At 66.1% G+C, this 115,343-nt stretch carries 83 protein-coding genes and 1 tRNA gene (2 of these 84 cut by a window edge); 28 read left to right on the top strand and 56 right to left on the bottom strand.

What is annotated here, in order from left to right; translation table 11 throughout:
* The 4 genes from KOR34_RS04145 to KOR34_RS04130 form a co-directional block, all read left to right on the top strand.
* Nucleotides 1-790 carry the 3' portion of a substrate-binding domain-containing protein gene (locus tag KOR34_RS04145; RefSeq protein WP_146562478.1) on the top strand. Its footprint begins 299 nt before the window's first position, so the window shows 790 of its 1,089 coding nt (coding positions 300-1,089); its start codon lies off the left edge, out of view; its stop codon occupies nucleotides 788-790.
* A gap of 573 nt (nucleotides 791-1,363) precedes the next feature.
* Complete coding sequence (locus KOR34_RS04140; protein WP_146562476.1) at nucleotides 1,364-2,407, top strand: glycoside hydrolase family 130 protein; 1,044 nt, start codon at nucleotides 1,364-1,366, stop codon at nucleotides 2,405-2,407.
* 59 nt (nucleotides 2,408-2,466) lie between these two features.
* Entirely contained in the window at nucleotides 2,467-4,362 is a 1,896-nt protein-coding gene (locus tag KOR34_RS04135) for a sodium:solute symporter family protein (RefSeq protein ID WP_146562475.1), read from the top strand.
* Nucleotides 4,363-4,368: 6 nt separating this feature from the next.
* Nucleotides 4,369-6,249, top strand: coding sequence for a cellulase family glycosylhydrolase (locus KOR34_RS04130; protein ID WP_146562473.1), 1,881 nt, complete (start codon nucleotides 4,369-4,371; stop codon nucleotides 6,247-6,249).
* Nucleotides 6,250-6,256: 7 nt separating this feature from the next.
* Here the strand turns inward: KOR34_RS04130 and KOR34_RS04125 are convergent, their stop codons facing one another.
* The 3 genes from KOR34_RS04125 to KOR34_RS04115 all read right to left on the bottom strand — a co-directional run bounded on the left by KOR34_RS04125 (nucleotide 6,257) and on the right by KOR34_RS04115 (nucleotide 13,037).
* A complete protein-coding gene (locus KOR34_RS04125; protein WP_197531125.1) occupies nucleotides 6,257-9,841 on the bottom strand; it encodes a CotH kinase family protein in 3,585 nt (1,194 codons plus the stop codon).
* A gap of 280 nt (nucleotides 9,842-10,121) precedes the next feature.
* A complete protein-coding gene (locus KOR34_RS04120; RefSeq protein WP_146562469.1) occupies nucleotides 10,122-11,840 on the bottom strand; it encodes a PEP-CTERM sorting domain-containing protein in 1,719 nt (572 codons plus the stop codon).
* A gap of 210 nt (nucleotides 11,841-12,050) precedes the next feature.
* Nucleotides 12,051-13,037 (bottom strand): DUF1559 domain-containing protein, encoded by a 987-nt coding sequence (locus tag KOR34_RS04115; RefSeq protein ID WP_146562467.1) that lies wholly within the window; start codon nucleotides 13,035-13,037, stop codon nucleotides 12,051-12,053.
* 949 nt (nucleotides 13,038-13,986) lie between these two features.
* On the opposite strand from KOR34_RS04115, the gene KOR34_RS04110 reads away from it, so the two are divergent.
* Nucleotides 13,987-17,925, top strand: a complete 3,939-nt coding sequence (locus KOR34_RS04110; RefSeq protein ID WP_146562466.1) for a right-handed parallel beta-helix repeat-containing protein — start codon at nucleotides 13,987-13,989, stop codon at nucleotides 17,923-17,925.
* A gap of 35 nt (nucleotides 17,926-17,960) precedes the next feature.
* Here KOR34_RS04110 and KOR34_RS04105 read toward each other — a convergent pair whose 3' ends face one another.
* The 4 genes from KOR34_RS04105 to KOR34_RS04090 all read right to left on the bottom strand — a co-directional run bounded on the left by KOR34_RS04105 (nucleotide 17,961) and on the right by KOR34_RS04090 (nucleotide 24,871).
* Entirely contained in the window at nucleotides 17,961-18,974 is a 1,014-nt protein-coding gene (locus tag KOR34_RS04105) for an arabinan endo-1,5-alpha-L-arabinosidase (protein WP_146562464.1), read from the bottom strand.
* Entirely contained in the window at nucleotides 18,971-21,481 is a 2,511-nt protein-coding gene (locus KOR34_RS04100; protein WP_146562461.1) for an alpha-L-arabinofuranosidase C-terminal domain-containing protein, read from the bottom strand. Before KOR34_RS04100 ends, KOR34_RS04105 begins: the two co-directional genes overlap by 4 nt.
* 250 nt (nucleotides 21,482-21,731) lie before the next feature.
* Nucleotides 21,732-23,303 (bottom strand): LamG domain-containing protein, encoded by a 1,572-nt coding sequence (locus KOR34_RS04095; protein WP_146562459.1) that lies wholly within the window; start codon nucleotides 23,301-23,303, stop codon nucleotides 21,732-21,734.
* Between the two features lie 62 nt (nucleotides 23,304-23,365).
* Nucleotides 23,366-24,871, bottom strand: coding sequence for a LamG domain-containing protein (locus tag KOR34_RS04090; protein ID WP_197531124.1), 1,506 nt, complete (start codon nucleotides 24,869-24,871; stop codon nucleotides 23,366-23,368).
* 516 nt (nucleotides 24,872-25,387) lie between these two features.
* Here KOR34_RS04090 and KOR34_RS04085 point away from each other — a divergent pair.
* Nucleotides 25,388-26,599 (top strand): AraC family transcriptional regulator, encoded by a 1,212-nt coding sequence (locus KOR34_RS04085; protein WP_146562455.1) that lies wholly within the window; start codon nucleotides 25,388-25,390, stop codon nucleotides 26,597-26,599.
* Nucleotides 26,600-26,824: 225 nt separating this feature from the next.
* On the opposite strand, the gene KOR34_RS04080 is transcribed toward KOR34_RS04085, so the two are convergent.
* Together KOR34_RS04080 and KOR34_RS04075 are read right to left on the bottom strand one after the other, a co-directional pair.
* Entirely contained in the window at nucleotides 26,825-27,922 is a 1,098-nt protein-coding gene (locus KOR34_RS04080) for a DUF1559 domain-containing protein (protein WP_146565805.1), read from the bottom strand.
* Between the two features lie 78 nt (nucleotides 27,923-28,000).
* Nucleotides 28,001-28,387, bottom strand: coding sequence for a hypothetical protein (locus tag KOR34_RS04075; protein ID WP_146562452.1), 387 nt, complete (start codon nucleotides 28,385-28,387; stop codon nucleotides 28,001-28,003).
* A gap of 996 nt (nucleotides 28,388-29,383) precedes the next feature.
* On the opposite strand from KOR34_RS04075, the gene KOR34_RS04070 reads away from it, so the two are divergent.
* The gene (locus KOR34_RS04070) at nucleotides 29,384-30,226 is read left to right on the top strand and encodes a class I SAM-dependent methyltransferase (RefSeq protein ID WP_146562450.1); all 843 of its coding nucleotides are present in this window, start codon (nucleotides 29,384-29,386) and stop codon (nucleotides 30,224-30,226) included.
* Here the strand turns inward: KOR34_RS04070 and KOR34_RS04065 are convergent.
* The 9 genes from KOR34_RS04065 to KOR34_RS04025 form a co-directional block, all read right to left on the bottom strand.
* The gene (locus KOR34_RS04065; protein WP_146562448.1) at nucleotides 30,223-30,750 is read right to left on the bottom strand and encodes a hypothetical protein; all 528 of its coding nucleotides are present in this window, start codon (nucleotides 30,748-30,750) and stop codon (nucleotides 30,223-30,225) included. The genes KOR34_RS04070 and KOR34_RS04065 overlap by 4 nt on opposite strands.
* Entirely contained in the window at nucleotides 30,743-31,360 is a 618-nt protein-coding gene (locus KOR34_RS04060) for a hypothetical protein (protein WP_146562446.1), read from the bottom strand. Before KOR34_RS04060 ends, KOR34_RS04065 begins: the two co-directional genes overlap by 8 nt.
* A complete protein-coding gene (locus tag KOR34_RS04055; protein ID WP_146562444.1) occupies nucleotides 31,360-31,986 on the bottom strand; it encodes a PilN domain-containing protein in 627 nt (208 codons plus the stop codon). The genes KOR34_RS04060 and KOR34_RS04055 overlap by 1 nt, the downstream gene beginning before the upstream one ends.
* A complete protein-coding gene (locus KOR34_RS04050) occupies nucleotides 31,983-33,026 on the bottom strand; it encodes a hypothetical protein (protein ID WP_146562442.1) in 1,044 nt (347 codons plus the stop codon). The genes KOR34_RS04055 and KOR34_RS04050 overlap by 4 nt, the downstream gene beginning before the upstream one ends.
* A gap of 22 nt (nucleotides 33,027-33,048) precedes the next feature.
* The gene (locus tag KOR34_RS04045) at nucleotides 33,049-34,272 is read right to left on the bottom strand and encodes a type II secretion system F family protein (RefSeq protein ID WP_146562440.1); all 1,224 of its coding nucleotides are present in this window, start codon (nucleotides 34,270-34,272) and stop codon (nucleotides 33,049-33,051) included.
* A gap of 18 nt (nucleotides 34,273-34,290) precedes the next feature.
* Complete coding sequence (locus tag KOR34_RS04040) at nucleotides 34,291-35,967, bottom strand: GspE/PulE family protein (RefSeq protein WP_197531123.1); 1,677 nt, start codon at nucleotides 35,965-35,967, stop codon at nucleotides 34,291-34,293.
* A 50-nt stretch (nucleotides 35,968-36,017) separates the two neighbouring features.
* Nucleotides 36,018-36,353, bottom strand: a complete 336-nt coding sequence (locus KOR34_RS04035; protein WP_146562436.1) for an STAS domain-containing protein — start codon at nucleotides 36,351-36,353, stop codon at nucleotides 36,018-36,020.
* Nucleotides 36,353-37,789: a PAS domain-containing sensor histidine kinase gene (locus KOR34_RS04030; RefSeq protein WP_146562434.1), complete on the bottom strand. Its 1,437-nt coding sequence runs from the start codon at nucleotides 37,787-37,789 to the stop codon at nucleotides 36,353-36,355. Before KOR34_RS04030 ends, KOR34_RS04035 begins: the two co-directional genes overlap by 1 nt.
* Before the next feature lie 186 nt (nucleotides 37,790-37,975).
* A complete protein-coding gene (locus tag KOR34_RS04025) occupies nucleotides 37,976-38,377 on the bottom strand; it encodes a response regulator (RefSeq protein ID WP_146562433.1) in 402 nt (133 codons plus the stop codon).
* Nucleotides 38,378-38,966: 589 nt separating this feature from the next.
* Here KOR34_RS04025 and KOR34_RS04020 point away from each other — a divergent pair.
* From KOR34_RS04020 to KOR34_RS04000, 5 genes are all read left to right on the top strand, one after another.
* A complete protein-coding gene (locus KOR34_RS04020; RefSeq protein ID WP_197531122.1) occupies nucleotides 38,967-40,256 on the top strand; it encodes an HD domain-containing phosphohydrolase in 1,290 nt (429 codons plus the stop codon).
* Nucleotides 40,257-40,300: 44 nt separating this feature from the next.
* Nucleotides 40,301-40,783, top strand: coding sequence for a GspH/FimT family pseudopilin (locus KOR34_RS04015; RefSeq protein WP_146562430.1), 483 nt, complete (start codon nucleotides 40,301-40,303; stop codon nucleotides 40,781-40,783).
* Nucleotides 40,780-41,283: a PulJ/GspJ family protein gene (locus KOR34_RS04010; protein WP_146562428.1), complete on the top strand. Its 504-nt coding sequence runs from the start codon at nucleotides 40,780-40,782 to the stop codon at nucleotides 41,281-41,283. Before KOR34_RS04015 ends, KOR34_RS04010 begins: the two co-directional genes overlap by 4 nt.
* Complete coding sequence (locus KOR34_RS04005; RefSeq protein ID WP_146562426.1) at nucleotides 41,280-41,789, top strand: type IV pilus modification PilV family protein; 510 nt, start codon at nucleotides 41,280-41,282, stop codon at nucleotides 41,787-41,789. Before KOR34_RS04010 ends, KOR34_RS04005 begins: the two co-directional genes overlap by 4 nt.
* Nucleotides 41,790-42,054: 265 nt before the next feature.
* Nucleotides 42,055-42,768 carry a hypothetical protein gene (locus KOR34_RS04000; RefSeq protein ID WP_146562425.1) on the top strand — a complete coding sequence of 238 codons (714 nt, stop codon included), beginning with the start codon at nucleotides 42,055-42,057 and terminating at the stop codon, nucleotides 42,766-42,768.
* A gap of 6 nt (nucleotides 42,769-42,774) precedes the next feature.
* Here KOR34_RS04000 and KOR34_RS03995 read toward each other — a convergent pair whose 3' ends face one another.
* A complete protein-coding gene (locus KOR34_RS03995) occupies nucleotides 42,775-44,682 on the bottom strand; it encodes a type II secretion system protein GspD (protein ID WP_146562423.1) in 1,908 nt (635 codons plus the stop codon).
* Nucleotides 44,683-45,230: 548 nt separating this feature from the next.
* On the opposite strand from KOR34_RS03995, the gene KOR34_RS03990 reads away from it, so the two are divergent.
* Genes KOR34_RS03990 through treZ form a run of 3 tightly spaced genes read left to right on the top strand, consistent with a single transcriptional unit; the run spans nucleotide 45,231 to nucleotide 52,064 of the window.
* Complete coding sequence (locus KOR34_RS03990) at nucleotides 45,231-47,459, top strand: HAD-IIB family hydrolase (RefSeq protein ID WP_146562421.1); 2,229 nt, start codon at nucleotides 45,231-45,233, stop codon at nucleotides 47,457-47,459.
* Nucleotides 47,443-49,425, top strand: a complete 1,983-nt coding sequence (locus tag KOR34_RS03985; protein WP_146562419.1) for an amylosucrase — start codon at nucleotides 47,443-47,445, stop codon at nucleotides 49,423-49,425. The genes KOR34_RS03990 and KOR34_RS03985 overlap by 17 nt, the downstream gene beginning before the upstream one ends.
* 44 nt (nucleotides 49,426-49,469) lie before the next feature.
* Entirely contained in the window at nucleotides 49,470-52,064 is a 2,595-nt protein-coding gene (treZ, locus tag KOR34_RS03980; protein ID WP_146562417.1) for a malto-oligosyltrehalose trehalohydrolase, read from the top strand.
* 555 nt (nucleotides 52,065-52,619) lie between these two features.
* On the opposite strand, the gene KOR34_RS03970 is transcribed toward treZ, so the two are convergent.
* The 4 genes from KOR34_RS03970 to allB form a co-directional block, all read right to left on the bottom strand.
* On the bottom strand, nucleotides 52,620-54,152 hold the full coding sequence (locus KOR34_RS03970; RefSeq protein WP_197531121.1) for an RNA-directed DNA polymerase: 1,533 nt from the start codon (nucleotides 54,150-54,152) through the stop codon (nucleotides 52,620-52,622).
* 807 nt (nucleotides 54,153-54,959) lie between these two features.
* Nucleotides 54,960-55,301, bottom strand: a complete 342-nt coding sequence (gene uraH / locus KOR34_RS03965; protein ID WP_146562411.1) for a hydroxyisourate hydrolase — start codon at nucleotides 55,299-55,301, stop codon at nucleotides 54,960-54,962.
* Nucleotides 55,298-55,828: a 2-oxo-4-hydroxy-4-carboxy-5-ureidoimidazoline decarboxylase gene (uraD, locus tag KOR34_RS03960; RefSeq protein WP_146562410.1), complete on the bottom strand. Its 531-nt coding sequence runs from the start codon at nucleotides 55,826-55,828 to the stop codon at nucleotides 55,298-55,300. The genes uraH and uraD overlap by 4 nt, the downstream gene beginning before the upstream one ends.
* On the bottom strand, nucleotides 55,825-57,141 hold the full coding sequence (gene allB, locus KOR34_RS03955) for an allantoinase AllB (RefSeq protein ID WP_146562408.1): 1,317 nt from the start codon (nucleotides 57,139-57,141) through the stop codon (nucleotides 55,825-55,827). Before allB ends, uraD begins: the two co-directional genes overlap by 4 nt.
* A gap of 63 nt (nucleotides 57,142-57,204) precedes the next feature.
* Between allB and pucL the strand changes: the two genes are divergently transcribed.
* Nucleotides 57,205-58,059, top strand: coding sequence for a factor-independent urate hydroxylase (gene pucL, locus KOR34_RS03950; protein ID WP_146562406.1), 855 nt, complete (start codon nucleotides 57,205-57,207; stop codon nucleotides 58,057-58,059).
* 6 nt (nucleotides 58,060-58,065) lie between these two features.
* Here pucL and KOR34_RS03945 read toward each other — a convergent pair whose 3' ends face one another.
* Genes KOR34_RS03945 through KOR34_RS03935 form a run of 3 tightly spaced genes read right to left on the bottom strand, consistent with a single transcriptional unit; the run spans nucleotide 58,066 to nucleotide 61,348 of the window.
* A complete protein-coding gene (locus tag KOR34_RS03945; RefSeq protein WP_146562404.1) occupies nucleotides 58,066-59,319 on the bottom strand; it encodes a M20 family metallo-hydrolase in 1,254 nt (417 codons plus the stop codon).
* On the bottom strand, nucleotides 59,316-60,086 hold the full coding sequence (gene allE, locus KOR34_RS03940) for a (S)-ureidoglycine aminohydrolase (RefSeq protein WP_146562401.1): 771 nt from the start codon (nucleotides 60,084-60,086) through the stop codon (nucleotides 59,316-59,318). The genes KOR34_RS03945 and allE overlap by 4 nt, the downstream gene beginning before the upstream one ends.
* Nucleotides 60,083-61,348 (bottom strand): allantoate amidohydrolase, encoded by a 1,266-nt coding sequence (locus KOR34_RS03935; RefSeq protein WP_146562399.1) that lies wholly within the window; start codon nucleotides 61,346-61,348, stop codon nucleotides 60,083-60,085. The genes allE and KOR34_RS03935 overlap by 4 nt, the downstream gene beginning before the upstream one ends.
* Before the next feature lie 142 nt (nucleotides 61,349-61,490).
* Here KOR34_RS03935 and KOR34_RS03930 point away from each other — a divergent pair, with 142 nt between their 5' ends.
* From KOR34_RS03930 to xdhC, 3 genes are read left to right on the top strand one after another with little or no spacing between them, the layout of a single operon-like run.
* Nucleotides 61,491-63,002 (top strand): xanthine dehydrogenase small subunit, encoded by a 1,512-nt coding sequence (locus tag KOR34_RS03930; RefSeq protein WP_146562397.1) that lies wholly within the window; start codon nucleotides 61,491-61,493, stop codon nucleotides 63,000-63,002.
* Nucleotides 63,003-63,004: 2 nt separating this feature from the next.
* Complete coding sequence (xdhB, locus tag KOR34_RS03925; RefSeq protein WP_146562395.1) at nucleotides 63,005-65,383, top strand: xanthine dehydrogenase molybdopterin binding subunit; 2,379 nt, start codon at nucleotides 63,005-63,007, stop codon at nucleotides 65,381-65,383.
* Nucleotides 65,380-66,177 carry a xanthine dehydrogenase accessory protein XdhC gene (xdhC, locus tag KOR34_RS03920; protein WP_146562393.1) on the top strand — a complete coding sequence of 266 codons (798 nt, stop codon included), beginning with the start codon at nucleotides 65,380-65,382 and terminating at the stop codon, nucleotides 66,175-66,177. The genes xdhB and xdhC overlap by 4 nt, the downstream gene beginning before the upstream one ends.
* Here the strand turns inward: xdhC and KOR34_RS03915 are convergent.
* The 6 genes from KOR34_RS03915 to KOR34_RS03890 form a co-directional block, all read right to left on the bottom strand.
* A complete protein-coding gene (locus KOR34_RS03915) occupies nucleotides 66,166-67,281 on the bottom strand; it encodes a pyridoxal-phosphate-dependent aminotransferase family protein (RefSeq protein WP_146562391.1) in 1,116 nt (371 codons plus the stop codon). The two genes, xdhC and KOR34_RS03915, sit on opposite strands and share 12 nt — an antisense overlap.
* A gap of 239 nt (nucleotides 67,282-67,520) precedes the next feature.
* Complete coding sequence (locus tag KOR34_RS03910; RefSeq protein ID WP_146562389.1) at nucleotides 67,521-68,294, bottom strand: hypothetical protein; 774 nt, start codon at nucleotides 68,292-68,294, stop codon at nucleotides 67,521-67,523.
* A 490-nt stretch (nucleotides 68,295-68,784) separates the two neighbouring features.
* Nucleotides 68,785-69,906: a hypothetical protein gene (locus tag KOR34_RS03905; RefSeq protein ID WP_146562387.1), complete on the bottom strand. Its 1,122-nt coding sequence runs from the start codon at nucleotides 69,904-69,906 to the stop codon at nucleotides 68,785-68,787.
* Nucleotides 69,907-70,102: 196 nt separating this feature from the next.
* Nucleotides 70,103-71,362: an NAD(P)/FAD-dependent oxidoreductase gene (locus KOR34_RS03900; RefSeq protein WP_146562385.1), complete on the bottom strand. Its 1,260-nt coding sequence runs from the start codon at nucleotides 71,360-71,362 to the stop codon at nucleotides 70,103-70,105.
* The gene (locus KOR34_RS03895) at nucleotides 71,355-72,335 is read right to left on the bottom strand and encodes a proline racemase family protein (RefSeq protein ID WP_146562383.1); all 981 of its coding nucleotides are present in this window, start codon (nucleotides 72,333-72,335) and stop codon (nucleotides 71,355-71,357) included. The genes KOR34_RS03900 and KOR34_RS03895 overlap by 8 nt, the downstream gene beginning before the upstream one ends.
* Nucleotides 72,336-72,365: 30 nt before the next feature.
* The gene (locus tag KOR34_RS03890) at nucleotides 72,366-73,709 is read right to left on the bottom strand and encodes an aminopeptidase P N-terminal domain-containing protein (RefSeq protein WP_146562381.1); all 1,344 of its coding nucleotides are present in this window, start codon (nucleotides 73,707-73,709) and stop codon (nucleotides 72,366-72,368) included.
* Nucleotides 73,710-73,832: 123 nt separating this feature from the next.
* Here KOR34_RS03890 and KOR34_RS03885 point away from each other — a divergent pair, with 123 nt between their 5' ends.
* A complete protein-coding gene (locus KOR34_RS03885) occupies nucleotides 73,833-75,170 on the top strand; it encodes an MFS transporter (protein ID WP_197531120.1) in 1,338 nt (445 codons plus the stop codon).
* 238 nt (nucleotides 75,171-75,408) lie between these two features.
* Entirely contained in the window at nucleotides 75,409-76,302 is an 894-nt protein-coding gene (locus KOR34_RS03880; RefSeq protein WP_197531119.1) for a GntR family transcriptional regulator, read from the top strand.
* A gap of 12 nt (nucleotides 76,303-76,314) precedes the next feature.
* Here KOR34_RS03880 and KOR34_RS03875 read toward each other — a convergent pair whose 3' ends face one another.
* Together KOR34_RS03875 and KOR34_RS03870 are read right to left on the bottom strand one after the other, a co-directional pair.
* Entirely contained in the window at nucleotides 76,315-77,829 is a 1,515-nt protein-coding gene (locus KOR34_RS03875) for an aldehyde dehydrogenase family protein (RefSeq protein WP_146562375.1), read from the bottom strand.
* 35 nt (nucleotides 77,830-77,864) lie between these two features.
* The gene (locus KOR34_RS03870; RefSeq protein ID WP_146562373.1) at nucleotides 77,865-78,794 is read right to left on the bottom strand and encodes a dihydrodipicolinate synthase family protein; all 930 of its coding nucleotides are present in this window, start codon (nucleotides 78,792-78,794) and stop codon (nucleotides 77,865-77,867) included.
* Nucleotides 78,795-79,221: 427 nt separating this feature from the next.
* Here KOR34_RS03870 and KOR34_RS03865 point away from each other — a divergent pair, with 427 nt between their 5' ends.
* The 5 genes from KOR34_RS03865 (at nucleotide 79,222) to KOR34_RS03845 (ending at nucleotide 87,169) form a co-directional block, all read left to right on the top strand.
* Nucleotides 79,222-79,674 (top strand): hypothetical protein, encoded by a 453-nt coding sequence (locus KOR34_RS03865; protein ID WP_146562371.1) that lies wholly within the window; start codon nucleotides 79,222-79,224, stop codon nucleotides 79,672-79,674.
* A gap of 171 nt (nucleotides 79,675-79,845) precedes the next feature.
* On the top strand, nucleotides 79,846-82,746 hold the full coding sequence (locus KOR34_RS03860) for a multiheme c-type cytochrome (protein ID WP_228714497.1): 2,901 nt from the start codon (nucleotides 79,846-79,848) through the stop codon (nucleotides 82,744-82,746).
* Nucleotides 82,746-84,620, top strand: coding sequence for a CRTAC1 family protein (locus KOR34_RS03855; protein WP_228714496.1), 1,875 nt, complete (start codon nucleotides 82,746-82,748; stop codon nucleotides 84,618-84,620). Before KOR34_RS03860 ends, KOR34_RS03855 begins: the two co-directional genes overlap by 1 nt.
* A 560-nt stretch (nucleotides 84,621-85,180) precedes the next feature.
* Nucleotides 85,181-86,764: a hypothetical protein gene (locus KOR34_RS03850; protein WP_146562367.1), complete on the top strand. Its 1,584-nt coding sequence runs from the start codon at nucleotides 85,181-85,183 to the stop codon at nucleotides 86,762-86,764.
* A 204-nt stretch (nucleotides 86,765-86,968) separates the two neighbouring features.
* Nucleotides 86,969-87,169 carry a hypothetical protein gene (locus KOR34_RS03845; protein WP_146562365.1) on the top strand — a complete coding sequence of 67 codons (201 nt, stop codon included), beginning with the start codon at nucleotides 86,969-86,971 and terminating at the stop codon, nucleotides 87,167-87,169.
* Nucleotides 87,170-87,251: 82 nt separating this feature from the next.
* On the opposite strand, the gene KOR34_RS03840 is transcribed toward KOR34_RS03845, so the two are convergent.
* From KOR34_RS03840 to KOR34_RS03830, 3 genes are all read right to left on the bottom strand, one after another.
* Nucleotides 87,252-87,335, bottom strand: a tRNA-Leu gene (locus tag KOR34_RS03840).
* Nucleotides 87,336-87,413: 78 nt separating this feature from the next.
* The gene (locus KOR34_RS03835) at nucleotides 87,414-88,487 is read right to left on the bottom strand and encodes a tyrosine-type recombinase/integrase (protein ID WP_197531117.1); all 1,074 of its coding nucleotides are present in this window, start codon (nucleotides 88,485-88,487) and stop codon (nucleotides 87,414-87,416) included.
* A gap of 464 nt (nucleotides 88,488-88,951) precedes the next feature.
* Nucleotides 88,952-89,251, bottom strand: a complete 300-nt coding sequence (locus tag KOR34_RS03830; RefSeq protein WP_146562361.1) for a hypothetical protein — start codon at nucleotides 89,249-89,251, stop codon at nucleotides 88,952-88,954.
* Between the two features lie 855 nt (nucleotides 89,252-90,106).
* Between KOR34_RS03830 and KOR34_RS03825 the strand changes: the two genes are divergently transcribed.
* A complete protein-coding gene (locus KOR34_RS03825) occupies nucleotides 90,107-93,934 on the top strand; it encodes a tetratricopeptide repeat protein (RefSeq protein ID WP_146562359.1) in 3,828 nt (1,275 codons plus the stop codon).
* 92 nt (nucleotides 93,935-94,026) lie between these two features.
* On the opposite strand, the gene KOR34_RS03820 is transcribed toward KOR34_RS03825, so the two are convergent.
* The 11 genes from KOR34_RS03820 to KOR34_RS03770 all read right to left on the bottom strand — a co-directional run bounded on the left by KOR34_RS03820 (nucleotide 94,027) and on the right by KOR34_RS03770 (nucleotide 104,687).
* Nucleotides 94,027-94,206, bottom strand: a complete 180-nt coding sequence (locus tag KOR34_RS03820; protein ID WP_146562357.1) for a hypothetical protein — start codon at nucleotides 94,204-94,206, stop codon at nucleotides 94,027-94,029.
* Nucleotides 94,207-94,210: 4 nt separating this feature from the next.
* On the bottom strand, nucleotides 94,211-95,746 hold the full coding sequence (locus KOR34_RS03815) for a hypothetical protein (RefSeq protein WP_146562355.1): 1,536 nt from the start codon (nucleotides 95,744-95,746) through the stop codon (nucleotides 94,211-94,213).
* A 127-nt stretch (nucleotides 95,747-95,873) separates the two neighbouring features.
* Nucleotides 95,874-96,233: a hypothetical protein gene (locus tag KOR34_RS03810; RefSeq protein WP_146562353.1), complete on the bottom strand. Its 360-nt coding sequence runs from the start codon at nucleotides 96,231-96,233 to the stop codon at nucleotides 95,874-95,876.
* Nucleotides 96,230-96,916 (bottom strand): hypothetical protein, encoded by a 687-nt coding sequence (locus tag KOR34_RS03805; protein WP_146562351.1) that lies wholly within the window; start codon nucleotides 96,914-96,916, stop codon nucleotides 96,230-96,232. Before KOR34_RS03805 ends, KOR34_RS03810 begins: the two co-directional genes overlap by 4 nt.
* 652 nt (nucleotides 96,917-97,568) lie before the next feature.
* On the bottom strand, nucleotides 97,569-99,701 hold the full coding sequence (locus KOR34_RS03800) for a phage/plasmid primase, P4 family (protein ID WP_146562349.1): 2,133 nt from the start codon (nucleotides 99,699-99,701) through the stop codon (nucleotides 97,569-97,571).
* On the bottom strand, nucleotides 99,698-99,949 hold the full coding sequence (locus tag KOR34_RS03795; RefSeq protein WP_146562347.1) for a hypothetical protein: 252 nt from the start codon (nucleotides 99,947-99,949) through the stop codon (nucleotides 99,698-99,700). Before KOR34_RS03795 ends, KOR34_RS03800 begins: the two co-directional genes overlap by 4 nt.
* Nucleotides 99,950-100,242: 293 nt before the next feature.
* The gene (locus KOR34_RS03790; RefSeq protein WP_146562345.1) at nucleotides 100,243-102,036 is read right to left on the bottom strand and encodes an HK97 family phage prohead protease; all 1,794 of its coding nucleotides are present in this window, start codon (nucleotides 102,034-102,036) and stop codon (nucleotides 100,243-100,245) included.
* A 45-nt stretch (nucleotides 102,037-102,081) separates the two neighbouring features.
* Nucleotides 102,082-103,119 carry a hypothetical protein gene (locus tag KOR34_RS03785; RefSeq protein ID WP_146562343.1) on the bottom strand — a complete coding sequence of 346 codons (1,038 nt, stop codon included), beginning with the start codon at nucleotides 103,117-103,119 and terminating at the stop codon, nucleotides 102,082-102,084.
* 46 nt (nucleotides 103,120-103,165) lie between these two features.
* Entirely contained in the window at nucleotides 103,166-103,429 is a 264-nt protein-coding gene (locus KOR34_RS03780; protein ID WP_146562341.1) for a helix-turn-helix domain-containing protein, read from the bottom strand.
* Entirely contained in the window at nucleotides 103,426-103,623 is a 198-nt protein-coding gene (locus tag KOR34_RS03775) for a hypothetical protein (RefSeq protein WP_146562339.1), read from the bottom strand. The genes KOR34_RS03780 and KOR34_RS03775 overlap by 4 nt, the downstream gene beginning before the upstream one ends.
* Nucleotides 103,624-103,781: 158 nt before the next feature.
* Nucleotides 103,782-104,687, bottom strand: a complete 906-nt coding sequence (locus KOR34_RS03770) for a hypothetical protein (RefSeq protein WP_197531116.1) — start codon at nucleotides 104,685-104,687, stop codon at nucleotides 103,782-103,784.
* Nucleotides 104,688-105,480: 793 nt separating this feature from the next.
* On the opposite strand from KOR34_RS03770, the gene KOR34_RS03765 reads away from it, so the two are divergent.
* On the top strand, nucleotides 105,481-108,675 hold the full coding sequence (locus KOR34_RS03765; protein WP_197531115.1) for a beta-L-arabinofuranosidase domain-containing protein: 3,195 nt from the start codon (nucleotides 105,481-105,483) through the stop codon (nucleotides 108,673-108,675).
* Between the two features lie 8 nt (nucleotides 108,676-108,683).
* On the opposite strand, the gene KOR34_RS03760 is transcribed toward KOR34_RS03765, so the two are convergent.
* The 8 genes from KOR34_RS03760 to KOR34_RS03725 form a co-directional block, all read right to left on the bottom strand.
* Complete coding sequence (locus KOR34_RS03760) at nucleotides 108,684-109,949, bottom strand: BatD family protein (protein WP_197531114.1); 1,266 nt, start codon at nucleotides 109,947-109,949, stop codon at nucleotides 108,684-108,686.
* Entirely contained in the window at nucleotides 109,946-110,530 is a 585-nt protein-coding gene (locus KOR34_RS03755; protein ID WP_146562331.1) for a tetratricopeptide repeat protein, read from the bottom strand. The genes KOR34_RS03760 and KOR34_RS03755 overlap by 4 nt, the downstream gene beginning before the upstream one ends.
* Nucleotides 110,527-111,453: a vWA domain-containing protein gene (locus KOR34_RS03750; protein WP_228714494.1), complete on the bottom strand. Its 927-nt coding sequence runs from the start codon at nucleotides 111,451-111,453 to the stop codon at nucleotides 110,527-110,529. The genes KOR34_RS03755 and KOR34_RS03750 overlap by 4 nt, the downstream gene beginning before the upstream one ends.
* Entirely contained in the window at nucleotides 111,450-112,487 is a 1,038-nt protein-coding gene (locus tag KOR34_RS03745; protein ID WP_146562329.1) for a VWA domain-containing protein, read from the bottom strand. The genes KOR34_RS03750 and KOR34_RS03745 overlap by 4 nt, the downstream gene beginning before the upstream one ends.
* A 13-nt stretch (nucleotides 112,488-112,500) precedes the next feature.
* Nucleotides 112,501-112,962, bottom strand: coding sequence for a DUF4381 domain-containing protein (locus tag KOR34_RS03740; protein ID WP_146562328.1), 462 nt, complete (start codon nucleotides 112,960-112,962; stop codon nucleotides 112,501-112,503).
* Entirely contained in the window at nucleotides 112,959-113,876 is a 918-nt protein-coding gene (locus tag KOR34_RS03735) for a DUF58 domain-containing protein (RefSeq protein ID WP_146562326.1), read from the bottom strand. Before KOR34_RS03735 ends, KOR34_RS03740 begins: the two co-directional genes overlap by 4 nt.
* 7 nt (nucleotides 113,877-113,883) lie before the next feature.
* On the bottom strand, nucleotides 113,884-114,843 hold the full coding sequence (locus KOR34_RS03730) for an AAA family ATPase (protein ID WP_146562324.1): 960 nt from the start codon (nucleotides 114,841-114,843) through the stop codon (nucleotides 113,884-113,886).
* Nucleotides 114,844-115,017: 174 nt separating this feature from the next.
* Nucleotides 115,018-115,343: the final stretch of an arylsulfatase gene (locus KOR34_RS03725; protein WP_146562322.1), read on the bottom strand. Its footprint extends 1,213 nt past the window's final position; 326 of the gene's 1,539 nt are visible here — the last part of the coding sequence; its start codon lies off the right edge, out of view; its stop codon occupies nucleotides 115,018-115,020.

Below are 115,343 nucleotides of genomic sequence, written 5' to 3'. Positions count from 1 at the left end.
CTCCGAGTTTGCGGATCGTCGCGGCCAGAATCTCCGCCCCGCGCAGTTTGTCCACTGGGACGAGCAGGCCCTGTTTGAGAGCGTCGCCCAGGCTAAGGGCACGGTGGTCATTCCACACGGTCCGCCGATCCCGTCGCGGTTGATGGAGCACTTCAAGAATCACAAGGTCGTCGTGCTGGACGGCGACTTCGCCGACCACGGGATCCCATCTGTGCGGCTCTTCTCCGACAGTTGTGTCCTAGCGGTAATGGAACACCTGCGTCGACTGGGGCATCGGCGGGTCGATTGCCTGAATACCCAGAACCGCAACGTCGAGATCGACCGCCGTATCGACATCTGGCGCCAGTGGCGGGAGGACCACGGCATTGCGGGGCAACTGCACGATGATCCAGCGCCGAACTATACCGACCCAACAATTGTTGCGTACCGGATGATGGCCGAACTGCTCGACCGAGATGAGGCCGATGCCACCGCGTTCGTCGCCACCACGTGTCCCGCCGCGATCGGCGCGATCCGCGCCTGCTACGAACGCGGCGTACAAGTTGGCCCCGATGTCTCGATCGCGGCTGTGAACCTAGAGCCGCCAGCCGAGTTCTTCTGCCCGTCGATTACCGGTCTAAACACTCCCGATCTGACTACGGTGCTCGCCAAGTGCTTCGACTGGTTCGCTAGCGATGAACCGTGGCTCGGCTCCAGGCTACTGGAACCTGCCGACTCCGCTCTGTTCCGCGGCGAGTCGTCTGCAACCCCGCCGAAGCGGTCTCGGGGTGCTGCAGCCGCCAAACGCTAGACAGCCTGGGCCCACCGAGGTGCCTACGTTGCTGGCGGAGTCGCAGAATTTGAATGCGGCGATCGGTCTGGCGAGCATGCCGCACTCAACAACGATCCAGAAGCGGCAAAGCGGGAAAGCGGCGGCTACACCATGCCGTCCGGATTCGAGCAGGAGCTGGCCCTGCTGCCGGGCCGCTCACCGCATTGGTCGCCACGGGCCGGATGTGAGACACCACCAGCCAGCCCGAGTAGCCAGTGCAGCCAGCCGCCAACCCAGCCAGGTTGCGTTCCAAACACCCCTGCTCTACGCCCCAGCGCGTTTGATGCCGCCGACCAGCTCTCTCGGTCTAAACCCCGCAGTAGTTGGGGGCGTGCGGGGTGCCCCTCGGAATGCAGGCGGTTCAATCGTCCACAAACAGCGTTCAAGTACTTGAACTAACCGTCGGCAGCGGTTAGGCTGCCCCGTAAGGTGGGAGCCGGCTGCCTGGGCTTCGCCCTCATCCGACTGCGTTAAGGAAACGCAACCGCCATTGGTTGCGGCGCGGTGGACGCCACTCGCATCGCTTTCTGGTCTTAGGCTCGGAGCGGGTTGATGAACCCTGTGGACGCAAACTCATCGGATTCACAGATCGCGCGGGGGGCGACGGCCGACCGCGGGGGCGTTGTCCCAGACGCGTTCCCCTGGCAAGAGCGTCCGGCCGGCGACAAGGCGGTTGTGTGGCGGCACAGCGGGAACCCAATTATCCCGCGGAACCCGCTCCCTGACGTCCACGGCATCTACAACAGCGCGGTGGTGAGGTTTGGGGACGGCTACGCGGGCGTGTTCCGGACTGAAGGCCCGTCCAGGTTCCCACTGCTTCACGCCGGGTGGAGTGAGGACGGCCTCGAGTGGCAGATTGAGGCGCGTCCCATCGAGTTTTCCAACTACCGCCCCGACCCTAGCCACTACGCCTACGACCCCCGAGTCGTGCGGATAGAGGACTGGTTCTATGTTTCCTGGTGCGGTGGCGACAACGGGCCGACTATCAGTCTAGCGCGGACCAAGGACTTCCGGGCGTTCGAGCGGTTGCCCAACGCGTTCCTGCCGTTCAACCGCAATGGCGTGCTGTTCCCGCGTCGTATCAACGACAAGTTTGTCATGCTCAGCCGCCCCAGCGACGACGGGCACACGCCCTTCGGGGACATCTACGTGAGCGAGAGCCCCGACATGGTGCACTGGGGCATGCACCGTCTTGTGATGCGGCGCGGTGGCGACCAGGTCGGGCAGTGGTGGCAGCGCACCAAGATTGGCGCGGGCCCCATCCCGATCGAGACGCCCGACGGCTGGTTGATGATCTACCACGGCGTGATCGACACATGCAACGGATTTGTCTACAGCATGGGCGCCGCGATCCTCGCGATCGACGACCCGTCCAAGGTGCTCTACCGCACGAACCGTCACCTGCTCACGCCGGAGGCGCCTTACGAAACGACCGGGCACGTGCCGAACGTCGTGTTCCCGTGCGCGGCGCTCCACGAGCCAACATCGGGTAAACTGGCCGTGTACTACGGCGCGGCCGACACTTGCACGTGCGTTGCGTACTGCAACGTGAGCGAGCTTGTCGAGTTCACGAAGGCCAATTCGACGGTCTTCTAGCGCCGGGCGGCCACGCGGCTGCGCCGGTTGCGCAGCGCATCGATTGGTCTGGGAGCGTTATGGGCGGGTTTCACGCGATCGATCTCGCGATCCTCTTCGCCTACTTGGCGGTAACCATCGGCATTGGTTTCTGGATCTCCAAACGCGCGGCCAACAGCCTGGGGAGTTACTTCCTCGGCGGCAACCAGATCCCCTGGTACATGCTAGGCCTGTCGAACGCGTCGGGAATGTTTGACATCAGCGGCACCATGTGGATTGTGTACCTGCTGTTTGTCTACGGGCTGAAGAGCGCTTGGATCCCCTGGTTGTGGCCGGTCTTCAACCAGGTGTTCATGATGGTCTACCTCTCGATCTGGCTCAGGCGGTCGGGGGTGATGACCGGCGCCGAGTGGATCCGGTTCCGGTTTGGCGAGGGCCGCGGGCCGCAGCTAGCGCACCTGGTGGTGGTCGGCTTTGCGATGATCAACGTGGTCGGCTTCTTGGCCTACGGGTTCATCGGCATCGGCAAGTTCGCCGCGACGTTCCTGCCGTGGACTCTGGCGTCTGACCCCACGACCAACGCCAACCTGTACGGGTTGGTGATCACCGCTCTTACGACGCTCTACGTCGTGAAAGGCGGGATGTTCAGCGTCGTGTTCACGGAGGTGCTACAGTTTGTCGTGATGACCATCGCGTGCATCTGGGTTGGCGTGATTGCGATGTGGCGCGTCTCGCCCGACACGCTGCACGCCGCGGTCCCAGATGGATGGGGCAGCGTCTGGTTTGGGTGGCGGCTGGACCTGGACTGGGGCGGCCTGATGGAGTCGGCCAATCAGAAGATCACCGACGACGGTTGGAGCTTGTTCGGCGCCTTCTTCATGATGATGCTCTTTAAGGGAGTCCTCGGCAGCATGGCGGGCCCAGCGCCCAATTACGACATGCAGCGGGTACTCTCCGCCCGGACGCCCCGTGAGGCGGCGCTGATGAGCGGCTTAGTTAGCCTGGTGCTGCTTATCCCCCGCTACATGCTGATCACGGGCCTAACTGTGCTGGCGTTGGCGTTCTTCGCAGGCGAACTCCGGGCCATGGGGTCCGATGTCGACTTCGAACTGGTGCTGCCGATGGCGATGAAGAACGCAATCCCGGCGGGGCTCTTCGGGCTGTTGTTCTCCGCGCTGTTGGCGGCCTTCATGTCAACCTACGCGGCTACTGTCAACGCGGCCCCGGCCTACATCATCAACGACGTCTACAAACGCTACTTCAACCCCGACGCCGAGCAGAAGACCTACGTGCGGATGAGCTACGCCACTTCGGTCGTGGTCGTGCTGATTGGAACGGCATTCGGATTCCTGGCCGAGGACCTCAACGGCGTAGTGCAGTGGCTTGTGGCGGCGTTGTACGGCGGGTACACGGCCGCTAATGTGCTCAAGTGGCACTGGTGGCGCTTCAATAGCTACGGATACTTCTGGGGCATGGCGGCGGGGATTCTTGCGGCGGGTGTGACGCCGGAGGCGGCCGCGTGGCTCGCCCGCACAAACTCCGTCCAGCCGATCGCGACGATCTACCTGTTCCCGGTGATCTTGGCCTGCTCGCTCGTGGGGTGTGTCGCCGGCAGTCTGCTGACTCCTCCCGATGACAGGAAGGTGCTCCGCCAGTTCTACCTGCGGGTGCGCCCGTGGGGTGCGTGGGGGCCGATCCGGCGTGAGCTGCAGGCCTCGCACCCCGGACTGGCCGCCAACCGCGATTTCTGTCGAGACGCAGTCAACGTGGCTGTCGGGATTGTGTGGCAGACCGCGTTAACCGTGACGGGCATCTACTTGGTTCTCAAAGACCTTCAGGCCTTGGGGTGCTCGGTCACTGTGGTGTTGGCCACGAGCCTCTTCCTTAAGGTAAATTGGTACGATCATATCGAGGACTACCCCGAGGACGCGCCGGCGGGCGACCCGCTTGCGGGTTCAGCGCCAGGCGCCAACTGACTACTCATGCGATTGAAGCTCATCGCCATTCTGACCTACGCATCGCTGCTCGCGCCAACGTGCGTGGCGGGCGTGGGGGATGGGTTTGTTGTTCACCGCGGGGGCAAGCTGTACGTCGAGGGCGCCGAGTTCCGTTTTGTCTCGTGGAATGTTCCCAATCTGCTGGTGATCGAAGACGCGTTCAGCTTCCTTGGCAACTCGCCTTGGCGGTGGCCAAACGAGTACGAGCTCCGCGACGCGCTGGAATCTGTCAGGCAGATGGGCGGGACGGTTGCGCGGCCGTACGTGATCTCCGTCAAACGCGACGGCAGCGACATGGGCGATCAAGTGCATGTGCTCGGCCCCGGCCGGTTTAACGAACAGGCGTTCAAGGTCTTGGACCAGATGCTGGCTATCGCGCGAGAGAAGGGCGTCAGAGTGATTGTCCCACTGGTGGACAATTGGCGTTGGCACGGCGGTGTCGAGCAGTACGCCGCGTTCCGTGGCAAGGATGCGGAGGAATTCTGGACCGACGACCAGCTCTTCGCCGACTACCTCACCACGGCAGGGTATATCATTGGCCGCCGAAACACGGTCACCGGTGAGCTTTATCGTGATGATCCTACGATCTTTGGTTGGGAGACCGGCAACGAGCTAGACGCGCCGCCGTTGTGGACCAGCAGGGCCGCGGCCGCCATCAAACGCTTGGACCCAAACCACCTGGTGATCGATGGGCGCTCGCTGCACGGCATCACGCCGGAGTCGCTTGCCGACCGAAACATCGACGTCGTCACCACACACCACTACCCCAACCAAGGGAACAACGACGCGCGATCCGTCAGCAGAGCGGCCCGTGACGCCGCCGGGCAGAAGGCGTACTTCGTCGGCGAGTTCGGCTTTCTGGGCGTCGACGAGGCTCAACGCATCCTTGACGTGGTGCGCGAGGAAGGGGTGGCGGGCGCCTTGTTCTGGAGCCTGCGGTTCCACCGCCGTGAAGGCGGATTCTACTGGCACCACGAGCCGATGGGGGGCGACCTGTTCAAGGCGTTCCACTGGCCGGGCTTTCCGTCTGGCAGGCCATACCGCGAGCACCTGGTGATGCCGATGATCCGCCAGGCCGCGTACCGGATACGCGGCCTGCAGCCCCCTGCCTCACCCATCCCAGGTGCGCCGCGTCTGCTGCCGATCGATGACGTCGCCCGGATCTCATGGCAGGGCGCCGCCGGCGCTAGCGGCTACGACGTCCAGCGGGCGTCGCGCCGGAATGGGCCGTGGGCGACAATCGCAGCAAACGTGAACGACGCGGCGGTCCAGTACCGTCCGTTGTTCCACGACGATACCGCGCGGGTCGGCGGTGACTACTACTACCGAATCGTGGCGACCAACGGTGACGGAGCATCGTCACCGTCGAACGTTGTGGGGCCGGTTACGGTCTCCAACGCTGCACTTGTCGATGAACTGGCGGATGACTCAAGGATCGCTTCCGTGGCTGGCGGAGCGGCGTTCAGGTCGGATGACGCGCGCAAGTTCCAGGAAGACATCCACCGACTCTTGCTGCCCGAGGGCGCCGCCGTTGAGTACCACACGCCAGGTGACGTGACATCGGTTCGTCTGTGGGTGTTTGTCGAGGACCCGGATCGCATTCCCTCGCTTTTCGGCGCCGTTGGGGGCGGCGATGAGTTCGAGTTACTCCCTGCCGAGTCCCGGGTTGGCAGCCAGGCGTCGGGTGACTACGGATACCGGACGCCCGTGCTAGTGGAGTGCGACGGTGTTCCTGCAGGCGTCACGCGGCTGCGAATCGTCGCTCAAGACGCGTCGGTGCAGCTCTCACGGGTGGAGATCCGGCGCCGTCCGGCTGCCCTGTCCGCTTCCGCGCCTCCGCCGGGGAAATCGGCGCCCGAGCGATAGGGTGCCCCTAGAGGGCTTCGAGATTGACGTCGAGCCCCTCGTCGAGCGATGCGGACGCCTCGCCTTCCTTTGACGCAGCGGATTCGACGAGAGTCGAATCGACTGGCCCCGTCACCGATGTACGCTCCACCCTGTCGAGCGCGAGCAACAACAACGGGTCGTCCGGTAGATCGCTTTGGGAGAGTGCGGAAGGCTGCGGCGTTGGAGCGTCTGCCTCGCTGTTGGTGGTGGCCGCAGGCGCCAAGAGCCACGCGGCGGCGGTGGGGGCTGCTCGCTCGCCTGTAGAAGGGTCCTCAGTCGGAGCCGGGGCCGCGGTGATGCCTGCGCTCACAGAGGGCCCCGCATCCAGCCCTGATGACGTGCCTAGGTTGTCCCGCCAGACGGTATAGTCGGCGGCGTCGACGCGGCCGTCGCCGTTCCCGTCGGCGCGGAGATCGGTCGTGGACCCGTAGGTGCTCCGCCACACGCTGTAGTCCTGCTGATCGACCAGGCCGCTGGCGTCGTAGTCGCCCGGCAGGGCGCCGATGGTGAATGACGCCTTCACTAACGCCGACCAGTCGCCGTTGGTGGTGAGCATGCGCGTCCAGACCTCGGTGCCTTCGGTCAGCACGATGGCGCCAGCGTACGGTTGCACTTCAGACGAAGAGCTAATCCCGCCACCGATCTCGCGGGGGTCGGTATGGCCGTCGGTGCTGTAGTAGATTGTGCCGCCCCGCGTCGCGATTCCTAGCTCGTAGCCGCTGGGGACCACGCCCCCGTGTTGGCTGAACGCGGGCGTCGAGAAACTTGTGTACAGGCCATCGGCGCGGAGCTGCTGCAGGACGGTGTTTCCACGGCCCGGGAAGTACGAGTTGAGCAGCCAGGCGACTTCGGCGTCCCAGTCCGCCTTGTCGTACGGCGTCGCCCGCTTGGAGTCGCCCCAGCGGGCGGACTCGGCGATGATTGCGGGGCCCACTTGCCCTGCGCGCTCCGTCATCCGAGCGATGCTCGCCGATGCGGTCAGCGGGCCGTCGTTGAACATCAACTCGTACACCCGGTCGACGAACATCTGCTTGTACTCGGGGTGGATCAGCAGGTCCTGATGCAGGAAGACCGGGTTGAAGAACTCGAACTCGTCGTCCAGGTTGCTGTAGAACGGCCCGGTGCGGTCGATGTCCTCCGTGCCGTGGACGACCCCCACCAACTCGCCGGCCCCCAGAGAGTGCTCGTTATCGTGCAGGAAGAACTGGAACCCCATGTCGCCCGCCTCGCGGTTGCGGATGCCGAACCAGTTGTTGGCACGCTGGTTCCCGAAGAATGCCGAGATGCCTGTGTCGTGCCCGCCGGTGTAGATGATGATCATCATGTAGTCGATCAGGTTGTCGACATCCAGCAGCACCTCCAGCTCGTCGTTCCGCGTGCCGTCGGGGTTCAGGCCCTGCATGGCCCAGAAGTTGTCTGCGTCGCCACCCGGGTTGTCGGCGAGGTCCTGCGCGAGCTCAAAGAGCTCACGCCACGCGACGTCCGTGCCGTCAGCGATCTCGGTCCCGCCGGACTCGAACGGATCGGACTTCACGACATCGTAGTCCGACTCGTCGCCGCCGAAGTAGCTCTCGCCGAAGTGCTCCTGGATCCGCTCCTGCGTCATGTACACGCCGTAGTACTGCCCGTCGACGTACAGGTGGTAGTAGTTGCTGCGTGTGTGCGGCTGCCCCATGTCGGCCTGGGTGTCCCGAGCGAAGACCTCACGCAGGTAAGAGTTCTGCAACCCGTTGATCGTGTTGCCCCATGCGGCCCACGAGTAGTTCTGGGCGGTGCGGAGGTCCAGCACATCGAACCGAGTGGCGTCGGCCTCGTCGAACAGCTGGTAGTCCAGCAGGCCGTCCCCGTACTCGTCGCGGAAGTACAGGCGGAAAGCGTGCTTCGGGTTGAAGTCGTTGCGGTGGTAGCCGCCGCGGATCCGCAGCCCGGCGTTGGTTGAGAACCCTTCCGTGCCGTCCGGGTGGATCAGCTCGACCGACGCGGCCCGCTCCCATTCGCGGCCGCGGTTGAGGGCGTTGACGTAGATGCCGGTTTGCGGGTCAAACAGGTTCTCGAGGTCGGTCGTGAGCGAGATGGCCGGCAGCGCCGCCAGCGAGTCCTTCACCGCCCGCTCGCCATACAGCGAGAGGATGTCCGGGTCGATCCCATAGTTGAGCTCCTGGCCGTTCGTGCCGCTGGGCGCCCAACCCGCCGGCGTCTGCCCCGATGGCGATTGCTGGATCACGTCATCCAGGAACAGGTAGGTCGACGCCCGGACAAATGAGGGCTTGAAGTCTTGCTTGAAGGCCGTGGCGCGGAGGGTTGTTGTCCCGGTGACCGCGATCGGCCCGGTGTAGAGTTGTCCGTTCACTGGTGTCAGGGTGTCGTCGACGGCGGGCGTGGACCCGTCGGTCGTGAAAACGATCACCGCGCCCGCCGTGCTCGTTGAGATCGCTACGCTCTGGGGGGCTTCGTAGAAGCCGTGCGGCACGCTGAATGTCGGCTCGTCGGCGAACCCGGCGAACGTCCCCCCGTTCGGGCCGCCGGGGGTGGCGTTCTCGAAGTACCCGACCTCCTCCGGTTCGACGATCGAGGCGCGCGTCGCCACGAGCTCTGGAACGACCAGGAAGTCGGAGCTGTTTGACGAGAAGTTCAGCGCGTGGATGGCCAGCACGTTGGGGCCCGCCTGGAGCAACGACGCATGGTCGGACACGTCAAACGGCTCGAACGAAATGGCGTCGAAGTCGTCGTGGCCGGTGAAGGCGGTCGAGTTCCAGGCGTTGGAGGCGCGGGCGTTGACGGACTCGATCTGTTGGCCATTGAGGTACGCAACGAAGCCGTCGTCGTACTTCATGCGGAGCGTCAGGCCGCTGATGTCGGCAAGCGACTCAAGGTTGAAATCGTACCGCACGTACAGCGACGTCGTGCCGGGCGGGACGGCCGTGTTGAACTGGCCGTTGAAGTTGGGGAAGCCGCTCGACTCCTCGTAGCCGAATCCCGACGGGCCGACGATGTCGAACACCGAGTCGTCGAAGCCGACATCGGTCCAGGTCGCGTCGTAGACGCCGCTGGTCGGCCGCCAGGCCCGCGCGGTGACGCCCTCCGCGACCAGGGTGGTCGAAGTGGTCGTCATGGCCAGGCCGTAGGAGATATCCTCGAACTGTTCCGGGAACTCAGGCGAGTACGCATCGACCACAGTCTGACCATCGGCGCCGACGAGCCCCACGTACTCTCCGCCGGCGGAAAGCCTGAAGCTGGTGTGCACCTCGCCGCCCGGCGTGACGGTGTTCTTATCGGACGCGAACACCAGCAGGAAGCCGCCCGGATCGATCGACACCCCGGCGGGGAACCGCCACTTGGTCAGCTCGTCGCTGTCGTCGGTCAGGTACATGCCCGCCAGGTCGACGGCGGCGCTGCTCGGGTTATAGATCTCCAACCAGTCGGACGAGTCGCCCTGGAAGTCGACCAGGGTATCGTCGTTGGAAGCCATCACCTCTGTGATCCTGAGCGACGCGGCGTCCAGCACGCAGCGCGGCTCCAACCGCTGGAGGTGCAGTCGGCGTCTGCCGCCGCGAGAGGGAAGGCTTGGCATACGGGGGCTCGAGTGGGCGTCGCTTTGGAGGAGGGAGCGGGCGGCCGGTTCCGGTCGAGCCGCCCACCGGGCGCGGATCAACGCGCCGAGAATCCCACTATTATACCTGCGAGGAACCGCCGAGTCGACGCATCCGTTCAAGCCGACCGAGGAGTCAACTGGAAGCTTGGATCGCATGCTGCGCGCATAAGAAAACGGCTCCACACGCGGCTCCCCCTGGCTGCCCCTGGGGTTACGCCGCGTGTGTCGCCGTTGGAAGAAACGCCCGATGCCCGACTATCTACCGACGACGCCGCGAGGCGACGCCCACGGCCGCGAGGGCGGCGATCGCCAGGCTTGTCGGTTCGGGAGCCTGCCCGGCCGCCAGCGACGACAGCGGGAAGTGCGTGTCGAAGACGGCGAGGTCAAGCGAGTCCACGACCTCGTCGGCGTTCAAGTCGAACAGGTTCTGAGCCGTGGCAATCGCGATCTGTGGCGGCGCCGCGATCGCGTCGACAAGCAGCTGACGGTCCTCGGCTCCAAGCGATCCGTTCATCGACAGGTCGCCGGGAGTTCCGGTGACCACAAGATTGCTCAGCGTCACCGCGTCGACTAGCTCGCCGTCGTCGGAGGAGTCGAAGTAGTTGATCGTCCAGGCGTACTGGGCGCCGGCGTAGTCGGCGAGAACCGTCCCGCCTTCCCACATCCCGGCGTGGGGTAGCATCGATGTGCCGCTGGAGTTGAGTCCCGCGCGATCCGGGTCAAAGAAACGCCCCTGCTCGATCTCGTTCTCTGGATTCCCTAGATCGATCGCAGATGAGAGTCGGTCGGCCCGGAAGAGGACAATCTCATCGCCGGACCCAACGGCCCCCGTGCCCGCGGCGGTGGGTTCGGAAAGCTTCAACCTCAGAAACGCGTACCCGATCTCGGTGTTTCCGTCGAGAACCTCGGACCGGCCGAGACGCAACTCGTCCCGCACCGAGATCGGAGATGCGCCGTTTCCATCTAGCACGAACTCGGTGACAAACTTGCCGAGGTTCATCTTTGTCACGCCATTGGGGTTGTCGGTGGTCACGTCGTTGTCGTGGTCCCACAGGCCCAGGCGGCTCTCGTTGATGTAGTCCTCGACATCGAGCGCGGCGTTCGAACCTCGCACGCGGAAGATGCCGCCGGGCGTTGTGCGCGATCCGCCGTTGTCTCGGTCACCAAAGCGAACCGAACCAGACAGCTCGAGCACCGCGTTTCCGCTGATCTCGTAGATGGCGCCCGCGGAGTTCGGCTTGTCGCGCGACATGTCAATGCTTCCGCTTACGCCGTCGGCGTACTTGAGTGTGCCGGCTTGGTGGAGGAGAATCCCCCAGGGAGCGGTTTCGGTGGTTCCGCCCGCTAATGTGCCCAGCGGGTTGACGTTCTCGCGGCCCAGCCGGATTGGGCGAACGCCCATCTCCCGCGGTTCGCCAGTCGTGCCGTCGCGTTCCTGCGAGTTGAGGGTGACGCTTGCGTTGAGCACAAGGGTGAAGTTGGCGTTAGCGTCCGCAGAGTTGTCGCCGCCGAAGGCGAAGGTGCCCATTGCCAGCGTGCCGTTCTCGCCGCTTCGTTCGTCATTGAGAACAAGCACCACGTCCTCCGAGTTACCTTCGGCGAACCAGATGCTGTCCGGGCCCGGCGGCTCCGTTTCTGGTCCCGCGACCGGGACGGGATCGTACTCGTTGGCGTCCCAGTTGGCCGGATCCTCGAAGGCAAACGTATTGCCGCCGCCGCCCGTGCTGCCGTAATTGGATTGCCAAAGGTCGTAGTGGCCTTGGCCGATAGGGGCGCCAAGCCCGCCGTCATTCGGCAGCGCGGCGCCACCGCCGAGGTTGTCCCTCCAGACGGTGTAGTCTGCCGCGTCCACGACGCCGTCCGCATTGTAGTCGCCGCTTGCCGCCGAACTGGGGACGCCAACAAAGTTGACTGCGGCGGACGCCGGAGCAGCCAGCGCGGCGAATGCCGCGGTGAGAACAGAGAGCCGACAAAGCATAAGAGATCTCCCTAATAGATAAGAATCAGAGTTGCGTGTTTACGGTGCGTCGCTGCTATGAGATGGGTGACAGCGTAGAGCAGGGCGTGCAGCAAGAGTCGCTCAACTCTCTCGATTCATTGCCATGCGTAGGAGATCCCAACAAGAACATCCAGGCTGGTGGGAAACGCCGCAGCGTAGGCAGCAGAGACTTTGGATGAGTGGGTGATTCTAGAACGGATTGGATATGGTCGCTTGGCATGTAGGCGCCGTGCCATCGAAGTCGTAGGGATCATCGCCCGCTCGCGTGGCGGCTCTGTCCATCACTTTAAGGTCAGTGCTTCGACTTATCGTCTGAACGCTCGCGTCACACATCGCAAAGATCGCAACTCCCGGGTGCCCTCCCCCAAAGCCACTCTCGCCGTCAGTCTCTGTGCAGCCTTCCTGGCAAAAAGGCTTGGCTTCGCCTATGGGATATCCTGGCAGTGAATCGCCGTTGAACACCTGCACTCCCTCGGAGAGCGACTTGCTAACTTCTCCTGCAAGAAGAGTCTTGCTGGTGCCATCGATAATCTTGGCAAACGACGTTTGTGCTTTAAACGAACCAACCTGCCGACCGTTGCTGCCGCTGCCGGTGCGGTACCTGACCGGCCTCTTCGCTTGCGGCATCGCTCCATCGACGTGTGGCGCGGTGCTGCCATTGTACTCGCCGCGGCTGAGCGTCGGACCGCCGGCGACTTGAATGAGGCAGGTGGATCCAGACACTGACCGATAATCTGATATGGAGCCCGCGTATCCACTGCCATCGCCGCGGGTATCGTGCCCGTGTTGGCTGTCGTGTGGGATCTCGTCAATGATGACCGTGGTATGCCCCATTGATGGGCAGTAGTAGCCCTGAATAACCGCGGTGCGCGCGGCGTAGGTTTGGTCGTAGAAACATCCTCGATCGTTGTCCCAAAGGTCAGCCGCCGCTGCTTCTTCCATAAATGGCAGTATCAGCGCTGACCAAGTCGCCTGATGGTCGTCGATCCGCATCGGCGGCAGGTGCTTGTTGACGTCGTGGTAGTTGTGCACCGCCAGACCAATCTGCTTCATGTTGTTGACGCACTGCGTCCGTCGTGCCGCCTCGCGCGCCGATTGCACGGCAGGCAGCAGGAGCGCGATCAGCACGCCGATGATGGCGATCACAACGAGCAGCTCGACCAGAGTGAACGCCATTCGGTTGGCGACTGCGCGGGGCGCAACACCCGGCCGTGGGTGTGGGAATCGGGTCATGGATCTCGGCACGCAACGAGGTGATTAGGCGCCGTTTCGAACTGCGGTGCTCTGGAGACGCTGCAGATGAAGGCCGGTAGCCTCAGAAGATCGCAGTGTTCGCCTTGCAGACAGCCGCAGCAACGGCAGGGATCAGATCGTGTCTTTCGAAAAGTAGCGACTCGGGCGTTGTGGCCTCCTTTTGAGGACGCCATGGCGCGTTTCGCATGACTCCATTGTAATGGGGCGTTCCGGAGCCAAGAACAATGCGCCTTGCAATATAGGGGTCTGTTTACGCACACGTTGCATGTGGCTAGGCCGTGCGTTGCAGGGGTCCTATCAGCCTGTTGGATGTCGGCATTTAACGGCCAAAGTTGCACCCGATGCGCGGCTCGTCGCGTATTGCACTCAACCGTAACGCGTGAGAGTCCGGATTGTTTTGCAAGTTGGCGGTGGGCCGGTGACATCCAGCGCAGTGGCCGTTCGATCGGTTGCAATCTGCGGGGCGGACGCGCCTCAGCGTCGCTGTCGACAGCAGGGGGTGGCTAGAATAAGGGGGCTCCAAGCAATCCGGTGAGCTTGGTGGGACCCACGTTGCAACTACCTATTTGGCGGCGTTCCGAGGCCGCTTGGGTCAGCAAGCGCAGGGAACGAGAAGAGCCATCCCGGACCGCTTTTCCAGGAGCCTCGCGAGGTCGGAAGACAGGCGGTGATCGCAACCTCTGTGGCCGGAGTCTGTCGCGGCACTCGGTACACGCGATGGGCGCTCCGCTCCGACAGCACGCCGCCGGCAGCAACTGAGGCGAGAACGCCGAGGGCTGCATTTGCGGCTCCGGGTGGCGGAATAGCCGGCCTGGGATTCTGAACGAACGGCGATTGAGAACGACAAAGAGTCTAGGGAACGGGCATTCGAATGACGCAGTGGAGATACATCGCCATCTTGGCCGCCCTTGCGTTGGGGAGCGCCTGCCACGACGCGATCGCCGCCGAGTACTATATCGCGCCCAGCGGTAGCGACGCGAACAACGGTTCGGTCGGCAGCCCGTGGGGAGGGTTCGAGCACGCGATCAGTCAGCTCAGCCCGGGTGACACCCTCTTCGTCCGCGGCGGCGAGTTCCAACTCGACGAGCGGCTCCGCATCCGGTCATCCGATGCCGGGACCGAGTCATCCCCCGTCAGAATCTGGGCCTACCCCGGCGAGGCGCCGGTGCTCGACTTCAGCAGCATGGACGCATCGTGGGGGTCGAGCAGCGGCCGCGGCATCCAGGTGGACGGGGGCGCCGACTGGATTCACATCAAGGGACTCACCATCCAGAACGCCCGCGACAACGGCATCTGGAGCGGCGCCGACCACGGCGTGTTCGAGCAGACGGTCACCCGTTGGAACGGCGACTCCGGGCTTCAGCTCAGCGGCTCGGCGTCCAACAACCTGATCCTCAACGCCGACTCATACGAGAACTACGACCCCTCCAGCAACGGCGAGAACGCCGACGGCTTCGCGATCAAGTTTTCTGACCTGGGCCCCGGAAACGTGGTCCGCGGCGCCCGGGCGTGGGGCAACTCGGACGACGGGTGGGACATGTGGCAGAGCGTTCAGGGCGGCGTGCTCGTCGAGGACTCGTGGGCGTTCGACAACGGCAAGATCCTGCCGCGATTCTACGAGGTGGAGCAGCTCGAGTCGAACGACCTCAACACCGACAACTTCAACGGCGACGGCAACGGCTTCAAACTGGGGCAGGACAGCGGACCCCACGTGCTGAACCGAGTTGTGGTGTGGGACAACGCGGTCCGTGGGATCGATATCAACGGCAATGGCTACGGGGTGGAAGTCTCCAACTCGACGGTCTACGACTCGGGCGTGAACTGGCACTTTGACGAGTCGTCGGACGAGACGCTCAACCAGCACATTCTGCGGAACAACATCTCGTTCGACGGCGGCCGCTCGGACGTATTCGAGTCGGGGGTGACCAGCTCGTTCAACACCTGGAACCGCATCAGCGTGCAGAGCAGCGACTTCTTGTCGCTCGATGACAGCATCGCCAGGGGGCCGCGTCAGGCCGACGGCAGCCTGCCGGTGAGCGACTTCCTGCGGCTAGCGCCCGGGAGCGGGCTGATCGACGCCGGCGTCGACGTCGGCCTGCCATTTGCCGGGGCGGCCCCCGATCTAGGTGCGTTCGAGACCGCGCCTGCCCTAGCGGGAGACTTCAATAACGACGGCGTCGTGGACGCCGGGGACTACACCGCATGGCGCGACTCGCTAGGTGCAGCGGACGAAACGGCTATCAACAACGCAGGGGACGGGATGAACGGAGTGGACCAAGAGGACTACAACGTCTGGCGGAGCAACTTCGGCGCGACGGCGCCCACGCCGGACGCCAACGCGGACGGGGCGCCCGAGCCGGCGGCGGCCGTGCTGGTCATGGCGTCGTTGGCGGCGGGCCTCCTCGCCCGGTCGCGAAGCGCCGCCCTGCCCTGCCTGGTGCTTGCCACGGGTCTGCTTCTGCCTGGGGCCGTCACGGCACAGGCGCCGGCCTTCCCGGGCGCCGAGGGCTTCGGGGGGACGTTCTCCGGCGCCGCGCCCGCCGGGGGGTGGTTCGCGGACGCCACGGTCTACCACGTGACCAACCTGAACGATGACGGCCCGGGGTCGTTCCGCGAGGCGTTCCAGCAGAACAGCTCGAACAAGATCGTCGTGTTCGACGTTGGCGGCACGATCCAGATCTCGGACAACATCGACATCAAGAACCTGTCGAACTACTACATCGCCGGGCAGACCGCGCCCAGCCCGGTGACCGTCTACGGCGACACCGTGCAGCTCACCCACAGCGGCGGCAAGGAGAACCGCAACGTGGTGCTCCGCTACATGTCGTTCCGCAAGGGAACGGGCGACGGGCAGGACTCCATCACCTTCGCCGGCGGCGGGCTCGGGACCAACATGATCCTCGATCACCTCTCAGCCTCGTGGTCGGAGGACGAGATCCTGTCGGTCACCAACAACAACACGAACGTCACGGTGCAGTACACCATGATCAACGACGCGCTGGTCAACAACCACGCGTACGGGTCGCTGCTCCGCCCCAAGATCAGCTCGAACGTAACGATGCACCACAACCTGTACGCCAACAACGCCAGCCGGCAGGCCCGGTTCGGCACCTACGAGGGGGAGACCCTCACCGCCGACTTCCGCAACAACGTGGTCTACAACTTCCGAGACCGCGCCAGCTACACCGGCGGCAGCAGCGACGACGAGCAGGAGTACTCCGACATCAACTACGTCGGCAACTACATCGTCGCCGGCCCCGGCACCGAGGGCAGCCCCAACTACGCGTTCGCCGTGGACAAGAACGTCGACTCCCGCGTGTACCAGTCGGGCAACTATATCGACCCGGACGACGCGCCGGGCGGCGTCCCGGCCGATGGGGTGCTGGACGGGACCGACACCGGCTGGGCGATGTTCCGGGTTTCGACGCCCGTCACCGACCAGACCCTCACCCAGATGGCGACCCCCTTCAACACGCCGTCCGTAGCGACGCAGGCCGCGCCCGACGCGTACAACCAGGTCCGCGACCACGTGGGCAACTGGTGGTGGGACCGCGACGCGATTGACTCCCGCGTGATCGGCAACCTGACGGACTTCACCGGCGTGCCCATCGGCGCTTCCGCGCCAAACTCGGGGGAGCTCAGCGCGTTGCTGGCGGCGCCGCAGACCAGCCACCCCGCCGGCTACGATACCGACGGCGACGCCATGCCCGACGTCTGGGAGGTCGCCCACGGGCTCAACCCCAATCTGGCGAGCGACTGGAACCTGGACTTCGACAACGACGGCTACATCAACCTGATCGAGTTAATCAACGAGAAGGGCGAGTTCCCGGCCCCTACGCCAATCGCGTTTGAGGGCGCCGCTAACGCCCGCTACGCGGACATCCTGAACTGGCGGACCGACGACGGCGGCGTGACGGCCGGGTCCTACTGGCAGCCCTCGCGGCACGACACGGCCGTGATTTCCAGCGGCGCCGTGGTGGTCGACGCGGTCGGCCAGCACGCCGGACTCCTCCAGGTGGGCGTGGCCAGCGGAGACGACGCTTCGCTCGCCGTGACGGGTGGCTGGCTGATGGTCGATGAGCGGGTGGAAGTCGGCTCCGACGAGGGCATTGGCCGCCTGACGGTCTCGCCGGCCGGCACGCTGTCGGCGCCGCTTGTCGAGGTCGGGCTGTTGGGCGCCATCGACGGCGAGGGGGAGATCGAGGGGAGCGTCTTGAATAACGGGTACGTGTCGCCGGGCGGTTCGGCGGGCGTGCTGATGGTGGACGGCAACTTCGTCCAATCGTTCGCGGGCGTGCTTCAGATCGACATCGGCGCCGCCGACAGCTTTGATCAGCTGCTCGTGAGCGGCGACATCGCAGCGGCGGGCGGCCTGGATGTTCGGCTGCTGGACGGCTACTCGCCCGCCGCCGGCGATAGCTACAACCTTCTTGACTGGGGCGGCGTCAAGTCGGGCGGCTTCGACGCGGTGCTGCTTCCCGAGTTGGGCGCCCCGCTGGCGTGGGACCTTTCGCAGCTCGAGTCCGCCGGTGTGCTTGCTGTAACTTCTGCATCAATTGCTGGCGATTACAACGGCGATGGGCTGGTGGACGCCGCCGACTACACGGTGTGGCGTGACAGCCTCGGTTCGACCGAGGACCTAGCCGCCGATGGCGATGGCAGCGGGCAGGTAGACGCCGCCGACTACAACGTGTGGCGGACCAACTACGGGGCAACGGCAGCGAGTTCGGCCCGGTCGGTTCCCGAGCCAACAACGCTGCTGCTCGGAGTCTGCCTGGCCGGCGTCGGATGCCGCTCACGGCGCGGGTAGGTAGTGCCGCCGCCATCTTCCCCAGCGGGGGGACGCTACTCGGCTTGGCGGCGCCGTCGGCGGGGGCGTTCGACTTCGCCCGCAAGCCGGACGTCCGCGGCGGTCGGCCAGCCGTCTTCGGACCACTGCCAGTCGGCCAGACCGAGCTTTGACAGGCCCCGCTGGTTGGCGTCGTAGTAGTGGAAGCCGAACCCCTGAGCGGGCGCCCACGCAAATGGCGCGACGTGGCCTGGTCCAATCCTCGGCGACTGGCTGTCGAGCAACAGCGTGCCGCCCCCATCGACTAGGTCGCGCCCGTCGCGATCCAGGTAGGGCCCGGTTGGCGTCCGGCTGCGTCCCACCAGGATTCGGTAGGTGCTCTCTACGCCCCGGCAGCACAGCCCATGATTGACGAACAGGTAGAACCACCCATCGCGCTGGATGAGGGTGGGCGCCTCGATCTCCGTGGCGGACGCCACTCGCGTTGGCGCCGCGTTGGGATCGGCGGGGAGCCCCGTCTTCGCATCGAGCTCGAAGAGGTAGATCCCCTTCCAGAACGAGCCGAATGTCATCCAGTGACGGCCCTGGTCATCGATCAGCACCGAGGGATCGATGGCGTTGTACGGCGCGTCGGGGGTCGACGTCACGACCGCCCCGTCGTCCCGCCAGGCGTAGTTGGGGGATTGGGCGTCGAGCGTCTCGTTGGTTGCCAGCCCAATCGCCGATGCCTGCTGCCCGAATCGCGACGCGGAGTAGTACACCCGGTACCTGCCGTCGGCGAACACCACGTCGGGCGCCCAGTAGTGCCCCCGGAAGCCTGGGACGTGTTTCTCGATCCAGTCGGGCGTGGCGTCGCGGTCGAACACCCCGCGTTGTTGTGTCCACTCGACGAGGTCGCGGGAGGACTTGAGCCCAATCCCCCGGCCGGTGTGGAATAGGTAGTGCTGGTCGCCTTGCTTGACGATCGACGACGGGTCGTGCGTCATGACGTCGCCGGTCAGCAGCGGCGGCTCGGCTTCGAGTCTCGCGGCGGCGACAACGGTCAGCACAACGACGGCGGCGATTCTCACGGGGCGGTTGCCTCGACGGGGATGCGGAGGATGCTGAACGAGTGCGGCGGGAACTCGTGAACGAAGTCGCCCGCGGCGAGGTTGACGCTCGACTCGGCGGGGCTCACCCGCTTGGGCGCCTCGATGGAGTTCTCGTCTTCTGGATTGCCAGTGAGCTGTACCAATTTGCAGGCGACCTCCGCTTTGGGCAGGCCGTCGAGCGTGAGCCGTACGGATGTGGCGTCGTCGGTCGGATTGACCACCTTGACGATGGCCTGCGACTGGTCCGTGTCCAGCGCGGCGCTGGCGAACACACTGTCGATCGCCGGCACAGGGATCTCGATGTCGTGGACGAGCTCGTCATCCAAGAAGCAGCGTACCCGCTCGCCGGAAGTCTCGATGCGGATGTCGTACCAGCGGTCGGGCTCTACTGTGCCCTCGGCGCTGACCAGCTGGTTGGGCGTGGTGGAGTGCGTCGCCTGCTGGCCGATCAGCCCGTGTCGCGTGTTCTCCCAACCGCCGATGTTCCATTCGATCCGCGAGCCGCCCGGGCCGTAGCGGAAGAAGACGGAAAAGCCCTCGCGGCCGCCGGTCTTGCGGGCCTGGCACGTGAGGGTGGCGTCGGCCCAGTCGGCGCTGCCGAACACCACCCGCGCCGAGCCGCTGCGGCGGGGCTGGGCGAGCAGCCCCGGCTGCACGTCCCACTCGCCGTCGTGAACGATGAAGTCTTCTGCGTCGAGCTGCTTGTCGGCCGCCCAGATCGTTTCTCCGTCCTTGGTCACCGCAATGCTGCGGTACTCGACAGCCGTGTTGTGGGAGCCGAGGCCGAACCGCCCGGCGATGGGCGCCGGCGGGCGCGCGTCGTTGACCTCCACGGGCAGCGCACGGTCGCCCTTGTGCTGACTGAACAGCTGCTGCACGTAGTAGCTGGGCGTGCCGTAGCTGGTGAGGTTGTCGTACCACATCAGGTTGGGCCGCCACTGCCAGCCGTCCTCGTGCGCCAGCAGCGGCGCGTAGGCGCTCATAGTCACGATGTCGGAGTTGCGATCGACGCCGGTCAAGAACGCGGCCTCGGCCAGGGCGCAGCGGAGCGTGTTGCGGTTGCGGGGCGACACAATCTGCACGGACTGCGCCGCGTACTCGCCCATAAACACCTCCGGCCCTTCGCGGTCGTAGTCGTCGTAGCGGTGGGCCTCGCGGAGGAACCAGTCGGGCATGGCGTAGCAGTGCTCGTCGACGATCGGCACGTCCATCTTGCGGAGCAGCGGCCACGCGTAGTCGAACCGCTCGCCGGACGGGAACGGGCCGGAGGTCGAGATCAGCTCGATCTCCGGGTGGCGCTCCGCCAGCACCTTGGCGAACCGCTCGTACCGCTCAAAGTACTCGGGACCCCACTGCTCGTTGCCCACGCCGAGCAGCTTCATGCCGAACGGCTCGGGGTGGCCCATCGCGGCCCGCTTGGCGCCCCACTCGCTGTCGGCCGGGCCGTTGGCGAACTCGATCAGGTCCAGCGCGTCCTGGATGTACGGGCCGAGCTCGTCCAGCGGGACCAGCTCGCCCGTGTTGAACTGGCAGGCCATGCCGCAGTTGATGATCGGCAGCGGCTCGGCGCCAATCTCTTCGGACAGCAGGAAGTACTCGTAGAACCCGACCGCGAACGACTGGTAGTAGTCCGGCGTGGGCCGGTGCGCGAACTCGGTGTTCCAGCGGTTCACGATCAGCCGCCGCTCGTCGCGGGGGCCGATGGTGGTCTTCCACTGGTAGCGGTACTTGAGCTGGCTCCCCTCAACGATGCATCCGCCCGGGAACCGGAAGAAGGCCGGCTTCAAGTCCGCCAGCAGCTGCACCAGGTCGCGGCGCAGGCCGTGGCGCCGGCCCTGCCAGGTGTCGGTGGTGCAGAGCGAGATCGAGTCGAGGTCCACCAGGCGACCCGACTTGAGCCAGATCTGCAGGGCGCCCCGTTTAGCGGTCTTTGAGGGGGTGAGCTCCGCCTCGTGCTCGCGCCAGGCGGAGCCTTCCACTTTAATGGAGCCCTCGGCGATCGCCTCGCCCGACTCGTCCATCAGCTTCACCAGCAGCTCGGCACTGCGGCCCGCCTCGGCGCGCCCCTGGAACGAGAACCGGTACGCTTCTCCCTCACGGAGACCCATGCCGCGGAACCCCTCATTCGCGACGCCGCCGTCCGGTCGGCGACGCTCGATCGTGAGCCGCAGGAAGGTCGGGTTGGCGGCCGACAGCGGCGCCTCGGTCGCCTGCGCGGCGTTAACGCCCTCGCCCACGGTGCTCCATCCCAGCAGCGTCTTGGGGATCTCCAGCGAGCCGTTCTTGATCAGCTCCGCATTCAGGCCGCCGTCGCCGCTGAGGTTGATGTCCTCAAAGAAGGCGCCGATGAGTCGGGGGCCAATCTCGTGGCCCGGCTTGTCGACACCGACACGAATCGTAACCTGCTCCTCCTGCGATTCGGCTGCATGGGGAGAAACCCAGCAGATCAGGGCGGCGGCCAGGAGCAATCTTGCGGGAGACTTCATTGTTTTCTGCGATCCGCAGCGGGCCGACTCAGGCTAGCCGGCACAGATGAGCAAGTCAGCAAGGGGGACGCCCCGCCGACAGTGGATTCAACCACGAGCCGGCGCCTAAGACACGCCGCCGGCGGAAGAAATATCGGATTCTTCCGTCCACGAATGGTGGTCCCGCGGAACACGAACAAAAAAACTGCCGCCGCCTAGCAGGCGGCGGCAGTTGGAGAATTGCAGCGAGGATCGTAGCACGCCAGGGCGGCTACTTGCGGCGGCGACCGACGAGCATCGATCCGCCGACGACGCACAGCAGCATCGCCGTAGCGGGCTCAGGCGCCGCGCTGGCGGCTTCGGCTCCAGCCAGGGAGGTGCCGTAGTTGTCACGCCACAGCTGGTACCCCGCCTGCGAGCTGTCCGGCGAGTTGCCGTCACGCCAGACCGTGTAGTCGGCGGCGTCGACGGACCCGTCATTGTTGTAGTCGCCCGGCAGGCCTTCGGGGTTCATCGGATCGGTGTCAGTGTAGACCACCTTGCCGAGCTTCAGCGCGTTCGAACCGGCCTCCGAGTAGAGGAACTCAAGGTCGCCGTTGTTGCCCCCGGTGTACGGGGCGCCGAGGGCGACGTTGAAGCCGTTGTTGAGCGAGGTGTTGCCCTGCAGGAACTGCTCGGAAAGCAGATTGGACGAGATTGCGCCGGAGACCTCTTCCCAGCTCTCGCCCAGCCCGGGGCCGATGGCGTCGGCGTCCTGGTCGCTGAGGGAATCCCAGCCGGTCGAGCCATTGAAATCGGCGGTCATCAGCGAGCCGCCTTCGCTGTTGATCTGGTAGTAGTCCAGCGAAGTCGCGACGCCCTTGTCGTTCCTGATGAACACGCCGCCCGTAGTGTGGTTCACGACGAGGGTGAGCCCCGCGACCTCGTCGTTCAAGAACTGTTCGGGCGTAAGGGCCACGTCGCTGATGCGGACGTCGTCGATGTAGCCGTTCACGCGGTCGCCGTGGTTGTCGTTGTACATGCCGCGGGCGATCGACCACACGTACGGCGCGTCGCCGGTGGCGTCGTCGCCGGCGATTCCCGACTCGTCGAGAGCGGCTAGCCGCGTGTCGGTTGAGGTTAGCGTCAGGTCAGTCGCGGACTCTTCCACGCCGTTGACGTAGAAGCGGAGGGTGCTGCCGTCGTTGGTGGCGGCCAGGTTGTACCACTCACCCGCGACCGCGGTGGTGGTGCTGTCCGCCAGGTGGACGTTGCCGAGCACGTCGACGTAGTTGATGCGGAACCCTTCGGAGCCGTCGCCCTTCTTTTGGAAGTAGAGCGTGGCCTGGTTGCCGTCGCCGTTGGTGGCCTGTCCGAAGCCGTCCTTGCCAACGATCGTCTGCCAGCCCGCGGAGTCGGTGAAGTTGACCGACGCCTCGATCGTCCAGGCCGTCAAAGAGTCGGCCACCTTGTTGCCGCCGACCTCAAGGTCGCCGTCCGAAGAGAGGACCTCACAGCAGTCGCCAGGGGCGCCGACCACGCTGAGGGTAGACCCCGTCTTGCTGCCAGGCAGCACGACGTTGCTGTACTGCATCACCGCAAAGCCGGCGTCGGCCACCGAGAAGCGGGAGAGGTGATTGCCGTTCCCTGAGATATCGGGGACCGCGGCGTTGAAAACGCCCTGGGTGACAGCCGGTGAGACCACCTGTCCGTTTACCGCGGAGCCCGCGATGAGGTCCGATTCGAAGTCCCAGTGGGCGATGGTGACCGCTTGGGCCGCCTGGCCGCCGCTGATGGCCGCGGCCGCCGCGGCCAACGCCACGCAGCCACGCCGACGCCACTTGCTGTAAATCGAAGTATTCATGCTGATGCCAGTATTAGGGTGTCGCAAAGATGCGGATGAGTTTGTTCAATCGCCGGGGCGAACTAACTACGACGACGAACGGCTGCCGGCGTCAGGGCCAGCAGGGCCAGCAGGGCCGCCGTCGGCTCGGGGGCCGGCGTGGCGCCCAGGGCCGCGAACGCCTCGGCGCCGTTGGCGGCGATGAAGTCGTTCTTGAACAGGCGGAAGTCGTTGAAGTCGTTGTCCAGGTCGCCGTCGAGGTCGCCGAAGGGGGCGGTCTCGAACGCGGTGGTCCCCGGGATCGCGGTCAGGTGATTCGACAGCAGCGCGGCGTAGTCGTCGGCGTCGATGTCGCCGTCGACGTCCAGGTCGCTGCGGCTGAACGGCTGGTCGTTGTTGCCGACGAAGCGCACGGCGATCGGCTCGATCCGCTCCGTGACCAGGTCGGCCTCCAGGATCGTGACCTGCATCGTCAGGTCCTCAAAGCGGGACTTGCTCCAGATATTTCCAAGCGAGAATCCGGAACCCATCAGAGCGCCGTCGTCGCCGCCGCCATCGATGGGCTCGTTCTCCGACAGGTTGGTCGGCAGGCTGGAGGTTTCTAGCCATACATCGTTGGGGTCGATGGAGCCGCCGCTGTCCGAGTCGCCGGTGTCGGCGATCGAATTCCAGCCGACCGGGTTCAACGCGCCGGCCGCGGACTCAAGGGTGTAGGTGTAGAACCGCTCGTTGGCGAGCGTGTTCACCAACGTCGCCTCACCCGTCACACGGTCAATTTCCAGATACCGTTCACCACAGGTGTCGACGCAGCCGGCCGAGAAGCGGGTGGCGACATCAAGCTCGCTCAGCGCCTCGTCCCAGATGCTGAACTCGTAGATCGAGCCTTGCATGTACGGGTCCGGGTACAGGGCGCGGCCAAGGTAGGCCAGGTCGTTGCTGACCGTGCTTAGCGACGGGCCGGACTCGGTGCTCAACGGAGCGGTGCCAATCTGCACGCCGTCAACGTAGTAGCCCAACTCGGTGTCAGTAACGGTCATCACCACGTGGTGCAGGCCGCCGTCGTTGAGGTCACGGTTGCCGTCAGTGACGCCCACCTCGCCGTCGAACGTTCCCAGCGAGATGGCGCCGCGGCTGCCCTGGTCGGCTGGTCCGCGAGTCGGCTGCATCATCAGGTAGTCGTAGCCGAGGTTGGCGGACTCGCCGTTCGAGCCGTCGCTCGTGCGGCCGAAGCCGGCGGCGAACGTGAATTGGTTCACGTTCCCCGTCTGGGCCATCCACATCTCGAGCGTGAGAGCGCTATAGGTGTTGATTGCGATCTGGGCGGCGGGCAGTTGGGCGTGAGACGAAGTCCCGTTGAGCGTCAGTCGGCTCTGAGCCGTGTTGACAAAGGGCGACATCCCGGCGACGCCGTCGTGGGTGGACCCGTGGGCGGACCCTACCGAGTCCAGAACTTCGGTGCCGTTGCCCGAGTTGAAGAGGTACTGATGGGTGATGACGCCGTGCGCGGGCGACAGACACATCCCTGCGACAACCACAGCTGCCAATGCAGGAGCCGCTGGATTCCAGGTGCGGTGCGTGAGACGAGACATACAAACAGTTCCTATCGAGATACGCGGTGTTCCAACCAAAGCAGACGATGCCCCTCTTGCCGTCGGCGGCATGCCTTTAAGTCGACGCCCATGCCTGCAGCGCCGCCAGCGCAAGAGTACAACTCACCAACCTGTGGGCGGCAAGAACAGCCGCCCGTTTCTGCCCCATTCGCAACTCGGAACAAACCAGAGAAGAGTAACTACCGATCCTAATCAGGAAGGGCGTTACGTCTGGGTAATTCGCGAGCAGATTCGTAGAAAAAGTGGAAACAAAATTTAGAAAAGCAACGTAATCGAGATTATCTAAGGGTTACAATCCGGTCAAGCGACTTTCTTAATTTTTATTTCAATTCACACGAGCGCCACGGCCAACCGCCGGCGCATAATCAATCAGGGGATCCACTTTCAGTTCCCTGTTCAAGCCGCTCTCTAGGTGGTCGGTTCACGCGCTAGGTCTGGGTCCGATCCCCCTGCTACGTTCCTGCTGTTGTCCCCGCTGGCTGTCCACTGGTCCCCATGCTCACCGCTCCTCAAGTCGCACTGCTGATTGAAACCGCCCGTGGTTACGGCCGCGACGTTGCGCTCGGCATCGCGCGCTTCGCCCGCCTGCACGGGCCCTGGAGTTTCCACGTGACACCGGGCGACTTTAAGCAGGTGTTTCCGCAGGAGGAGTACTGGACCGGCGACGGCGTCTTCGCGCGACTGGCCAGCACCGAGATTGAGGGCAAGCTGTTGGCAGCCAACCTGCCAACGATAGCGCTAGACATGAGCGAGGAGCAGCTGCAGCCAGAGAACCCGCTGTCGGCCTTCTCCGACCTGCGGGTCGATTCGGAGGCGGCTGCCCGCATGGCGGCGTTGCACCTCTTGGAGCGGAAGTACCCCACCTACGCGTTTGTAGGCTCTGCCGGCGCCGTCTGGAGCGACCGGCGTCAGCGGGAGTTCTGCGAGACCATCCACTCGCACGGCTTCGATACCCACGTCTACCGGCCTCAGGAGCACACCCAGACGCCTGTCTGGGAGCGGGAGATGCCGGCCCTGACCGACTGGGTCGCCAACCTGCCCAAGCCAGTGGGCGTGATGGCCTGCAACGACGAGTGCGGGCTGCACGTGCTGGACGCCTGCCGGCGGGCCGGGCTCCGCGTGCCGGAAGAAGTGGCCGTGATCGGCGTCGACAACGACGCCCTGCTCTGTGAGCTCTGCAGCCCGGGCCTGTCGAGCGTCGTGCTCAACGGCGTTGAAGGCGGCTACCGCGCGGCCGAGTACCTGGACAAGCTGATGCGGGGCGAGGCCCGCGGCGCCAAGACGATCATGGTCAATGCCCTGCGAGTCGAGACCCGCCAGTCGACCGAGCTGCAGGTGGTCGGCAACCAGCAGGTCACGTCCGCCCAAGCGTACATCAATCAGACCCGCGGCAAGGCGCTCTCCGCCGACGACGTGGCCGATCACGCCCGCGTGACTCGGCGCGAACTGGACGCCATGTTCCGCGACACGCTGGGCCGTTCGATCGCCGCTGAGATCCAGAGGGTGCGGCTGGAGCACGCCCGCCGGCTGCTGGAAGAGACCGATCACCCGATCCCCAACATCGCCGAAGCGGCGGGCTACAGCTCGGCCAGCTACATGATCCAGGTGTTCCGCCGAGAACTCGGCACCACGCCCTCCAAGTACCGCTTGGGCGTGCGATCCCTGAGCATCGCTGGCGCCAAACGCGGCGGCAGCCCGATGCACTAATCTGCCGGCATGAGTCGTCGCTATTGATTCGAAGCGGCGGGCGCCTCTCCACGCCTCTAGACCAGGGCCCAAGGACGTCGGTTGCCCCAGAGCGGGGTGTCTTGGCGTGCCCTCCCCGTGGCGCCTGACCGACGTCGAGCGTCAGCATTCGCGCACAAAAAGACCCGCCCGCTCGGCGCGAGGCCAAACGGGCGGGCTTACGAGTTTCCCTAGGACTCGCGTACGCTAATTATCAGCTACCACTTCCTCGCCGGCTGCCGAGGTGAGCGAGTTCCAGAGGTAGCGGTCGATTCCGTCGGTATAGAAATCCACCGAACCATCGCACCGCGAAGCGTTGACCCCGCCCACGTGCTTGCTGCGTGCGGAAATGTGGGTGTGGATCGTGTTGGAGGGATCTTGGAATTTGGGTAGGTCATTGGCGCCGCCGCGGGCACTCGCAAGAGCGGTGGCCTGCTTGGGAGCGTTCGTGTTAGGTGGCAGGGGGATGCCCTGGTCTCGCCAGCCGGACTGCACGTTGCCCCACCACTCGTTTACCCGGGCGACCGCGTCGTACCCGTGCGTTATGCTGAGGCTGCCAGGAAAGTTGGGGGTATTGATGCCGTTAAACTGTTGACCACCGAGCGCGGTCTGGGCGTCTGAATAGGGCCCTCCCCAGCCCGCGGTGGTTGGGAGCACAAGCAACTCGGACATCATCAGAGTCTTCGACGTGCCGTCGATGATCTTTGACAGCTTACCCGGTTTGCTGGGGATGAACGGTGCGCCGCCCGAAGGAATATAGGCTGGGAACGTAGCGGCTGCACTGCCGATGGTGTACTGGCCGTAGACAGTATTCCCGCCGTTAACCACATAGTTGGAGCGGACGCGGGCCCAGGTGGGGATCGTCCACTCGTTCTCTTGCAGGCCGATGTCCGATGGACAAGCCATCATCGGCACCTTGGCCTTGCGTGCGGCCTCGTTCGCGGCGTCGCTAAAGGAGAGGTCGGGGTGGGCTAAGTCGGCTACGGCCTGCTCCTCGAGGTAGGGCATCACGGGGATGTACCACCCGTGGTCGTCGTACCAGTTGCCCGGCCCGCCGCCGCGGGCGGCGTATTCAGCCGGGCCCCAGCTAACGGCGATCGGCGGGAGCCCCTTGTAGGTGCCCTCGTAGTTCATCATCGCGATGCCGAGCTGGCGGAGGTTGTTGACGCACTGCGAGCGGCGGGCCGCTTCGCGAGCGGCCTGCACGGCGGGGAGCAGCAGGGCGATCAACACGCCGATGATCGCGATCACGACCAGCAACTCGACGAGCGTAAAACCGCCGCCTCGTTTCATAGTGGTTCTCATGGGATTAACTCGTATCGTCCTAGGGAAAAGTGTGCCCCCGTCCAGGTGGCAAGGGAGCGTTGGGTCGCATAGGAATACTTAGAGATTGAAGTCGAGACTCTCATTGTCGCCATCGATGGTCACCTGCTGTCCCGCAGCTTGCTGCGCCGGGACCAGGCTTGTTCGTTCGCGGTACTCCTCGCCGGTCCGTTGACTCACTTTAGGTGGGCCTTCGGTGTAGATGTCGAACACCACTTGCACAGTGCCTGTCGGGGCGTTGGCGGCTTCGTAGCGGCCGTTCTGAATCGGCGCAACCGCCGGGGTCGCCTCGATGTCGTCCGCCTTCGCGAAACTGACGGTCCCCTGGGCGTCGGCAGGAAGCGGCTTGCCTCCGATGGTCACCTGCCCTGCGACTTTGGCGGTCTTGCCACCGCCACCGCCGCAGCCGACGGCTAAGCCGACAGCTGCCGTAAGCAGCAGGGTCAACGCTCGGCTGGCCACCCCGTTTGAAACCTTGCTCACTCTTGCTTGCTCCGAACTAGTAGGGATAGGGACGAACGCTGCGGCGACCGGCGAGTAATTCGACCGATGGCTGGGGCCGACACGTTCGCCGCGACACGGGGTTGATTAGTTTGTTACGGAGAACTCCGCAGCCGGACGGCGCGGGCCGTTGAGCACCGCAACCGGCGATCCATTGTTTGAAACCCGAGCTGGTCCGAATCGCTCAGCCGAGCTGACCCAGCGTGTGATCGCCTCAGGGGCGTCTACCGCACGCTAGCTGGATAGGGAACAACCAATGAACACAGTCCGGTGCTTCAGGAGCAGCGCTGTGGCTGCTGTCTCTGGGGCTGCAAAGGAGCTGTGCTACGAAAAGCAGGCCGGGGCCTAGTGTGTGTATTCTAAAATTCTTTTAGAAAAAGTCAAAACGTTTCGCCGGCGATTTGATCGGAAACGAGGAAAAAGTCGGGAAACACCATGCAGCGACCACGTTATCGGCCCCTTAAGCGTCCTACGCAGCAGCGGGGCGGTTGGTTGCATCCCCGATCCTGTCCGAATTTGGTGGGTAATATCGGGCCCTGGAAAGCTCTATTCTGGCCGAGTTCGTTGCTGAAAACGGCCATCTAATCGGTTCCAATGGACGAGGTTGGCCGATCTGTCAGCGGTGGTGGGTGACCCAACTACCCTGTTGGATTGCCGGTCGATGGCGAGCGCCGACTTGTGTCCCTAGTGCGGTGAACCGAGGGGCAAAAGTCTTTAGCCAGAGCGGCCCGCGACGTGGAATAGGCTGCTATACCAGCGTAAAACCGATCGGATCGACCGTGCGGGCGCCGACTTTTGTCCCTATGGATCGAGTTCGCCGTTTATGGACAAAACTCCTCAACCCCCTGCATTTGTAGGGTCAAACCGGCGGTCACTGGGACGCCAAAAAGGACAAAACCCGCCAGCCGCCCAGGGGGGCTGCAACGAGGGGAGGCCGCAAGGATGATTGACTGTCCTGGCGTGAAGAAGCAGGTGATCCGTCGGCACTACAACGTGTCGACGCTGTTCTACCGGCTGCTGTGGGGGCGGCACATCCACCACGGCTACTGGGTCACAGGCGACGAGTCGCCCGCGTTGGCGCAGGACCAGTTGACCGACGCCTTGGCGGACGCCGCCGGCGTGGCGGAGGGGGCGTCGTTGATCGACGTGGGCTGCGGGATGGGCGGCTCATCGCGGCGGCTAGCCAAACTGCGCGGGTGCGACGCAACCGGCGTCACGATCAGCTCGTTCCAGAAACGGTGGGCCACGATGGCCGCGTGGCGAGAAGGGCTGTCCGGCAAGACGCGGTTCCTGTGCGCCGACGCCGAGTCGGTCGATTTTCCGGCGGGGTCGGTCGACCTGGTCTGGAGCGTGGAGTGCACCGAGCACTTGTTCGACAAGCCCGCGTTCTTCCGGCGGGCCGCCGGCTGGGTGCGGCCGGGCGGCACGATGGCCATCTGCGCCTGGCTGGCCGGTCCCGACCTAACCGAAGAGCAACGCAAGCTGGTCTACGAGGTGTGCGAAGGGATGTTCTGCCCATCGCTGGGGACCAGCGACGACTACCAGCAGTGGATGACCGACGCCGGGCTTGAGATGGTGAGCCACGACGACTGGACCCGCCGAGTCGACCGCACTTGGGAGATCTGCATCGAACGGATCAACCGCTACGCAATGCACCGCGCCGCGCGGCTGGTGGACCGGGGGCAGCTGATCTTCCTCGATCGGTTCCAGGCGATCCTGGACGCTTACCGCACCGGCGCCATGCAGTACGGCTGCTTCGTGGCTCGGAAGCCGAGTGCGGACTAGTCGGTGATGCGTTCCACCATGACGCTCGCCGGACGGACCTCGACAATCCGCCAGCCGTCCATGATGGTGTCGTTCAGCCCGACGACGCGGCCGTCGATTAGAACGGCCGGATGCGCCGGGTGGTGGACGATCGCCTGAACCGCCACCTCCTGGAGGTCGGGCGACTTGTCTGCTGGCTCGCCGGCGTCGGCGCCGGGGGCGAACATCGCGAGCTTGGCGGCCCGCTCACGCAGCGGGTCGGCCGCCGCGGCCAGGCTGGCGATGCTGAATGGGTTCGACCCGATCAGCGAGTCGAGGTCGACGCGGGGCAACAGCTCCAGCGGGTTGCTGGGGGAGGTAGTCGACGGTCCGTCAGGGGGGGCCGGCGACCTGAGCGCGACGCTGGTCTGATGGGCGGCTGCGTTCTCGCCGCCCTGCGGCGACGATGGGAACAGAACCACGCCTGCGAACACGGCTGCGAGCAGCCCTGCTACCGCGCGCTTGATGCGTTGCTTCGCTGCTGACTCGGGCTGGCGGCTAGGCATTGTTGGGGTTGGCTCCGTTGTTCTCCGCGGCGCGACGGTCAACGCCCTGCAGGAGTTCTAGCTTGATCGCAAAGTCGAAGCGGGTGCGAGCGTCGTCGACCGGAGTGAGTGTGAACGCCGAGACCCGGCTCATCTGCGGGCGCTCGCGGAGCGCGTGCAGCATGCGGCAGATCCCCTCGAAGCCGCCGCGTCCGGCGATTTGAAGCGATCGACCCTGGAAGTCGCCGTACTCGACCGGGCCGCCGGGCCGGAAGTCGGTAAGCGACAGCGACCAGCCCACCGCTTGGTGACTCATCCACCCCAGGAACGCGATTTCGTCGGGTGGCGTGGCGCTGCGTTCGACCAACTTTTCCAGGTGCTGCTTGACCTGCTTGTTGCCGGTGGCCGCTTGCTGCAACTGATCAACCAGGTCCGTTTCGGTTGCTAGGATTCGGTAGGAGTCATCGATCTCAGCACGCAGGGCATCCAGCTTGTCCGCCGCCGGGTGGAGGCACAGCAGGTACCACGCGGCGCCCAGGGCCGCCGCGGTCGCGATTCCGATGGCGGACCATTGCCGGCGGATGCGGCGCCTGACGCGGTCGAGCTTGTGGGTGGGGGCGGAGTTGATCACTATCGGCCGCCTGCGGTTGGGGTTGTGGGGGCGGACACATTCCACTCGCAGCGCAGCTGGAAGGTGCGCGCGAGGGCGGCGGCTCCGGCGTTGTCCTGGGTTGACTCCAACAGCACGCTGGAAAACAGGCCGCGCCCGCGCAGCTCGCTGATGAACTTCGACACGGTCACGTCCGACTCGGCCGACCCCTTGAGGACGATGTGCTTGCCCGGCGCGGATCGGCTGCCGGGTTGGTCGGGCTGAGCCGACGAAGAGGCGTCCTCCAAGCGGAAAGATTCGAGCCGGACTCCGTGCGGCTGGCAGGCGAAGGCGACCGTGTGCAGCATCGCTAGCGGCACGTCGGACTGTTCGAGCAACAGGCGTCGGTTGATCGACCGCGTGAGCGTGGCCGACTTGCCCTCCAGCGTCGCTGTCCGCTCGACCAACGCGTGCAGCGGACGCACGCGCTGACGCAGATCGGAAAGAGTTGTGTGGGCGTCCTCGATCCGGGACAGCAGGAGAAGCTGCGCCGCCGTCAGGAGAGCGGCGACACCAAGCCACACGGGGGCCCATTTGCGGAGTTGGCTAACGTGTTCGCACCTGCGGACCAGCGCCACGGGCACCAGGTTCACCTTCGAAGGCGTCATGCGGACCCTCCGGACACGGCCAGGGCGGCTGCCGTGGCGAACACGGGTGAGTACGGTTCGGCCGCGTGCCACTCCGCCGCGGCAGGGGGCGGGCAGGTCTTCACGGTGAGTCCAAGTTGTTCGCTAAGCCACCGGTCCGCGCCGCGGAGCTCTGCCCCGCCGCCGCACAGCAGCACCTCGGTTGGGTGGGCGCTCGATCCGACGCCGTCGAGGTATCCCAGGGTCCTCTGCAGCTCGAAGCGGAGGCTCCGCAGCCAAGGGGCGAAGCTCTTTTGTACCGAGTCGGCGATGGGGCCGCCGCCCGGGATGCAGCCCCACTCGGCGACCATTGTCTCCGCTGCCCAGGGGGATACGCCCAGCAGTGCGGTGAGCGTCGCCAACGCCTCGCTGGTGCGGATCGCAACCCGCGGCCGTGCGTAGGTGACGACTCCAGACTCAACGAATGCGAACGCGGCCGAGTTAACGCCAAGGTCGACGATCAGCCGGGCGCCCTCGCCGGACGCGGTGGCCACTATTCCGAGCGTCGCCGGCGAGGCCGACAGCGACCGGCAGGGGAGCCGGCGCCTGACCATCTCGCGGGTTACACCGGCCGCCAGGTCGCGGCTGGCCCACAGGACGTGCAGCCGCTGAGGCCGGTCGGGGCAGGAGGTCACCCAGTGGTCTGCGGTAACCTGCGCCGCGCCACCGCCGAGCACCTGGCCGAGCTTTTCAGCCGCGGCCTGCTCGGGGTCGGTCTGCGACGGCGCTAGGTCGGTCGCCTCGTAGTCGGTCAGCGACAACGGCAGCGCGCAATGCGCCTTCCGGACGGTAGCGGCTGACCACTGGTCGACCCACTCCGCAACAAACGCGGCCTGCTTGATTGGGTCGCCGACGATCTCAGCGGGGTAGACCAAGCGGCAGGCGGCGACGATCCGGGGAGACGTGGAGGCGGTGGCCAGCACTACTTTCGCCGACTGAGAGCCAAAGTCCATGCCGGCGCCGCAGGCGGCGGTGGTCGCCGTCGGGAGCGGAGGTTCGGTCGAGCGGAAAGTGAGCTTCATGGTTGGTTTTCGGCGTCGCGGCCTAGCGTCCCCCGGTCGCAGAAAGATCGAGCATCGGCAGCATCACCGCCAGCACGATCCCGCCGACGACCACGCCGAGCAGCACAATGATCACCGGTTCCGCGATCTTGACGAGTTCCTTGAGCTGCTGCTCCCCTTCGCTCTCGAAGAACTCGCCAACAGTTTGCAGAACGCCGGACAACTGGCCGTTGGCTTCGGCGGTGGCGACCATCTCAACGGCGCCGTCGGGGACGCACTCGGAGTCAAGCAGCGCCGACGACATGTTCTTTCCCACCAGCACGGCCTGCTGCATCTCCTCGTTGAGCTCGCGCATCAGAGTGCTCCGCGACACCGTTTTCGTCAGCTCGAGCACCTCGAGGAGCGGGATGCCGCTCTCCAGCAGCACGCCCTGCAGCCGGAAAGAACGGCCAATGCTGATCGACCGGCACACGGTCGAGAGCAGCGGCATGTTGAAGTAGATCCGGTCGAGCATCCGCCGCCCGGACGCCGAAGCCAGCATACGCCAGGCCGTGACGCCTGCGACCGCAGCGACCGACGCCGCGAGCCACCAGTAGTCTCGCAGGATCATGGACCCGTCGAGAAGCAGCTTGGTCACCACGGGCGTGGGCGCGCGTGACGACTCATAGATGCCAGCGAACTGGGGCAGGACGAAGAACACCATCGCGGTCAACACGCCGAAGGTCACCATCGACAACACAAGCGGGTAGCTGACCAGCGAGCGGATTGCGCTCTTGGTGCGGAGCTCATCTCGCATCAGGTCGCCCAGGCGTCCGAGCACGTCGGACAACCGGCCCGATGCCTCGCCCGCCGTAACCGAAGCGATCACGACGCCGTCGAACTGTCCCGGCAGAGCGGACATCGCCTGCGACAGGCATTTGCCCTCCTGCAACAGTTCGTGAAGGCTCTCCATGGTTGACCGCAAGCCCGGTCGGGTTGCGCGCGAAGCGATGCTCCGGATGGCGTCGGCGACGTCGACGCCAGAGCGGGTCATGATCGCGAGCTGTGTAACGAACATCACCTGCTCGCGCTTGCTCATCGACCCCTTGGCGCCGCCCGCCTTCGTCACGCGAGCAGAGGCGGCGTTGCTGGTCGCAGCTGCGAGAGGGGCCCCGCCGCCAATCAACCGCGACGGGGGACCGAGCCCGACCCCGGCCACCGGCGCAGCAGCGCTCATCTCTCCCAGGGAGGCGGTTGCGTCGAGGTCAGTGGTGGCAGACGGGTACATGGAGAACCGTGGGTGTGGCTAGTCTCCCGCGATGACGCGGACGACTTCCTCTAGCGAAACGATCCCTTCCTCGGCAGCGACAAGCCCCTGATCCAGCAGTGTGGCGAAACCGGATTCCTTGGAGAAATCCCGCAGCGCGTCGAGCGACGCCCCGCTGGAGATCAGCTCGCGCAGCGGCCGCGTAATCGGCAGCATCTCGTAAACGCCGACGCGCCCCTGGCAGCCGGTGTCGTAACACCGGTCGCAGCCCGCGCCGCGGGAGAACTGACGGGAGCGGTCGCCCGCGTAGTTGATCGCGTCCAGCGTGATGGGAGGGGGGTAGTACGAGCCGCGGCAGTTGGGGCAGACCTTCCTCAGCAGCCGCTGTGCGACGACCCCTAAGAGCGACGCGGCGACCTTGAACGGCGCCACTCCCATATCGACCAGGCGCGTGACGGCGCTGGCCGCATCGTTGGTGTGGAGTGTGCTGAGCACGAGGTGCCCGGTCAGAGCGGCCTGGACCGCGGTTTCGGCCGTTTCCAGGTCCCGGATCTCACCAATCATGATGACGTCCGGGTCTTGCCGAAGGATCGACCGCAAGGCCCGGGCGAACGTCAACGATGCCGCGGTGTTGACGTGGACCTGGTTGATCAGGTCCAGGCGGTACTCCACCGGGTCCTCGACGGTCACGATGTTCCGCTCAACCGATTTGATCAGCTCGATGGCGGAGTACAGGGTGGTGGTCTTGCCGCTGCCGGTTGGCCCGGTCGCGAGGATCAGGCCGTGGGGCCGGTCGAGCATCGACTTCAGCGAGCCGAGCTGGTGGTCCGGGATGCCCAGTTCATCAAGGCGGAATGTGACGCCGCCACGGTCCAGGATACGCAGCACCACCTTTTCACCGAGCACTGTTGGCAGCGTCGATGCCCGGACGTCGACCTCGCGGCGGTCGACCACGACGTGGATGCGGCCGTCCTGCGGCAGGCGGTGCTCGGCGATGTCCATTTTGGCCATCACTTTTAGACGCGAGACCAACGCCGGGTGGAATTCACGGCGGGGGCGGAGGACCTCCCGCAGCATGCCGTCGATCCGGTACCGAACAGCGGTGGTGCGCGCGCCCGGCTCGATGTGGATGTCGCTCGCCCGCTGGCGGACTGCCTGCAGCAGGATGTAGTTGACCAGGTTGATGACGGGGCTCTCGTCGACGGCGCTCGAGAGCCCCTCGAGATCGAGCTCGATCGCCTCGTCGTTCAGCGAGACCGCGCCCTCCTCCATGTCGGCCGTGACGGTTTCGACCTGGAACCCTTCGCCGTAAACGCGGCCGAGGAAGTCGGTGATCGCCGCCTCGAGTCCGAGAACAGGACGGACCCGGAGCCCGGTGTGCTGCTCGATCTTGTCGATGTCTACGAGGTCGCGTGGGTTCGACATCGCGACCGTCAGCTCGCCGTTCACGCGGAACAGGCCGAGGCACTTGATCTGCTCGGCTAGCGGGCGGGTGATGAGACGCGCCGCTGCCGGGTCGACGATCCCCTCCCGAAGCTGCGCGTGCGGCACGCCGAACTGTTCGGCGAGGAATGGGAGCAAGTCCGCCTCTTCGACAAAGCCGAGCTTGACGAGCGTCTCGCCGAGTCGCTGGCCGCCGTGCTGCTCGCTGAGTGCGGCCTCGAGTTCCGCTTGGGTGATCTTGCCGCTGGAGAGCAGCTGCTCGCCAAGACGCATCTTGCGAGCGCTGCGTGGTGTTGCGGGCGGCGGTGGAGTGGCTATGGGGGTCATTGTGTGAACTCCCCGGCGGCTGCCAGCGCATCGTCCGCGATGGCCAGCTGTGATGCGAGTCCCGTTATCGACAGCACGTCCCGCACCAGTCTTCCGGGCGCGGCGAGGCGGAGCTCGCCACCCCGCCTGCGGCACTCGGCGTGCATTTCGCAGATGAGCTCCAAGCCGGCGCTGTCGACGAACTTGACCTTCCGCAGGTCGAGGACGACCTGTGGGAGTCCACTGTCGAACGACGGCATCAGCGCACCGCGGGCCTCGTCGACGTTGTCGGCGGTGAAGCGGTCGTCGAGGGTCAGCACATCGACGCAGCCCTGTTGATGCAGCGTCGGCATCAGCCGGCCTCCTCGAGCGGGATCGTGAGGCGGAAGATGGAGCCCACATTGAGTTCGCTGTCGACGGTCAGTTCGCCGCCGTGGAGTCGTGCGATCTCCTGGGTGAGCGACAGCCCCAGCCCACTCCCCGGGATCTCACGGACGCGGTCGTCGTCGCTGCGGAAGAAGCGGTCGAACACGTGAGCGAGTTCATCTGGACCGATCCCGATACCGGTGTCCGCCACCGAGAACTCCAGCGTGTTGTCCGACGCCTCGACTCGGAAGGTTACGCGTCCGCCATCCGGCGTGTACTTGGCGGCGTTGCCCAGCAGGTTGACGACCGCCGCGGCAAGCTTGCTCTTGTCGGCGTAGACCTTTGGGTACTTTGGCGGCAGCTCGCAGCGGAAGTCGATGCAGTGCTCTTGCATGCTGGCGTCGACCTTCTGCGTGACCTCGTCCACCAGCCTGGCCAGGTCCATCTCGCGGCGGTCGATCGCCAGGGCGCCGGCCTGCATCCGGCTCACGTCCAGCAGGTCGTCGACGAGCTGCGACAGCCGCACCGCCTCGGACTGGATGATGTTGTAGAACCGCTTCTGCGACTCGGGGTCGATGTCCTCGACGGTGGCGAGCGACTCGGCGTAGGCGCGGATGTTGGCGAGCGGCGTACGCAGCTCGTGGGTGGCGGTCGTGAGGAACCGGTCACGCATGTCCTCCGCCAGCCGCTGCTGGGTCACGTCGCGCAGCGTCCAGGCGTGCCCGGCGAGCGCTTGGTCGGCGTCGCTCATGGGCGTGCGTGTCACGCGGAGGGTCCGGTGCTGCTCCCCGACGCTGGCGGCGAACTCGAACGACAGCCTCAATCCGTCTGGGCTCGTGTTCAGTCTGTGGCGTGCCTCGTCGGTAAGGGGCGCCACGTCAAGCAGGGGCGTCTGCTTGGCGCCGGCCGCGTCTAGCAGCCCGCAGATCGCAATGAATGACTGATTGCAGTGCAGGATCCGCCCCGACTCGTCCGTCGTGGCGACGCCGTCCGTGAGGCAGTCGAGCACCTCGAGCCCGCCCTCGGAGCCGCCCTCGACCAACCCACGTTGCACGCTCGCCTCGAGCTCGGACAGGGCGAACCACTTGCGAGCCTGGCGGGTGAGCACGTTCCATCCGGCAGCGGCGGGGGATGCAACCCCCAGCTGCGGCATCTCATGGGGCGCGACCACCCCATCGGTAATGCCACCGAGCAGTCGTTCAACAACCTCAGTGGGACGCAGCAGCCGCCGGAGGCCCCAGTAGCTGGCGGCGAACAGGGGGCCCAGCGCCATGGCCGCCACGATGAACAGCGTCACGCCGGAAGCCTGGGCGGCCATCGCCGACAACGCTATTCCTGCGCCCACCGCCACCGCTACGGCGGCCAGGTGCAGACCGATTGCCTTCGTCACGCCGGTCATCTGTCTGGGGCGGAGGGTGAGCATCGGGGGTGCAGATCGTGTTTGAAGGGCGGCGATTTCGGCATGAATTGCCGAAGAATCGTAGCTCACGCTGCAGGTAAGCGACGCCGCGCTACGCCGCTGGCCTCAAACGGCGGCGGGCCCGCCGTAGTCGTTCTGTCTACGACGGATGTGCGGGCGGATCGGGCAGAGTCCAAGGGGCCTGCCTCGCTAAACCGCAGCTGCACGGGCCTCCAGGCCTTGTCGGGCCGACTCGGAGATCTCGGCGAGGCTGAACGGCTTGTAGAACACGGCGTGGAGATTCAGCTCGTCGCTCATCCGGTTGCAGTCCAGCTCGTAGGACTTCGCCGAGCAGAGGATGCACACGGCGTCCCGCGATGGGCCGGAGGTCCGAATGCCGGACAGCAGCTGTTCGCCGTTGACGTGGGGCATCTGGTAGTCGCTGCAGACCACGTCCCAGTGCTCACGCTGAGCCGTCTCCAACGCGTCGCGACCGTTGCGACAGACCCGCACCTCAAACCCTTGGCGGGTGAACGCCATCCTCAGCACATCCGCCAGGGCGGGGTCGTCTTCGGCGATCAGAGCACGGGGAGTGAACGTGGGATTGCTCATTGGCGGTCGTGCGGTCGCGGGCCGGGGTGAGGCTCTGGCTCCACGTGAGGAGGGATAAGTATCTACCAGCAGGGTACTACACGATCGGGTCCAGTGGACGACTTAGCGGGATTCCGAGCCGAGGTCCGGCTGGAGCAAGCTATATACCTCCGAACCCCAAAGGTCAGGATGCTCCGCTCCCGACCGTGCGATCACGCGAAACGGCTCAACTGACAGTTCCCTTATACCCGCACCGTCATCGTCGAGACGCACCATGTCTATGCACTCGGAACCGACCGACGAAGCCGCCTCGCTAGCCGCACAACTTGCCGAACGGTTCTCGACGCCGTTCGAAGTCTGGCGCCGGACGTCGGGAGACTGGCATCACTCGGACGCAATGCGGCCGGCGACGACGGAGCAGTCCGCATGGTTTGACGAGCTGGTCGACGCCCGTGTAGCCGGTCCGCAGATCCGGCAGTTCCAACAAGGGCTGTCAGTCGCGTGCGTTTGCCCGGGTTCGGCAGGTGACGCAACGTTAGTTTGTGGCTGCGTTGAACTCTCCGCGGAACAGTACGCCCACTCCCTTGCCTCCAGCTGCGTGCGAGAGCACATGCTTGCAAGCGAGGTAGCGGAGCTGCGTGAGCTGGCCAACGGCTACGGCGATCGGCTGGCCGAGAGCTTTGAGGAGCTGTCCTTCTTCCGACGGCTGGCGAACCACGTCGAGTACTGCGACGCAACGCGACAGTTGTCGGACGTCGCCGCGGGCGTGCTGCCGTCTATGCGTCAGGTGGCCGGGCTCGAAGGCATCGCGCTGGTGTTGGCTGACCAAGCGGCGGACGGCGAGGTCGGCGCGGTGGCGTTGCGCGAAGGCGATCTCCAAGCTAGCGACGTCCAATGGACACAAGCCATCGCTTCCCTGACCCGGCGCGAGACGGGAGTCGCGGTGGTCAATCTGCTGGCTGACCACGCTGTCGGTGTCGAGCAGCATGACCTACCGGGCGTCCGCAGCTTCGTCCTAACCCCCATCAGGAAGGACGGGCGGCTGTTCGGTTGGCTGTTGGGGGTCAACAAGCAGCAACGCGGCGCACCGACGGAAGCGGGGTTGGGGAGTGACGAGATCGGATCGGTCGAGGCGTCGCTTCTCGAGGCGGCCACGGTGCTGCTCGCCACCCACGCCGCCAACGTGCGCCTGGTGGGAGAGAAAGAAGAGCTCGTAGTGGACGCGATCCACACCCTGGTGGGCGTCATCGAAGCGAAAGACGCCTACACTTGCGGCCACAGCGACCGCGTCGCTTTGCTGTCCCGCCGCATCGCCCGCGAGCTCGGCATGCCAGAGCCGACCTGCCACGAGATCTACCTGACCGGCCTGCTCCACGACGTCGGGAAGGTCGGCGTGTCGGACGACGTGCTGCTCAAGCCGGGGCAGCTGACCGACGAGGAGTTCGACCAGATCAAGCGGCACCCCGAGTGCGGGTGGCGGCTACTGCAGCGGCTCAAGCCGCTCCGCAACCTGCTAGACGGCGTGCTCTACCATCACGAATCGCTCAACGGAGGCGGCTACCCCGCCGGACTGAAGGGGGAGGAGATCCCTCTTGTTGCGCGGATCATTGCGGTCGCCGACGCATGGGACGCCATGACCAGCGACCGACCTTATCGCTCAGGCATGCCCTGGGAGAAGGCCGAAGGCATCCTTCGCCGCGGCGCCGGCCAGCAGTGGGATTCGGCGGTAGTCGACGCGTTCTTTGCCGCGGCTGCCGATGTCCATGAGATTACGCGCACTTGGAAGGACCACCTGCGGCAGATCCTGGACCCGCTGGAGAGCAGTCCCGAAAACACTCCGGTCACTTTTGACGCGAGCGAGATCTTAACACACGCGGTGACCACCGACCTGGGGCTATAGCACGGTCAGCCCGCCCTGCCCCGCGACCAGATTGGCGCCATGCTATGCCCTCTACCGCAGCACGCCAGACCGCACCCTGCCGCCGCGCCGCCACCTACGTCGACGCCGTGATCATGGTGTTCGTCGTGGGGATCCTGGCCGCGGTTACGACGCCGCGATTCGTCGATAGCCTCAACCGCCAGCGCAGTCTTGCCGCCGCTGAGCGTGTGCGAGCGGACCTGGAGTACGCTCGTTCGGCCGCCATGGCCCGCAGCCGCAGCGTGACGGTGTCATTCGATGTCGCGTCCAGCACGTGCCAGGTGTCCGAGGTGCAGGGCCTGCGGCAGTCGTCGGAAGCCTATGCGACGAGTCTCGCCGATACGCCCTACTCCGCCTCGCTTGTGTCGGCGGACTTCGACGGCGCCTCCCAGGTGGTGTTCGACCAGTTTGGCGAACCCGACGCGGCGGGCGCCGTCGTTGTTCAGGCGGGGACTTTTCAGACCACGGTTAGTGTTGACGACGGCACAGGGAGGGCAACCCTGCCATGACCAATCCGCCGCCTTCCACTCGCCGAGGCATGTCGCTGGTCGAGTTGTCCGTCGCGATGCTCATAGCGGCCGTGCTCCTCGCGGGCATGTCCGCGCCATTGCGCATCGCGCTCGAAGCGAGTGACGATGACGCTACCCCGGAGCGGGCTGCCCTGCAGTCTGCCAAGGCGGTTGCCGACTTCGCCAACGAGTTCCAGTACGCCATCGACATCACCGAGCAGCAGCCCCGGTCGTGCACGTTTACTGTCGCCGACCGCGGCGACGCCGATTCGGCGGTCGAGTCTATCCGCTACGCCTGGTCAAACGTTCCCGGGGCGCCGTTGACGCGATCCGTTAACGGTGAGGATGCAGCGGTCGTCGTCGAGGACGTGCAAACGCTCCAGTTCTCCTACTACGTAACCGGCGACACGGTGAACTACGTTCGGTACTGGATCCAGTGCGGCGCGGACAGCCGTGCAGCGATGGAGTCGATCGTCCGCCCGATGAACCCAGCCGAATGAACGCCGTACGTCACCCCCAAGTTTCGCGTCGCAGCGGATTCACGCTGCTCGAGGCAGCGATCTGCTCGCTGCTGGTCGGGCTGGTGTTCGTCGGCGCGCTACGCTGCGTAGGCGCGACGATTACTGGACGGATGGACAATGTCGACAGGGCGCGGGCGATGCTGCTCGCGCAGCACTTGGCGTCCGAAATCCACACCCAGGCGTACACCGAGCCAAGTGGGAGTTGGTGGTTCGGAACCGACTCCGGAGAGTCTACCAACAACCGCATGACGCTCGACGACGTGGACGACTACTCCGGCCTGTCCGAGACGCCGCCCAAGAACATGCTCGGAACCACCGCGAAGAATGGCGACGGATGGACCCGGTCGGTGCAGGTGTGGTACGTCGACCGGGACGACCCCGACGCATTCACCATCTTTGACCAGGGCGTCAAGCGGATCGTCGTCACCGTCAGCCGTGACGGGCAAACGCTGGCGCAGCTTGTAACGCTGAAGTGTGACCTGTAGCGGACCGCTTCGTCATAGTTGTCGGCCAATTGTGGCGAATCCGCATCGGCCTGTTGCCTGAACGCAACAATCTTTGTTTCGGTTGCCGCCACTCTGGCGATCTGGGCGAACCGCCGTCCGGCCATCTAAACACTTCTCCTGCATGGGTTTGGCCGTCCTGGATCGGACTGAACTGTGGTCGCGTGTACGGCGAAACGCCGCGCTTGGCGTTCGGCTTGCATGATGGGGATGGCAGTCCAACACTGCCCTTGCCCCAGGCTGATCTGTGTTCCGCGCTCTTTCGCTGCTGTTGCTCACCGTGACCTCGGTCGCCGCTCAGGAGAGCCGGTCGCCTTGGGGTGGGCGTCAGGTGGGAGAGGCAGTGGTCGTTTCGACCACCGACGGCGGAATCTTGCGGGGCTTCGTCGACGCACGGACGACAAACAGCCGATTGTGGCTAACGGCAGCAAGTGATGGCGTTTCGATAACGAGCGTCACGCCTGCCGATGCGGTCGTTGACGTGGCGGCGGGAGTTGCGGAGGAATGGAAGGTAGGACTCGTTGCTGACCCGTCGGTAGTGGCGGATCCTGTGGTGGTTGCACGTCTGGGCAATGGATACGATCCACGCGTTGCCTCCCTGCAAGTGGTTGCTCGGGCCGCTAACTGGGATTCGGACGCGAATGTCGACGGCGTCCTGGCCTGGGTCCAGCCCCTCGATGCGAACGGTCGGCTGCTTCCGGTGGAAGGGTCGGCACGTTGCGAGCTACAGGCGTACCACATCAACCACCGCGGAGAGCACTTGCCGCTCCCGACTCAGCAGTGGCAGCAGCCGCTGACCGTAGAGTCGTTCGGGAGTGACGGTGCCGTGATTCGAGTGCCGCTGAGGCAGCTCGCCGACGCAGTGGGCGAGGAACGACCCTGTGTCGGCGTACTGAAGGTGCGTCTGCTTGTTCCGGGGGCAGGCGTGTACGACGCCGTCGTTGGCGGACTCTTGCTGTAGCACGTGCTACTCGACGGCGGGCAGTCGCACCGGTTCGGGGTACGCGAGCCCCTCCGCTGCCGGCGCCGACACGGGGTGCGGCAGCTGTTCACTACCCACCTGAGGAAGACTCGGTTCGACCACGCAGGCCGAGCCGGATTTTCCCCCCTTCCGCACGGACCACAGCGGCCGGTGGGCGGCGTCAGGCAGCGCGGGTTCCCAGGGGCGGAACGCCGGGGCTAGATGCGGCTCGAGCAGAGGCGAGCGGGCGCGGTCGAGTTCGTCGGCGTCTTCGCAGGAGGAGCAATCGACAATCCGCGGAAGCAGCGCCACGATCACCTCGTGACGTTCGCGTTCGACCTGCCGGCTCTGGAAAAGCCGCCCTACCACCCACAGGTCGCCCAGCCCGCTGAGCTTGCTCTGCCGGTCGGCGTCGAACTCCTGTATGAGCCCGCCGATGATGATCCCGTGGCCGTCTGGCACGATAACCGAGGTCTCGACCTCGGTGGTCTCTTCTTCAGGGAGCGTGGTGGTGGGGTTGATATCGCCGCTGGAGACCTTAGGAGCAACCTGCATGAGCACCCGCCCATCCGCGGTGATCGTCGGGGTGACGTGCAGCACCACGCCGACGTCGAGGAACCTCACATCCTGCAGCGTGCTGGTCTGCGTGGTGGTTGTAACAAAGTAGCCTAGGCGGCGGCCGATCTGGATCTTCGACTGTTGGCCGTTGACCACCAGCGTCTTCGGAGAGGCGAGCGTCTTTGCGTCGACCGTGTTCGTGAGGCAATCGATCACGTTGTTGAAGTCGGTCCCGTCCACGGTAAACACCATGCCGGGGCCCTCTTCGTCGGCGAACCCTTTGGTCCACAGGTGAACGCGCGCCCCGCTCATGCGGGTCAGGGCGTCGAAGTTGACGCCGTGGTCCTTGTCCTTGCCGAGCCGCACCTGCAGGATGCGGGCCTCGATCATTACCTGCCGCGGCGCCTGGTCGGCCTGAGCAATATAGTCCGCGACCCGTTCAATGAACGGCGGCAGGTCCTCCACCACAATCTGCTCGGCAGTGCGGAGGTTGTCGGCGGGGTTCAACTGCCGGATGAACACCTTCCCCACGGGAGAGAGTAGGCCAGTGACCACCTTTTCCAGGTCATCCGCCGCGGCGTAGTTGAGTGTGAACACTCGGACCTCGCGTCCCTGGAAGAACGGGCTGGAGGCAGAGTCCTTGCTCATCTCCGTCACGTAGATAACGCCATTGCGGCTGGTCCACGTGCAGCCGGCGACCGAAAGCAGTGCGTCCAGCGCGTTCTCGAGGGTGGTGGGCTGCAGCGTCACCGTGACCGGCTGGGTTAGCGAGCTGCTCGCCACGATGCTCAAGCCCTGCTGCTTCGCGAGCAGAGACAGCACCGAGTGCAGCGGCGCTTGGCGGACCGCGACCGACACCATTCCGTTGGATGTCTGTACCGATCCGTCGAACTTGCCAGGCTGGTCGAGCGGCAGCACGAGCCGCCGTGGTGTTGGCTCAGCCGGCGGTGGAACGGCATCTGGTGGCGATACTTGGGACGGCGTGGGCAGCACGTCCGGCCCGGACCACTCATCGCCGACCTGATTACCGACCGCCGGCGCCTGGGCGAAGAGGTACCGATCGGTTGAAGCGTTGGTGACCGTATTGCTTAGCGGCGTCTCCCGCCATTCGACCGCCTGCTCAACCGACTCCTTAGGCGACTTAATTGCGATGGCGGGCGCCGACATATCGATCGGCAGCGGTAAAGGGACCAGGTCATCGCCGGTTGGCGACGCCGCCCGCGATTGAACGTGTGGAGCAGAGTATCTTGCCCAGTAGCCGGCCGCCCCAGCGCACAGGACGGCAACCGCCAGCAGGATTGGACTGCCGGCGCCCGCGGCACGGCCGCTGTTCTTGTTGGATCTACTTGCAGGCATTCACGGCCGCCGGGTCTGGCAGCGTCGCTAGCGTTGTCTCGGCGTGCGCGCATAACTGCGCAAACTCTATCGGGTTTATCGGATGATCGGACGCGCCGGTTTACGTCGTTATCGGCGGAGGGCGGCTAATCGCGGTCGGCGAAGACAGTGCGAACCGAGGCCAGCCGGCTGATGTGACGGGTGCGTATGGACGCTGCGACATGAGAATCCGATCGCTTCTCCCGGCACTACCTACCGAGCGGCGGGTGCTTGAGACCCGCTGGAGGGGTGAATTCAGGCCAGGGATGTGGTTTACTGGAACCCATGTGGTCGCCAACTGGCCAATCCGGGCGCTTGCTGTACAGCCGGCGCCGACTCGCGCAGCATCCATGGCCCGTCCTGGCGGACTCCAGCCCATGCTGTATGGTTGAGGTGAGTCCTGGGCGAAGGGCACGCCTTTTGCTCCCTTCCCGACTTTCTCTGGAATACTCCCCAAATCCCTGTCGGGCCGTGAGTCATCTTCCTCTCGGCGACCGAGCGAGCAGCCAAGCCTGCCTTACGTCCTCAAAATGGAAAACAGCCTAGAGATTGTGGAAGCTCCTGAATCCCCTAGCGTCTCGGACCAATTCGAGCCGGCGCCGCTGCCGTTCACGCGGCCCGGCAAGCTCAAGGTAACCCTGATCAGCCTCCACGGACTGATCCGCGCCCACGACCCGCAGCTTGGGTACGACGCCGACACCGGCGGGCAGATCAAGTACGTGCTCGAACTGGCGCGCTGCCTGGCCAACCAGCCCCAGGTCGGCGGTGTCGAGTTGATGACCCGTCAGATCATCGATCCGTCGATCGACGACTCTTACGCCCAGCTCGAGGAGCCGATCTGCGACGGAGCGAAGATCGTGCGGATCCCCTTCGGTCCCAAGCGGTACCTAAAGAAGGAGTCGCTGTGGCCGTACATCGACATATTCGTCGATCAGGCGCTGCAGCACTTCAAGCGGCGCGGGCTGCCGGCCATCATTCACGGCCACTACGCCGACGCGGGGCTCGCCGGTGCGCAGCTCGCGCGACTGCTGCACATTCCCTTTGTGTTTACGGGGCACTCGCTGGGCAGGGTGAAGAAGCAGCGATTGTCGCTCGGCAAGGGGCCGTCCGACTCGCTGGAATCGAAGTACAAATTCAACGCGCGCGTCGAGGCCGAGGAGACCGCCCTCGAAACCGCTGCGATGATTGTCACTAGCACCAACCAAGAGGTGCAGCAGCAGTACGAGATCTACGACCACTACGTCCCCTCGCGGATGGAGGTGATCCCACCCGGCGTCGACCTCCAAGCGTTCTGGCCCGCCGGGGAGGACTGGGAGCGGCCCGCGATCGCCGACGAGCTCGATCGGTTCCTGACCGAGCCCGACAAGCCCATCATCCTCACGCTGGCGAGGCCGGACGAGCGGAAGAACCTTGAGAAGCTCGTGCAGGTGTACGGCGAGAGCCCGGACCTGCAGGAGAAGGCCAACCTGGTGCTCATCCTTGGCACGCGCGACGACATCCGCGACCTGCCCAAGCCGCAGCAGCAAGTGCTTACGAATATCCTGCACGCCATCGACCGGTACGACCTGTACGGCAAGGTCGCCTACCCGAAGACGCACGCCACCGGCGACGTTCCCGACCTGTACCGCCTGGCCGCCAAGTCGAAGGGCGTGTTTATCAATCCTGCGCTGACCGAGCCCTTTGGCCTGACGCTGCTCGAGGCGGGCGCCACGGGGTTGCCCATCATCGCCACCAACGACGGCGGCCCCCAGGACATCATCGCCAACTGCCGCAATGGGCTGCTGGTCGACCCGCTGGACGGCGGCGCCATTGAGCGGGCCCTGCTGCGGTCGCTGACCGAGCCAGAGCTGTGGGAGGAGTGGTCCGCTAACGGAGTGAAAGGGGCCCGCGAGCACTACTCGTGGGACAAGCACGCCAGCCGCTACCTGCGTGACCTGACCGATATCCTCAACCACTCGCCTCCGCCGCTGCTGTCCCGCAAGTCGGCCTCTCGGCGGCTGCCGGAGTTCGACCGGCTGATCATCACCGATCTCGACAACACCCTGACCGGGGACGACGAGTCGCTGCGGCAGTTCATCGACCTGATGCAGGAGAACGACCACGTCGGGCTCGGGATCGACACGGGCCGCACGCTGGACAGCGCGATGGGCCTGATCGAGGAGCTCCACCTGCCCCGCCCCGACCTGATCGTGACCGACTGCGGCACCCGGCTCCACTACGGCGAGCACCTTACGCCCGACCGCAGCTGGGGACGCGCGATCGGCTACGCCTGGAACTGCCAGGCGGTGCGCAACGTGCTGGACGAGCTGCCCGGGCTGTACCCGCAGGACGAGAGCCACCAGTCGGAATTCAAGATCAGCTACGAGGTGGACCCGGCCGTCGCCCCCAAGATCAGTGTAATCAAGAAAACCCTCCGAGAGGCGGGGCTGCGTGCTAAGGTTATCATGTCCTTGGGCATGTACCTGGATGTGATCCCCGTGCGCGGCGGCAGCGACATGTCGATGCGGCACATCCTGTGGAAGTGGAGCTTCGCGCCTGAGGACGTGCTGGTCGCCGGCGACTCCGGCAACGACGCCGGCATGCTGCTGGGGCGGTCGCTGGGGATCGTGGTCGGGAACCACAGCTCGGAGCTGAACCGCCTGAAGAATCGGCCCAGGATCTACTTCGCCAAGGCGGAGCACGCCGCGGGAATCCTTGAGGGGATTGAGTACTACAACTTTTTGGATCAGCTAGTCATCCCCAATGACAGGATTGAATAACAACGGCGCCCTCGATGAGATCTCCTTCAAGGCAGACCTGACCCTACAGCGGCTGCGTCCGCGGCTGGAAGAGCACTGGCGGCGGACCTCGATGGACGAGGCCGACCGGCGGTCGTTCGACAACCGCCTGGCCGAGCACTGGCCGCTGCTGTTCAAGCTGCTGTACCGCCTGTACGGGGATCGCTACGACTTCTTCTACCACATCGAGCGGGTGCTGCTGACCGCCGCCGGAGCCTGGGCCGACCGCTCGGACCGGCTCCGCGAGACCGACCTGCACCGCGTCAACGACCCCTCCTGGTTCCTGTCCGAGGGCGTGGTCGGCGGGGCGATCTACGTCGACCTGTTCAGCGAGAACCTCGGTCGGCTCCGCGAGCAGGTGCCGTACTTCAAGTCGCTGGGCCTAACCTACCTGCACCTGATGCCGCTGTTCGCCGTCCGCCCCGGCGACAACGACGGCGGCTACGCCATCAGCAACTACCGGTCGGTCGACCCGCGGCTCGGCACCATCGACGACCTCCGCCTGCTGGCCGAGGAGCTGCACGCCAACGGCATCTCGCTGGTCCTCGACTTCGTATTCAACCACACCGCCGACGACCACGAGTGGGCCCAACTGGCGCAGGCCGGCAGCCGCGAGCACCAGGAGTTCTACTACCTGTTCCCGGACCGCACCGAGCCCGACCGCTATGAGCAGTCGCTCCGCGAGGTGTTCCCCACCGTCCGCCGTGGCAACTTTACCTGGCACGACGGCATGCAGCAGTGGGTCTGGACCACCTTCAACAACTTCCAGTGGGACCTGAACTACAGCAACCCCGCCGTGTTCCGGGCGATGCTGGAAGAGATGTTCTTCATCGCCAACACGGGCGTAGACATCCTGCGGCTGGACGCGGTCGCGTTCATCTGGAAGCGGCTGGGCACGAACTGCGAGAACCAGCCCGAGGCCCACATGCTAATCCAGGCGTTCAACCGCCTGGCGCGGATCGCGACGCCCGGCCTGCTGTTCAAGTCCGAAGCGATCGTCCACCCCGACGAGGTTGTCCGTTACATCAGCCCCAAGGAGTGCCAGATCTCCTACAACCCGACGCTCATGGCGTTGCTGTGGGAGTCGCTCGCGACGCGGAGGGTGAGGCTGCTCAGGCAGACGCTTTCGCACCGGCACAAGTTGCCCGAGCAGACCTCGTGGGTCAACTACCTCCGCTGCCACGACGACATCGGCTGGACCTTCGACGACGCCGACGCCGCAGCGATCGGGGTCAACGCGTACGACCACCGCCGGTTCCTCAACGACTTCTACACCGGGCAGTTCCCGGGCTCGTTCGCCCGTGGGGTCCCGTTCCAGGAGAACCCGCAGACCGGCGACATGCGGATCTCCGGCACGATGGCGTCGCTCGCGGGCCTGGAGCAGGCCATCGACGAAGACGACGAAGAAAAGAAGGAACTCGCCCTCAAGCGGATGCTGCTGCTGCACGGCGTGACGCTCAGCATCGGCGGCATCCCCCTGCTCTACCTGGGCGAGGAGTGGGGCATGCTGAACGACTACGAGTTCGCCAATGACCCCGCCAAGGCGGGCGACACCCGCTGGATCCACCGCCCCAAGATGCAGTGGGAGTTCCTCGACGAGCTGGACGACCACATCGCGTCGGGGAACGGCTCGATCCGCACCCGCATCTTCACGACCATGCAGCGGATGATTAAGCTGCGCAAGGAGTCGCCGGCCCTGTCGGGGCAGGCCATGGACCTGATCGGCACCTCAAACGACCACGTGCTAGGGTACGTGCGTCGATTCGAGGGGCACCGCCTGGTGGTGCTGGCCAATTTCTCCGAAGAGGAGCAGGTGATCGACGGCAACAAGCTCCGCACCGCGGCGATCGGCAGGTTCTTCCAGGACGAGATCTCCGGCGCCACCTACCCCACCAGCGACCCGATGCGGCTGGGCGCCTACCAGATCCTCTGGCTCAAGAGCGTCTGACGCCCCGCCCTCCGTCGCCGCCCCCACCCTACCGAAGGACCCGGATGTCCACCCAACACCGCCGCGTGCTCGCCACGGATCTCGACGGCACCCTCATCCCCCTCGACGGCGATGAGCAAAACCCGCACGACCTCGGCGTCTTGGCCGACCAGCTGCGCACCCACGATGTCAGCCTGGTGTTCGTCACCGGGCGGCACTTCGAGTCGGCCTTCGGCGCGATTGAGCAGTTCGGCCTGCCGGCGCCCGAGACCATCGTGTGCGACGTTGGTACTTCCATCTTCCACCGCGAGGCCGACGGGCAGTTTGCCCCGGTCGCCGCGTACGCGGACCACCTGGGAGGGCTGATCGCGCCGCTGCCGATCGCCGAACTCCGTGAGCGGTTGTCCCCGGTCGCTGGGCTGCGGGTCCAGGAGGACGAGAAGCAGGGTCCATTCAAGCTGAGCTACTACTCCGACGCCGATCAGCTAGAGCGGCTCGCCGACCAGGTGCAGAAGCGGCTCGACGAGTTGGGCGCGCCCTACTCGCTGATCCACAGCGTCGACCCCTTCAACAACGACGGGCTGCTCGACCTCTTGCCGCGCGGCGTGTCGAAGGCCCACGCCCTCGAGTGGTGGATCGACCGGTGCGGGTGGAGCGACCAGGCCGTGGTGTTCTGCGGCGATTCCGGCAACGACTACGCGGCCCTGACCGCCGGCTACAACGCGGTGGTGGTTGCCAACGCGGACCGCCAGCTCGCCCGCCGCGTGCACGACGCGCACCGGGCCGCGGGCTGGACCAACCGGCTGCGGCTGGCGTCGGGAACCGCCAGCAGCGGCGTGCTGGAGGGCGCTCGTTGGTTTGGCTTGATCGACCCCGGGCCCCCGCCCGCCGACGCCATCGGCGCTGTGCCGGTGACCTCTTCCACGGCGTCGTTCCGCGTGTGGGCGCCGACGCACGAGACCGTCGGTGTGCAACTGGACGGCGGCCAGCGGTTCGAGCTCACCAAGGAGCCCGACGGCTGCTTCGCCGGCGTTGGTCCCGCCGCACCGGGCGACAAGTACCAGTACCTGCTGCACGGCCAGACCGCGCGACCCGACCCGGTTTCGCGCCGGCAGCCGGAAGGCGTGCACGGGCCGTCGGAGGTGGTCGACGCTAATGCGTTCGCGTGGACCGACCAGACCTGGACCGGCGTCGACAAACGCGACCTCGTGATCTACGAGATGCACCCCGGCGCGTTCACCGAAGAAGGGACCCTGCGGTCGGCGATCGCGCGGCTGCCGGAACTGGTCGACCTCGGCGTGACCGCGGTCGAGGTGATGCCGGTGGCCCAGTCACCCGGCAAGTGGAACTGGGGCTACGACGGCGTCAACCTGTACGCGGTCACGCACAACTACGGCGCCCCCGACGACTTCCGGGCATTTGTCGACGCGTGCCACGCCGCCGGCTTGGCGGTGATCCTGGACGTGGTCTACAACCACCTGGGCCCCGAGGGCAACTACCTGTCGGAGTTCGCTCCGTACTTCTCACGCAAGCACCACACGCCGTGGGGCGCCGCTCTCAACTACGACGGCCGCCGCAGCGAGCACGTGCGGCGGTTTGTCGTCGAGAACGCGCTGTACTGGCTCCGCGACCTGCACCTCGACGGCCTGCGGCTGGACGCGGTGCACTTCATGCACGACGACAGCCAGCACACCATCCTCGACGAGATCCGCGTCGCGGTGGCGGACTTCGAGCAGAGTGCCGGCCGCGCCGTGCACCTGATCGGCGAGTCGAACGTGTACGACGAGCGGCTGCTGGCCAGCGTCGGCGGCCTGAAGGGCTACGACGCCATCTGGTCCGACTGCCTGATGCACTCGATCTACACGCACGCCTCGCCCGACTTCAAGCTCACCAACCGCGAGTACCACGGCGCCCACAACCTCCGCGAGGCGCTCGACCACGGCTACCTGTACGAGAGCAGCCAGTACGTGCGCGTCGCCCGCGAGGCCCTGGGCGGCGACCTGCCCGACCGCTCCTACCTTCCATCGCTGGTCACCGCGCTGCAGACGCACGACTCGGTCGGCAACCACCCGGAGGGCAAGCGGATCCACCAGCTGGCGTCCAAGGAGTACCAGCGCTCGGCCGCCGCGCTGATGCTGCTGTACCCCAGCATCCCGCTGCTGTTCATGGGAGAGGAGTCGGCCGTGGACGCGCCGTTCCCGTTCTTCGCCGACTTCCACGACCGCCGCCTGCGTCGGGCCGTCGACAAGGGCCGCATGGCCGAGTACCCCCACCACGACTGGAAGGGCGCGCCGCTGCCGTCGGAACGCCAGTCGTTCCGCATGGCCAAGTGCCACGACCCGAGTCTGCAGGACCAGGCGATGCGCGACTGGTACCGCCAGCTGCTCGCGCTCCGCAAGCAGGGCCTGGCCGCCGGCTGGCTGACGCCCGAGGCCATGTCCTGCGCCCACGACGACTCGTCGCACGTGTTCCGCCTGCAGTACGACAGCCCTGCCGGCGGACCGACCGTGCTGGCCCGGCTCACGCCGAACCACCAGCCGGCCGACCCCATCGAGCTGCCCATCGACGGCCGCGTCACCCACTCCTCGCTGCCGCTGGACAGCGAATCCGCAGGCCGCGTACGACTGGCGCCGAACCATGCCGTGATAGTTAGCCGGTAGGGAGGGCGTCAGCATCGGCCGAGGTGGTCCGTCCGTGTGCCAATCACGACGCTGAGTAGGGGTTGGCCGTCTCAGTTACCAATTACCAATCCCGTCCTGGCTGGCGAGAAAAAGTGCCGTTGTTTCACTCCGAGGCGTCTTTGTCCCTCTCTAAGTGGCAGAGATAGACACCGATTACGATTAGAGGCGCGCTCTTGCGACGGAGGTTGGGCACACCTCGGCGAGTTGTGAGCGGGTGCAACTCAGGTCGGGTGATCCAGCCGCTGTGGCTTACGCGGAACTGTTTCCTACGCGGTGACGGCGTTGACGTATATGCTGGGTGCCACTGTTCGCCTTGCCCGCAGTGGATCCCGGGTACCCGCTTCGCACTGCTGGCGAGCCAACCGTGGCATCCGGCGTCGGATCGTCAAACACACCCTCGGCTGGCTCAACCACTCACGCCGACTCGCCGAGTGCTTCGAGCGGACTGTGCAGAGCGAAGATGCCTTCATCCATGTCGCCATGATCCACCTCATAGCCGATCGCCTCGCCTGAGCGAATTACTAGACAGCCCCCTTAGTAATCCTCGAAGAGTTGCACTTCACTTGGCTTAATGACCGCTGGTAGCTTCTTCTTCTTCGCCTCTTTGATGACCTTCTTCGCGTCAACCGCGGCCCTGAGCGGCGTCGAGCTAATCCACGAGCTGTTCCAGATCGGCTCGGACTCGCCATTGGCAAGCTTGCACAGAGGTTCGCGGTAGGACTGGCCTGTCCCGCTGTGCAGCGTTGCTCGCTGTAGCCAGATCTCTAGATAGCCAGTGTTCGGGACGCTCCCGAACTTTCGTAGCGTGCGATCAACTACGGCTTGTTTCTCTGCTGTCGTACTGACCAGGCTGAGCAGCTTGCTCAGAATCGCCATAGTCGTGGGCTGCGTCTTAGGACTGTGGAAGGCTATGTCGATAACGATGCTAATCAGAGCCTGCAGGCTGTAAGGGGGTTCAGCCCACTTATCTACCCGGTTCAGATACTGCGCCAAGGCAGTCTGGAGACTGCCCGAGTTGGGGTAACGCATGCCGTGGTTGCGAATCAGAAGCAGGTGTTTCTCGGCATTGCGGTCACCCTTGATGGAGGCGTTCCATTCCTGCTTGTCCTTCTTGACTGAGCCCGCTATGACGTCGGTGTCGATTTTGGTCTTCTGTGAGTTAAGCTTGAACCCTAGATCGACTAGCGATTCCGCGATGCACTTCAGGATCGCTTCGCCGACCACCACGCTTTCCGCAAAGATGCGGTAGTCGTCGCGATATCGCAGGATCTGGTAGTCCTGGATCCCAGCTGTCTGAATGGCTTCGGCGATTTGCAGATCCGCGTAGCCGAGGACCATCTCGGCGATAAAGTCCATCAGGACAGAGCCCTGTGGGATGCCGTTGGTCTGGCCTTGCCTCATGTCTTGGATGCCACTATCGATTACGTTCCCAAGCAGACTGAAGTCGCGTCGTTTCAGCTTTGCGACGCGTTTGGTGTGAAGCGCCCATGCGATCGAGTGGGTGTACATTGCCCCGTAGCAATCACTGATGTCTGCGTGAATCAAGACGCCGTAGTCGAGTGACAACTCGATCGAGCGTTGCTCGATTGCTTGCCACCATTTGAGGATCTGCTCGGCCTTGTCCCGCTTCTTCGAACGCGACTGGACGGGCAAGCTCATCGCAGCGATTCGGTCAGGCTGACTGAAGTCAGCGAACCGCTGCTTGATGGCATCCCAATTCGCCGATTCGGTGATTTGATGGACCAGATCGACGTAGAGCACAGGGTGGCAGAGTTGGATGGGCCTCCATGCAAACCGACCATCTTTGTTGCTGAGAATCGTGTGGCTCGCGTCGTCCAGATCGCGAGGGTCGGAAGAACGCAGCCCCCGGAGGTCCTTCCCAACAAGCTCTCTTGACACGCCCTGTAGTAAGCTGTCGAAACTGAAGTAGCCTGGAAGATCGAAGTTGCAGTAACTGTCGTGCTTCAAGAAGAAGGCGCGAGCTTCCGAGGCCGACAGGTCAAGAACCGAGCGGCTCGATGGCTTACTCTTCCTGGCGTCTTTTCCGGCTGCCTTCTTCTTCGCCACTACACCGCCTCCCCGACCACTTGTTCCGCCGCCGCCACGCTCGGCCCGACGCTCAGGAGCTTCGGCAGCCGCGTGTTGCGGAGGCCGGCTCGGTGACATTGCTAGCTTGCCAGCAGTGTGAGGCGGGTACCCAACACGCACTGCCAGACGGTCGCAACGCAATCCTAGTCGATTAGCTCAACTTCACTAGACTACCGTTTGCAAACTGAGCGAGGTTGCATCGTCCGCGGTGCCGTAGAGCGACAGCGAACTGGCCGGGGTTGTCACAACCGCCGTAGAGTCGTCCCTTTAGTAAGGGGCGTTAGCGCCGCTAACCTTCGGCAAATCTAGCGGTTCTGAAGCCAATCAGCTTCACCGTCCTGAGCACCATAGAGCTAACTCGTCTTGCTCTACCGGCGCACCTCTCACGCACAAAGCGGGGCGTAGATGCGCCGCTTCACCCCCCTCAGCGTTCTGTCCGATGCGTTCTGTCCAAAAACACGAGCGGAGGGGACAAAACTCGGGGCGCATTGCGGCCCTGACTAGTTGTAACTGCTTTTGTAATAGTGGGTTAGGCAAGTGCCTCCAGTGGGGCCGCAGGGGTTTTGTCCGATCTTGGCTGGCCAATAGCGGACAGAACCAAATCGGACAGAACCCACGGCTCAACGCGAAGCGTTCGGCCGTTGGGGTCCGACGCCTGTTGGTTGCCGTTGGCGCGTAGCAATCCACCAGTATTGGACCGCGCCGGGTGGCCGTTTTCTACGAGAAACTGGGGAGCGAATCCCTGCTCGCTTCAGCAGCCGCGACCCCGTTAGCTGCCGCGGCCCGTCAACTTCCCCGGTACGTTGAGTACCCGAACGGCGAGAGCAGCAGCGGCACGTGGTAGTGGCCCCCCTCGGGGTCGAAGCAGAACTCGATCTCCACCCGCGGGAAGAACGAGTCGCGGCCCTGGGCGGTGAAGTAGGCGGCGGTCTCGAAGCGGAGCACGTACACGCCCTCGTCGGCGCCGCCGGGCGGCAGCAGGTCGGTGATGCGGCCGTCGGCGTTAGTGGCGGCGGACGCCAGCTCCTGGCGCGCGCCGCCTTCGGTGACCAGCAGCAGCTGCACCTTCACGCCCGCGGCGGGCCGGCCGGTGGAGGTGTCGAGCACGTGGGTGGTGATGGGGCTCATGCGGAGTGGTTGGTTGGGGGCGAGAGTTTTTCAAGCCGCAGCATCGTGATCTTCCGCTGCTCCCGCGCGGCGATCCCAAACTCGTCGGCGGGCGGGTTGGTGAGCCGATCTTCGAGAATCTCGAGCATCTCGGCCGCGGACTTCCCGGATGCGCAGACGATGAAGGTCTTGCCAAACCGCTGCTCGTACTCCTTGTTAGCATCGGCCAGGCGCCGCAGCGTCGGTTCGTCGGCTTCCGCGGCGCCTGCCTGCTCGCCCGCGGACCAGCGGCTGTTGCCCGCGTACTTCATCCGCATCGAGTCCAGGTCGCCGATCCGGGGGTGGCTCTCAAACGCCTCGACCCAGGCGGAGGTCGGCATCGCGTTGAAAACGAGTTCGGCCGCGTGCGTCACCGCGGCGGCGTCGGCGAACGGCCGGGCGGCGGCCATCTTGTTGGCCCAGAACTTGGCGCCGCAGCACGCCTTCAGCTCCTTGGCGGCGTCCGTATCGTCGAGCTGGTTCAGCCACTTGATGACGCTGGGGCTCACAGCAGCCGCCCCCTTCCCGCTTGCGCGGGCGCGCCGCGGAGCAAAGTCTTGAGCACCTGGCCCCGCAGCTCACGGCCCTCGTACGGCGTCAGCGGGTGGCGGTGCAGCAGGTCGGCGCCGCGCACGGTGAACGTGGCCTCGGGGTCGAGCAGCACGAGGTTGGCGTCGGCGCCCTCGCGCAGGCCGGCCGGCAGGCCGACGAGCTCGGCCGGCCGGTCGCACAACCACCGCACAACGTCGCTGAGCGAGAAGCCGCGCGCGGCGGCCTCGGTCCAGACGACCGGCAGCATGAGCTGCAGCGAACTGACGCCGCCCCACGCCTCTTCGAAGTCGCCGCTGGCTTGCTGCTTCAATTCTGGCGGGCAGGGCGAGTGGTCCGACGCGACGAAGTCGATCACGCCGGACGCCAACCCGCCCCACAGCGCGTCGCGGTTGGCGGCGTGCCGGATCGGCGGCGCGCACTTGAACTGCGTCGCCCCGTCGGGGATCTCCTCGGCGGCGAACGCCAGGTAGTGCGGGCAGGTCTCAACCGTGAGGGGCAGGCCCTCCTCCTTCGCCTCCTGCAGCAGCGGCAGGCAGGCGGCGTCCGCCAGGTGGACAATGTGTGTGCGGCAGCCGTACTCCCGGCAGAGGCCGATCAGCAGCTCGATCGCCGCCCGCTCGAACCTGCCGGGCCGGGTGGCGGCGTACTGCTGGTAGCTGCGCGGGTCGTCGGGCGGTTCGACCGGCGACTCGATCTCGGCGTGCGCCAGCAGCACCGAGCCCCGCTCGGCGATCACCGGCATCGCGGCCCGCAGGTCCGATTCGGTCGCGGCGGGGAACTCGTCGATCCCGCTGTGGCAGAGGAACGCCTTGACGCCCAGCACGCCCGCGTCGAGCAGCCCCGGGAGCTCGCTCGCGCTGCCGGCGACCAGCCCGGCGTAGAAGCCCACGTCCACGCTCAGCTGGCCCGCGGCCGCGCGGCGCTTGGCCTCTAGCGCATCGACGCTGGTGGTGACCGGCGAGCTATTGAGCGGCATGTCGACCAACGTGGTGACGCCGCCGGCCGCGGCCGCGGCGGTCCCGGTGGCGAAGCCCTCCCAGTCGGTGCGTCCCGGCTCGTTGAGGTGCACGTGCGTGTCGACCAGCCCGGGCAGGATCGCGATGTCGCCCAGCTCCCGCACAGTTGAGGCGGTGGGTGGGTCGTCGTAAGGGTCGATCGCGGCAATGGAACCGCCGCGCACCACCACCGTCGCGGACAGCTCCCCTGCGGGCGTCACCACCCGACGGCTGCGGAACGCGAGGTTGGCGGGTTCGCTGGGCGAGGCTGGCACGGTGGGTCCAAATGGCTATGTTGGTGGGGTCCCCCAACTGTAACACGAATGATCGGGTAAAGCATGGCCACGAGGGTCTCGCACAACGCCTACGGCAAGCACCGGGTGCGGATCAGCAAGGTCCGCCGGCCCCGCCAGGCGCCGCCCAACGCGGAGCGTCACGAGCTGGTCGAGGTGGCGGTGGACGTCGAGCTGCAGGGCGACTTCGAGGCCGCGTTTACCCACGGCGACAACCGCCAGGTGATCGCGACCGACACCTGCAAGAACACGCTGTACGTGCTGGCCAAGGATCACCCAATCGATTCGGTGGAGTCGTTCGGCAGGGCCGTGGCGGAACACTTCCTCGGCCGCTACGCGCACGTCGAGCAGGTCGACGTGCGGCTGGTGGAGCAGGTGTGGGACCGTCTCGCGGGGTCCGACCACTCGTTTGTCGCGGCCCAGAAGATGACGCCCACCGCGGCCGTGACCCACCGCCGCGGCGAGTCGCCCGCGGTCGTCGGCGGGCTAGAGCGGCTTACCATCGCCAAGACCACCGAGAGCGGCTTTGTCGACTTCCACCGGGACGAGTTCCGCACGCTGGCGGACACCACCGACCGGATCCTGGCGACCGAGATGACCGCCGCTTGGCGCTACAGCGCGGCGGAGGCCGACTACGCCGCGGCCCGCGAGTCGATCGTCGCCGCGCTCTTGGAGCGGTTCACCGACCACTACAGCCACAGCGTACAAGAGACGCTGTACCTGATGGCCGGCGCCGCGCTCGCGGCCTGCGCCGACATCGGCCAGATCACGCTGACGATGCCCAACAAGCACCACCTGCTGGCCAACCTGGCGCCGTTTGACCGCGAGAATGAGAACGAGGTGTTCGTCGTGACGGACGAGCCGTTCGGCTACATCACGGCGACCGTCGATCGGGAGTAGCCGGCGCTACTCCGCGAGTTGGGCCAGCGTCAGGGCGAGCGTCTGCACGCCGGCGGAGATCTGCTCCGGCGTGCTAAACTCGTCCGGCCGGTGGGACACGCCCCCGCGACACGGGATAAAGATCATCCCGGTCGGGGCGATGCGGGCCATGAACAGCGAGTCGTGGTAGGCCCGGCTGATCATTCGCTGGTGTTTCAGGCCGAGCACGGCGACGGCGGATTCGGCGGCGGCGATCAAGCTGTCGGCGGCCTGCGCCGGCGGGTCCGCGTTCAGCTCGCGCGACTCCAATTGCACGCCGCGGCGGTCCGCGATGGCGGCGAGCGCTTCCTGAATCTCGGCGGCGACGGCGTCGCGGTTCTGCCCGTCGATGTCGCGGATGTCTAGCGAGAACGCGACGCGGCTCGGGATCGAGTTGACGGCGCCGGGGTGCACATCGAGTCGGCCCACCGTGGCGACCAGGTCTGGGCTGCGGCTCTCCTTGGCCAGCCGCTCGATCGCCAGCGTCATCTCGGCCGCCGCGTTGAGCGCGTCCCGGCGGCTGGGCATCAGCACCGCGCCCGCGTGGCCCCCCTCGCCGATGATGGCGAACTCGAACGCCGCCGGCGCCGCGATAGCGGTGACCACGCCGATGTCGAGGCTCGCAGCCTCCAGTTCGGGTCCCTGCTCGATGTGCAGCTCGACGAACGCGTGGTAGTAGTCGCCCGGCAGGGCAACGTCGGCCAAACTGCCGCTGAAGCCGGCCTGCTGGCGCACCGTATCGTACGTGTCTCCGTCCGAGTCTCGCATGTCGGCGAGCGCGTCGGGCGTGATGGCGCCGGACATCAGGCGGCTGCCGGTGCAGCCCATGCCGAATCGGGTGGGCTCCTCCGACGTGAACATCACCACCTCGATCGAACGCCGCGGCCGGCAGCCGGCCTGCTTGAGCACGCGGATTGCTTCTAGCGCGCCGAGCACGCCAACCGTCCCGTCGTATATGCCGGAATGAGGGATCGCGTCGGTGTGCGACCCGGAGCCGACCGCCGGCAGTACGGGCTCGCTCCCCTCCCAGCGGGCGAACGTGTTGCCGATCGGGTCCACCCGCACCGTGAGGCCCGCCTGCTCGTAGAGCCCGCGGAGAAACGCCCGGGCGCGGAGGTCGGTCTCGGTGAACACGACCCGCGTGACGGCGGGCGGCGGCTCGGGGCAGTCGCTGATCGCGGCGAGCTGCTCCAGCTCGTTCACGACACGCTCGACGTTGACGGGGGGCGGATCGAGGCTCATGACGGTTCACCGGACCCCACGTGCTGGCAGGCGCCGAGCGGGTCGCGGTGGATGTCCTTGTAGTAGATGTAGGCGGCGGGGGTCTTGCCCATGGCGACGAACCACTGCGGGCAGTAGGAGGCCATCCAGATGCTGTCGCCTTCAGCGACCGGCATCCAGTCGTCCGCCAGCCGGTAAACGCCCTGCCCCGCCTTCATGTACAGGCCGTGCTCCATGACGTGCGTCTCGACAAACGGCAGCGTCGCGCCGGGCTGGTAGGTGAAGACATTGACCGCCATGTCGAACGCGGGGTCGACCGGCAGGAGCGTCGCGAGCATCGCGTCGGCGTCGCCGAGGAACGGGTCGCAGGGAGCGTCGGCGAGCGTGCCGACCACCCGCGCGGGCGCGGTGACGCCGGCGAGCGGCTCGTAGCGTTTCTCGAACACCAAGAGCCGGGCGCCCTCGTCGGCTCGCAGGTCGTAGGACTCGTCGGCCGGGAGCCAGGCGAAGCCGTCGGCCGCCAGCGGTTGCCCGTCCAACCGGGCCTTGCCCTCGAGCACGTAGACCAGCCGCTGCACGCCAGCCGACGCGCCGGTGGAACGCGCCTCCCGACCACCGTGCACCAGGTACTGGACGAACCTCGGGCCGCCCTGCATCGCGGGGCTGATCAGCACCACGCCCTCGGCGCCCTGCCAGTTGGCCAGCGGTGAGAAGACGTGGCCGTCCGGGGCGATGAGCGCGTGGGTCGACTTGATCAGGGTGCGGGTCGAACCGAAGGGGCTGCTCAAACGGTGCTCCTTTGTTGTTTGGCGAGGTTTAGGACCAGCTGGGTCAGCACCTCGATGCCGACCGCGACGTCCGCGGCGTCGACGCGCTCGTCGGGGTGGTGGCTGACCGCGCCCGGGTGGCGGAGGAACAGCATCGCGACCGGGAAGCGGTGGGCCAGCATGACCGCGTCGTGCCCGGCGCCGCTCAGCACCTGCAAGGGGCGGCCGCCGCAGTGCTCGACCGCGGCTTGCAGGTGCCCGGCCAGGCCGGGGTCCATCGCGATAGCACGCTGCGAGGTCTCTTCCAGCAATTCGAACTCAACGCCCTCGATCTCTGCGATGGAGTGGGCCGCCGCCACGAGGTCGCGCACCGCGGCCTCGCGGGGGGCGTCGTCGCGGTGGCGCACGTCGAGCGAGACCTCCGCCTCGGCGGCCACCACGTTCGGGGCGTTGGGAGTGACGTGGATCGACCCCACCGTGGCCCGCAGTTCTTCTACGCCAGCGGCGTGGTCGCGGACGTGAGAGACAAACCTCGACGCGCACAGCAGCGCGTCCTGGCGGAGGTGCATCGGCGTGGTGCCGGCGTGGGCGGCCCGCCCGCGGAACGCCAGCCGCAGCCGGCTCTGCCCGGCGATGCCCCCGACCACGCCGACCGGCAGCCCCTGCTCTTCAAGCACGGGGCCCTGCTCGAGGTGGGGCTCGATGAAGCCGACCACGTCCCGCGGGTCGTAGCCGCAGCGGTCGATCGCGTCGGGGTCGAGGCCGAAGCCGGCGATCGCGTCACGCAGGCTGATGCCGTCGGCGTCGCGGCGTTCGAGCCACTCGCTCGGGAACGCGCCGGCGACCGCGGCGCTGCCAAGATAGGGCTTGCTGAACCGCACGCCCTCCTCCTCGCTGAACGCGACCACGTCGAGGTGGAACGGCAGGTCCTCGCCGCGCAGGCGTTCGGCCACGGCCAAGCCCATCAGCACCCCCAGCACGCCGTCGAAGGCGCCGGCGTTGGGGACGGTGTCCAGGTGCGATCCGAGCAGCAGCACACGGCGCTCGTGCTGCCCGGCCAAGCGGCCAACCAGGTTGCCCGCGTTGTCGACCCGCGGGACGAGCGACGCCTCGCTCATCCATCCAGCCAGCAGGTTGTGGGCGATGCGCATCGGGGGCGTGAGGTACCTGCGGGTTAGGCAGGCGGGGTCCTCCGAGCACGCGGCGAGCTGGCCGCAGCGAGTCATCACCGTTTCCGTCAGCGCCGCCACGCTTGCTGGGTTGGGCTGTTGCGGCTGCTGCACGGGCGAGACCTATGGCATTGACGCTCGCGGCGGGGCGTCCTATCGTGAAACCAGGCGGTAACTTACAGCATATCTAGCCCGCGAGAGCCGGACAATCTGCCTGCCGGTTTTCGGGGCGCGCCCAGCCGGCCGTGATCCCGCCATGCGTGACCACCTCGTGTTCTATCTGAACGGCGCACGGCTTGAAGTGCGTGGGCCTGCCGTCGGCCGCACGCTGACCGATTTCCTCCGCTACGGCGACGCACCGTCAACGCAGCCGCTGACCGGTACCAAGGTGGCCTGCGCCGAGGGCGACTGCGGCGCCTGCACCGTGCTGGTCGGCCGGCCCGACCCGGCCACCCGGCGCCTCGTCTACCAGGCGATCGACGCGTGCATCGCGTTCGTCTACCAGATGGACGGCGCGCACGTGCTGACGGTCGAGTCGCTGGCCGTTGACCGGCAGCTGTCTGACGTGCAGCAGGCGATGGTCGACTGCCACGGCAGCCAGTGCGGGTTCTGCACGCCGGGCTTTGTGATGGCGTTGCACGGGCTCCGCGCCAATCAGCCGTCGTCCGGATTGAGCGAGGAAGAGCTGCGCGTCGGGCTCTCCGGCAACCTCTGCCGCTGCACGGGGTACGCCCAGATCCTGGAGGCCGCGCACTCGATCGAGTCCTGCGCCGCCGAGCCGCTCGACGACCGCTACGACGCCGCCCAGATCGCCACCGACCTGGCCGCCCGCTGCCGCGAATCGGTGCACGTTAACGCCGGACCCAGCGCTGAGTCGAATGGGAAGCCCCAGACCACCACGGCGCCAGTGGAGGCCTTTGTGCCAGCGACGCTCCAGGAGCTGATTGCCGCCCGAGCCGCACGCCCGGACGCGCGGCTGGTGGCCGGCGCCACCGACCTGGGCGTGCAGCACAACCACGGCAAGATCGCCCCGCAGAGCGTCATCGTCATGTCCCGCGTTCCGGAGCTTAACCGGCTCGACGTGGATGAGCACGAACTGGTCATCGGCGCCGCGGTCACGTGGAGGCAGATCGAGCAGGCAACTGCTGACGCATTGCCGGAGTATTCTCGGCTGCTGAGCCGCTTCGGCAGCCCCCAGGTGCGCCACGCTGGGACGCTCGGGGGAAACCTGGCGAACGCGTCGCCGATCGCCGACTCGATCCCGCTGCACATGGTCGCCGAGTCGACCCTCCGCATCGCCGGGCCCGACGGAAGTCGCGAAGTGCCGATCGAAGACTTCTATCTCGGCTACAAGGAGCTGGACCTCCACGCCGACGAGGTGCTCGAGTCGGTCACCACCCCTCTGCCCGGCCCTGAAGTGCAGTTGACGCTACACAAAGTGTCAAAGCGGCGCGACATGGACATCAGCACCGTCACCGCGGCGTTCTGGCTCGATATGCAGGGCCAGACGATTCGGGAGGCCCGCGTAGCGCTGGGCGGAGTTGGCCCGGTTGTCGTCCGCGCTCGGCGCGCGGAGGCTGCGCTGCAGGGCCAGAGGCTGTCGCTCGACGCGATGCGGCGCGCCGGCCGCGCGGCCCGCGATGAGGTCGCGCCGATCTCCGACGTCCGCGGCAGCGCCGCGTACCGGCTGCAGCTCGTCGAGAACCTGTTCGTGAAGTGCCTGCACGACCTATCCGAAGCCTCCGAGCCGGCCTCCAGGACCGCTTAGCCATGCCCGCCGTTGGTCAACCACTTCCGCACGAATCGGCCGAGGGCCACGTGACCGGCGGCGCGCGGTACATCGACGACCTGCCCCGGCTGGCGGGTGAGTTGAGTGTGGCGTTCGTCGGCGCGCCGGTGGCTTCGGGCCGGATCAAGTCGATCAAAACGGCCGCCGCCCGGACGGCGCCCGGCGTGGCGTGCGTCATCACCGCGGCCGACCTGGCGGGGCCCAACCATTTTGGTCCGATCATCTCTGACGAGCCGTTCCTGGCCGAGGGCGAAGTCTTCTACCTCGGCCAGCCCGTGGTCGTGATCGGCGCTGAGACTCCTGAGGCGGCGGCGCACGCCAAGAAGCTGGTCAAGATCGAGTGCGAGGAGCTCAAGCCGGTCCTCACCATCGATCAGGCGATTGCTGCGCGGTCGTTCATCGGCCCCGAGCGGCGGATGACCAGCCTGCTGGCCGAGGACGATCAGGCCTACGCCGCCGCGTTCCGCGAAGCGGCGCACGTCGTCGAGGGTCGGTTCCACAGCAACGGGCAGGAGCAGTTCTACTTTGAGACCCAGGCCGCCCTCGCGGCGCCCGGCGAGTCCGGCGCGATGCACGTGACGTCGTCCACCCAGAACCCGACCGAGACCCAAGCGGTCGTGGCCGAGTCGCTCGGGCTCGGCTTCCACCAGGTGGTGTGCGAGTGCCCGCGCATGGGCGGCGCCTTCGGGGGCAAGGAGACGCAGTCCGCGTTGACGGCCATCATGGCGGCCCTGGTCGCGCACCACACCGGCCGCCCGGCCCGCGTGGTGCTACCCCGTGATGACGATATGAACATCACTGGCAAGCGCCACCGCTACCAGACCGACTACCGCGTCGCCTGCGACGCCGACGGGCGGCTGGTCGCGGCTGAGATGCACTTCTACTCTAACGGCGGCGCCTTCGCCGACCTGTCGACCTCGGTCATGGAGCGGAGCATGCTGCACGCGGACAACGCGTACCACATCCCGCACATGCGCATCGTCGGCAAGGTGTGCCGCACCAACCTGCCTCCCAACACCGCGTTCCGCGGGTTCGGCGGGCCTCAGGCGATTGCGGTCATCGAGAACGCGCTGCAGCAGCTCGCCGAACGGTCCGGCATCGACGCGTGGGACCTCCGCCGCCGGAACCTGTACCGCGACGGCGACCCCGACCGGCAGCTCACCCAGTACCGCCAGATTGTCCGCGAGCACGTGCTGGAGGAGATCTTCGACCAGCTCGACTCCGATTCCGACTACCGCGCGCGTCGGGAGGAGATAAAGCAGTTCAACACCGGTAGCCGCACCCACGTGAAGGGCCTGGCGGTCACCGCGGTTAAGTTTGGCATCTCGTTCACCACCAAATTCCTGAACCAGGCCAACGCGCTGGTCAACGTCTACACCGACGGCACGGTGCAGGTGTCGACCGGCGGCACCGAGATGGGCCAGGGCCTGAACACCAAGATCAAGCAGCTCGTTGCTGACGAGTTCGGGCTGGACCCTTCCCGCGTGCGGGTGATGAGCAGCTCGACCGAGAAGAGCAACAACGCCTCGCCGACCGCCGCCAGCGCCGGCGCCGACCTCAACGGCGCGGCGGCGCTGGACGCGTGCCATCGCATCAAACGCCGGATGAAGGACTACGCCGCCGGGCTGCTGGGCAGCGCCGAGCGCGGGCTCACCCCGGCGCCGGAGCACATCCGGCTGGAAGACGGCCTGGTGTACGACAACCGCGAAGCCGGCCGGGCGAATGCCATCGACTTCGGCAAGTTCTGCGCGATGGCCCGCCGCGAGCGCGTCGACCTCGGCGCCCGCGGGTTCTTCGCCACGCCCGGAGTCGACTACAACCGCGAGACCGGCCGGGGCAACCCGTTCTACTACTACACCACCGGCGCGGCGGTGGCCGAGGTGACCATCGACCGCTTCACCGGCGAACTCACGCACGACCGGACCGACATGCTGATGGACGTCGGGCGGATGATCAACCCCGGCATCGATCGCGGGCAGGTGATCGGCGCCTACATCCAGGGCGTCGGTTGGGTCACCAACGAGGACCTCCGCTACGACGACTCGGGCCGCCTGCTGTCGACCGGCCCCACCACTTACAAGATCCCCAACGTGACCGACCTGCCGCGCACGCTGAACGTGGCGTTCATCGACAACCCCAAGCAGTCCTGCAACATCCGCCGCAGCAAGGCGGTGGGCGAGCCCCCGCTGATGCTGGGCATCGCCGTGTGGGCGGCCGCGCGAGACGCCCTTGCCAGCCTGGCCGCCGGCCGCCCGTTCGACCTCGCGATCCCGGCCAGCGGCGAGGAGCTGCTGATGCGGATTACGGAACTCGCCGCGCCGCACGACGCCGGCCGGCCACAGCCCGCGGCGGCGCCATGAACGAGCACGCCCTACACCAGCGCTGTGTAGAGCTCTGCGCCGCGGCCGACCCGTTCGCGATTGTCACGCTGGTCGAGGCCGCCGGGTCCACCCCCTCGGACGCCGGCGCCAAGATGCTCGTCACGCCCGCCGGGCTCGACCTCGGCACCGTCGGCGGCGGGCGCGTCGAGGCGAAGGCGATCGGCGTCGCCCAGCAGATGCTGGCCGGCGGCGATCGAACCCTGCTGGTCGACTGGAGCCTGCGGACCGACGTCGGCATGACCTGCGGCGGCCGCGTGAAGCTCTACTTCGAAGTCGTCAACCGGTCCGACTGGCCCGTGGTGATCTTCGGCGCCGGGCACGTGACCCAGGCGCTTGCGTCGCTGCTGGCGACCCTCCCGTGCCAGGTCACGTGCATCGACCCCAGGCCCGAGTGGCTCGGCAGGCTGCCGGCCGGCGTCCGGGCGATCGAGTGTGCCGAGCCGGCCGAGCGGGTGACCGAGCTGGCGCCCAACGCGTTTGTGCTCTGCATGACGCGTGGCCACAAATCGGACCTGCCCGTGCTGCGGCAGATCTACCAGCTCCCGCGTTCGTTCCCGTTTGTCGGAGTGATCGGCAGCCGCGCTAAGGCCAAAGTGCTCCGCAGCGAACTGGTCGAGGGCGGTTGCCCCACAGACCGGCTCGACTTCTATTGCCCGGTCGGTCTGCCGATCGGCTCGAACCACCCGGCCGAGATCGCGGTGAGCATCGCCGCGCAGCTGCTCGAGGCGCGCGACCGCGTCAACGATCAGTCGGCCAGCGCATCAGCCGATTGAGTCGAGCGCCGCCAGGATGGCGTCGACGTTCTCGCTGCGGGCGCCGTGACCCATCAGGCCGATCCGCCAGCACTTGCCCGCCAACGCGCCGAGCCCGCCGCCGATCTCCAGGTTGTGCTCGTTCAGCAGCCGCTTGCGGGCGGCGGCCTCGTCGGCAATCGTGTCGGGCACCTTCACCAGGTTCAGCATCGGCAGCGAGTGGTCGGGGTCCGACGCGTACTCGAAGCCCCGCTGCAGCAGCCCTGCCTTGAGCTGCTGGTGGGCCGACTCGTGCCGCGCGAAGCGCTCGTCGAGCCCCTCCTCCAATGCCAGCCGCAGCGCCTCGTGCAGCGCGTAGTTCATGTTCACCGGCGCGGTGTGGTGGTACGCGCGGCTGCCGCTCCAGTAGTTGCCCACAAGTGTCAGGTCGAGGTACCACGAGTTGACCTTCGACCCGCGGCCATTCACCTTGTGCATCGCCCGCTCAGACAGCGTAACCGGCGCCAGGCCCGGTGGGCACGACAGGCACTTCTGGGTGCCGCTGTACGCTGCGTCGACGCCCCACTTGTCGATTTCAACCGGCAGGCCCGCGAACGACGTCACGCAGTCCATCACCAGCAGGCCGCCGTGCTTGTGGACCGCGTCGGCCAAGCGGTCAAACGGCTGGTGCACGCCGGTGGAGGTTTCTGCGTGGACGACCGCCAGCAGCTTCGGCTTCAGCTCCTCCACGCGGGCGATGAGCGTGTCCTGGTCGAACGCCAGGCCCCAGTCGATCTCCATGGTCTCGACCTCGCCGCCCGCCCGGCCTGCCTTGTCCGCCAGCCGGCCGCCGAACACGCCGTTGACGCCGATCAGGCAGCGATCGCCCGGCTCGACCAGGTTGTCCATCAGCATCTCAGCGCCGGCCGAGCCCGTCCCGGAGCACGCGAGGGTCATCTCGTTCTCGGTCCGGAACACCGCCTGCAGCATCTCGCGGACCTCGTTCATGACCCGCATGAACTCGGGGTCCATGTGGCCGATGCACGGCTTGGACAACGCCTCGAGCACCGACGGCGCCACCGGCGAGGGGCCGGGGCCGTGGAGCAGGCGGGTAGGGAGGTTCAGCGGGGGGAAGCTTGCAGGCATCGATCGATCGCGTGGCTTGGGGGCGAGGTTGGGGTGCCCGCGCTTTCTAACACAGAAGCGCCGCCGGGTCGAGCAGAGATGCGGGCTTCTGCGGCGCCACCCTGCCCCGCAACGCCATGGGTGAGGCGCCGGCCGATCGCCTACCCGATCCGCGCCAATACGCTGGACCACCACCAAGCGGGCAAGAGACGTTGCCACCCGAGGGCCCTGCCCGCAACGATCTCATCAGCCGCCGGGCGTTAGCCCCCGGTTCGTCTCACCGGCCCCGCCGCCAAGCTTTGCTCCTCCCTGTCCAACGCGTTTTGTCCGAAAACACGAAGCGAGCGGACAAAACCCAGCCCACCCGTCGACCCCTCATCACTGTTCAACGCTTCCCCCGCAGGTTCCGCCGCGGCGGCCGCTTGTGTGACCTGCGCTGGTTTTGTCCGATCCGGCGCATCGGCGTCGGACGATTGCTCAGTCGGCGGCTGCTCGTCGACTGTGGCGGCGACGCGTACGGCAATCTCCCGCAGCGCGGCCGGGACTGGCGACTCGCGTTTCGCCCTGGCGGGCGGCGCTGCTTGATCGACTTCCGGCAGGCTTTGCTTTGGGTCGCCCGGCTTCCGGCCGGCGATCCGTTCAATCTGATCCTCGATGGCCCACTGCTGCGGCAGGCTGGGAACCTCGCGGCGCATGACCTCCTTCACCGCGCCTACGACCCGCTCCAGCTCGACCCGCCGCCGCCGGTCCGCGCGGCGCCGCTCGTCGCGGCGTTCCTGCCGTTCCACCAGCCAGGCCGCGGCCCGCCAGTGCGTTTCCGCCGCGCGCCGCACCGCCTGCAGCGGCCCCAGCCGCGCGGCCATCTTGGCCCGCCGCACCTCGAGATCAAAGTCCTCATCGCCGTCCCGCTCGCGGCGGATCGTCTTGACGCTGCACCCCACGTACTCGGCCGCGCTGCCGAGCGTCATCCCCGCCGTGAGCAGTGCGCAAACCTCCCGCCGCTTGGTCTCATCCAACACCCGTGGCCGACTCATGGTTACCCCCCGTCGATAGCGTATAGAAAGCGAGTGTGTACACACGTACACACTCGCTTTCTACCCGACAGGGTGGCCTGGTTTCTACCAAGAACCCCGGAGAAAGCAGCGTTTGAGGCGCCACCGTAGGCCGGACCAAGCGGCGCGAAAAGCAAGCCACCCCGCCACGCCCAACCGCCGCGCCGTTCCGGCAATCTGACGTCCGATGCATGGCCAGATCGGTTCCGCCGGAGCAGCGCGGCGGTTGCGTCGGTTCGCCAGGTCGGATTCCTGCGCCGCTCGATCCGGCCTGCGGCTGGGGTGGCGTTAGATTTACGTCACAGCAGGTATCCACAGCTCTCCGAGCAGTGAGGAATGCCGTTTCAGGGAAACGGCGGTACGCTCGGTCGCCCCTCGCCACTGTCCGCTCGTCTGGAAATGCGGAGCGAGGAAAGCAATTGCACTGCCGTACCGTGGCCTCCGCCGGGTCGTGCGTAGCGCACTGGCCGAGCTACCGTGCCGGAGCGGTTTCCCCGGGCAGATCAATCCAGACGGTCTCTAGCCCGCTTTCCGTCAGGACTTCGAAGCGATAGCGCTCGCATAGAGGAGTCCGTACGACGAACTTTGTGCGGACTCCGTCCGATGGAACGCTTACAAGGCTCGCCGGCATTCCGTTGTTGGCCCAGGAGTTGAGGTAGACTCCGCTGGACTTTTCATCACGGTGAGTGGCGTAGAGTTTGCCAGCAAGTTCAAAAGAATTCTCGTCGTCAGGTGAACGGGCATCGAGAGGCGTGGCGACCACGTGCCTGGCTAGGGCGCCTTTGCTGTGGATGGCGAAACGAATGCAATGTCGGCCGCCGAACTCTTTAGAAACGACAACGTCTTTGCAGAAAAGCTTCGATTCCTTCAGTTCGACAGGAGCCTTCAGTTGATCCGTTGCAAACCATGCTCTGCTTGTGATGTCAGTGCCCTCGACCAAAACGACTTCGATCTCGGCGTCTTTCGCAAGAGGGGCAGGCGGAGGAAGGATCGGAAACGCTTCGCCAGGGCCAATCCAGATTTGAAGTCCGCTGGGGACGACCCCGTGAGAGCTGAGGTGGCTGATTGGTGAGTTCCCTTGCCCAGGTCCCCAGTACTGGTGACCTGAGCTGCGTGCCATCAACTGTTGTCTTGTGTAGCCATGACTCAACGGCGCAGCCTCCCTCTCTATCTTGGTCTGATGGGGAAGGCGCCATTGTTTCAGAGATAATTGTCGAAGAGAGACCTCTACCGGATGCTCCCCTTGGTTCAGTAGTTTGATGAGAAGGCGCTGTTGATTGTGGGGAACCTTGGCGTCGGGATCTGGCCAGGCCTCCAATTCAATCCTTAGTTGCTGCGGCGGCAACTCGGTGATCTCGCCGACCGCTTCGATCATCGCGGGCCCGTCGGACGAGAACCTGCCAGATCGCTTGATGTCGACCTCAATCCGTTTGCCCTCATAGGGAGCGAACTGTTCACGCAGGGGCGCGGCGACCCTGTCGCCCCTGAAATGGCCCACCCCCCAGCGATTCTCATGATAGTATCCGGTGAATTTTCCGGTAAATTGCATACGCACCTCAGCACCGGCCTGCGGGGAGAACAGACCGACAATCATTAGTGCGAGGAGTAGACACCCTCTTGGATCCATGCCTCGCCTCCTGCGAATGATGACCGATGTCGTGCAGTGCGCAATCGTACCAAACTTGCCTCCGAGTCCCGAAGGGCAGGTGCTTGCACCCACGGCTGGTAGCACATTCCAGACGCAAGTAGGGGCCAGCATCGTCCCTGACGTGCAGTGACTGAATGCCCCGCTACCCCCGTCCAAACCGCTCCAGCGCATACGGCGCCGGATCGATATGCGGCGTCGCGTCGGTCGCTAGTTCGCTGACCAGCTTGCCGGTGGCGGTCATGGTCGACATGCCGATCATGCCGTGCCCGGCGGCGACGATCACGTTCTTCAGCTTCGGGGCGCGGCCGATGCAGGGGATCTCGTCGTAGGTCATCGGGCGCCAGCCGCTCCACTCTTCCTCGACCAGGCCGGTGGGCGCCTCGACGAGGTGCTCGGCGGCGGCGCGGCGGAAGAGCTCGATCCGCCGGCGGTTGATGCTGCGGTCGTAGCCGACGAACTCCATGGTCGACCCGATCCGCAGGCCAGACGCCCAGGGCGTCACGGCCACGTGCGACTCCTCGAGGATCATCGGCATGGTCGGACCGGACGCGGGGCGCGGCAGCGTGATGGAGTAGCCCTTGCCGGGCTGGATCGGCAGTCGGCAGCCGAGCCGGTCGGCCAGGTGGGGCGCCTCGGCGCCGGTGGTGAGTACGAACAGCGGCGCCCGCATCGGGCCGGCCGACGTGTCGAGGCTGGTGGCCTGGCCGCCGGCGCCGTTGATGTGCTGCACCCGTACGCCCTCGGACAGCTCGACGCCGGCGGTGGTCAGCAGGCCCCGCATGGCCGTCATCAGGCGGTCGGGCCGCAGGTGGGCGTCGGTCGGGCAGTGCCAGGCGCCGGCGAGCTCCGGCCGGAGCGCGGGCTCGAGCTCCGTGAGCCGCGACCCCTCGTACGGGTCGAACCGCACGCCGAACTCACGCCGGGCGAGCTCGACCCCTTTTCCGTACGCCTCGAACTCCTCGGCGGACTTGAACACGAACAGCAGCCCGCGGTCCTCCCACTCGACGTCGATCGACTCGTCGGCGAGCAGCTCGCGGTACAGGCTCATCGACGAGGCGAGCAGCGCGTTGCGGGCCTGGGCAGCCTGCATCATCGGCTTGGTGCGGCAGCGGCTGGCGAACCGTGTCAGCCACGACCAGAGCGCCGGGTCGAGCCGCGGCTTGATGTACAGCGCGGCGTCGGGGTTGAACGCGGAGCCGATGGTCTTGCCGACCGCGCCGGGCGCGGTGAGCGGCAGCGCGTGGCTGGGGCAGATGTAGCCGCAGTTGCCGTGCGAGGCGCCGCCGCCGATGCGGCCCGCCTCGACCACCCGGACCTGCAGGCCCTGCTTGGCGAGGTAGTAGGCGGAGGCGCACCCCATGGCGCCGCCGCCGACGACGATTGCGTCCAACGTGTCAGGCATGGTCGGTCGGTCTGGTTGGCTGGATGCCGTGCCGGAAGGGGTCGCCCGGGTGGAACAGCAGCCGCGTGTCGCCGTTGACGTACGCGCGGCCGGTGATGGTGGGGATTACCCCGCCGTCGACGCTGCGGTACCGCCCGAGGAACACGCCGCCGACGATCGACTCCTGCCGCCAGGTCTCGCCCTCGGCCAGGGCGCCGTCGGCCGCCAGGCAGGCGAGCTTGGCGCTGGTGCCGGTGCCGCAGGGAGAGCGGTCGTACTGCTCGCCGGGGCAGAGCACGAAGTTCTTGGCGTCGGCGACGGCGGGGTCGGACGGGGGGCCGATCAGCTCGACGTGGTCGATCTCGGCGCCGTCGCGGCCGGTGACGCCCTGCGCGCGGAGCGCGCGGCGGATGCGGGTGGTGAGCGCGGTCAGCTCGGGGTGGTCGGCCAGCAGCAGCCGGCGGTCGGTCTTGGTGAAGAAGAACCAGTTGCCGCCGTAGGCGATGTCGCCAACGACCTCGCCGAGCCCGTCGACCTGAACCGCCACGTCCTGGGCCCAGCGGTAGCTGAGCACGTTCTCGATCACCGCCTCGCCGTCGGGCGTGAGCTCGATAGCGATGTCGCCGACCGGGGTCTCGATCACGTGGCGGCCGGGGCCGATGCGGCCGAGGTAGGCGAGGGTCTCAACGACGCCGATCGCGCCGTGGCCGCACATGCCGAGGTAGCCGGCGTTGTTGAAGAACAGCACGCCGGCCGCCGCGTCGGGCGAAACCGGCGCCTGCAGCAGCGCGCCGACCATCGCCTCGCTGCCGCGGGGCTCCAGCACCAGCGAGGTGCGCAGCCAGTCCTCCTGCTCGCGCATCCGGGTTAGGCGGGACCGCATGTCGCCGCCGCCCAGGTCGGGCGCGCCCTCCACGACCACGCGGGTCGGCTCGCCGGCGGTGTGTGAGTCGATCACACGCACCACGCCCGGCGGGTAGTTGGCGGCGGTCATAGGCGGGGGGCGGCGGGCGCCTGCAACGGGTCAGTCGGCGAACAAATCGGGGCGGAGCTGCATCAGGCCGGGCTCCTTCATCAGCTCGGTCACGGCGTCCAGGTCGTGGGGGCACTGCGGGGTGAGGTTCTCGATGCCCGAGTCGGTCACCACCACCGTGTCCTCCACCCGGATGTAGAGCTTCTCTTCCCGCACCCACAGCTGCGGGTCGAGCGCGAACACCACACCGGGTTCGAGCGGTTCTGTTTGATAGCCGCTGGAGTCGTGCACCGCCATCCCCACCTCGTGCGTCAGCGGGTTGCAGGTGGTCAGCAGCTGGCGGACGCCGGTCTCGAACGACGGCCGCGACCAGCGGACGCGCGACAGCGTGGGCGCCATCTTGGCTTCGACCTCCTGACGCAGGTTGTCCCAGGTCATCCCGGGCCGGACCAGGTCCAGCAGCAGCTGCTGATAGTCGACCACAAACCCGTACAGCTCGCGCTGCCACGGCTCGTACCGGCCGCTCACCGGCCACATGCGGCCGATGTCGCTGGTGTAGTTGGCGGCGTCGGGCGCGTAGTCCATCAGCACCAGGTCGCCCGCCTGAAGCCGGCAGTTGTTGCGGTAGTAGTGGATGTTCCAGATGTTGTCGCCGCCGGCAATGATCGGCCGGTAGCCGCCGCCTGTGGCGCCGTTCAAGAGGTACACGTACTCCGCGACCGCGCGGAGCTGGCCCTCCAGCAAACCGGGCGTGGTGCACCGCATCGCCTCGCTGACGGCCATGGCGGTCAGGCGGCCGGTGAAGCGCATCTGGTCGATCTCCGTGGCGCTCTTAATGCGCCGCATGGCGCCCAGCGTGGGGGAAAGGTCACGCACCTCGGCCTCGGGGCAGAGGCTGGCGATGCGGTTGGCGAACGACTCGGCCGCCGCACGCCAGGGGTCCTGCGCAGCCATCTTGGCCTGCACCCGCAGCGTGTCCTGGCACGCCTGCAGGCCCTCCTGCGGGAGGTGCGGCGCGTAGACCTGCTTGGCGGACCGCAGGTCGCCCGCCAGCGCTTCCAGCGGTTTCACATCGTCGCAGCCGGTGAGGCGGAGCGTCTCGTCCGGGAAGGTGACCGACAGCTCCGCGCCCTCCAGCTCCGCCAGCCGCTCGTCGGTGGGCAGCAGGTACAACACGCTGCGGCCGGTCCGCCCGTCAATCGTTAGATACGCGTGGGGGCACTCGGCGCCGGTCAGGTAGTAGAAGTCGTTGTACTGCCGGAACAGGTCGAAGGCGCCCGTGGAGGGCGCCCCCTGCAGCACCGCGACGCCCTCGCCGATGGCCGCCGCCAGGGCCGATCGGCGTCGTGCAAACTCGCTGGGTGGGAACGCGTCTTGGTAGTGCAGGTCAGGCATGGAGTCGCGTCGAGAGCCGCAGTAGGGCCCAGGGTTGGGCGGCGGCGGGCGGGGCGGGTTTTGTTGACATTGTGTGCAAAGTTTAATATACCCAGGGCTCCCACGAGCGCCGAGAGCCGATCTGTGAAGTTGATTCTTAGTGAGAACCCCGCCCTCCGCCTCTCGACTCTGTGCGTCCTCTACGCTGCCCAAGGGATCCCCGATGGGTTCGTGAGAATCGCCCTCAAGACCCACCTCATCGCCGAGGGGGTGTCGACCGACTCGATCGGCACCGTGATCCAGATGGTCAGCTGGCCCTGGGCGTTCAAGTGGGTGTGGGGGCCGTTCATCGACCGCTACGGCTACCTGCCGATGGGCCGCCGCCGGCCATGGATCCTGGCCGCACAGCTCGGCATGGCGTTAACGCTGCTCTCGATGGTGCTGATCCCCGACCTCACGGCCAGCATCGGGATGATCGCGGCGATGGTGCTGCTGGTGAACATGTTCGCGTCGCTGCAGGACGTGTCGGTCGACGCGCTGGCGGTCGACCTGCTGCCGCCCGAGGAACGCGGCATGGCCAACGGGTTCATGTACGGCTCGAGCTACGCGGGCAACTTCATCGGCGGCGCGGTGCTGGGGTGGTGCATCCTCAGGTTCGGGTTTTCCACCGCGATTGCGACGCAGGTGACGCTGCTGATGCTGATCGCCGCCGTGCCGCTGTTCTGCCGTGAACGCCGTGGCGACCTGCTGCTGCCCGGGCCGGCGGACCACCACCACTCCCGCAGCGAGGACGTGCCCCACCCGTCGTCGCTGGGGCAGCTGTTCGGGCTGCTTTTCAAGGCGTTTTCGCTGCGTTCGACGCTGCTCGCGGCCGTGCTGGCGCTCGGCTCGCTGATCACCGTGAACTCGCACCTGGTGATCTGGCCCGTGCACCTGCAGCGCGAGCTGGGCTGGTCGAGCGAGCAGTGGCTGCACCTGGAGGGGAACCTGGCCATCTGGTGCGGGCTGGGGGGATCGCTCGCGGGCGGGCTGATCGCGTCGGCGATCGGCGCCAAGCGGACCGTGATCCTGAGCCTGAGCTGCATGGCCGCTTGCTGGGCGGCGTACTACTTCACCGCCGACCAGTGGACCAACCACACGCTGGTCACCGCGTTGTTCCTAGCCGAGTCGACCGCGGCCGCGTTCCTGCAGGTGTCGATGTTCGCGCTGTTCATGGGGCTCTGCTGGTCGCCGATCGCGGCCACGCAGTTCACCGCTTACATGGCGATGCTGAACTTCTCTAACGGCATCGGCGCCCGGCTGGCGGGGCCGATCGAGCAGGCGTTCTCGATGCCGGTCAACCACTTGGCGCTCGCCGCGCTGCAGGTTGGGTTGATCGTCGTGGTGTTGGGGATCAACCCCAACCAGGTGCGCGACGAGCTGGATCCCCTGGTTGAATCCAACGACGGCGATCCGCCGCACGCGGGTGAGGCGCCGGGCTGACGCCGGCCGGACGCACAGCCCGGATATCCAGCACGCGCGGACCGACGCGTGGTTCTCCGTCGCGGCGCACCCGCCCTACGCGGGGCTTCGTTGCTGCCCGCGAAATCCGCATGCTATTATCGATGCAGAGCGGTCGAGCGCCCCCGCGTCGGCGTGCGTGGCGTCCGACACGCGACCGCCGGCGCCCACGCCGCAAGCCGCCTCCTAACCGATACGGCATGATCGCCGATGTGGCATGATGACCAAGCCAAGCCTCGCCGATTACATCTACGCCGATATCGCCGCCCACCTCTCGGAGCAGTGCGAGCCGCCGTGCCGGCTGACCCTCTCGTCGATCGCGACGCACTACGGGGTCAGCCTGAGCCCGGTGCGGACCGCGGTTGAACGCCTGGTGTCCGACCGGTTCCTGAAGACGCTCGACAACGGGCGGCTGGAGATCGGCGAACGCAAGAAGCTGCCGAAGTCGGCCAAGCTGGCCAGCGTCGCCCGGCCCGTCAACCACGAGAAGCTGATCCAGGCCGACGTGATCCGCCGCAGCCTGCTAGGCGAGGACGGCTTCCTCCGCGAGAACTGGGCCGCCGAGCGATACGGCATCGGCCGGACGGCGCTCCGCCCCATCCTCAGCCGGCTCGCCGGGCAGGGGCTCATCGAGCGGGTGCCCCGCCGGGGCTGGCGGGTGCGGCCGTTCGACAAGGACGACCTGTGCGCCTTCATCGAGATCCGTGAGCTGCTAGAGCTCAAGGCCCTGCGGCTCGCCCGCCCGGTGCTTAAGCGTGAACGGCTGGAGGAGCTGCTCGAGGCGAACCGCTCGCCCGAGACCCGGCAGGCTTCCGCCACGCTAGACAACAACCTGCACGAGTACTGGATCTCGCACTGCGGCAACGCCTACATCGAGCGGTTCTTCCAACGCGAGGCCGTGTACTACCGCACGCTGTTCGACTACGCGGCGCCGGAGGCGTCGGTGGTGGAGCAGATGGCCGGGCAGCACTGCAAGATCCTCGAGGCGTTGCTCGACGACAACTGGCGGGACGCCAGCGCGGCGCTCAAGGAGCACATCCAGGCGCAGAAGCCGATCATCAAGGCGCTGATCCAGCAGCTCCACGAGTCGCACCAGGGCAAGGAATCGGCCTAACGGAAGGGGCCGCTACTCGTTCTGGAGCCAACCCGGCAGCCGGTGGGGCCGCACGGCGTCGTAGCAGTCGAGCTTGGCGAACCGACGCATCGACACCGGCAGGCCGACCGCGGTGAACCCGGGGTGGCCGGTGGCCGGGAACGGGCCGCCGTGGTTCATCGCCGGCGAAACCGCCACGCCGGTCGGCATCTTGTCGTTCAGCAGGCGGCCCGCCTTGCGGCGGAGCACGCCCATCAGCTGCTGGCAGAGGTCGTCGTCGGCGCCGTCGGCGGCCGAGTAGACGCACGCCGTCAGGCTCCCCTCGATCTCCCGCGCCACGGCGACCGCCTCCGCGGCGTCGGCGGCGACAACCGCCAGCGTCGTCGGGCCGAAGGCCTCGCTCTGCAGAGCGACAGGCGACTCCAGGAAGTCGGCGCCGGACACCTGCAGCAGCGTGTTCTGGAAGTAGTAGCCGGGGCGGTCGGCTTTGGCGCCGCCGGTGACGATCGCGGCGCCTGCATCAACCAGGCCTTTCACGGTGGTCTCCAGGGTGCTGAGCGTCCCGCTGCTGAGCAGCACCGTCGGCTCTCGGTCCGACATGGTCCGGGCGACGTCCGACAGCCACGCGTCACACTCGGCGCCGGCGACCAGCACGCACAGGTTGGGGCAGGTGCAGAACTGCCCGGAGCCGAGCAGGCAGCTGCCGGCCAGTTCCTGGGCAAGGTCCGGACCCTTCTCGGCCAGCGCGCCGGGGAGGAAGAATACCGGATTGACGCTCGACATCTCCAGGTACGCGAGCACGCCGGCCGACTCGGCCGCCGCCTTGAGCCGCATCCCGCTGGCCCGGCTGCCGGTAAAGCTGATGGTCGCCAGCCGGCGGTCGCCGACCATCCGCAGCCCGTCCTCCGGTCCCATGCCGTACAGCATCTGGACGGTCGCCGGCGGCAGGCCGGCGTCGGTGACGGCGGCGGCCGCAAGCTCCGCCATCCGACGCGACACGCCCGGGTGGTCCGGGTGCGCCTTGGCGATCACGGGGTTGCCGGCCGCGATAGCGGCGGCGAAGTCGCCGCCCGAGATCGCGTTGAAGGCGAACGGGAAGTTGTTCGGCCCGAATACCATCACCGGGCCAAGCGGTCCAAAACCGGTGTGCAACCCTAGCGGCTCGTCGTGGACCGGCTGTCGCCACTCGCCGGAGCGAGTGGCGGCCGCCGCCTGCCGGAGCTGGCCGGTGGTGCGGGGCAGCTCGACCTCCAGCAGCCGGGGTCGGACGGGCAGGCCCGTTTCGCGCGAGGCGATCTCGGCGAGCTCCTCGCCCGCGCCCTCAAGCCGGTCGGCGTACGACTCCAGGAACGCGGCGATCGCGTCGGGCGAACAGCCGTCGAGCTTCTCGGCCGCGTCCGAAGCGGCCGTCAGGGCCGCCTCGCAGTCGGACCAGCTGCTCACCGGGTACCGCTCGTCCAGCGGCTTGCCGGTGGTGGGGTCGTGCGCTGTAAACTCTCCGGCCGCGTCGGCGGGCCGCCATTCTCCGCCTACTAGAACTGGGTGCATAACGCCTTTTTGGGGGCTGTCAGTACACACGGGCCTCACGACGCCAACGCGGCGTCGGTCTGGACCTGCGAGGTGTCCGGGCGCGTTGCGATGGCGTCCCGGATGACCTTGAGGATAGCCGCCCGCTCGGCGCCGACCAGGGGGAGACGTGGCGCCCGAACCGTTTCGGCGCCGAACCCGCACTCGACGTTGGCCAGCTTGATGTACTGGACCAGCTTGGGGAGCGTGTCCAGGTGCAGCAGCGGCGTGTACCAGCGGTAGACGTCCAGCGCTTCCTGCCACTTGCCCGCCTGAGCCAGGTCCCACAGCAGCCGGTTCTCGGCGGGGAAAGCGTTGACCAGGCCAGAAACCCAGCCCTCGGCGCCGAGCACTAGGCTCTCGAGCACCAGGTCGTCGACGCCGCACAGCAGCGTGTACCGGTCGCCGCAGCGGTTCCGGATGTCCGTGATCCGGCGGGTGTCTTCCGAAGACTCCTTGATGGCCACAAACTTGGGCTCGTCCGCCATCTCGTCGAACATCTCCGGCGAGATGTCGATGCTGTAGCTGATCGGGTTGTTGTAGCACATGATCGGCAGGTCGGTCGCCGACGCTACCGTGCGGAAGTGCGAGATCGTCTCGCGGGCGTCCGACTTGTAGACCATCGCCGGCAGCACCATCAGCCCGTCCACGCCGGCGTCCTGAGCCGACTGCGAGAACCGGCACGCCAGCGAGGTGGTGTACTCCGCTACGCCGGTCAGCACGGGCATGCGTCCGTCGATGTGGTCGACGGTGGCCTTGAGCAGGTCGGCCTTCTCGACGGCGTCCAGCGAGCAGTTCTCGCCAACCGTGCCGAGCATAATCAGGCCGTGCACGCCGCCCTCGATCAGGGCGTCGACGTGGGCCAGGGTCGCGTCGATATCAAGCGACTCGTCCTCACGGAACTGGGTGGTGACCGCGGGGTAGACGCCCCTCCACAGACTCTTCATTACTAACGGGCTCCTAAGAAACTGAGTATCAGGCGCAGTGGGCCTGAGTGCATTGTCGCGTGCGAGGGCCGGCCTCAGCACGGTTTCGTCCGTGGGGCCCATGCCTGCCTTGCGTCCGGCGGGAGAACGCGGTCCGTGGTTCGGCTGGAGTCAGTAGAATACGCCGCCAAACATGCGTTCTGCCCTGATTGTAGACAGCCGGCGGCAACCCTGCAATAGATTGTGTACAAAAACACGATCAAGGGCTGGTGCGGCGCCCGCCGGGGTGTACTATTGGTGCTGGCTGTGACGGGCGCGCACTTTTCGTGCTGCATCTGGCCGCGGCAGACTATACTACCAACAAGGACCCGTCCTACGTGCACGTTGCGTGGCGGGTCCCCTGGCGGAGAACGGCAGTGTCGGCGAAAGCCGGGAGATGCTCGGTCCTTTGCCAAACCTCCTCTCTTACTACCTGGGCTCGCCCCGCATGACGGTTGTCGTTCGACGCCTGTTGATGGTCCTGTGCTTCGGCGTGCTCTGCGCCGGGGTTGGGGTACGGACCGCCACAGCGACCTGCGGCGACTGGCTCGCCCACAGCCCGCCGTTGGAGGAGGCGAGCGACGCGTCCGCCGACCACGCCAACTCCAAAGCAGTCACCCCTGCAGACGACCCGGCGCCCGGACGCAAGTGTTCCGGCCCGTCGTGCAGCGGCGGCCAATCGCCCCCGCCCGTGGCCACCCCAGCGCCGCAGCCGGCGCCACGGGAATTGCAGCATGCCGTGTCGTCCCGCAGCGAGTCGGACAACGCCGGTGCGCCGCGCGACTGGCGCCGCGACCTCACCCGTGTGGTCGCGCTCAAGGGATTCTTCCCCGTACCGGACCCTCCCCCGCGTTTTTCCTGACGCGGCATAGTTCTAGGTGGCTGCCCTAATGCTTGTGGGCGGGCGTAGCGCCCGCCGCCGGCGGATGGAGGACAGCCCCAGAGGGCGTGTTGTTGCTTGTAGCCCTCGCCTGCTGTGCCGCTGGCTTGCTTCGGGTTTTTCCGTATCTAGCTCGTCAGTCAGGAGAAGGTTGTGTCCGAGTCCTCACCAGCCAAGGGCGCTGCGCCCGCCCCGAAGAAGCGCTACGTGCGTTCCGTCAGTGGACGGATGCGTGTGCTTCTTTACTTCATCTTCGGGCTGGTCGCCGTGCTGGCGGCCAACTCGGCGTACCTGTCGTCGGTGACCGCCATGGAGTGGTTCACCGGCAGGACCTACCAGGACTACTTCTACCAGTACATGTTCCTGGCCCACCTGATCATGGGCCTGCTGCTGGTCACGCCGTTCCTGATCTTCGGCGTGCGGCACATGATGGCGGCCAAGGACCGGAAGAACCGCCGGGCCGTCAGGATCGGCTACGCCCTGTTCACGGTGTGCGTGACGGTGCTGGTGAGCGGCCTGCTGCTGATGCGCCTGGGCGGATTCGACCTCCGCGAGCCGATCGCCCGGCAGACCGTGTACTGGCTGCACGTGGCCTGCCCGCTGGCGGCGGCGTGGCTGTACTGGCTGCACCGCCTGGCCGGACCGAAGATCAATTGGCGTATCGGCGGCGCCTACCTGGGCGCCGTGGGCGCGGCGGTGCTTGTCATGCTCTGGCTGCAGGCGCAGGACCCGCGCGAGTGGTACGCGCAGGGCCCCGAGTCCGGCGCGAAGTACTTCGAGCCGTCGCTCGCCCGGACCTCGACCGGCGACTTCATCCCGGCCGAGAACCTGATGAACGACGAGTACTGCAAGACGTGCCACGCGGACGTCCACGCCCAGTGGAGCGACAGCGTGCACCGGTTCAGCTCGTTCAACAACCCGCCCTACCTGGCCAGCGTCACCGAGACCCGCAAGGTCTCGATGGAACGCGACCAGTCGGTGCAGGCGTCGCGCTGGTGCGCGGGCTGCCACGACCCCGTGCCGTTCTTCAGCGGCGCCTTCGACGACCCAAAGTTCGACACGGTCGATCACCCGACCGCCCAGGCCGGCATCACTTGCACCGTGTGCCACGCCATCACCCACGTGAACAGCAACAAGGGCAACGCCGACTACACCATCGAGGCGCCCCTGCACTACCCCTTCGCGTTCAGCGACAACTCGGTGCTGCGGTGGGTCAACCAGCAGCTCATCAAGGCGAAGCCGGAGTTCCACAAGAAGACCTTCCTGAAGGACTTCCACTCGTCGGCCGAGTTCTGCTCCACCTGCCACAAGGTGCACCTGCCGGGCGAGCTGACGAAGTACAAGGAGTTCCTCCGCGGCCAGAACCACTACGACCCGTACCTCTTGAGCGGCGTGTCGGGGCACGGCGCCCGCAGTTTCTACTACCCGCCCGCGGCGCAGCACAACTGCAACAACTGCCACATGCCGGCCGAGTCGTCCGACGACTTCGGCGCCAAGCTGATCGCCGGCGCCGACGGCCTGAGCGTCCACGACCACATGTTCCCGTCGGCCAACACGGGCATCGCTTGGTTGCGGGACAAGCCCGAGGTCGTGAAGGCCCACCAGGAGTTCCTCGACGGCGTGATGCGGGTCGACATCTTCGGCATCCGAGACGGCGGCGAGATCGACGGCCGCCTCACGGCGCCGCTCCGCCCCGCGGTCCCCGCGCTCGAGCCGGGCGGGCGGTACCTGCTTGAGACCGTCATCCGCACCGTGAAGATGGGCCACCTGTTCACCCAGGGCACCGTCGACTCCAACGAGATCTGGCTGGACGTGGTGGTCAAGTCGGGCGACCGCGTGATCGGCCGCAGCGGGGCGCTGGATTCTGATCGCGGCAACGAGGTCGACCCGTGGTCGCACTTCGTCAACGTCTTTGTGATAGACAAGGACGGCAACCGCATCGACCGCCGCAACGCCCAGGACATCTTCACGCCGCTCTACAACAACCAGATCCCGCCGGGCGCCGGCCAGACCGTGCACTACGAGCTGCAGATCCCCAACAACGTCAGCGGCCCGGTCGAAGTTGAGGTGAAGCTGATGTACCGCAAGTTCGACCAGCGGTACATGGACTTTGTCGCCCGCACCAACGCGGAGTTGGGCGCCGAGATCCGTGGCTACACGCCGGGCGAGCCCTACGTGAACAACCTGCCGATCACGGTGCTGGCGACCGACCGCGTCACCTTCCCGGTCGGCGCTGACGCTCCCGCCCCGGAGAACGGCGAGTTCGCCGCGCCGCTGTGGCAGCGTTGGAACGACTACGGCATCGGCCTGCTGCTCAAGGGCAAGGCGGAGCTCCGCCAGGCCGAGGAGGCGTTCTCGCAGGTCGCGGGCCTCGACCGCTGGGACGGGCCCATGAACCTCGCCCGCGTGTACCTCGCCGAGGGGCGTCTGGACGACGCGGTCGACGCGCTGCGGCGCGCCGACGAGTTCCGCGACGCCGAGGGCTACCCCCGCTGGACATGGGCGTGGCTCAGCGGCGCGGTCAACCGCCAGCAGGGGCGCCTGGTCGAGGCGATCCAGAACCTGCGTAGCACGCTGGAGGACAGCACCGCCGAGATGCAGCGGCGCGGGTTCGACTTCAGCAAGGACTACGAGGTGATCAACCTGCTGGGCCAGACCCAGTTCGACCTGGGCCGGCTCCGCGCCCGCCAGGGGCGCGAAGAGGAGGCCCAACAGGCGTGGACCGACGCGATCGCGACCTTCAAGAAGACGCTCGCGGTCGACTCGGAGAACTTCACGGCGCACCACAACCTGCAGCTGCTCTACGCGGAGCTCGGCGAGGACGACAAGGCCGCCGAGCACGCCAAGCTGCACCTGGTGTACAAGATGGACGACAACGCCAAGGGCCGGGCCGAGCGGCTCGCCCGCGAGAAGTACCCGGCGGCCAACCACGCCGCCGAAGCGGTGGTCAAGTACTCGCTGAACCGCAGCGGCGCGCCCGGCCTGGCTGCGGCGCCGCCGGCGGCCGATGCGGACCAGATCGCAACCGACGACGCTACCCCAGGAGGTGAATGATGAAGCCCCAGCAATCGACAGAGGCGGCGCGCGACGAGCCGCTAGACGAACAGGACGACGCGGTCATCGCCGTGGCGCTCAAGTGGTCGTTGGTGTGCCTGGTCGGGATCGCCGCGATCGGAACGCTGGCGTTCGCGATGAGCCAGCGGAGCGAGCCGGTCGTCGTGACCGAGAGCGAGCTCTCCACGGTCGAGGTCCGTGAGGCGCCGGTCGACAGCCCGCCGCAGGTCGCGTTCACGGACGTGTCCGACCAGCTGGGCGACGGCTTCGTGCACCGCAACGCCGCCGCCGGCGCCAAGCTCCTGCCCGAGATGATGGGCGGCGGCTGCGCGTTCCTCGACTTCGACGCCGACGGCGACCAGGACCTGCTGCTGGTCAACAGCCTCAGCCGCTGGCCCTGGGACGGGCCGGAGGACGGTCAGTCGCCCGCCGGCGCCACGCTGCTGGAGAACGACGGCTCCGGACGCTTCACCGACGTCACCGATGGCTCGGGCTTCGAGGAGCCAATGTACGGCATGGGGGTCGCCACCGGCGACTACGACAACGACGGCCTGGTCGACGTGTTCCTCAGCGCCGTTGGCCGCGACCGGCTGCTGCACAACGAGGGCGGCGGCCGGTTCCGCGACGTCACCGAGGAAGCCGGTGTCGGCGGAGGCGACGGCGACTGGGGGACCGGCTGCGGTTGGTACGACTACGACAACGACGGCGACCTCGACCTGTTTGTCTGCAACTACCTCAAGTGGACCCGCGAGTTCGACGAGTCGCAGAACTTCCAGCTGATCGGCGGCGGCCGCGCCTACGGACGGCCGCAGAACTTTGAGGGCGTGTTCCCGTTCCTCTACCGCAACGACGGCGGCGGCCGCTTCACCGAGGTCGCCGAGTCCGCCGGCCTGCACGTGCGGAACACGGCCACCAAAGTGCCGGTCGCCAAGTCGCTCGGCCTGACGTTTGTCGACGCGGACGAGGACGGCTGGATCGACGTGATCGTGGCCAACGACACCGTGCAGAACTTCTTGTTCCACAACCAGCGTGACGGCACGTTCCGAGAGACCGCCATCGACGCCGGCATCGCCTTCGACATGAACGGCGCCGCCCGCGGCGCGATGGGGATCGACGTCGCGCGGTTCCGCGACGACGGCGCGCTCGGGATCGCGATCGGCAACTTCTCGAACGAGATGACCGCGCTGTACGTCTCGTACAAGGGTGAGATGCAGTTTATGGACGAGGCGGTCTCCACCGGCCTCGGGCCGAGCTCACGATTGGAGCTCAGCTTCGGGCTGTTCTTCTTCGACTACGACCTCGATGGCCGGCTCGACATCTTCACCGCCAACGGGCATATCGAGGACGAGATCAACCGCGTTCAGCCGAGCCAGCACTACGAGCAGGCCCCTCACTTGTTCTGGAACTGCGGCTCGCAGCATGACACCGAGTTCGTCACCGTTGACGCGTCGCTCGCCGGCGAGGACCTGTTTGCGCCGATGGTCGGCCGCGGCGCCGCGTTCGCCGACATCGACGCCGATGGTGATCTCGACCTGGTGGTGACCGCCATCGGCGGACCGGCGCGTCTGGTCCGCAACGACCAACAGCTCGGCCACGACTGGCTCCGGTTCCGCCTGACCGGCGACAGCAGCAACCGTGACGCCATCGGCGCGTGGGTGCGGGTGGAACTGGCCGACCGTGTGATCGAGCGGCAGGTGATGCCGACCCGCAGCTACCTGTCGCAGGTTGAGCTGCCGGTCACGTTCGGCCTCGGCGCCGACCCCGAGGTGAAGTCGATCAGTGTCCGCTGGCCCGACGGGTCGCAGCAGGACGTCGAGTACACGGGCCTTAACCGTACCTATGACGTGCTGCAGCAATCAGCCGACGCGCAGTAGACGAGAAAAGAGCGGCGGAGACGCAGTCGGTCTCGGCCCTGTTCGGGGTGCTGTCCGTCGCGGCGGCGCCCTGCCCGGCCCGATGTTCCTGCAAGTTGAGAATCGTCGGCGCCTAGTGGACTGGAGTTTGTGTTGAGCGGCCCAAAAGCGGGGTTCTGGAGCACTCATGGCTACCGGTGCGACAGAACCCCGCGGCCGTTCCACTCGAAACGCTCAGTGGATTGTTCCGCGGCAGCAAACAGCAATGCGTTTCTTCGTTTGCGCTCCGTAGCCGCTCTCTCTTGAGAAAGCCCCCTGTCGGCTGGACCGGGCGACTAGGCACATCGCTCAACCGCCGGGCCCGTGCGGCCCCACGCGTCACGCGGCGGATTGTCAGCCGAAAAGTGTTGTATTCGCCCGCTGGGTGGGGTACTCTTCTTGTTGCTTTTGTGCACCATGTCGCGTTGCGGCGGGGCCTGCTGCCGACAAATCGCGACCTCAGGCCGCGGCCGATGCCGGCGGCAGGCGAGCCGGGGCGACAAACAGGCGTCCAGTGGAATCCGTTCAGCGAAGGGGCTTCTATGCGTGCCGATACCCGGTCAAAGCTGCTTGCGATTGTCGCCTTATCCCTGGTCACGCCAGCGGCGCTGCCCGCTGCGGAAAGCGAGGTCGCGATCGTCTCCCCGCCGCCCGAGTCTTTCTTTGAGATTGTGAGGGAACGCGACCGGGAGCCCGCGCGGGAGTTCTACGCGAAGTACGCCTCTGCCGGCGGCCTGCCCGTTGTCGCCGCCGAGGAGGTGGCCGACGAGGCACTGACGCGCACCGTTGAGATCGTGGAGCACATGCTGGCCGGCAGGCCGGACGTGCTGCAGAAGATGGTCGAGAACCAGATGTACCTGATCATCATCGGCAAGAACCAGGTCTACACGGACATGCCCGAGAACCGCCACGTCCGCAACAAGGAGTACATGAACGAGCGTGTGCGGGGCACCGGCGGGAAGCCCACCAGCTTTGGCGAGGAGAACCTGCTCTGCCTGGCCCTCGACCGGTACGACGACGAAAGCATCGCCGTCCACGAGTTCTGCCACACCATCGACGGCACGCTACGATCGTTGGACTCCGAGTGGCGCGACCGCGTGCGCTCCGTGTACCGCAGCGTGCTCGACCAGGGCAAGTACCAGGGCGCGTACGCCGGCAGCAACCCGGGCGAGTACTGGGCGGAGATTGCGCAGTCGTACTTCGACTGCAACCGGGTCAACAACTGGAACCACGGCCCGGTCGGCACGCGCGAGGACCTGCGGGCGTACGACCCGGAGGGGTACCAGCTGGTCCACACCACCTTCAACCTCACGCCTGAGAACGACTGGCGGTACACCTACCTGCAGAAGCACCCGGTGGTCATCGACCCGCCCGAGAAGTTCGACATCAACCCGTACTACACCAAGTTCTCGTGGGCGAGGGAGTTCACGGTGCTGGGCCGCCAGGCGCCGGACGCAGCGCTGCTGAAGGCGAACGACACCATCCGCAAGCTGTTCGCCTACCGCCACGACATCCTCAAGGCGCTCATCACCGACGATGTCCGCCTGGTGGTGCTCGGCGCGGGAGAAACCCTGTCCGACCTGCCCGAGTGGCCGCTGCTGGAGCAGGCCGGCCTGCTCCCCGATGCGCGGCAGGCCAAGTACAGCCCGGACGCCAAGCTGGTTGTGGTCCCGGCGGAGCAGGTAGCGGTGGACCCGGCCTCGCTCGACGCGTCTGGCAATCCGGTCATCGCCCTGATGATGGACGCCGCCTACCAGATCACGGCCAGCCGCCCGGTCGACCCGGACTGGGAGAACCGCGGCCGCGACGTGCAGCAGTACGAGCTGAACGTTGAGCGGCTTGACGAGCGGTTCGGCAAGAAGGTCTCCGAGACCCGGTCCGCAGCCGTGGCCGACGGCAAGTGGTCCGGCACGCCCGCCGCGGGCAGCGACGCCGACTACTTCATCGCCGGCGTGCTGGCCTACTTCGACGCGGGCGGCGCCGCATTGACCCCCACCGGGGCGAGGCAGCCTATCTTGGACCGTGCCGCCCTCCGCGACTACGACCCGGGCCTCTACGAACTGGTCCACGAGACAATGGCCTACGAAGGCCGGCAGGACTGGAAGTTCCAGGCCGGTCAGCAGTAGCTGCTGGCGAGTAATCTCACGCCGGGTTTACCAGCGTGAAACTGGCTACTCGTAGGCCGTGTGCGACTGCGCCGGTTGCCGCCCACAGATTCAATCGTCCGGCGCGTGATCCCACGCACTTCTATGGGGAAATTCCCCAGTAGTTGGCCGACCGTCTGCGCTTAGTATGGTCGTTGGGCATCATCACCGCCGGGCGTAGTTGCAATGGACAACGAGAACCGCGTAGAAGACTCCGGGTACGTGCTGATCCGGCACGTGCCCCACGACATCCGGGAGGCGTTCGACGACATCTGCAAGGGCCAACGAACAAGCGCGGCCGAGGAGCTGATCGCGTACATGACCGCCAAGGTCGAAGAGGCCGCCTCCAGCGATTCTGGGAAGGCGATCCTGCTGTCGGTGTGGTAGCTCAGAACGCCAGGCCAGCTTAAGGGCCGCCGGAGATCGCCGCGCGGATTAGAGCGCCCCATTCTCTATGCAGAAAAGCGAGTACCGGAGGAGGGACTCGAACCCTCACGAGATTACTCCCAATGGATTTTGAATCCATCGCGTCTGCCAATTCCGCCACTCCGGCAAGTGGTTGCTGGCTAACAGCTTAGCTAACGTCCGCCCCGATGTCACGGGGCATCAAACCGCCAAAAAACCGCCACAGCTACGCCTGCGCCGCCAGGACCGCTGGAACGTGGAGTTTCTCGGCGGTCCCTTGCCGCTGCATCCGCTTCGCGAGGTTGATGTACCGCCGAGTAGTCTGGCGGTCCTTGTGAAGCATCAGGTGCTGCAGGACGTCCTCGGGCAGGCTGTCGACGTTGGCGTTGGCGAATCCAAACCGGAGGCGGTGGAAGGCTCCCGGGATCTCGACCCCGGCCTCCTGTTTCAGGCTGGCAAAGTGGGTCCAGAGGCCACGCTCGGCGAGCGGCCACCGGAAGACAGCGGCGTCAAAGCCCATCAGGGGGCGCAGGTGCTGCACTACAACGGGGTGGAGCTCGACCCGGGCGTCTCGCTTACCCTTCGTCCGGGCAGCCTCTACGAACGCCACACCGGCCTCCAGATCGACGTTCGCCTTCTCGAGGGCCAGTATCTGCCGGATTCGCCAACCGGTCATGTACGCGAACACCAGGAGCGCCTGCCACCACTGCTCGGCAGTGTAGTGCCGATCGTGGGGCTGCTTCATCGTGTTGCAGGCGCCGTACAGAAGCGCGAAGTCTCCATCGGACACGAACTCGGGGTCCCGTTCAGGCTCCCTGAGGAGCTCGACCTCGACCTTCTGGGGGATCAACCCCCACTTCTTCGCCTTGTTCAAGGCACAGCGAACGTGCCGAAGGTCCTTGTTGACCGTCGCGGGCTCCCGGCCGTTCTTGAGTCGCTTCGCGCGGAACTCGTCAACCGCGGCGGCTGTAACCTGGTCCAGGTACAGCGGCGCAACGATCTCCTGGAATTGATCCAGCGAAAGCTTGTACTGGAATCGAGACGTTGGCTCCAGCGTCGCCAGGTGGTCGCGGTCGAACTGCTCAACGAACACAACCCACTTGATCCGCTGGTGACTCTGGAGGAGCCCCGCGGCGGACTCGCCCTCGAGCTTACGGGCGTACTCTCGGGCCGTGGACTTCGGCCCTACCCTCTTCTGACGCTTCTTGCCGCGTGCGTCGTACCAGCCGACGTACCACGGGCACTTCTTCTCGCCAAGCTTGGCCTTCTGCCTGGCCTCCTGGAATATCCACGCTTTCATGATCTCCCATCCTTTCACGAGTAGAGTTCGCGGTCCTTGATCGCCGCCGCGCATCGGCTGTGTCGCTGCTCAGTCGTATGGCCGCGAATGCTAGTCCCGCCTCCTGGCCAGCTTGCGGACATAACGGTCGAGGTCCTCTCGCAACCAATGTGGGCGGCCGCCGAGCTGGAATGGCTTCGGCAGTTCTCCGGCCTTCACAATCTCCCCGAACTTCGTCCTGCCTATGTCGAGGTACTCGCAACAATGCCGGATGCCCATCGCTGCTGGCCAAGTAGTTCCGCCCGTCGCGCCTCCACCGTTGGCCATAATCGAGATGAATCGGGACAAGTGCCCCATTGCCACTGCGAGGTCCGAATCTGCGATCAGGGCTCGCTCCTCCAACTCTTCAGAGTTATCAGACAACTTCCGACCTCCAGGGGATTAGTAGTGCCCGGCCGCCCGGAGGCGGCGCGGGCTCGGGGTGGTTACCACTCAAACTCAACCGATCGATACCCCACCGGCAGCCGCGGGTGCGCATGACGGATCCTCTCACACTCGCGGGCAATCTCATCGAGAGTCGGGACCCAGCCGCGCAGCGTGCTGTTGAAGCGGCGGGCTTGCTCCTCCTCGGACTGCTGGTGGTAGTGCAGTCCGTTGGCAATCGTCCGCACGGCCGAGGCGGTCACGCCCGCAACGCCGGCGACGTCGACTTGCCGCGCCCCAGTCTCCAGCATCTGCTCAATCTCCGCGACCTTCTCCGCGGTCATGGTGTTGCGTGGAATCAACGGACACCTCCTTCCGATCTTGCGGCCGCGTTTCGCAGTCCGCGAGACGAATTCGGTAGCGTCTGCCGAACATAGTCGCACGGCAGCTTCGGGGCGCTGTCCACGCCATCGACAGCCAGCGAAGTAACCACGGCCGCGAATACTCCGGCGTGCCACTGCTCGACAGGAAGGGGCCGAGTAAGCACGAGTCGAATCGCTCTGTCCGTCCAGCCATCTAGGACGCAGCCCGACTTCAGCTTGTCGAGCAGTTGGTAGCGTTCGGCGATCGGCGAATTGGGCTTTCCCGAGTGCTCGACCCACTTCACGCGGAGCCAGTGTTCTAAGGCAATCTGAAAGCCTGACCAGGCGTTCTCGAAGTTTCCCTCGGCGAGCTCTTCTCGAGCAGAGCCTACGATCTCAGGCAGACTGCTGCTGGGATTCTTCCAAGCTGCAACGGGGCTGGAGGACGGCAGGGGCGCAAGCGTACGCGCCCGCAGTTCTGCGGTTGCCATCTAGTTGGCCTTCCTTGCTCCGGCAGAACGCCGGAAGCAAATAAAGAAGCCCCAGCCCTCACGAGCGTCGTATAGGCGGCACTACCCGCCCGGCCACGGTCACCCGTCCGCGCGTAGGTTGCCCTGCGCGCACGACCACACTCGCGAAGGCTGGGACTCCTGGATAGTGTTTAGTTCATACGGGAACCGTGCTGGTGCTTTCACAGATGAAGTGGCGCCACCAGAAACGCTTTATACGCCCGAGATTCTGCCCGATCTGGGGGGCGGGTGTCAACTCGGGCGGAATGCGACGCCACGCCGCTCATGCGAAAACCCGCCGTGATCGGCTACACTGCTGACGATCACCTAGATGGGAGAAACGCGTATGAAGGGCCGAAACTGGCTGCCGGTGGTGCTGTGCGCTGTGGGCGCGATCGCAATTGCGGTGCTTGTGGTCGCAGTGTTGGTCGAGAGCTATTGGACTGCTGCTCTAGCTGGCGTGACCCTGGTCGCAACGTGGGCCATTTGGCATTTCAGGCCTGAAACGAGGTACGCCCGTGCCGCAGTAGGCGTACTTGGGCTGTGGTCAGTTTCCCAGATTGGGGGTGTGCTGGCCTTCGCCCTCAAGACTCCCGAAGACGTCGAGGCCAACGTCGGCGTCGCGGGAGTATTGACTTTGGCAGGCAGCCCTGGTGTTTCTGCATCGCTTATTGGCCTCGCGGGTTTGACCTACCTGCTGGACTATCTGACGCGAGAACGCCCGTTTGACTCGTTGGCGGGCAACGCTGCAGCACGATCAGGTGACAGCGTTACCTCCGTCACTGCTGCCGAGACGATCATAAGCGGCTCCGTCGGTCACATCGGAGACATAAACGCTACAAACTCAACGGTGAACGTGACCAACGTCGTCAACAAGATGAACTCTGACGCGGCCAGTGCGACAGGAGGATCCGATGCCTTTGATGCGGAGATAACGCTCGCCGCTGAAAAGAATACGACTGCGCCAGACACTGCGATCGACAGACTAGAAGGCATCCGCACTAGGTCCTGGACCGCCCTCACTGATCGACAGCGGTTTCGCGTCGAGGCGAATTTGGGACACGCACACAGAATCAAGGGGGACAGCTCCAAGGCCCTTCACCATTTCCTAGCGGCTGCAAGCGAAGATCCAACTCACGAGAACTGTGACTTGCTGCTGGGAATCGGGTACCTGGAATTGGATCAACAGCCTCAAGCGCTAGAGCACGCAAAGAGAGCAGTGGATCGATCGCCGCTCAACACTGATGCGAGAATGCTTCTTATTCAGGCAAGCCCTCCGGACGAGACTGAAGAAGAGTTGCTGAAGGACTGCCCCAAGCATCTGCGTACCGACCTGCATATTCGGGCCGCGATTGGGACGCACGCGATGGTGCGTGGCGACCTTCCGCATGCCATAGAGATATTTCGAGAGGTCTTGGCGAAAGAGCCATCGCTCGAAGTCGTCAAGGAGAATCTCGCTAGGAGCCTCATCTCATTGGCTGGTGGAGTTGTAGGCACCAGACAACCCAAGCAAGATCCCGCGCTAGCGGAAGCGACCCGGTATTGCAACGAGTTGCTCAGCTCTCCCAACCATAAGAGCGATCAGGCCAAGGCATCGTTCTATACACTTCGGGCGATCGCGAACGAGCTATCGGGGGAGATCGTGGACGCCGGGCAAGACCACCAGCGCGCAGAGGACCTTGCACCATCCCACTCTGGATTCGCGTTTCATCATGGGAGATATCTAACGCAGTATCACGACGACGTTAATGGCGCCATTGATCGGCTGAGAGCGTCGGTCGAGGCAGAAGGCGTCCTCGAAAACACTGCGCTGTACGCCGACATGCTAATACAGCGTGGCGACGGAAGCGATAGGGATACCGCGGCGCAAGTCTTAGAGGCCGCGCTTGGTCGCGGAGTCCGCTTTCGATCTCAGCGGTGCAATCTTGTTAGCCTTCTATGCCAGGCGTTGGCAGCGAAGGGATCGCTCGACGACGCCCTCACGAAGGCGGCTGAGTACATAGACAGCCTCGGTGAAGCCGTTGTAGAGTCGATTAAGGCTGACGCATTGCACGAGGCCGGAGAGGTTGAGCGTGCTAAGGAGAGCATCCGAAAAGCGGCCGACCTCCTGCGCAGTGATTGTGACGAGCAAGAACGTGTGGAAGTCGCATCCGTATGCCACCGTTGCGGTGAAGATAAGCTGGCCATTCAGCTATTCGAGGACGTCGATCTCCCGCAGCAGTCTTTGAATACAGTTGGCATAGCAATCGAAGCGGCTCGTAGGTCAGGAGACGACCGGTTCATTCTTGGAGCTTGCTCGGCTCTCCGTTCAGCAGGGTGGGAAGTCGAATCGCTCTATCGTCTGGAGATCAATACCCTCGAGCGCATTGCGGCAACTGATGACGCGCTCGAAGTCATCGAGGAGGGGCTGTTAAGGTTTTCTAGCACTGGCTTTTTGAAGAAGCTTCGGCTTCAGAAACTGTTGATTGCGATTCGCGATGACAGAAAAGAACTCTATGCCATTAACGTAGCTGACCTGCCCGGGGTGGCCGAGGTCGATCCCCGTGTTGGGCAAGAGGTTGTCTTTGCGCTCCAGCATTCCGGTCATCGTATGCCGGCCATTGAGTACGCGTACGACCTCCTTCGCAGGTTCTTCGACGATCCCTCCGTGAATGGAACCTACCTCGATGCTGTCGGGTTTCCAAACGGCGTGCCGCCCTTCCCGGCGTGCAGTGAAGTCATCATGGGAACGGGCGTTGAGCTCAAGTCGAGCAATAGCGATGAAACCGTCATCTGGATCCTAGAGGACTGCGAAGTTCCTCCACCAAGCGTAGACAGGAATGAACTCGGAGAATCTGATTCGAGATCTCAGCTGCTCCTCGGTAGGAAGGTGGGGGACTCGGTCTCACTCAGCAGTATGGCACCAGGTCTTAGTGCCTATACCGTTACTTGGATCGCGCCAAAGTGCGAGGCGAGGATCAAGCTGCTACTCAATTCGATGTACGACAGGTTTGGGGACCGGTCTCGTTTCTTCCCCGTCACGATTCCTCGAGACGCTAAGCCTGAGGAGATTTTTGAGCGGCTGAAAAGTGCGACTCAAGGTGTGGGTGATAAGCGAGAGCACGACCGAGCTCTCTATCGAGAAACTCCGGTCATCTCCGTCGCTTCCTTCGCGAAGATTACCAATGCGAATCTCATAGAGGTTGCGAACAACTTCTGCGATGACACGACCATGCCGTTTCGGTGTTGCCGTGGAGACGACGGCGAATGGGAGCCGGCTCTTAAGACGCTGGGTGAGCGCAGCGACATCCTTGTCGATAGCGTGGCCCTTACTACGATGAAGAGTTTTGGCGTTCATCGCATGGTAAGCCTACCCAACCATCGGTTTCACGTACTGCGGGCGTCAGTCGACCACTTCCGCGACCACAGCCTACAGTGTGAAAGGCGGGGCGCGGCCCAGGAGAAGTCATTGTGCGACGACCTACTTGCGTGGATAGACAGTGAATGTGAAATGCACGACTCGAGGGCCATTTTGGATGTTGCCGACCCACAAGTTGAGGAGTGGATCCGCATCTTTGGCGACGACGGCGTCGCTGCAATTGCATTGAGCAGCCGCAACGACTGGACGCTCTGGACCGACGACTTATCGGTAGCTCGACTTGCGGTCGAGAAGTTCAGCTTTGAGAATCGAGTTTGGACCGAGATCGTCGCCGGATTCGCATCAGCCGAATGCGATGGCGTAGCTTATTGGGGGGAAGACCTGCAAGTTAGCCTCATCGACGCCGGCTACCAACACTGCAGGCTTGTCCCCAAGACGATAGTTAGATCCGCTGAGCAATCGGATTGGGATTGCGTCAGCAGACCGTTCAGTCAGGTAGCGACCTGGTTGTCTTTGCCAGGCGTCCCAGCCGAGGGAATCACGACCATCCTTGCGGCAGCGCTTCCTGCGTTGTGGAAGGCAGCGCCGTCAACACCACAGGCACGCGGCCTGTCTCGGGCTGCGTTTGCGGAAGTCGCCAAGCATCCCCATGGTGAGGCTATGCTCAAGATCCTGAAGCAAATACTTAATAACGCATTCGGGCTCAACGTAGTCGGGTCGCATGAATGCGATCAACTACTCTCGAGTTTGATCAAAGCTGTTGGGAGACGTAACCTTCCGCCTCCTGGAGCCGGAGGATTCATTCTGCCCGACTGACTACACCCCGCGCCGCGGCTTCTGACGGCTCTGACCGGCGCGGGAAGTTTCAAGTTGCCAAGGATCGATTTCAGGTGCGCGATTCGCGCACCTCAACTGGGGGAATCCCCCAGTTGAAACTCCCCCAGCTCGACCAGCGGCGCCCCCCACTCCCCGGGCCGCCAGTCGAACCGCAACCGCTTGAGCCGCTCCTCGGGCGTCCAGCGGGCCCGGATGGCGGCCTTGGCGGCTTCGTACTCCTCGGGGGATGGGAGGTAGTAGGGCTCGTCCAAGGGGTCACTCCCGTCGCTGACCGCCTGAAGGGCGGGCGGTTCGCTCCGCCTGGTCGGCAATCCGCTCGAACGAATCGGCTGCGCGCTCCAGCTTCTCCAACGCTGCGTTTACGTCTTTGATTTGCTCTGGCCCCGCCTGCAAGCCCGAGCCTCCCTCTCCGTGGTACCTGAGGTACCGCTCGAGGTTTTCGATCTCGCTCTCGACGACCGACTGGGCGTCTGGGATCGAAACTTGTGCCCCCACCTTGGCATACCGTCGCAACCTGTTGCCGGCGGCCGTGCCGCGGAAGAACGAGAAGTCACCCGACGACGCGCGGCCGCTAAACAACAGCGCCCGGTCGAGGTTCGCCTTGGACTTCTCGGTGAGATACCCTTCTGACCCCAGCTCGAACTGCTCGTTGAGCGAGTCGGCGATCCGGTTGCCCGTCGCGGTCTTTCCGTACTTGTCCGAGCTAATGATGTCGAGCGTGCGCAGGCCATGGGCCTCCTGGTCTGCCGCGCTTCCAAAACCAGCCTTCGTGGCGTCGTACGCTTTCGCGATGATCGATGTAGGGTCCATCACCAGTTGCTCGAGGGCGCCCTTGGCCTTGGCTTCGCCGCCCATCATTTCCACGAAAGCTCGCCCCAAACTCTTGTCGGTCTGAACCGCGAGCAGCCGCTCCCCGAACGTGTCGACATCCGGCGAAAGCTTGCCGCTCTTGATCGCGTTGTTCACGAACTCCTCGAGCTTCGCGCCAAAGTTGATCGACGCGGTTGCCGTGACGTTGCCCTCGGTGTCAGGAATCTGATTGCTCAATGCCGCGAACAGCGCGCCTGCCTCCTGGGCTGTCGCTTCCGCCGTGACCATGCCGCCCAGCGCCTGGGGGATCGCCTTGAATTGCTTGCCCGCGTCCGTGACACGCGACGCTAGTCCGACCTTGTTTAGAAAGCCAAGGTTCCGGGCCGCGTTCAGGTCGCCGGTGCTCTTTCCGACGTCGCTCAACGCTCCCGCTGTCGGTCCAATCGCCTCAGGCGTGTTGGGGTTGTACTGCGCAGCCATCCGCACGTTGCGAAACGCCGCCTCCGTGTTGCCTCCCGACCCGGAGTAGGCGTCCGCCAGCGCCGAGTCGATGATGTGCTGGGGCTGGCCTGTGGTAGCCGCCAGCTTCTCCGCACGGGCGACGAATGCATTCCGCTGGTCGCCGGAGAGCCCGGCCGTATTCTGTAGCAGCTTCTCCCGTGCTCCGGCCGCCGTGATGTGGGTCTGCCCGATCCGGTCGGCCTGCTGGCGCAGCGCTTCGAGCTCGCTGCGTACCAGGGCGACGGCAGACCCGAAGCTAAGCGTTCCCGCGGCCAGCGCGCCGACCCTGCTGATCAGCTCCGTTCCCAGAGAGCGGCTAGCAGTCCTCCCCACCCCGTCCAACGTTCGCTGATACCGGGCGGCGAGCACCTCCGCGTCGCGAAGCTCGAGGCCGCCTTTCTTAACGGCCAGCCCGAGCTTGGCCATGTTCGCCTCATACCGCTTCATCGGATCCGCTTGGCGGGCCAGCTGCTCGGCCACCTTCGCCGCGCTCTTCCCGCTGGTCGTGATCTTCTTCAGCTCCTCGTCTGTCATTCCAAGGACACGGTTCAACTCCTGCCCGGCCTTGACGTCGGCCTTCAGGTTGATGGGGACTACAGCCATTGATCTAACCTTTCGATAGTCGGGTAACGAGGTCCGCATTCAGTCCCAGCTGCCAAAGGACCGACCGGGCATCGTCGCGTGTGGATGTGATGTAGCCGTGCTCTTCGACGTGCACCCGGAGGTCGTCGGCGATCACCTGGGCGGCCTCCGCCGCGCCGGGCATCTCGCAGTCGGCCAGACGCCCAGCAAGCTCAATCAACGGCGGAGCCTCTTCGATGCCGTACAACAATGCTGCGTGAAGCGGTGGATTCAGCAAGCCAGGCTCCACGCCAGGCAACGCTAGCAGATCGGCGCCGTCGACCAACTCGAGAAGAGACAGGCGATGAAGCACGGAGGCGAAGCTGGGGCGGGTCGCGGTTGTCACAGGGTGCCCTCAGTGATTGCCATCCGGCGGAGCGCGGATTCAGCGTAACAGTCGTCGCACTCGCGTTCGTCAAAGACGTGGCCGGGCGGTACGGCCCGCTTCGCCCACTTCCGCGCCCACCGGACGCGTGAGCATCGCGGGCACTTGTCGACGACCCGGCCCTTCTGCCGCGCGTCCCGCTCCTTCTCGGCCCTGAGCCGCTGCTTGATATCCCGCTCGGCCTTGGCCTCCACTTCCGCCCGGATCTCGGCCTCAGACTTCGGGGTGTGTGTGCTCACGTCGCCGGGCTCGGGGTGTTTCTCGACCTGCTCACGGATGGACTCAAGCACCAACTCCGCGACCGCGGCCATGCCGGCCGCGCCGTGCTCCTGCTTGATTCGGTCCATCAGGTCGACCGCCAGGCGGCCGTTGTAGAGGTCGAAGTAGCCGAGGCTCTGGTCGAGCGCGTTCACTTCAACGTCAGCCAGCTTGTGCGTCGGCAGCTTGCTCCGCTCCTGCTCCACGTATGCCGCCACCAGCTTCTGCGCGTGGTAGCTGCCATCGGGGCGACGTCCATCCAGCGACTGGCCGCGTAACCAAGGGGCGGATCGCGATAGCAGCCAGGAAGCTTCGGTTTGGGTGAGTGCCTCCAGGTCCACTGTGTGGCCGCCTGGTGTGCTCTCGGTTTTGGTGGTCTCAGGCATCGAATCGGTGCTTTCTGGCTGTGTGGGCCTGGTCTGGCGGAGAGAGAGAGACGCCGCCGCCTGCCTGTTTTTGTGTGGCGTGCGAGAAAAAGTCGCGCGATCGCTCCTGGCGGAGCCCCCGCGGGGGGCGGCCAGAAGGACCCCGATGGGGGGGGTATGTCAAATCGGGCCAGAATCCGCGGGCTGAGCGTGCATCGCACGCGATCGGTTGCCGTACCTTGGTGGCGGATCCCAGACGGGAAAGTCCTGCACACGCCCACACTGGGCACAGTCTCGACGCGTGGAGCGGCCGCCGTGGATGGGAACATCCACGTACTCGACGCTGCCGCAGCGGTCGCAGGTGGGAGATTCTCCCACCTGGTGGGCGCCGACGACTGGAGTCGGACGGCCGGCGGGCCGGGGCTCAGGTGGGGAATTCCCCACCTGAGCGGCGCGGTGATGCTTCGTCTCGGGGCTCTCTTCTGGAGTCGACTCCAGAGGGCTAGCAGGGGCAGATTCGGTGGCCGGAGAGGTCAGCCACGTGGGGAGACTGGAACGCAATGGAACGCGACCCATAGCATTGTACCTATATGTGATGTGTGTGCGTGTCATACTCAATTCACAAAGTCTCACCTGCGTACAATGGATAGGGACGCGTTCCAGTGCGTTCCAATCAGTACTGACCACAGAGCTTGATTCCTTCGTAAGCCCTTACCTTCGCACCGTTTATGCGTGGCTGCCGGACAATAACCCCCGGAACCGCCGCCTGAAGGTTCCGGCCAAACATCTGCGCCGTCTCCGTGTGGTCGCGCCCTTGCGAGCGGCACCAAGTGCACCACGCGCCGTACAGCTCCTTAACCGGAATCTGAAAACCTGCCCCGACCTCGCATTGCTCACTCACGAACGCTGCTGTGGGCGACGCTAAGTCCCTCATCTCGCTCAGCAGCTCCAACGCCGAGTCCGGCTGCTGGAAGTAGCCACGCTCGTTCAGCCGCCTCCAGCCCTCGCAGGCCCACAGGAAGATGCTGGGGAGCTCTGAGGCCAGCTTGGCGTCAAGCCCGCGATCTTCCTTGCCAAGGAACGACTTGGTCATCCTGAGCACCAGGAACCGCCCCGTGATTGCGCTGGACGCGTCTGCGAGGCGTGGGAGCTCGTTCGACAGGATGACCAAGCGGGTGGGCAGCTTCGCTTGGATGGCCTCCTTGAACTTGACGTCGATGCTGAGCGTGTCTTCGCCTGAGATGCTCAGCAACCGCTCCAGGACCACCGATTGATCCGTGCGGCCGCTCAGGCGGGCGTCTGAGATCACCGCCACGCTCTTGCCGATCAAGGACGCCAAGCCGAAGTTGGTGGCCATACCGGCCAGCGTGGGGCCACAGGTGTTGCCCTTGCCCACTAGGCGGTGAATCACCCGCGCGATGGCGCCCTTGCCGGACCGGGTGGGTCCAATCAGCAGGAAGATCTTCTGCTGGCTGGTGTCCGCTGTGAGCAGGTACCCCATGAGCTCCTGCAGGGCCGCGATGCTGCTCTGATCGTCGCCCCACACGGACTGCAGGAAGGCGAGCCACGCGTCTGGGCGGGGGGCGTCGAGTTGAAAATCGTAGTCGCAGGCCGCCGTAGCCAGCAGCCGAGGCGTAGCGGGCCGGAGGCTCTCGCCGCCCCCGAACAATGTCGGCAAGCTCAGCAGGCCGTTGCGAAGGGCTACGCACTGCCCCGGGTCAGGATCCCCGTCGGCGCCCACCAGCCAAGCTGGGGCCTCGGTTGCCGACGACAGGATCGTCTTCGCGCGGAGGTGCTCGAGCACTTCGTTGACGTGCGCGGGCTTCACCCCCATGAAATCGTGATTGAGCCGGTTCACAATCTCGGCCCGGACCTCATCGTCCCGGCGCGGGGTGTAGCAGCCAGCCTTCCAGAGCCACCACGTGCCGTGCCAGAAGCGGAGCCGGCTGACCCCATCCTCGGTCATCTCCCGCACAATGGCGTCCGCCTCGATCGCCGCATCCATATCGGACGCGTCGGTCTTCAGCGAACCCGGGTCGACCTCTTCAGGGTCGGTGGCGTCGTTGATGAGCTGCGTGATCGCGTCCGACCCCAGCGCGACGATCATGTCATCCAGGCCCCATTTGGCCCCGTCAGGGCCGCCCGGGATGCGAGCGACCTTCACAACCGCACCGCGGGCCTGCATCGCCGAGGCGAGCATCTGCTCGGCCGCCAGGACGTTGCTCTTCTCGACGGCGTCGCTGTCGAACGCGATGAACACTTTCCGCCCGCGCCACTCGATGGCGTTGAGCTCTGGCAGCAACTGGCTCACCTTGCCTTTAGGCTGCCAGTTCCACACTCCAGATAACCCGATCGTCGGCAGGCCGTTCTGGCTCGCGCAAAGGGCCTTCTTCTCGCCCTCGGTAACCCAGACGTCGACCTTGTTCTCGGCGAACCTCTCGGCCACTCCGGGTGGGAAGTAGGCGTGAGACTTCACACCGCGGGGCTGGAGGTACTTGGCGGTTTTGCCGTTGCGCTGGGGCGGCCGTTCTGGCTTCACGCGGCTGAACAAGACGTTCCCCTCGAGGTCCCGGTAGGGAAACACGAGAGCGGCGCCGTACTTCTGCGGCCAGCTCTTCCAGCCCATCATTAGGGCGAGCTTGATCCGCTCATGCTCGCTGTAGATCCCAGCCGCCTCGGCCGTCTCTTCAGAGATGCCGGAGGCGGCAAGTTCCTGCAGGTGGGCCGGAGTCAGCTTGCGCAGGTCGCCGGTGGCGTTGAGGATACCGTTTACGGAACCGTTCGCGTTGGCGGAAAGTGACGTCACGAAGCATCACCTCCGGCCTCGCGCGGGCCGAGGATCTGCTCGACTAGTCCCGCGTCATACGCCGCCCTCACCGCTGATTGCCAGCCCTCGCGGCGGCCGCGGCCGCTACGGCTGTCCTGTGACCAATGGCTAATCCACAGACCAAGCCGGTCTGCCAACGCACGCTGCAGGGCATTGAAGGTCTGGATCTCGGCGGGCTTCACCTCGAGCTGCCAGGAGTGGCTGGTGTCGACGTCTTGGATCGTCAACGTTGTGTGGCCTGGATGCGGCTGCGAAATGGCGATGAGTTCGACGTCGGGTGTGCACCCAACGGGTGGTTGTCGATTTGCTGTACTGCTCGATACCATTAGGGTTGTCCTGAGTTAGTGCAGCCGGGTCGCGATTTCGCCGTCGCGTGGCCCGGCTGCTTTTTTGTGAAAGGCCCCGGCCGGACCGCCGGCGGGCTCATGCCGGCGATCCAGCGCGAGGCAATCACCCCGCTTTCCGCGGACATCGGCCGATGAACAAAACCGATGTGTCGCGGTGCGAGGGAACTAATCTCCTACGCGTCGGAACGAACCAGGCCGCGCCAGTCGAGGGCTTGGGCCCCGATCCAGTGCTGAACGTCGAACCACAGCCCCCACTGGCCCTGGGTGAGGAAGCCCGAGCGAATCTGGGGCTGCCCTGCCGTTCCGGTCTTGAAGCTCACCTCAACCGTGTGAGGGCCGCCTTCGGCCGCCAGGTACCAGCTCGTTGCAGAGCCGTCGAGCGTGTCGCCGGTGTCGGGATCGATGACGCCGTTGTCGAGCTGCGCGTCGCTGCGAACAACTGGAGGCGGGACGCTCTCCTCCGAGCTGAGCTCGACATCGCGGGCCAGCTTGGACGCAGTCCGCTCGAGCGCCTGCGGAACGAGCACGTAGCGGCCCCGAAGGTTCAGCGGCTGGCCGCCCTCCGTCTGCTTCGCCATCAAGGTAGCCGCACTCTGCAGCGTGCCATCGGCAAGAGCCGACCCCGTCTGCAGGTTGCCGTGATCCGCGTGGAACAGCGCGACGCCGTCCCGCATGATCGGGTTGCTGAGCAACTCGGCGACTACTCGGAGCGGTCGCAGACGAGCAGCGGCCTTGCCGAGCAGTCGCGGGCCAAGCTGCTCCGTGTTCCCGAACGAGTTGTTGATGACGTCCATTTCGTCGATCGTCCACTGCGCGGCGAACTCGCCGAGCTGTGTGTCTTCGCCGGGAAACGCCAGGTCGAGGTGATCAGCCACCCCGCCTCGCCCTCGCTTCTTCATCGCGCCTTGCTCCGCGCGGACGCGGGGCGTCGGCTGCAGCGTTGGATTCTCACCCTCGAGCGTCCAGCCCTTCGTGCAGTCGTACACGCTCTCGTACCCGTCGACGAACGCAGCGCCGAACACGTTGGTCAACAGGTCACCGGAGGCTGAACTGAACCCGGCGCGGCCCTGGAGGGACGTGAACAGGGCGTTCATGAACTCGACCCGCCCGTGCGCCTCGAGCCCGACGCCATCGTGCGCGGCGGCTTGCCTCAGGATGTCGATCAGCGGCATCGGTGCCCAGTGCCGGGCTTCTTCAGCGTCGCGTTCGAACTGCGAGGACGGAGCCAGTCGCGTGAAATAGGTCCCGTCGTGGTGGACGCGACTGCGCGACGGATCGTTGATGCCGAGCCGCATCATTAACGCGGACTCGAGAGCGCCCAACGATGGGCGTCCCGTTACACTGTTGCGGCTGTGCACCGCAGGGGCTGCTTGGGGCATGACTTCCGAACTCCTGAGTGATAATGCCGGCCCGTTGGACCGGATCTTGGCGTGGCGGTCGGCGCCGATCGCGACCACCGAAACTTCAAATAGTTCCCATTTCACCGCGACGCGGAGGGCGTAGTCATCGCTCGCGCGGTGACTCTTCCCGTTAACGGTGCGAGTGTCGCCCGGGGCGATCGTGGCGTAGCTGAGAATCCGGTAACCGACGCTGACCGCGTCGCAGTGGCCATCGCGGACTTTCTGCCAGGTCGAGTCGGCGACGCCATCGCCGCGGGCAAACCTGAGGGTCGCGACAAGTTGACTGCCCTCGCGACGGATGTTCTCGACGGACCCGATCACCGAGGCCGCCTCGCGGGTGTGGTCGAGCAGCAGTGGAACCTTGCTGCCGTACTCGGCGCCGTCCATCTGCAGGGTTTCTTCGATCGCTCGCATCGACTCGAAGTCGAGCATCACCGCCGGCTCTTCGGTGGCGATGACAGCCTCGACGGTACGGGCTTCATCGTCGGCGGTTGCGGCCCTGGTGAAGACTCGCGCCCGCGGGGGCTCTGCTACTGCGGCGCGCTGGCCGTGGATTGGTTGTGGCATTTGTCGTGTAATCTGCTGTGGTTGGTTTGTTGGGGAGACTGCGGGTCAGTCCTCGAGGTCGCTGGGCACCGGCCATGGAGCTGTGATCATCACGCGATCGACCTCAGCCGCGCGGGCCTGCAGCTCCTGGATCTCGCGGTTGAGCTCTTTCCTGCGCTTGTTGATCGCGGTCTCGCGATCCTTCTGCGAAGCGAGTTGCTCGTTGAGGATTCGATCCTGCTCGTTCAACTGCTCGCGTTTCTGCTTCGCCTCGTGGTCGCCAGCGACCGCGGCGGCGAGCAGTTGAACTTGGCGAACGACAGACGACCGGGCTTCGCGGGCCCGTCTGACCGCGGCCTTCAACGAAGTATCCTCTCGGTTGAGCCGCTCCGACTCATCGCGAGCCTGCGTCAGCTGCTGTGCAACCTCGGCGGCCTTCGCACGGAGCCACTCGGGCGCCGAGTCGCGGAGCTTCTTGTCGAGGCGAAGGTCACCCGTCGACCGTTGGCGCGCTTCTGTAAGCTTCGGGTGCAGGTCAGTGATTCTCGCGCGGAGTGGTTGGGTAGCTTGCTTGATCTCAGCGCTGATCCCGGCGATCTCGCGCTCGAGGTCGGCCACTTCGGACTTGGCCTTGGCGACGGCCTGCTGTTGGCGGATAAGTTCCTGTCGCGCCTCGACTGCAGTGACGACCGCGTCCAGATCCGCCACCGTGGCGCCGATTGCCTCGAGGCGGGCTTCCACGTCTTCGGGAGTAGCCTTGCCCGACATGACATCGAGCGCGACCTCGTCGAGGGTCTCAACGGCCGCCATGTCGCGTTGCCGCTGGCGGCCGGTCAGCTTTGCCATGAGAGACCGACCGCTATCGAGGACCGCCGCCCGAGTCGCGATCACCGTCGCGTCTGCCCGGCTGCGTTTCGCTGTCTTCGACCATTCGGTGATTGTGCTCGAGGTCCAGAACGGCTCTCCGCCTCGGAAGCCGCTGGGCGCCGGCTTGGGGCCGATCAGCCGCCCGAGCCTCATGAGCTCGTCGACCTGCTGCTCGCTGAGGTCACCCGAGTTTAATAGCGATCGCATCTGCTCGACCGCTGCGTTAGTGATTGCCATCGATTCATCTCCTGAGTGTTGCGGGCAGCTTCGGCCGCCGGCGGGGTTATTGCTGACGCTGCCGAGCCAGGTAGGCCAGCAGCTCTGACCTTTCATATCCGAGACGGCCGCCAAGTTTGGTGGCCGTGATCTCGCCGCGTAGGCGAGCGTCACGGAGTTGGTGAGCGCGAATCCCGAGCAGTGAGGCGGCTTCGGCCTCTGGATAGGCGAGACGCGAGTCGCCGCCGACGGCCGCCAGATCCTGAATGGCCTGGCTGACAACGGCCTCCACGATGGGGCGCAGGTCGGCGGGGTCGAGGTTGATCGTCATACCGCTGCGGCCTCGCGGCGGTGATCGATCAACTGCAGTTCGCACCGGACGCGTTCTTTCGCCTCTTCATTGAAGACGCGGAGGTTGCCGGCGCGGCGGAGTGGCTTGATCTGGCGAGTCTTGAGCACGTGCTGCACACGGTGCACAGGTTCGCCGAGCTCCGCGGCAATGTCGCCAACGGTGTAGAACAGCATGGAGGTGCCTCGCTCGAGAGGGCCGAGCAACGCCCCACACGTCGTGGGTGTCACGTACTCGGCATGCGAGGAAACCTACAAGAAGAGCGGAGGGGAGATCGCGGGGAGAAGGAGGGGAGAAGTCGAGGAGTACGGGGGGAGAAGAGCCTAATGCGAAGCTAGGCGATCTCCGCTTTGACCAGTTCCCAGCGGAAACCGTCTCCTCCGTCAGGGCGGAAGTCGATCACTGACAGGCCGTTTCGCAAACTATCACAGGTCTCTTTGACGCGGGATGAGTCCTGGCCGCCAGGGAGCGGGTCGTCGATCCTTGTAGGCCACCCTTGTTCTTCGAAGGCATCCAGCACTCGCCTAATATTGGTATTCCGCCTCTTCGCGGTCCGGATCAGCTGTCCGCTGTACCGGAGCTCACCCTTGTCCGAGTCCCATTTGAGGTCTGCTGGCTCGTCGCCACTGACTACTCCCGAGCCAGCGAAAACTGGCGCCTCGACCTTATGGACCTCCGAGTCGACCTCTCCTCGTATCGAGACAGCATCGCTACGGAATGACTCCAGCTGTGTGCGCAGTGCGATCCAGGCGGGCCGCGGGTCGGACTGGCGAGTCAGCGTCTCCCATTCCCGCCAGCAATCGGGTATCCGGACCCGGCAATGGGGATCAATCGGCCAGAAGATGAGCTTGTCGAGGGTTGATCGCCGGACCGTTGGTCGCCAAGGATCCGGGCCGACCTTAGAAAGGGTCGTGCAAATGTCCTCGGAGAGGGCGTCCAGAGCAACCTGTGCCCTGTGGACGGCGTCCGATAGCTTCTGCAGCAGCTCGAGGAGCAGGCTCGCGTAGAGGTCCGCGTCTAACAGCCTGCAGGAGTCGCGGAGTTTTTTCTCCCGCGAGGGCCATATGGCGCGCACCGGATACCGGAATGGCGGTTCGGCGTCCTCGAACTCAACACCCTTGGCGAGATAATGCTCGACGCGATCACACCTATCGATGAGCATCTCAAGAATCGAAATGCAACGCGTGAATGCCGTCTCTACCTCTGCGATGTCTTCTAACGCCGCCATCTTCGCTCCCATCGTTTCCCGGGCCGACCCGAGCGCCGCGCTGCGATGGGAGTAGCAGCAACGGCGTCCGAGCCGTGGGGCCGCCCGTCGGCGACGCCCGGTAGTTCCCCGGCAGGGGCCACAACAGCCGCTTCTGCGCATCAGAGGCAGTCGCTGCCGCGTGGCGCCGCGGTGATCGGCCGCGGCCCGGTGGATGCATCTTACGGCGTCTTCGGACGTCGGTGAACAGGGCGGGAATCCAGTGCCGCTCGCGCGAATAGACGCGCCAATCTGCGCCGCCACAAAACCGCCACGCGGCCCCGTTAACGCCCGATGTTGGCCGAGGCACCAAAAGAAGAAACCCTGCGTTTCCCGGGGGAAACGTAGGGTTTTGAAGATCGTCGAAGCCTACTCGCCAGATTTTGAATCCATCGCGTCTGCCAATTCCGCCACTCCGGCAAGTGCAGGGCTGGTAAGCAGTTAGGAGATTATTCACTCCCCTGCCCTGGCGTGCAACCCTTAATGGCGGCCCTCGCGGGCTCGGCGACTGACGAGAATGCCGGCCGCGCCCCTTCGTGGAGCGTTCGCACGGTTTGGAATACAATAGCCGGTTCCCAGCGGCGTTGCTTGCCGCGGGCACGCCTTGTCTGGCGTGGAAGACGCGTCAATCGCAGCGATGCTTGCACCCGGCGTGCGATCGGCTGTTGATCCTGTGCTCGAAGGAACTCTTGTGACAACCTGGCGCCTCCCCATTCAGGCCGCTGCGCGGTCCGTTTCTGTGTTTCGAATCACTGCGGCGGTTGTGGCCCTGGCTGCCGCGTGCAATATGGCGGCTAACGCGGAGCAGCCAATCGAGTTCTTCCCGCTCAAGCAGGTAGAGCTGATCGACGGCCCGCTGGCGGACTCGCTGCGGCTGAACCGTGACCACCTGCTTCAGTACGAGCCCGACCGGCTTCTCGCGCCGTTTCTAGAAGAAGCGGGCCTGGAGCCGAAGGCGCCCCGGTACCCCAACTGGGAGAGCATGGGCCTGGGCGGGCACACGGCCGGGCACTACCTGAGCGCCCTAGCCGCCACGGCCGCTGCGCTGGACGATCCGCAGTGCCGCGAGCGACTCGGCTACATGGTGGGCGAGCTGGCCCGCTGCCAGCAGGCGGGCGGCGACGGCTACGTCGGAGGCGTGCCTCGCGGGCGTGAGCTGTGGGAGGCGATCGCCGGCGGCCAGCTGCAGGCGTCCAGCTTCTCGCTCGGCGACCGGTGGGTGCCGCTCTACAACCTGCACAAGACATTCGCCGGGCTGCGCGACGCCTACCTGGTTGCCGGCAATGAACAGGCCCGGGAGGTGTTCATCGGGCTCTGCGGCTGGTGTGACGATCTGTTCTCGCCGCTGTCGGACGAGCAGCTGCAGGCGGTCCTGGCGACCGAGCACGGCGGCATGAACGAGGTGCTGGCAGACGCCGCGGCGATCTCGGGCGAGGACCGCTTCCTGAAGCTGGCCCGGCGGTTCTGCCACCGCGCGCTGCTCGACCCGCTGGCCGCGGGCCAGGACCGGCTGAGCGGGATGCACGCCAACACGCAGGTGCCGAAGGTTATCGGGTTCCACCGCGTCGGCGAACTGCAGGACGACGCCCGCCTGCGGGACGCGGCGCTGTTCTTCTGGCGGCGGGTGGCGGAGCAGCGTTCGGTCGCCTTCGGTGGGAATAGCGTTTCGGAGCACTTCCCGTCCGACGACCAGTACCAGCGGTTCATCGAGCACCGCGAGGGGCCCGAGACCTGCAACACGTACAACATGCTCCGGCTGACCGAGCGGCTGTTCGCCGAGCGCGGCGAGTCGCGGTTCATGGACTTCTACGAGCGGGCGTTGTTCAACCACATCCTCTCCACCCAGCACCCGGAGCACGGCGGCTATGTGTACTTCACGCCGTGCCGCCCGCGGCACTACCGGGTCTACTCGCAGCCGGGCGTGGCGTTCTGGTGCTGCGTCGGCACCGGCATGGAGAACCACTCGCGGCACGGCAGCGCGCTCTACGCGCACCGCGGCGACGAGCTGTTCGTGAACCTGTTCGCCCACTCGCGCGTCGACTGGGCGGACCAGGGCGCCCAGGTGCTGCAGACCACGCGGTTCCCGGACGAGCCCCGGACATCGCTCGAGGTGACTGTCGACGAGCCCAAACGACTGGTGATCAACGTCCGCCGCCCCGCCTGGGCGGCCGGCGAGGGATTCGCGGTGCGGGTGAACGGCGAGCCTTGGAACGCGGACACCAACGCCGCGGGCTACGTGGCTATCGACCGCACCTGGCATAGCGGCGACCGGGTGGAGGTTGACCTGCCGATGCAGGCATCGGTCGAGACGTTGCCGAACCTCAGCGAGTATACGGCGGTGATGTACGGCCCGATCGTGCTGGCGGCCAAGACCAGCGAGGACGACCTCGACGGGCTGGTTGCGGGCGACGGCCGGATGGAGCACGTGGCGGCCGGACCGCTGCGTTCGCTTAACGGGGCGCCCGTGCTCGCCGCGCGGCCCGACCAGATCGCCGAGAAGGTCGAGCGGGTGGACACCGATCGGCTGCGGTTCCGTGTCGCGGATATCGTGCGGCCGGACGAGTACCGAGACCTGGAGCTGATCCCGCTTTTCCGCCTGCACGACGCGCGGTACGTGGTGTACTGGAAGTCCGCGCCAGCGGAAGACGGCGCTGACGAACAGATGGCGGCCGCCGAAGAGGCGAAGCTGGCCCTCGACCGCGCGACCGTCGACCGCGTCACGCCGGGTCAGCAGCAGCCCGAGGCGGAGCACAACTTCCGCGGCGAGGACACCCAGATCGGCGGCGACGGCGGTCAGAGCTTCCGCAACGCGAGCGGCTGGTTCAGCTACGATCTCAACCCGCGTGGCGAGAAGAGCCTGACCCTGCAGGTCACCTACCGGGCGTCCGACGATCGCGGCTTTCGGCTGACCTGGAACGGCCAGCCCCTGCCGAGCTCGCGCGCTCGCCAGCGCCGCGAGGGCGACCTGCGGGTGGTTGAGTACCGACTGACCGGCGACGAGGTCGCCAAGCCGGCGACCCTCCGCTTCACCCCGGACCAAGGGGCGGCCACGCCGGACTTTGTCGACGTGCGGCTGCTGCGCCGCGAGGACCGCCCGCCCGCCGCTGTGCTGCCCGGCGTCAACGCCGACCCGCACGTGGCGTTCTTCGGCGACCGCTGCTACCTGTACCCCACGACCGACGGCACTGAGGGGTGGCGGTCGACCTCGTTCCAGGCGTGGTCCTCCGCCGACATGGTTAACTGGCGGAACGAGGGGGTGATCCTCGACCTGCCACGCGACCTCAAGTGGGCCGACATACACGCCTGGGCGCCGGCCATCGCCACCAAGAACGGCAAGTACTATTACTACTACAGCGCCAACAAGAACATCGGCGTGGCCGTGGCAGACCGCCCGGAGGGGCCGTTCCGCGACCCGCTGGGCAAGCCGCTGGTCTCTGCACGCGACTACCGCGGCATGCAGGCGATCGACCCAATGGTGTTCGTCGACGACGACAACCAGGCGTACCTCTACTGGGGGCAGGGCCGTTGCAAGGCCGTGCCGCTGGCCGACGACATGATCTCGTTCGACCCCGCCCAGGTCCGCGACATCACGCCGCCCGGCTACAACGAGGGGCCGTTCGTCCACAAGCGCGACGGGCGGTACTACCTGAGCTGGTCGGAATACGACACTCGAGACCCGCGGTACAGCGTCGCCTACGGGGTGGCCGATTCGCCGCTGGGCAAGTTTAAGAAGGCGGCCGACAACCCGATCCTCAAGCAGAGCGGCAAGGTGCGGGGCGCCGGGCACCACTCCATCGGCAAGGTCCCCGGCCGCGACCAGTGGGTGATCGCCTACCACCGGTTCCGGATTCCGGGCGGGGACGGCTACAACCGCGAGACCTGCTTGTCGCCCCTGCGTCACGCCGAGGATGGCGCCATCCAGCGAGTGGACGTCTTCGAGACCGTCGAGCCGATCGACCTTTCCAGCCTGAACGGCGAGTAGCTGCGGCGCTACCGCGGGTTGAGCGGCGCCAGGCTCGGCGGGTGTGGCCGCCACGACGGGGAGTGCGTCGAATGCTCCCGCCGGAATGCGGTTGCCAACGCACCGCCGTCCCACGTGGTTGGGCTGGCAGTGCCGTAGAGGCATTTCGCCAGTCCGGCGGCCGCTTGCGCCAGATTGGGCGCTGGGCGGTAGTCACCGGGCTGAGCGTTCTGCCAGTCGACCCACGCCCGCTCGGCGGCCTTGGCGTCGTTCCTTCGGCACGCCCGCAGCAGCCTCCGCGCCACCACGCGGTCAGGCGGGTTGAGTCGGCGATGGCACTCGATTGCAAACGCCACGAGTCGTGGCCACTGCCACACGACGAGGCTAACGCCGGCCGCGATGGCGATGAGCAGCCACACCGGAACGCGGGCTGGCGCCTTCGGCTTTGGGTCGACAACCGGGACCGCCACGGCTGCAACGTCGATCGTGACCGACGGCAGCGTCGTGTCGCCGAAGGACTCCTTGGCGGGGTTCCACCAGACGTACTTGATCGCGGGCAGGGTGACCTCGCCCGGCTCGGTCAGCATGTACGTGATTGTGTCGGTGCGGGCGCCGATAAAGTCGCCGCGGTTGGTCTTGTCGGACACCTGCGGGTCGGCGAGGTACACCTTCACTCCCGGCGGCGCGCCGCGGGGGGGCGGCGCCAACGCCATGCCAGTCACCTGTTCGGCGGACTGCGAAATGGTGCGTCGGAACACATCGCCCTGCTTGGCGTCGGCCGGCTGTGGATCCCACCGCTCGGTGACGTCAATCTCGCTGGTGGTCACCAGGTAGGCGTCACCCTGGCGTCCGGGCGGGTTCTTGACGTCGAACGTGACTTCTGAGGTTTTCTCCACGCGGTCGACCGGCGGCCCAGCCGGCTCGTCGCGTCCGCCGAAGCGGACCTCGAACGCGGGCAGCACGACCTTGCCGGAGGCCTGCGAGAAGAGGGCGAATTCGTGGGTCTGGACGTACCAGGTGTCATCGCCGCCATCCTCGGTCGACACGGTCGGGTTACCAACGCCAACGATCACCGCCCGCGGCACCTGCGGCAGCGAGAACGAGGCCGCACCGGTGAACGGCCCGAGCGACCGCAGCTTGACGTAGAACGGCGCCTTCTGCCCAACCCACACCTGTGTGTTAGGCGCCTCGATCGAGACCAGCTCTACCTCGGCCGCCGCGGGCTGCGCGGCGAGGGCCGCAAGCAGCGCGATCGCGGGCCAGGCGGAGCGGCGGGCGGCGGGCGCAGGGGTCACTCTTCGGCCTCCGCGTCTTCGTTGGCGAGTTGGTAGGCGAACTTCGCGCGGAGGAAGTCCGCCGGCTTGGTCTGCACATTCCGCAGCCACATCGCCTGCACCATCGAGTCGGACGCCGCCTGATCGCCGGCGACCTGCGTGTCCTGCCCCTCCTGAGGCTTTTTCTTGTCGAACACCACCTCGTCCGCGCCCTCCTGCTGGTCGCCCAGGTCGCCCCCCTTCTGCTCCATTATCTTGCCCCGAGCGACCGCCAACGCGCGGTTCTCCTGCGCGTCGGTCCAGTCGGGCCGCTGCTCGAGCGCCTGGTCGTAGCTGGCGACCGCTTTGTCGTACTTGCCGAGCATCACCCACGCGTTGCCCAGGTTGTAGCGGGCCTCCGGCGACGAGAGCCGGGCGAACGCCTGGGTCGCCTTCTCGAACTCGCCGGCCCGGTACCACGCCACGCCCTGACGCAGCGGGTCCTGGAACGCCTCGGCGGCGTCGGCGTACTGCTGCTTGTCGAACAGCCGTTGCCCTGCCTGGTCGGGCGTGAGCCACAAGCCGGTCCAGGTCATCGCTAGGAAAAAGACGCCGTGTTTCATGTCAACTCCTGCGGGGCGACGTTCACCTGGCGGCGGAAGGACAGCACCAGCAGCAACGCGATGACCGGCGTCAGCCAGTAGCCGGCTTCCTGCCAGCGGCCGCCCTCGCCCTCGACCGCCGACACGGACCGGCGCTCGGCGAAGCCGACGATCGCGTCGACATCGGCGTCGTCGACCGCCAGCTGCTGCACCGAGCCGCCAACCTCGCGGGCCGCCTGGCGGAGGGCGATGTTCTCCGGCGAGCCCTCGTCGGTCAGCGCGAGAAACTTGATCGGCGGCAGCCGCTCGTCGGATGTTGAGGCTTGTTGGCGGGTGATCTCGACCGAGTCGGCCACCACCAGCAGCGTGCCCTGCCCGTTGTCCTGTTGCAGCAGCTCGACCGCCTGCCGGATCGCCAGGTCCAGGCGGTCGCCCGGTTCGGGCATGATGGCCGGCGTGATCTGGGCGGCCATGTCGGCCACGACCTTCGTGTCGCGGGTCGGCGGCAGCACCAGGTGGGCGGAGCCGGCGTACGCGATCAGCCCCAGCGGCTGCCCCTTCCGGGCTGCGGCCAGGTCGGCAATCTTCAGGTGGGCCCGCTCTATCCGGGACGGCGTGGGGGGCGTCTGGTCCATGCTCTGGTCCGCCTTGAGCAGGATGATAAGCGGCTGCGCGTCCGCGGCGAACGGGTCCGGCTCTGGGCGCCAAGTGGGCCCAGCGATCGCCGCCACCGCCAGCAGCCAGCCGGCGAGCACGGCGCGTTGCCGGTTTGTGGCGCGGTCGCCCGCCGCCAGCGCGTCGAGGAGCTCCGGCGCCATCTGCCGGCGCCATCCGCTCAGCGGATCGGAGTGGCGCCGCCACAGCAGCCACACCACCACCGCGACCGGCGCCATGACCAGCCAGCCGGGGCGGATGAAATCCAGGTTGCTGAGCAGCTCGTTCACTCGGCGAGCTCCAGTCTTCCGGTCAGGGCGTTCACGTACACCACGCCGCGCGGGTCGGGGTGTGGCTCGGCGGCCCGCTGACGTACCGCGGCTAACGCCCGGAACGCTAACGAGAGCAGCAGCGCCGCGGCCAGCGGCCAGTAGTAGAGCTCGCTCCGCGGCCGGTGGCTGACGGTTTCGACCTTGCGGGTCTCGATCTTGTCGAGCTGGTCGTAGATCCCCTCCAGCCCGTCGCGGTCGGCGGCGAAGAAGTACTCGCCGTCGGCCGCGGCGGCGACGTCCTTGAGCGTCTGCACGTCGAGCTTGTCCTCGCCGGCGGTTGTCGGGTCGCCGATCGCGACCGTGTAGACCGTGATGTCACGCTGCGACGCGACCCGCGCCGCCTCGACCGGAGGCACGCGGCTCTTGGTGTCGTTGCCATCAGTCAGGGCGATGATCGTCTTGGCGGGCGCCTCGCTCTGGTCAAACAGGTTGACGCCCAGGCCGATGGCGTCGCCCAGCGCGGTCCGAGGGCCCGCCATGCCGACCTCGCACTCGTCCAGCAGCCTCCGGTCCAGCTGCAGGTCGGTCGAGAACGGCGCCTGCAGGTAGGGCGCGTCGCCAAACACGACCAGCCCGACGCGGTCGCCCTGTCGCCGCACCAGGAAATCCCCCAGCACCTGCTTCACGGCGGTCAGGCGGTCCACCTTCTTCCCCGCCTTGTCGGTGAAGTCCTCCTGCTGCATCGAGCCCGACAGGTCGACCAGCAGCAGCAGGTCACGGGTCGGCAAGTCCTTGGTCACCGGCGGCTCGATCCACTGCGGCCGGGCCAGCGCGGCGAGCACCAGCAGCCACAGCAAGCTGTTGGCCAGCAGGTCCCGGCCGCCGCTGGTGTGCGTTGGGGCCCCGCCGACGCGCCCCAGCGCGGCCTCCAACCGATCGCCGAACGGCGTCTGCACCGCGGCCCGCGTCACTCGCCGCGGCGGCGCAGCCGCCCGCAGCAGCCACGGTAGCGGCAGCAGCAATAGCAGCCAGGGATAGCCAAATGACAGCATGTGGCGACAGGGGTTAGCCGGATGGTTCGGGGCGGCGGTGCGTGCGGATCCAGTCGGCCGCGTACTCGCGGAGCGGCGCGGTCTCCGGACCGGCGCCGCCCGGGCGGTAGACTCCTTCTACCAGTGACCGCCGCACTTCCGCCGGCATCGCCGTGGGGCACGAAGCGGCAAGCCAATCCGCCCAGCGGTCGCCGCGAAGATCTGCCACGGTTGTCCTGGGCGCTACGCACAGCGCCACGCGGCGCAGCAGCTCGGAGACCTCCGCCGGTGTGCGCGCCGATTGTAGTTCCTTGAACGCTTCACGGCGGTACGCGCTTGCGCGGTAGCCACGCCACCCACGCCAGGCTGCCCAGACCGCAGCGCCAAACAGGACGGCCAGCACAAAGTACCAGCCGGGGGCGAGCGGCCACCACGGGACCGGCGCCGGCTCGGCCAGGTCGTGCAGCAGGTCGAGGCTGGTGGGGTCGGTCTTCATGCGGTTGAGCCTCGCCCTCCGAACATCTCGCGGACCTGATCCACGACGGGGCGGGCGGTGCTGATCGGGAGCAAAGGGACGCGCAGCGCACGGAAGACCTCTCGCCACTCGTCCAGCCGCTGCTGGAACGTGTCCCAGAACTCGCGGGCGAACGACGCGCCGCCGGCCACTTCCCAGCTCTGCCCTCGGTCGGCGGCGAGCATGCCGGGCGAGCCGGTGAGCGACGCGCCTAGCGGGTCGTACACGGCGGCGACGAGCACGTCGTTGTGGGCGGCGAGCTGACTTGCGAGTCTCTTTGTCTCATCGCCGGCGCCGTCCAAGTCGCTGATCAGCACGACCAGGTGGTCGTGCTTGGCGACCTGCGCCGCGCGTCGCAGCACCCCGTCTAGGGTGACATCGCCACTAGCCGGCGGCTCCGCTAATTGGCAGTTGAGCCGCTGGACCGCGCTGAGCAGCTGCATTACCCGGGTGCGGCTGCGGTGGGGGCGGACCTCGACGATCTCGTGCTCGTTGAACACCAGCCCGCCGACACGGTCGCCGCCCTTGATCGCCCGCCAGGCGCCCAGGGCGGCCACCTCGGCCGCGGCCACCGACTTCATCGCGCGGCGGCTGCCGAAGTACATGGTCTGACGCTGATCGACGACCAGCAGCACCGGCCGCTCGCGTTCCTCGGCGTAGACCCGGACCTGGGGCGAGCGGAGCCGAGCGGTCGCCTTCCAGTCCATCGTGCGGATGTCGTCGCCCTGGTGGTACTGGCGCAGCTCCTCGAATGTGAGGCCCCGCCCCCGCAGCCGCGACGCGTGCCTGCCCGCCAGCAGCGAGCCGGCCGGCTGCCGGGATTGCAGCGAGAACCCCCGCGCGTCCGCCTGCAGCAGCATCAGCTCTTCTAGCGTTACCGTTGTGCGGGCGGCCATGGGCGACTCACGCGGGGACGACTTGCTTGAGCAGTTCCTCGATCACCTGCGGCCGCGTGACCCCGGCCGCCTCGGCCTCGTAGGTCAGGTGCACGCGGTGCGCCAGGCAGGCCGGCGCGACCGCGCGGATGTTGTCCGGCGAGACGAAGTCCTGCCCCGCCAGCCAAGCGTGTGCGCGGGACGCGGCGTCGAGCGCCAGCGTGCCACGCGGGCTGGCGCCCAGGCGGACCCACTTGGGGAGGTCGCCGGACAGGGCGGCGGGGTTGCGCGTGCCCATCACCAGGTCCACCATGTACTGCTCGGCCGCCGGCGCGACCTGCACCGCGTTGACCTGACGGCGGGCGTCGAACACGACGTCCTGCGGGATCGCCGGCGGCGGGTCGCCGGCCTCGCCCGACTTTTCTCCGCGCACCAACTGCAGGATGCCCAGCTCGTCGCTGGCCGCCGGGTAGTCGATGCGGACGTACAGCAGGAACCGGTCCATCTGGGCCTCGGGCAGCGGGTAGGTGCCCTCCTGCTCGATTGGGTTCTGGGTGCCGAGCACCAGGAACAGGTCGGGCAGCTTGTGCGTCTGACCCGCCACGGTGACCTGCCGCTCTTCCATCGCCTCGAGCAGCGCCGCCTGCACCTTGGCGGGGGCCCGGTTGATCTCGTCCGCTAGGATCAGGTTCGCGAAGATCGGCCCTGGCTGGAACTCAAACGTGCCGTTCTGCTCGCGGTAGATCTCCGAGCCCGTGACGTCCGACGGCAGCAGGTCGGGCGTGAACTGCACGCGGCCGAACTTGCTCTCCACCAGGTGGGAGAGCGTCTTGACGCTCCGCGTCTTGGCCGTGCCCGGCAGGCCTTCCATCAGCACGTGGCCGTTGGCCAGCAGCGCGACCAGGATCCGCTCGACCACCTCCTGCTGGCCGAGCACCGCCGCGTTCATCGCGTCGGCGATCCGCTGGATCGACTCGCGGGTCTCCATGTATTGCTCCGGTCCGTGTAGTGAAAGCGGGGCGCGCTCGACAGCCGTGTCGGTGTAGCGTATCAGAATTGTCCCGCGGACGTACCTTTTGTGGCGACTCTCGCAGTTGCGATCGGCACAAAAAAAGCGGGGCGCCCCGGGTTGGGACGCCCCGCTTGGGAGTGCAAGCGGCTGCTAGTGGTTAACGCCCTCGGACAGGCTGTTCATGACGTCCTCAAGGTTGAACGCGTCGGGCTTCTGCCGCGGCGGGAACTCCTTGAAGGTCGCCAGGAAATTGCCGGCGTACTGCTGGGCCGGAACCAGCAGGAACGCGTGGTCCAGCAGCCAGTCGTAGTAGGTGTTGGACGTGATGTCCGCCTGCTCGTACGGGTCGGCCCGCACATCGAAGATCTTGGGCAGACGCAGCGTGGTGAACGGCTCGGCCCAGACCATCAGCGTTCCCTTGGCGCGTTGCTCCAGGAAGACCATCTTCCAGTTCTCAAACCGCATGCCGACCAGCT

The sequence above is a fragment of the Posidoniimonas corsicana genome (assembly GCF_007859765.1).
GTDB lineage: Bacteria > Planctomycetota > Planctomycetia > Pirellulales > Lacipirellulaceae > Posidoniimonas > Posidoniimonas corsicana.
The sequence above is the reverse complement of the archived record's forward strand: the minus strand, read 5'-3'. Positions and strand labels throughout refer to the sequence as shown.

Bases quoted from the DNA above. Each gene is read 5' to 3' on its own strand.
- KOR34_RS03995 (WP_146562423.1), bottom strand. From the start codon at position 44,682: ATGCCTGCAAGTAGATCCAACAAGAACAGCGGCCGTGCCGCGGGCGCC.
- KOR34_RS04140 (WP_146562476.1), top strand. From the start codon at position 1,364: ATGAACCCTGTGGACGCAAACTCATCGGATTCACAGATCGCGCGGGGG.
- pucL (WP_146562406.1), top strand. From the start codon at position 57,205: ATGGCCACGAGGGTCTCGCACAACGCCTACGGCAAGCACCGGGTGCGG.
- KOR34_RS03895 (WP_146562383.1), bottom strand. From the start codon at position 72,335: ATGACCGCCGCCAACTACCCGCCGGGCGTGGTGCGTGTGATCGACTCA.
- KOR34_RS03765 (WP_197531115.1), top strand. From the start codon at position 105,481: ATGGCGGCTAACGCGGAGCAGCCAATCGAGTTCTTCCCGCTCAAGCAG.
- KOR34_RS04125 (WP_197531125.1), bottom strand. From the start codon at position 9,841: ATGCCAAGCCTTCCCTCTCGCGGCGGCAGACGCCGACTGCACCTCCAG.
- KOR34_RS03990 (WP_146562421.1), top strand. From the start codon at position 45,231: ATGGAAAACAGCCTAGAGATTGTGGAAGCTCCTGAATCCCCTAGCGTC.
- KOR34_RS03730 (WP_146562324.1), bottom strand. From the start codon at position 114,843: ATGGAGACCCGCGAGTCGATCCAGCGGATCGCCGACGCGATGAACGCG.
- KOR34_RS03910 (WP_146562389.1), bottom strand. From the start codon at position 68,294: ATGAGTCGGCCACGGGTGTTGGATGAGACCAAGCGGCGGGAGGTTTGC.
- KOR34_RS04095 (WP_146562459.1), bottom strand. From the start codon at position 23,303: ATGAATACTTCGATTTACAGCAAGTGGCGTCGGCGTGGCTGCGTGGCG.
- KOR34_RS04100 (WP_146562461.1), bottom strand. From the start codon at position 21,481: ATGAAGTCTCCCGCAAGATTGCTCCTGGCCGCCGCCCTGATCTGCTGG.
- KOR34_RS04050 (WP_146562442.1), bottom strand. From the start codon at position 33,026: ATGAAGCTCACTTTCCGCTCGACCGAACCTCCGCTCCCGACGGCGACC.
- KOR34_RS03735 (WP_146562326.1), bottom strand. From the start codon at position 113,876: ATGGCCGCCCGCACAACGGTAACGCTAGAAGAGCTGATGCTGCTGCAG.
- KOR34_RS04070 (WP_146562450.1), top strand. From the start codon at position 29,384: ATGATTGACTGTCCTGGCGTGAAGAAGCAGGTGATCCGTCGGCACTAC.
- KOR34_RS03850 (WP_146562367.1), top strand. From the start codon at position 85,181: ATGCGTGCCGATACCCGGTCAAAGCTGCTTGCGATTGTCGCCTTATCC.
- uraH (WP_146562411.1), bottom strand. From the start codon at position 55,301: ATGAGCCCCATCACCACCCACGTGCTCGACACCTCCACCGGCCGGCCC.
- KOR34_RS03930 (WP_146562397.1), top strand. From the start codon at position 61,491: ATGCGTGACCACCTCGTGTTCTATCTGAACGGCGCACGGCTTGAAGTG.
- KOR34_RS03915 (WP_146562391.1), bottom strand. From the start codon at position 67,281: ATGCCTGCAAGCTTCCCCCCGCTGAACCTCCCTACCCGCCTGCTCCAC.
- KOR34_RS03785 (WP_146562343.1), bottom strand. From the start codon at position 103,119: ATGGCAATCACTAACGCAGCGGTCGAGCAGATGCGATCGCTATTAAAC.
- KOR34_RS04120 (WP_146562469.1), bottom strand. From the start codon at position 11,840: ATGCTTTGTCGGCTCTCTGTTCTCACCGCGGCATTCGCCGCGCTGGCT.
- KOR34_RS03790 (WP_146562345.1), bottom strand. From the start codon at position 102,036: ATGCCACAACCAATCCACGGCCAGCGCGCCGCAGTAGCAGAGCCCCCG.
- xdhB (WP_146562395.1), top strand. From the start codon at position 63,005: ATGCCCGCCGTTGGTCAACCACTTCCGCACGAATCGGCCGAGGGCCAC.
- KOR34_RS03855 (WP_228714496.1), top strand. From the start codon at position 82,746: ATGAAGCCCCAGCAATCGACAGAGGCGGCGCGCGACGAGCCGCTAGAC.
- KOR34_RS04010 (WP_146562428.1), top strand. From the start codon at position 40,780: ATGACCAATCCGCCGCCTTCCACTCGCCGAGGCATGTCGCTGGTCGAG.
- KOR34_RS03745 (WP_146562329.1), bottom strand. From the start codon at position 112,487: ATGCTGTCATTTGGCTATCCCTGGCTGCTATTGCTGCTGCCGCTACCG.
- KOR34_RS04005 (WP_146562426.1), top strand. From the start codon at position 41,280: ATGAACGCCGTACGTCACCCCCAAGTTTCGCGTCGCAGCGGATTCACG.
- KOR34_RS04115 (WP_146562467.1), bottom strand. From the start codon at position 13,037: ATGGCGTTCACTCTGGTCGAGCTGCTCGTTGTGATCGCCATCATCGGC.
- KOR34_RS03890 (WP_146562381.1), bottom strand. From the start codon at position 73,709: ATGCCTGACCTGCACTACCAAGACGCGTTCCCACCCAGCGAGTTTGCA.
- KOR34_RS03905 (WP_146562387.1), bottom strand. From the start codon at position 69,906: ATGATTGTCGGTCTGTTCTCCCCGCAGGCCGGTGCTGAGGTGCGTATG.
- KOR34_RS04085 (WP_146562455.1), top strand. From the start codon at position 25,388: ATGCTCACCGCTCCTCAAGTCGCACTGCTGATTGAAACCGCCCGTGGT.
- KOR34_RS04040 (WP_197531123.1), bottom strand. From the start codon at position 35,967: ATGCGTCTTGGCGAGCAGCTGCTCTCCAGCGGCAAGATCACCCAAGCG.
- KOR34_RS04090 (WP_197531124.1), bottom strand. From the start codon at position 24,871: ATGTCTCGTCTCACGCACCGCACCTGGAATCCAGCGGCTCCTGCATTG.
- xdhC (WP_146562393.1), top strand. From the start codon at position 65,380: ATGAACGAGCACGCCCTACACCAGCGCTGTGTAGAGCTCTGCGCCGCG.
- KOR34_RS03740 (WP_146562328.1), bottom strand. From the start codon at position 112,962: ATGAAGACCGACCCCACCAGCCTCGACCTGCTGCACGACCTGGCCGAG.
- KOR34_RS04015 (WP_146562430.1), top strand. From the start codon at position 40,301: ATGCCCTCTACCGCAGCACGCCAGACCGCACCCTGCCGCCGCGCCGCC.
- KOR34_RS03900 (WP_146562385.1), bottom strand. From the start codon at position 71,362: ATGCCTGACACGTTGGACGCAATCGTCGTCGGCGGCGGCGCCATGGGG.
- KOR34_RS04030 (WP_146562434.1), bottom strand. From the start codon at position 37,789: ATGCTCACCCTCCGCCCCAGACAGATGACCGGCGTGACGAAGGCAATC.
- KOR34_RS04045 (WP_146562440.1), bottom strand. From the start codon at position 34,272: ATGTACCCGTCTGCCACCACTGACCTCGACGCAACCGCCTCCCTGGGA.
- KOR34_RS03985 (WP_146562419.1), top strand. From the start codon at position 47,443: ATGACAGGATTGAATAACAACGGCGCCCTCGATGAGATCTCCTTCAAG.
- KOR34_RS04065 (WP_146562448.1), bottom strand. From the start codon at position 30,750: ATGCCTAGCCGCCAGCCCGAGTCAGCAGCGAAGCAACGCATCAAGCGC.
- KOR34_RS03835 (WP_197531117.1), bottom strand. From the start codon at position 88,487: ATGAAAGCGTGGATATTCCAGGAGGCCAGGCAGAAGGCCAAGCTTGGC.
- KOR34_RS04025 (WP_146562433.1), bottom strand. From the start codon at position 38,377: ATGAGCAATCCCACGTTCACTCCCCGTGCTCTGATCGCCGAAGACGAC.
- KOR34_RS04080 (WP_146565805.1), bottom strand. From the start codon at position 27,922: ATGAGAACCACTATGAAACGAGGCGGCGGTTTTACGCTCGTCGAGTTG.
- KOR34_RS03825 (WP_146562359.1), top strand. From the start codon at position 90,107: ATGAAGGGCCGAAACTGGCTGCCGGTGGTGCTGTGCGCTGTGGGCGCG.
- KOR34_RS03880 (WP_197531119.1), top strand. From the start codon at position 75,409: ATGACCAAGCCAAGCCTCGCCGATTACATCTACGCCGATATCGCCGCC.
- treZ (WP_146562417.1), top strand. From the start codon at position 49,470: ATGTCCACCCAACACCGCCGCGTGCTCGCCACGGATCTCGACGGCACC.
- KOR34_RS04035 (WP_146562436.1), bottom strand. From the start codon at position 36,353: ATGCCGACGCTGCATCAACAGGGCTGCGTCGATGTGCTGACCCTCGAC.
- KOR34_RS03805 (WP_146562351.1), bottom strand. From the start codon at position 96,916: ATGCCTGAGACCACCAAAACCGAGAGCACACCAGGCGGCCACACAGTG.
- KOR34_RS03780 (WP_146562341.1), bottom strand. From the start codon at position 103,429: ATGACGATCAACCTCGACCCCGCCGACCTGCGCCCCATCGTGGAGGCC.
- KOR34_RS04130 (WP_146562473.1), top strand. From the start codon at position 4,369: ATGCGATTGAAGCTCATCGCCATTCTGACCTACGCATCGCTGCTCGCG.
- KOR34_RS03875 (WP_146562375.1), bottom strand. From the start codon at position 77,829: ATGCACCCAGTTCTAGTAGGCGGAGAATGGCGGCCCGCCGACGCGGCC.
- KOR34_RS03770 (WP_197531116.1), bottom strand. From the start codon at position 104,687: ATGGGAGCGAAGATGGCGGCGTTAGAAGACATCGCAGAGGTAGAGACG.
- KOR34_RS04055 (WP_146562444.1), bottom strand. From the start codon at position 31,986: ATGACGCCTTCGAAGGTGAACCTGGTGCCCGTGGCGCTGGTCCGCAGG.
- KOR34_RS03870 (WP_146562373.1), bottom strand. From the start codon at position 78,794: ATGAAGAGTCTGTGGAGGGGCGTCTACCCCGCGGTCACCACCCAGTTC.
- KOR34_RS03755 (WP_146562331.1), bottom strand. From the start codon at position 110,530: ATGAAACACGGCGTCTTTTTCCTAGCGATGACCTGGACCGGCTTGTGG.
- KOR34_RS04110 (WP_146562466.1), top strand. From the start codon at position 13,987: ATGACGCAGTGGAGATACATCGCCATCTTGGCCGCCCTTGCGTTGGGG.
- KOR34_RS03945 (WP_146562404.1), bottom strand. From the start codon at position 59,319: ATGAGCCTCGATCCGCCCCCCGTCAACGTCGAGCGTGTCGTGAACGAG.
- KOR34_RS04020 (WP_197531122.1), top strand. From the start codon at position 38,967: ATGCTTGCAAGCGAGGTAGCGGAGCTGCGTGAGCTGGCCAACGGCTAC.
- KOR34_RS04135 (WP_146562475.1), top strand. From the start codon at position 2,467: ATGGGCGGGTTTCACGCGATCGATCTCGCGATCCTCTTCGCCTACTTG.
- KOR34_RS03775 (WP_146562339.1), bottom strand. From the start codon at position 103,623: ATGCTGTTCTACACCGTTGGCGACATTGCCGCGGAGCTCGGCGAACCT.
- KOR34_RS03845 (WP_146562365.1), top strand. From the start codon at position 86,969: ATGGACAACGAGAACCGCGTAGAAGACTCCGGGTACGTGCTGATCCGG.